At 69.4% G+C, this 89,744-nt stretch carries 83 protein-coding genes, 5 tRNA genes, 1 other RNA gene and 3 pseudogenes (1 of these 92 running past the window's edge); 54 read left to right on the plus strand and 38 right to left on the minus strand.

Annotated elements, in window-relative coordinates; genetic code table 11:
- On the plus strand, positions 1-330 hold the 3' portion of the coding sequence (locus tag ABZX02_RS14565) for a hypothetical protein (RefSeq protein ID WP_355298255.1). It extends 69 nt beyond the left edge of the window; the window shows 330 of its 399 coding nt (coding positions 70-399); its start codon lies off the left edge, out of view; the stop codon is at positions 328-330.
- Here the strand turns inward: ABZX02_RS14565 and ABZX02_RS14570 are convergent.
- The 8 genes and pseudogenes from ABZX02_RS14570 to ABZX02_RS14605 all read right to left on the minus strand — a co-directional run.
- Entirely contained in the window at positions 320-1,132 is an 813-nt protein-coding gene (locus tag ABZX02_RS14570; protein ID WP_355298257.1) for a carbohydrate ABC transporter permease, read from the minus strand. The two genes, ABZX02_RS14565 and ABZX02_RS14570, sit on opposite strands and share 11 nt — an antisense overlap.
- A complete protein-coding gene (locus tag ABZX02_RS14575; RefSeq protein ID WP_355298258.1) occupies positions 1,129-2,004 on the minus strand; it encodes a sugar ABC transporter permease in 876 nt (291 codons plus the stop codon). The genes ABZX02_RS14570 and ABZX02_RS14575 overlap by 4 nt, the downstream gene beginning before the upstream one ends.
- Entirely contained in the window at positions 2,001-3,227 is a 1,227-nt protein-coding gene (locus ABZX02_RS14580) for a sugar ABC transporter substrate-binding protein (protein WP_355298260.1), read from the minus strand. Before ABZX02_RS14580 ends, ABZX02_RS14575 begins: the two co-directional genes overlap by 4 nt.
- Before the next feature lie 100 nt (positions 3,228-3,327).
- Positions 3,328-4,230, minus strand: coding sequence for a glycosyltransferase family 2 protein (locus tag ABZX02_RS14585; protein ID WP_355298262.1), 903 nt, complete (start codon positions 4,228-4,230; stop codon positions 3,328-3,330).
- 3 nt (positions 4,231-4,233) lie between these two features.
- Positions 4,234-5,034 (minus strand): ABC transporter ATP-binding protein, encoded by an 801-nt coding sequence (locus ABZX02_RS14590; RefSeq protein WP_355298264.1) that lies wholly within the window; start codon positions 5,032-5,034, stop codon positions 4,234-4,236.
- Positions 5,035-5,049: 15 nt separating this feature from the next.
- A complete protein-coding gene (locus tag ABZX02_RS14595; RefSeq protein WP_355298266.1) occupies positions 5,050-5,967 on the minus strand; it encodes an ABC transporter permease in 918 nt (305 codons plus the stop codon).
- Positions 5,968-6,026: 59 nt separating this feature from the next.
- A complete protein-coding gene (locus tag ABZX02_RS14600; protein ID WP_355298268.1) occupies positions 6,027-6,857 on the minus strand; it encodes a class I SAM-dependent methyltransferase in 831 nt (276 codons plus the stop codon).
- Positions 6,858-6,915: 58 nt separating this feature from the next.
- Positions 6,916-7,347 (minus strand): annotated as a pseudogene (locus tag ABZX02_RS14605) (bacterial proteasome activator family protein); the annotation flags it as partial.
- Positions 7,348-7,483: 136 nt separating this feature from the next.
- On the opposite strand from ABZX02_RS14605, the gene ABZX02_RS14610 reads away from it, so the two are divergent.
- On the plus strand, positions 7,484-8,683 hold the full coding sequence (locus ABZX02_RS14610) for a cysteine desulfurase-like protein (RefSeq protein ID WP_355298269.1): 1,200 nt from the start codon (positions 7,484-7,486) through the stop codon (positions 8,681-8,683).
- A gap of 22 nt (positions 8,684-8,705) precedes the next feature.
- On the plus strand, positions 8,706-9,341 hold the full coding sequence (locus ABZX02_RS14615) for a class I SAM-dependent methyltransferase (RefSeq protein ID WP_355298424.1): 636 nt from the start codon (positions 8,706-8,708) through the stop codon (positions 9,339-9,341).
- On the opposite strand, the gene ABZX02_RS14620 is transcribed toward ABZX02_RS14615, so the two are convergent.
- Positions 9,325-10,290, minus strand: a complete 966-nt coding sequence (locus ABZX02_RS14620; protein WP_355298271.1) for an NAD(P)H-quinone oxidoreductase — start codon at positions 10,288-10,290, stop codon at positions 9,325-9,327. The two genes, ABZX02_RS14615 and ABZX02_RS14620, sit on opposite strands and share 17 nt — an antisense overlap.
- A 45-nt stretch (positions 10,291-10,335) precedes the next feature.
- Between ABZX02_RS14620 and ABZX02_RS14625 the strand changes: the two genes are divergently transcribed.
- Positions 10,336-10,968 (plus strand): GNAT family N-acetyltransferase, encoded by a 633-nt coding sequence (locus tag ABZX02_RS14625; protein WP_355298272.1) that lies wholly within the window; start codon positions 10,336-10,338, stop codon positions 10,966-10,968.
- Between the two features lie 78 nt (positions 10,969-11,046).
- Positions 11,047-12,558, plus strand: a complete 1,512-nt coding sequence (locus ABZX02_RS14630; protein ID WP_355298274.1) for a M28 family metallopeptidase — start codon at positions 11,047-11,049, stop codon at positions 12,556-12,558.
- A gap of 31 nt (positions 12,559-12,589) precedes the next feature.
- On the opposite strand, the gene ABZX02_RS14635 is transcribed toward ABZX02_RS14630, so the two are convergent.
- The 3 genes from ABZX02_RS14635 to ABZX02_RS14645 form a co-directional block, all read right to left on the minus strand.
- Complete coding sequence (locus ABZX02_RS14635) at positions 12,590-13,138, minus strand: hypothetical protein (protein WP_355298276.1); 549 nt, start codon at positions 13,136-13,138, stop codon at positions 12,590-12,592.
- A 15-nt stretch (positions 13,139-13,153) separates the two neighbouring features.
- Positions 13,154-13,238: transfer RNA gene (locus ABZX02_RS14640), tRNA-Ser, on the minus strand.
- A 28-nt stretch (positions 13,239-13,266) separates the two neighbouring features.
- Positions 13,267-13,698 (minus strand): MarR family transcriptional regulator, encoded by a 432-nt coding sequence (locus ABZX02_RS14645; protein ID WP_355298426.1) that lies wholly within the window; start codon positions 13,696-13,698, stop codon positions 13,267-13,269.
- A gap of 163 nt (positions 13,699-13,861) precedes the next feature.
- Between ABZX02_RS14645 and ABZX02_RS14650 the strand changes: the two genes are divergently transcribed.
- The 4 genes from ABZX02_RS14650 (at position 13,862) to ABZX02_RS14665 (ending at position 18,545) form a co-directional block, all read left to right on the plus strand.
- Positions 13,862-15,577 (plus strand): 5'-nucleotidase C-terminal domain-containing protein, encoded by a 1,716-nt coding sequence (locus tag ABZX02_RS14650; protein WP_355298278.1) that lies wholly within the window; start codon positions 13,862-13,864, stop codon positions 15,575-15,577.
- Positions 15,578-15,673: 96 nt separating this feature from the next.
- Positions 15,674-16,231 (plus strand): hypothetical protein, encoded by a 558-nt coding sequence (locus ABZX02_RS14655; RefSeq protein WP_355298279.1) that lies wholly within the window; start codon positions 15,674-15,676, stop codon positions 16,229-16,231.
- A 56-nt stretch (positions 16,232-16,287) separates the two neighbouring features.
- Positions 16,288-17,073, plus strand: a complete 786-nt coding sequence (locus ABZX02_RS14660; protein WP_355298281.1) for a hypothetical protein — start codon at positions 16,288-16,290, stop codon at positions 17,071-17,073.
- A gap of 575 nt (positions 17,074-17,648) precedes the next feature.
- Entirely contained in the window at positions 17,649-18,545 is an 897-nt protein-coding gene (locus tag ABZX02_RS14665; RefSeq protein ID WP_355298283.1) for a neutral zinc metallopeptidase, read from the plus strand.
- On the opposite strand, the gene ABZX02_RS14670 is transcribed toward ABZX02_RS14665, so the two are convergent.
- From ABZX02_RS14670 to ABZX02_RS14685, 4 genes are all read right to left on the minus strand, one after another.
- Positions 18,542-19,936 carry a M28 family peptidase gene (locus ABZX02_RS14670; protein ID WP_355298285.1) on the minus strand — a complete coding sequence of 465 codons (1,395 nt, stop codon included), beginning with the start codon at positions 19,934-19,936 and terminating at the stop codon, positions 18,542-18,544. The two genes, ABZX02_RS14665 and ABZX02_RS14670, sit on opposite strands and share 4 nt — an antisense overlap.
- A gap of 63 nt (positions 19,937-19,999) precedes the next feature.
- Positions 20,000-20,707, minus strand: a complete 708-nt coding sequence (locus ABZX02_RS14675) for a class I SAM-dependent methyltransferase (RefSeq protein ID WP_355298287.1) — start codon at positions 20,705-20,707, stop codon at positions 20,000-20,002.
- 160 nt (positions 20,708-20,867) lie between these two features.
- Entirely contained in the window at positions 20,868-21,272 is a 405-nt protein-coding gene (locus ABZX02_RS14680) for a VOC family protein (RefSeq protein WP_355298289.1), read from the minus strand.
- Between the two features lie 11 nt (positions 21,273-21,283).
- Positions 21,284-21,715, minus strand: coding sequence for a helix-turn-helix transcriptional regulator (locus ABZX02_RS14685; RefSeq protein WP_355298291.1), 432 nt, complete (start codon positions 21,713-21,715; stop codon positions 21,284-21,286).
- Between the two features lie 85 nt (positions 21,716-21,800).
- On the opposite strand from ABZX02_RS14685, the gene ABZX02_RS14690 reads away from it, so the two are divergent.
- The 4 genes from ABZX02_RS14690 to ABZX02_RS14705 all read left to right on the plus strand — a co-directional run bounded on the left by ABZX02_RS14690 (position 21,801) and on the right by ABZX02_RS14705 (position 28,536).
- Entirely contained in the window at positions 21,801-22,097 is a 297-nt protein-coding gene (locus tag ABZX02_RS14690; protein WP_355298293.1) for a hypothetical protein, read from the plus strand.
- A complete protein-coding gene (locus tag ABZX02_RS14695; RefSeq protein WP_355298295.1) occupies positions 22,094-24,142 on the plus strand; it encodes an SdrD B-like domain-containing protein in 2,049 nt (682 codons plus the stop codon). The genes ABZX02_RS14690 and ABZX02_RS14695 overlap by 4 nt, the downstream gene beginning before the upstream one ends.
- 373 nt (positions 24,143-24,515) lie before the next feature.
- On the plus strand, positions 24,516-27,659 hold the full coding sequence (locus ABZX02_RS14700; protein WP_355298297.1) for a hypothetical protein: 3,144 nt from the start codon (positions 24,516-24,518) through the stop codon (positions 27,657-27,659).
- 124 nt (positions 27,660-27,783) lie between these two features.
- Entirely contained in the window at positions 27,784-28,536 is a 753-nt protein-coding gene (locus tag ABZX02_RS14705; RefSeq protein WP_355298298.1) for a sulfite exporter TauE/SafE family protein, read from the plus strand.
- Here the strand turns inward: ABZX02_RS14705 and hisC are convergent.
- Positions 28,526-29,593, minus strand: a complete 1,068-nt coding sequence (gene hisC / locus ABZX02_RS14710) for a histidinol-phosphate transaminase (RefSeq protein ID WP_355298299.1) — start codon at positions 29,591-29,593, stop codon at positions 28,526-28,528. The genes ABZX02_RS14705 and hisC overlap by 11 nt on opposite strands.
- A gap of 76 nt (positions 29,594-29,669) precedes the next feature.
- Here hisC and ABZX02_RS14715 point away from each other — a divergent pair, with 76 nt between their 5' ends.
- From ABZX02_RS14715 to ABZX02_RS14745, 7 genes are all read left to right on the plus strand, one after another.
- Positions 29,670-30,311 carry a dienelactone hydrolase family protein gene (locus ABZX02_RS14715; protein ID WP_355298301.1) on the plus strand — a complete coding sequence of 214 codons (642 nt, stop codon included), beginning with the start codon at positions 29,670-29,672 and terminating at the stop codon, positions 30,309-30,311.
- 209 nt (positions 30,312-30,520) lie between these two features.
- Positions 30,521-30,994, plus strand: coding sequence for a hypothetical protein (locus ABZX02_RS14720; protein ID WP_355298303.1), 474 nt, complete (start codon positions 30,521-30,523; stop codon positions 30,992-30,994).
- Positions 30,991-32,268 carry a hypothetical protein gene (locus ABZX02_RS14725; protein ID WP_355298305.1) on the plus strand — a complete coding sequence of 426 codons (1,278 nt, stop codon included), beginning with the start codon at positions 30,991-30,993 and terminating at the stop codon, positions 32,266-32,268. The genes ABZX02_RS14720 and ABZX02_RS14725 overlap by 4 nt, the downstream gene beginning before the upstream one ends.
- Positions 32,265-33,020, plus strand: a complete 756-nt coding sequence (locus tag ABZX02_RS14730; protein ID WP_355298307.1) for an ESX secretion-associated protein EspG — start codon at positions 32,265-32,267, stop codon at positions 33,018-33,020. The genes ABZX02_RS14725 and ABZX02_RS14730 overlap by 4 nt, the downstream gene beginning before the upstream one ends.
- 75 nt (positions 33,021-33,095) lie before the next feature.
- Positions 33,096-35,039: an acetoacetate--CoA ligase gene (locus ABZX02_RS14735; protein ID WP_355298309.1), complete on the plus strand. Its 1,944-nt coding sequence runs from the start codon at positions 33,096-33,098 to the stop codon at positions 35,037-35,039.
- Between the two features lie 155 nt (positions 35,040-35,194).
- Positions 35,195-35,284: transfer RNA gene (locus ABZX02_RS14740), tRNA-Ser, on the plus strand.
- 42 nt (positions 35,285-35,326) lie between these two features.
- A tRNA-Arg gene (locus ABZX02_RS14745) sits at positions 35,327-35,399 on the plus strand.
- 42 nt (positions 35,400-35,441) lie between these two features.
- Here ABZX02_RS14745 and ABZX02_RS14750 read toward each other — a convergent pair.
- Positions 35,442-35,813 (minus strand): hypothetical protein, encoded by a 372-nt coding sequence (locus tag ABZX02_RS14750; RefSeq protein WP_355298311.1) that lies wholly within the window; start codon positions 35,811-35,813, stop codon positions 35,442-35,444.
- 61 nt (positions 35,814-35,874) lie between these two features.
- On the opposite strand from ABZX02_RS14750, the gene ABZX02_RS14755 reads away from it, so the two are divergent.
- Positions 35,875-36,201, plus strand: coding sequence for a hypothetical protein (locus ABZX02_RS14755; RefSeq protein ID WP_355298313.1), 327 nt, complete (start codon positions 35,875-35,877; stop codon positions 36,199-36,201).
- Here ABZX02_RS14755 and ABZX02_RS14760 read toward each other — a convergent pair.
- The gene (locus ABZX02_RS14760) at positions 36,185-37,006 is read right to left on the minus strand and encodes a serine hydrolase domain-containing protein (RefSeq protein WP_355298315.1); all 822 of its coding nucleotides are present in this window, start codon (positions 37,004-37,006) and stop codon (positions 36,185-36,187) included. The genes ABZX02_RS14755 and ABZX02_RS14760 overlap by 17 nt on opposite strands.
- 23 nt (positions 37,007-37,029) lie before the next feature.
- Between ABZX02_RS14760 and ABZX02_RS14765 the strand changes: the two genes are divergently transcribed.
- Positions 37,030-37,941, plus strand: a complete 912-nt coding sequence (locus ABZX02_RS14765; RefSeq protein WP_355298317.1) for a ribonuclease Z — start codon at positions 37,030-37,032, stop codon at positions 37,939-37,941.
- On the opposite strand, the gene ABZX02_RS14770 is transcribed toward ABZX02_RS14765, so the two are convergent.
- On the minus strand, positions 37,886-38,743 hold the full coding sequence (locus ABZX02_RS14770) for an NAD-dependent epimerase/dehydratase family protein (protein WP_355298319.1): 858 nt from the start codon (positions 38,741-38,743) through the stop codon (positions 37,886-37,888). The genes ABZX02_RS14765 and ABZX02_RS14770 overlap by 56 nt on opposite strands.
- 66 nt (positions 38,744-38,809) lie before the next feature.
- Between ABZX02_RS14770 and ABZX02_RS14775 the strand changes: the two genes are divergently transcribed.
- On the plus strand, positions 38,810-39,019 hold the full coding sequence (locus ABZX02_RS14775; RefSeq protein ID WP_355298320.1) for a hypothetical protein: 210 nt from the start codon (positions 38,810-38,812) through the stop codon (positions 39,017-39,019).
- Between the two features lie 192 nt (positions 39,020-39,211).
- On the opposite strand, the gene ABZX02_RS14780 is transcribed toward ABZX02_RS14775, so the two are convergent.
- On the minus strand, positions 39,212-39,352 hold the full coding sequence (locus ABZX02_RS14780; protein ID WP_355298322.1) for a hypothetical protein: 141 nt from the start codon (positions 39,350-39,352) through the stop codon (positions 39,212-39,214).
- Between ABZX02_RS14780 and ABZX02_RS14785 the strand changes: the two genes are divergently transcribed.
- Complete coding sequence (locus tag ABZX02_RS14785) at positions 39,332-40,624, plus strand: hypothetical protein (RefSeq protein WP_355298324.1); 1,293 nt, start codon at positions 39,332-39,334, stop codon at positions 40,622-40,624. The genes ABZX02_RS14780 and ABZX02_RS14785 overlap by 21 nt on opposite strands.
- Positions 40,625-40,628: 4 nt before the next feature.
- Here the strand turns inward: ABZX02_RS14785 and ABZX02_RS14790 are convergent, their stop codons facing one another.
- Positions 40,629-41,387: a hypothetical protein gene (locus tag ABZX02_RS14790; protein ID WP_355298326.1), complete on the minus strand. Its 759-nt coding sequence runs from the start codon at positions 41,385-41,387 to the stop codon at positions 40,629-40,631.
- A gap of 62 nt (positions 41,388-41,449) precedes the next feature.
- Here ABZX02_RS14790 and ABZX02_RS14795 point away from each other — a divergent pair, with 62 nt between their 5' ends.
- Both ABZX02_RS14795 and ABZX02_RS14800 read left to right on the plus strand, forming a co-directional pair.
- Complete coding sequence (locus tag ABZX02_RS14795) at positions 41,450-42,655, plus strand: DNA cytosine methyltransferase (protein ID WP_355298328.1); 1,206 nt, start codon at positions 41,450-41,452, stop codon at positions 42,653-42,655.
- Positions 42,656-42,968: 313 nt separating this feature from the next.
- The gene (locus ABZX02_RS14800) at positions 42,969-44,177 is read left to right on the plus strand and encodes a thioester domain-containing protein (protein WP_355298329.1); all 1,209 of its coding nucleotides are present in this window, start codon (positions 42,969-42,971) and stop codon (positions 44,175-44,177) included.
- Positions 44,178-44,255: 78 nt separating this feature from the next.
- Here ABZX02_RS14800 and ABZX02_RS14805 read toward each other — a convergent pair whose 3' ends face one another.
- Positions 44,256-45,569, minus strand: a complete 1,314-nt coding sequence (locus ABZX02_RS14805) for a BNR-4 repeat-containing protein (protein ID WP_355298331.1) — start codon at positions 45,567-45,569, stop codon at positions 44,256-44,258.
- A gap of 188 nt (positions 45,570-45,757) precedes the next feature.
- On the opposite strand from ABZX02_RS14805, the gene ABZX02_RS14810 reads away from it, so the two are divergent.
- The 4 genes from ABZX02_RS14810 (at position 45,758) to ABZX02_RS14825 (ending at position 47,646) form a co-directional block, all read left to right on the plus strand.
- Complete coding sequence (locus tag ABZX02_RS14810; RefSeq protein WP_089907918.1) at positions 45,758-45,928, plus strand: antitoxin; 171 nt, start codon at positions 45,758-45,760, stop codon at positions 45,926-45,928.
- Positions 45,929-46,009: 81 nt separating this feature from the next.
- Entirely contained in the window at positions 46,010-46,570 is a 561-nt protein-coding gene (locus tag ABZX02_RS14815; protein WP_355298333.1) for a putative glycolipid-binding domain-containing protein, read from the plus strand.
- 82 nt (positions 46,571-46,652) lie between these two features.
- Entirely contained in the window at positions 46,653-47,474 is an 822-nt protein-coding gene (locus tag ABZX02_RS14820; protein ID WP_355298335.1) for a DUF5753 domain-containing protein, read from the plus strand.
- 13 nt (positions 47,475-47,487) lie between these two features.
- Entirely contained in the window at positions 47,488-47,646 is a 159-nt protein-coding gene (locus ABZX02_RS14825; RefSeq protein ID WP_355298337.1) for a DUF397 domain-containing protein, read from the plus strand.
- Here the strand turns inward: ABZX02_RS14825 and ABZX02_RS14830 are convergent.
- Both ABZX02_RS14830 and ABZX02_RS14835 read right to left on the minus strand, forming a co-directional pair.
- Entirely contained in the window at positions 47,643-49,742 is a 2,100-nt protein-coding gene (locus tag ABZX02_RS14830) for a DPP IV N-terminal domain-containing protein (protein ID WP_355298339.1), read from the minus strand. The two genes, ABZX02_RS14825 and ABZX02_RS14830, sit on opposite strands and share 4 nt — an antisense overlap.
- A 26-nt stretch (positions 49,743-49,768) precedes the next feature.
- Complete coding sequence (locus ABZX02_RS14835) at positions 49,769-50,368, minus strand: DUF4097 family beta strand repeat-containing protein (protein WP_355298341.1); 600 nt, start codon at positions 50,366-50,368, stop codon at positions 49,769-49,771.
- A gap of 187 nt (positions 50,369-50,555) precedes the next feature.
- On the opposite strand from ABZX02_RS14835, the gene ABZX02_RS14840 reads away from it, so the two are divergent.
- Positions 50,556-51,269, plus strand: a complete 714-nt coding sequence (locus tag ABZX02_RS14840; RefSeq protein WP_355298343.1) for a helix-turn-helix domain-containing protein — start codon at positions 50,556-50,558, stop codon at positions 51,267-51,269.
- Here the strand turns inward: ABZX02_RS14840 and ABZX02_RS14845 are convergent.
- From ABZX02_RS14845 to ABZX02_RS14860, 4 genes are read right to left on the minus strand one after another with little or no spacing between them, the layout of a single operon-like run.
- Positions 51,266-52,450: a thiolase family protein gene (locus ABZX02_RS14845; protein ID WP_355298344.1), complete on the minus strand. Its 1,185-nt coding sequence runs from the start codon at positions 52,448-52,450 to the stop codon at positions 51,266-51,268. The two genes, ABZX02_RS14840 and ABZX02_RS14845, sit on opposite strands and share 4 nt — an antisense overlap.
- An 18-nt stretch (positions 52,451-52,468) precedes the next feature.
- Positions 52,469-54,187 carry a hypothetical protein gene (locus ABZX02_RS14850; protein WP_355298346.1) on the minus strand — a complete coding sequence of 573 codons (1,719 nt, stop codon included), beginning with the start codon at positions 54,185-54,187 and terminating at the stop codon, positions 52,469-52,471.
- A 19-nt stretch (positions 54,188-54,206) separates the two neighbouring features.
- Positions 54,207-55,754, minus strand: a complete 1,548-nt coding sequence (locus ABZX02_RS14855; protein WP_355298348.1) for a hypothetical protein — start codon at positions 55,752-55,754, stop codon at positions 54,207-54,209.
- A 9-nt stretch (positions 55,755-55,763) separates the two neighbouring features.
- Positions 55,764-56,702 (minus strand): prephenate dehydrogenase, encoded by a 939-nt coding sequence (locus ABZX02_RS14860; RefSeq protein WP_355298350.1) that lies wholly within the window; start codon positions 56,700-56,702, stop codon positions 55,764-55,766.
- Positions 56,703-57,165: 463 nt separating this feature from the next.
- On the opposite strand from ABZX02_RS14860, the gene ABZX02_RS14865 reads away from it, so the two are divergent.
- Complete coding sequence (locus ABZX02_RS14865) at positions 57,166-58,317, plus strand: toxin-antitoxin system HicB family antitoxin (RefSeq protein WP_355298351.1); 1,152 nt, start codon at positions 57,166-57,168, stop codon at positions 58,315-58,317.
- 141 nt (positions 58,318-58,458) lie between these two features.
- On the opposite strand, the gene ABZX02_RS14870 is transcribed toward ABZX02_RS14865, so the two are convergent.
- Entirely contained in the window at positions 58,459-59,664 is a 1,206-nt protein-coding gene (locus ABZX02_RS14870; protein WP_355298353.1) for a M20 family metallopeptidase, read from the minus strand.
- A 60-nt stretch (positions 59,665-59,724) separates the two neighbouring features.
- Between ABZX02_RS14870 and ABZX02_RS14875 the strand changes: the two genes are divergently transcribed.
- From ABZX02_RS14875 to ABZX02_RS14890, 4 genes are all read left to right on the plus strand, one after another.
- On the plus strand, positions 59,725-60,213 hold the full coding sequence (locus ABZX02_RS14875) for a tRNA adenosine deaminase-associated protein (RefSeq protein ID WP_355298354.1): 489 nt from the start codon (positions 59,725-59,727) through the stop codon (positions 60,211-60,213).
- Positions 60,214-60,227: 14 nt separating this feature from the next.
- Entirely contained in the window at positions 60,228-60,659 is a 432-nt protein-coding gene (locus ABZX02_RS14880) for a nucleoside deaminase (RefSeq protein ID WP_355298428.1), read from the plus strand.
- A 32-nt stretch (positions 60,660-60,691) separates the two neighbouring features.
- Positions 60,692-60,776, plus strand: a tRNA-Ser gene (locus ABZX02_RS14885).
- Between the two features lie 161 nt (positions 60,777-60,937).
- Complete coding sequence (locus tag ABZX02_RS14890; protein WP_355298355.1) at positions 60,938-61,258, plus strand: hypothetical protein; 321 nt, start codon at positions 60,938-60,940, stop codon at positions 61,256-61,258.
- A 1-nt stretch (position 61,259) separates the two neighbouring features.
- Here ABZX02_RS14890 and ABZX02_RS14895 read toward each other — a convergent pair whose 3' ends face one another.
- Together ABZX02_RS14895 and ABZX02_RS14900 are read right to left on the minus strand one after the other, a co-directional pair.
- A complete protein-coding gene (locus tag ABZX02_RS14895) occupies positions 61,260-62,030 on the minus strand; it encodes a maleylpyruvate isomerase family mycothiol-dependent enzyme (protein ID WP_355298357.1) in 771 nt (256 codons plus the stop codon).
- 2 nt (positions 62,031-62,032) lie between these two features.
- On the minus strand, positions 62,033-62,803 hold the full coding sequence (locus ABZX02_RS14900) for a maleylpyruvate isomerase family mycothiol-dependent enzyme (RefSeq protein WP_355298359.1): 771 nt from the start codon (positions 62,801-62,803) through the stop codon (positions 62,033-62,035).
- A 199-nt stretch (positions 62,804-63,002) separates the two neighbouring features.
- On the opposite strand from ABZX02_RS14900, the gene ABZX02_RS14905 reads away from it, so the two are divergent.
- A complete protein-coding gene (locus ABZX02_RS14905; RefSeq protein WP_355298361.1) occupies positions 63,003-65,444 on the plus strand; it encodes an endonuclease/exonuclease/phosphatase family protein in 2,442 nt (813 codons plus the stop codon).
- A gap of 18 nt (positions 65,445-65,462) precedes the next feature.
- Here ABZX02_RS14905 and ABZX02_RS14910 read toward each other — a convergent pair whose 3' ends face one another.
- From ABZX02_RS14910 to ABZX02_RS14920, 3 genes are all read right to left on the minus strand, one after another.
- Positions 65,463-66,098: a GPP34 family phosphoprotein gene (locus ABZX02_RS14910; protein WP_355298363.1), complete on the minus strand. Its 636-nt coding sequence runs from the start codon at positions 66,096-66,098 to the stop codon at positions 65,463-65,465.
- Positions 66,098-66,772 (minus strand): GPP34 family phosphoprotein, encoded by a 675-nt coding sequence (locus tag ABZX02_RS14915; RefSeq protein ID WP_355298364.1) that lies wholly within the window; start codon positions 66,770-66,772, stop codon positions 66,098-66,100. The genes ABZX02_RS14910 and ABZX02_RS14915 overlap by 1 nt, the downstream gene beginning before the upstream one ends.
- 99 nt (positions 66,773-66,871) lie before the next feature.
- Positions 66,872-66,956: transfer RNA gene (locus tag ABZX02_RS14920), tRNA-Ser, on the minus strand.
- A 130-nt stretch (positions 66,957-67,086) separates the two neighbouring features.
- Here ABZX02_RS14920 and ABZX02_RS14925 point away from each other — a divergent pair.
- From ABZX02_RS14925 to ABZX02_RS14960, 8 genes are all read left to right on the plus strand, one after another.
- Complete coding sequence (locus ABZX02_RS14925) at positions 67,087-67,425, plus strand: YciI family protein (protein WP_355298366.1); 339 nt, start codon at positions 67,087-67,089, stop codon at positions 67,423-67,425.
- Between the two features lie 4 nt (positions 67,426-67,429).
- Complete coding sequence (locus ABZX02_RS14930; RefSeq protein WP_355298368.1) at positions 67,430-68,608, plus strand: DUF6596 domain-containing protein; 1,179 nt, start codon at positions 67,430-67,432, stop codon at positions 68,606-68,608.
- Positions 68,605-69,177, plus strand: a complete 573-nt coding sequence (locus ABZX02_RS14935; protein WP_355298369.1) for a maleylpyruvate isomerase family mycothiol-dependent enzyme — start codon at positions 68,605-68,607, stop codon at positions 69,175-69,177. The genes ABZX02_RS14930 and ABZX02_RS14935 overlap by 4 nt, the downstream gene beginning before the upstream one ends.
- Positions 69,178-69,195: 18 nt before the next feature.
- Positions 69,196-69,290, plus strand: an RNA gene (gene ffs / locus ABZX02_RS14940) — signal recognition particle sRNA small type.
- A 31-nt stretch (positions 69,291-69,321) separates the two neighbouring features.
- Complete coding sequence (locus ABZX02_RS14945; protein ID WP_355298371.1) at positions 69,322-71,430, plus strand: DNA polymerase III subunit gamma and tau; 2,109 nt, start codon at positions 69,322-69,324, stop codon at positions 71,428-71,430.
- Between the two features lie 168 nt (positions 71,431-71,598).
- Positions 71,599-71,901, plus strand: a complete 303-nt coding sequence (locus ABZX02_RS14950) for a YbaB/EbfC family nucleoid-associated protein (RefSeq protein ID WP_355298430.1) — start codon at positions 71,599-71,601, stop codon at positions 71,899-71,901.
- A 3-nt stretch (positions 71,902-71,904) separates the two neighbouring features.
- Positions 71,905-72,513 (plus strand): recombination mediator RecR, encoded by a 609-nt coding sequence (recR, locus tag ABZX02_RS14955; RefSeq protein ID WP_355298372.1) that lies wholly within the window; start codon positions 71,905-71,907, stop codon positions 72,511-72,513.
- 41 nt (positions 72,514-72,554) lie between these two features.
- A complete protein-coding gene (locus tag ABZX02_RS14960; RefSeq protein WP_355298374.1) occupies positions 72,555-73,031 on the plus strand; it encodes an AAA family ATPase in 477 nt (158 codons plus the stop codon).
- Here the strand turns inward: ABZX02_RS14960 and ABZX02_RS14965 are convergent.
- A complete protein-coding gene (locus tag ABZX02_RS14965; RefSeq protein WP_355298376.1) occupies positions 73,007-76,288 on the minus strand; it encodes a BTAD domain-containing putative transcriptional regulator in 3,282 nt (1,093 codons plus the stop codon). The two genes, ABZX02_RS14960 and ABZX02_RS14965, sit on opposite strands and share 25 nt — an antisense overlap.
- A gap of 216 nt (positions 76,289-76,504) precedes the next feature.
- Between ABZX02_RS14965 and ABZX02_RS14970 the strand changes: the two genes are divergently transcribed.
- From ABZX02_RS14970 to ABZX02_RS14995, 6 genes are all read left to right on the plus strand, one after another.
- Positions 76,505-78,184, plus strand: a complete 1,680-nt coding sequence (locus tag ABZX02_RS14970; protein ID WP_355298378.1) for an ABC transporter substrate-binding protein — start codon at positions 76,505-76,507, stop codon at positions 78,182-78,184.
- A 42-nt stretch (positions 78,185-78,226) separates the two neighbouring features.
- A complete protein-coding gene (locus ABZX02_RS14975; RefSeq protein ID WP_355298380.1) occupies positions 78,227-79,231 on the plus strand; it encodes an ABC transporter permease in 1,005 nt (334 codons plus the stop codon).
- A 5-nt stretch (positions 79,232-79,236) separates the two neighbouring features.
- Entirely contained in the window at positions 79,237-80,163 is a 927-nt protein-coding gene (locus ABZX02_RS14980; RefSeq protein WP_355298381.1) for an ABC transporter permease, read from the plus strand.
- A 6-nt stretch (positions 80,164-80,169) separates the two neighbouring features.
- Positions 80,170-81,168 (plus strand): ABC transporter ATP-binding protein, encoded by a 999-nt coding sequence (locus tag ABZX02_RS14985; RefSeq protein ID WP_355298383.1) that lies wholly within the window; start codon positions 80,170-80,172, stop codon positions 81,166-81,168.
- The gene (locus ABZX02_RS14990; protein ID WP_355298385.1) at positions 81,165-82,271 is read left to right on the plus strand and encodes an oligopeptide/dipeptide ABC transporter ATP-binding protein; all 1,107 of its coding nucleotides are present in this window, start codon (positions 81,165-81,167) and stop codon (positions 82,269-82,271) included. Before ABZX02_RS14985 ends, ABZX02_RS14990 begins: the two co-directional genes overlap by 4 nt.
- Before the next feature lie 77 nt (positions 82,272-82,348).
- Positions 82,349-82,930 (plus strand): TetR family transcriptional regulator, encoded by a 582-nt coding sequence (locus tag ABZX02_RS14995; RefSeq protein WP_355298387.1) that lies wholly within the window; start codon positions 82,349-82,351, stop codon positions 82,928-82,930.
- 68 nt (positions 82,931-82,998) lie between these two features.
- Here ABZX02_RS14995 and ABZX02_RS15000 read toward each other — a convergent pair.
- A pseudogene (locus ABZX02_RS15000) lies at positions 82,999-83,370 on the minus strand (VTT domain-containing protein); the annotation flags it as partial.
- Between the two features lie 320 nt (positions 83,371-83,690).
- Between ABZX02_RS15000 and ABZX02_RS15005 the strand changes: the two are divergent.
- From ABZX02_RS15005 to ABZX02_RS15015, 3 genes and pseudogenes are all read left to right on the plus strand, one after another.
- Positions 83,691-85,262 carry a discoidin domain-containing protein gene (locus tag ABZX02_RS15005; RefSeq protein ID WP_355298389.1) on the plus strand — a complete coding sequence of 524 codons (1,572 nt, stop codon included), beginning with the start codon at positions 83,691-83,693 and terminating at the stop codon, positions 85,260-85,262.
- A gap of 13 nt (positions 85,263-85,275) precedes the next feature.
- Positions 85,276-86,400 (plus strand): annotated as a pseudogene (locus ABZX02_RS15010) (MFS transporter); the annotation flags it as partial.
- A gap of 5 nt (positions 86,401-86,405) precedes the next feature.
- Positions 86,406-87,353, plus strand: coding sequence for a hypothetical protein (locus ABZX02_RS15015; protein WP_355298390.1), 948 nt, complete (start codon positions 86,406-86,408; stop codon positions 87,351-87,353).
- Here ABZX02_RS15015 and leuA read toward each other — a convergent pair.
- Positions 87,350-89,182, minus strand: coding sequence for a 2-isopropylmalate synthase (gene leuA / locus ABZX02_RS15020; protein WP_355298392.1), 1,833 nt, complete (start codon positions 89,180-89,182; stop codon positions 87,350-87,352). The two genes, ABZX02_RS15015 and leuA, sit on opposite strands and share 4 nt — an antisense overlap.
- Between the last annotated feature and the right edge of the window lie 562 nt (positions 89,183-89,744).

The raw sequence follows: 89,744 nt of genomic DNA on the forward strand, positions 1-89,744 counted from the left end.
GCCTGGCCGTGGAAGACGAAGGACCCGAGGTCGCAGTTCGCCTGGGACGGCACCGTCGCCTTCTCCCGCTTCGCCGGGAGTTCGGAGTGGCAGAACACGCCGTGGCGCTTCCAGTGCGACCCGTGGAACCTGAAGGCCGGCGACGTGGTCGAGCTGTCCATCCCCGCGACCGACGCCGTCGTCCTCTCGGTCGAGCGGCTCGACCGGCCGAGGGACACGGGCTGGTTGCCCCGGCCGGTCCTGGTGCTGGAGTTCGGAGTGGCGGGGTCCGCCGACGCGGGCTTCGTCGTCTACTGCGACACCGAGGAACCGATCTCCGTCAGCCCTTGATCCCCGTCTCCGCCACCCCGCGCACCAGCCACCGCTGCATCGCCACGAACACGATCACCAGCGGGGTGATGGACACCGCCGCCGCCAGGAACAGCTCGTGCACGTTGATCGACTGAGCCGTCAGGAACGTCGACAACGCCACCTGCACCGTCCACGAGTCCTGGTCCTGCGCGATCACCAACGGCCACAGGAACTGGTTCCACGACGTCACGAACGCGATCACCCCGAGGGCCGCGAAGAACCCGAGGGAGTTCGGCACGACCACGCGCCAGAACGTCCCCCAGTACCCCAGTCCGTCGATCCGCGCGGCCTCCTCCAGTTCCCGGGGAAACCCGAGGAAGTACTGCCGGAACAGAAAAGCGGTGAACCCGCTGAACAGCCCGGGAATCACCAGCCCGCGCAGGTCGGAAACCCACCCCAGAGTCGACACCACGACGAACGTCGGCACGAACGTCACGGCGGCCGGAATCATCAGCGTGGCCACCACGAAGTAGAACACCACCCCCGAATACCGGTAGGGAATCCGCGCCAGCCCATAGCCGGCCAACGAACACAGCAAAAGCTGGCCCACGGTCTGCAACACCGCCACCACCAGCGAGTTCACCATGCTCCGCACCAACGGCACGGCCGGATCGCCGAACAGCTCGCCGAAGTTCTCCCACCGGATCGACGACGGCAGGAACGTCCACGAGGCCGCGCTGATCTCCGACTCCGCCACCAGACCGTTGCGCAGCACGAGGTAGAACGGCAGCAGGAACAACACGGCGAAAACACTCAACGCCAAATACCGCAACGCTTTCATCGCCGCACCAGCCGCCCCTGCAGCAGGGTCACGCCGACGATCAGCAACGTCAGGATCACCGCACCGGCGCTGCCGTGCCCGAAGTCCTGCCCGCCGCTGCCCAGAGCCGTGTAGTACAGGTAGATCAACGGGGGCCGCGCGAACGGCGGATAACCGCGATCGGTGCCGAGCACGTTGTAGAACTCGTCGAAGGCCTGATAAGCGCCGATCAACAGCAACAACAACACCGCGACCGACGTGGTTCGCAATTGCGGCAGCGTCACGAAGCGAAACGCCTGCCATGGCCGTGCGCCGTCCAGAGACGCGGCTTCGTACAGCACAAAAGGAATCCGCTGCAGGCCCGCGATGAAAAGGATCATGTAGAACCCCAGCTGCAACCACAGCCGCAGCGTCACGAGCACGAGCCAGTACCAGGGTGGCGACGTGGAGACCGTCCACGCCACCGGATCCGCGCCGAACCAGCCCAGCACGGTGTTCGCGACGCCGGAGCGCAGGCCGTTGAAGATCGAGAGCTTCCACACCAGCGACGCCACGACGTACGAGCAGGCGGTCGGCAGGAAGAACACCGAGCGGAAGAACGCCTGCATGAAGGTGATCTGGTTGACCAGCAACGCGAGGGCGAGGGCCAGCGCGAACGTTAGCGGCACGATGAACGCCGCGAACACGCTGAACGTGCCCAGGCTGCTCAGGAACGGCCCGTCGGTCAGCATGTCGACGTAGTTGTCCAGCCCCACGAACGACGTCGGCGTCACCGTGTTGCGCGCGTCGAAGAACGACAGCAGCACGCTCCACCCGATCGGCACGTACACGAACACGAGCAAGCCTGCGGCGAACGGGCCCACGAACAGCCAGAACGCGCGTCCGTGCCTCATCCGTACAGGCGCTTCAGCTCGTCGCGCGCCACGCCGGCCGCCCCGCGCAGTTCGGACTCGGCCGGAGCGCCGTCGCGGACCACGCGGGACACGGCGTCGTTGAACGCGGTGCGCATCACCGACGTCCAGTCCGGCGGGTTCGACGCCTTGGCGTTGTCCTGCACGAACTTCACCGCGTCGGCCGCCGCGCCCGTCGTGAGCTTCGAGGCCTTCGCCGCGAGGGAGGTCCGCGGCGGGATGTGGAAGCCGTAGGAGAGGTTGAAGTCCTCCTGGTAGTCGGTCTTCTCGATCCACAGCCAGCGCACGAAGTCCTTCGCCTCGGCGACTCGCGAGGACTTGGCGTTGACCATCGCGCCGAACGCCCCGACCGGCACGCTCGGCCTGCCGCTGCCATCCAACGAGGGAAAGGGCAGCACGGCGAAGTCGTCGCCCAGCGCCTTCTGCACCGCCGGCACCGCCCACAGGCCGGTCCACTGCATCGCCACGAGACCCTGGGTGAACGCGTCCGGCTCCGCCCAGTCCTTCACCGCCCCCAGCAACAGGCTGCCGCTCGTGTAGAGCTCGCGGAGCTTGCCGATCGCCACCGCCGCACGGGGATCGTCGAACCCGACCTGGTGGTCACGCACGTAGTCGAGGCCTGCCGACCACAGCGCCGGACCGCCCAGCACGCCACCGCCGCCGTCGTTGCCCGCGAAAAGGCCCTTGACCGAGCCCGACGTCAGGCGCCTGGCAGCGTCGACCAGCTCATCCACAGTGGACGGTGGCTGCACGCCGGCGGCGGCGAACAGGCTCTTGCGGTAGAACAACATCTGCATGTCCACGGCCTGCGGTACGCCGTAGATCTTGCCGTCGACGGTGTGCGTGGCGAGGATCGACGCGGTGAAGTCGCTCTTCGCGTCACCGAAGACGTCGTCGAGCGGCTCCAGTTGGCCCGCCCGCACCGAGCTGATCTGCGGTGTGGACTCGAAGACGTCCGGCCCGGTGCCGGACAACAGGCTCGTGGCGAGCTTCGAGTCGTAGTCGCCGGGGTTCCACTGCACGTCCACGGGCGTCTTCGCGTAGGCCTTGGCGTAGCGCTCGACGGCCTGCTGCACGCCGGGTTCGCCGTACGCGTGGTACCACTGCTGGAGGTTCGTGCCGTTACCGCGCCCGGTGTTCGATCCGCACGCGGCGAGCAGCGCGCTCGCACCGGCCAGGGACAGGAGTCTGCGTCGGGAGATCACTCATCCCGTCTTACTCCGATCACGCGAAGTGTGCGAGCCGTTACCCGAAGTTGCCACAGGGCGGGATCCGCAGACCCCGCCCCGGCACACGAACGTCAGATCACCTGCGGAAGAAGCGCTCCCGCTGCCCGAGGCGCACGAGCTTGACCCACTCGACGAACGCCTTCGGGTCCCGCTTCACGGCGAGGAAGTACAGCCCGAACCGGAAGACCTCCAGCGCGCCCAGCTTGCGCATGCCCGGCTGCGACAGCAGGTACCCGCGGTTGCGGTACGTGTAGTAGCGCTTGATCGGGTTCTCCGGGTCCTGGGCGTGGAACTTGCCGCCCAGCATCGGCTTGAACTCGTCCGAGCCGTCCGGGTGCACGTACGCGACCCGCAGCGACGTGCCGAACGGCAGGCCCGAGCGCACCATCCGGCGGTGGATCTCCACCTCGTCGCCGCGGAAGAACAGCCGGTAGTCCGGCACACCGACGACGTCGAGCGTGGACGCGCGGAACAGCGCGCCGTTGAACAGCGACGCGATGCCCGGCAGGAAGTCCGTGCCGAGCTCGGCCGCCGACCGCTTCCAGGTCAGGCCGCGCCGCAACGGGAACGCGAGCTTGTCCGGGCTGTCGATGTTCGTGACGACGGGGGAGATCTCGGCGAGCTTGCGCCGTTCCGCCTCCTCCAGCAGCACGGCCAGCACGTTCTCGTCGGCCGGGCGGCCGTCGTCGTCGGCGAGCCACACCCAGTCCGCGCCCAGCGAGAGCGCGTGCAGGATGCCCAGCGCGAAGCCGCCGGCGCCGCCGAGGTTGCGGTGCGACGGCAGGTAGGTCGTGGGGAGCGGGCACTGCTCGACGAGGTCGCCCACCGGCTGGTCGGGACCGTTGTCGACGACGACCAGGTGGTCGGGCACGCGCGTCTGGGTCGCCAGGGCCTTCAGCGACTCGGCCAGCAGGTCCCTGCGGTGGCGGGTGACCACCACGGCCACCACGGAGCCCTTGGGCAGTGCCTCGAGGTTCACGGTCTACTCGCCACCATTTCCGCTGAGAACGGGGGTCTCCTCGTGCTGCTGGTGCCGCTCGAACGGGTCGAAACCCTTGTACGCGGTCAGCACCTCGCGCAGGCCACCGAACATCTTGACGTGACCCTCGTCCATCCAGATCGCCTTGTCGCAGAACTCCGCGAGAAATTCGTCGGAGTGGTTCGCGAACACCAGCAGACCGGACCGGGCGACCAGGTCCTTGAGACGGTCGCGGGCCTTGGCCATGAACGCCGCGTCGACCGCGCCGATGCCCTCGTCGAGCAGCAGGATCTCCGGGTTGATCGACGTGACCACGCCGAGGGCCAACCGGACGCGCATGCCCGTCGAGTACGTGCGCAGCGGCATCTGCAGGTAGTCACCGAGCTCGGTGAACTGCGCGATGTCGTCGACGCGGGTTTCCATCTGCTTGCGGCTCATGCCGAGGAACAGGCCCCGGATCATGATGTTCTCGTACCCGGAGATCTCCGGGTCCATGCCGACGCCGAGGTCGAAGACCGGCGCCACCTTGCCGATGATGCGCGAGTGGCCGCGGGTGGGCTCGTAGATGCCCGCCAGCAGGCGCAGCAGCGTCGACTTGCCGGCGCCGTTGTGGCCGACCAGGCCGACGCGGTCGCCGTCCTTGAGCGACAGCGTGATGTCGTGCAGCGCCTCGATGATCGGGACGCGGCCCTCGGACTCGATCTTGCCGCCGACCTTGCCGAGGGCGAGCTTCTTCAACGACCTCGACTTGGCGTCGAAGATCGGGAAGTCGACCGATGCGTTCCAGACGTCGATGCTGACCATGGGTGTCGACCTCCTCTAGACCCAGTAGGAAACGCGGGCGCGGTAGTTGCGCAGGATCACCAGCGCGGCGAGCCAGCCGACGACGGTGAAGCCGCCGACGATCGCCCAGTGGTGCCAGTCGATGGCGTGACCGATGAGCGGGGCCCGGACGATCTCGACGAAGTGGTACACGGGGTTGAGCTCGGCGATGAGCATGCGCCAGTCGTTGTCGGACCCGCTACCGGTGACCTTCTGCAGCACCCCGGTGTCCCAGACGATCGGCGTCATGAAGAAGACCAGGTTGATGAAGCTGTTCACGACCGGCGGGATGTCGCGGAAGCGCGTGCTGATGACGCCGAAAAGCAGGGCGATCCACACGGCGTTGACCGCCAGCAGCACGAAGCCGGGGATCGCGAGGACCATGGTCCAGCTCAGGCCGGGGTGCTCGATGCCGCCCTTGGTGATCGTGTACGGGTGGTTGAGCGCCGTGAAGAAGATGGCCAGGACCAGCGCGTAGACCACGAGGTTGTGCGCCAGGAACAGCACCTGGCGCCACACCATGCGCATCACGTGCACGGTGATCGGCGCGGGCAGGTGCTTGATGAGCCCCTCGTTCGCGATGAAGACGTCCGTGCCCTCGGTGATGCAGCCGAGGATGAAGTTCCAGACGATGAAGCCGACTGTCACATAAGGGAGGAAAGTCGGGACGTTCGTGGTGAACAGCACGGAGTACAGCAGGCCGAGCGCCAGCGCCGTGGTACCCATCGAGATGGTGATCCACAACGGGCCGATGACCGACCGGCGGTAGCGCTGCTTGATGTCCTGCCAGCCGAGGTGGCCCCACAGCTCCCGGTGGTCCCACGCCTCCCGGACGTCCGCGAACGCGCGTTTGAAGCTGCGCGACTTGACGGCAGGGGGCGCCTCAGCTTGGTCGAGCGTACTGGTGGCTTGCACGAGGACTGAGCGTACCGGCGACCGGTGAGGGGCATGCTCACCGGTCGGTCACGGTGCGGTCAGACCTTGATCACTTTGACGATGACCTGTTCGTGGTCGTAGGTGTACCCGAGGTAGTCGAACTCCACCCCGTGCGCCGCCACGTGCTCGAGCCACGCCTTGTGCTCGTGCTCCTGCCACTGCGGGTAGTTGAAGTACTCGTCGAAGACGATGATGCTGCCCTCGACCAGACGCGGTCCGACCAGGTCGAGAACGGTCTTGGTGGACGAGTACAGGTCGCAGTCGACGTGCAGGAACGTGACGGGGCCCTCGTGCTCGGCGAGGAACTTCGGCAGCGTCTCGTCGAACCAGCCGGCGACTAGCTCGGCACCCGGCACGTCCGGCAGGCCGTCCATCGTGAACGTGCCGGCGGGGAAGCCGTTGCGCCAGTTCTCCGGCAGGCCCTCGAACGAGTCGAAGCCGTACACCTCGGCACCCTCGCGGGCGTTCGCGATGATCTTCAGCGTGCCGCCGGTGTAGACGCCGAACTCCAGCGCCATGCCGCCCTCCGGCGCCTCGGCCAGGGCGAACTCGAGCGTCTCGTGCGGGGAGCCGAAGTGCGGGACGCGCGGCATGTTCTTGTGCACGAACTGCGCGCTCTGCAGCGCGGCCTCGCGGTCGGCGGCGAACACGATGTCGCGCCGGGCCCGCACCTCGTGGCCCACCGTGTGGTCGACGATGCGGTTCGCCTGCTGGGCGACCTCGTCGCGCAACCCGTCCAGCTGGGCCTGGATGCGGGCGATCTGCTCCTGCTGCGGCTTCAGGGCGTCCTGGATGAGTTCGATGGCTTTGACACGAAGCTTGTGACGAAGCTGCTTGGCCTGCAGGCCATTGCGGACTCGGTCGAGCACGGTGGCTCCTCTCCAGAACGGTCAGCGCGCATCGTAGAGCCAACCCCGCGTGCCTTAGCTAGAGGTACTGACCCGTCCCTTTGCCTGTTGTTCCGCCTTCGTTACCTTCGGCGCTGCCGCCTGCGGGCAGCGCACGGCCGCGCATCTGCTCCAACTGGGCGCGTGCGGCCATCTGCTGGGCGAACAGCGCGGTCTGGATGCCGTGGAAGAGGCCCTCGAGCCAGCCCACGAGCTGGGCCTGCGCGATCCGCAGCTCGGCGTCGGAGGGCGTGCCCTCCTCCGTGAACGGCAGCGACAGCCGCTCGAGCTCCTCGCGCAGCTCCGGCGCGAGCCCGTCCTCGAGCTCCTCGATGGACCGCTTGTGGATCTCCTTGAGGCGGTTGCGGCTGGCCTCGTCCAGGGGAGCCGCCCGCACCTCCTCCAGCAGCTGCTTGATCATCGTGCCGATCCGCATGACCTTGGCCGGCTGTTCGACCATGTCGGCGATGTCGCCGTCCTGGCCGCCGACGATTACGACGGGCTGCTCCTGGTTCATGGTCTCCATCCTCGCGTCTTTCCGGTTTTCGAAACCAACGGGGGTGGGGCTGGTCGTTGCAGTGTTTGCCCGCATACGTACGGTGTTACTCATGGCGTTCGACGTCGCACGGGTACGAGGGCTCTTCCCCGCGCTCGGCGACGGCTGGGTACACCTCGACGCACCCGCCGGCATGCAGGTGCCCGAACAGGTCGCCACCGCCGTCTCCACCGCGCTGCGCGCGCCGGTCTCCGGACCCGGCGGCATCTTCCCCGCGTCCCAGCGGGCCCAGGGCATCGTGGACGCCGCCCGCCGCGCCGTCGCGGACCTCGTCGGCGGCGACCCCGCGGGCGTCGTGCTCGGTCCCTCCTCCGCCGTGCTGCTGCAACGCCTCGCCGACGCCATGACCGACGACTGGTTCATGGGCGACGAGGTCCTGGTCTCCCGGCTGGACCACCCGGCGAACATCGCGCCGTGGCTGCGGGCGACCCAGCGCACCGGCAGCGCGGTCAAGTGGGCGGAGATCGACATCGAGACCTGCGAGCTGCCGAGCTGGCAGTTCGACGAGCTCGTCACCGACCGCACGAAGCTGATCGCCATCACGGCGGCGTCCGGCGTGGTCGGCACCCGCCCGGACCTGGGCAAGATCTCCGCCGTGGCCCGCGCGCACGGGTCGCTGATGGTCGTCGACGCGTCGTCCGCGGCGCCGTTCGTGCCGCTCGACATCGTTGGCATGGGTGCCGACGTCGTCGCGCTCTCCGCCGGTCAGTGGGGCGGCCCGCCGGTCGGCGCGCTGGTGTTCCGCGACCCGTCGGTGCTGGAGCGGCTGCCGTCGGTCTCGGTCGACCCGATGGCGCGCGGCCCGGAACGCCTCGAACTCGGCCCGCACGCGTATCCGATGCTCGCCGGGCTCGTTGCGTCGGTCGAGTACCTCGCGGACCTCGACGACGCGGCCTCGGGGACTCGGCGCGAGCGGCTGCTCACGTCGCTGGGTTCCGTGAAGGCCTACCAGGCCGGGCTGCTCGCTAACCTGATCAACGAACTGCGTTCGCTGCGGCACGTGATGGTGATCGGCGACGCCATGCGGCGGGTGCCCGCGCTGGCGTTCTCGGTCGCCGGGGTCAAGGCGGAGGACGGCGTCGAACACCTCGCGTCGCGGGGCGTCTGCGCGTTCGCCGATCCCGGCCAGCACGGCGTGTTCTCGGTGCTGGGCGTCGGCGAGATCGGCGGTGCCATCCGCATCGGGCTCGCGCACTACACGAACGCGGTCGAGATGGACGACCTGGTGCGGGCGGTGGCCGAACTGGGCTGAGAGGAGATCATCGTTGGACGACGTGCTGGCTCGCGAGCTGGCTGATCTCTCTGCCCTGCAACGCATCGGTTCGTTGAACACGGAGTACCTGCCGCGGCTGTCCGGCGATCTCCGGCCCGCGTCGCTCGTCGCGGTGATGGACGAGGTCGTGCTCGGCGCGCGGACCGTGCTCGTGGAACTGGGCTGCGGGTCCACCTCGGTCCTGCTCGCGCGTTTGTTGCAGCAGCGCGGTTTCGGGCACCTGCTGTCGATCGGGCACGACGAGCGGATGACGGCTTTCGTCGCCTCGCAGGTACGTCGTGAGGGGCTGGGATCCGTCGCCCGCGTCGTGCACGCGCCGTTGTCGAGGCATCCGGCGGCGTTGTCGCGGCACGGCCAGTGGTACGAACCGCAGCAGGTGCACGACGAGGTGCTCGGCTACGTCGAGAGGTTCGGCCTGGTGGACCTGCTGCTCGTGGACGGACCGGGCGTCGGCGACTCCCGCTACCCGGCGCTGCCCGTGCTGAGCGCGGTGCTGGCGCCGGGGGCGACCGTGCTGGCCGACGACGCCGACCGGCCGGACGAGCAGGCGGTGCTGACGCGGTGGTCCGAGGAGTTCGGGCTGGAGTTCCGCACGGCTCCCCGGACCTCGCTCGCGACGACTAGCGCTCTCGCTTGAGCAGGACCTTGCCGAAGACGTTGCTCGACTCGAGCAGCCGGTGCGCCTCGGCGGCGTTCGACATCGGCACGACCTCGCCGACGATCGGCGCCACCGCACCGCTCTCGACCAGCGGCCACAGGTGTTCGCGCACCTGCGCCACGATCGCGCCCTTGCCCTCGACGCTGCGGCCGCGCAGACCCGTCGCCATCACCGACGCGCGCTTGGCGAGGAGCTTGCCGATCGGCAGCTCGCCCTTCACGCCGCCCTGCATGCCGATGATCATCAACCGGCCGTCCGGCGCGAGGACGTCGATGTTGCGCGGGAGGTAGGAGGCGCCCATGTTGTCGAGCACGACGTCCGCGCTCTTGACCTCGGCGACGAAGTCCTGCGTCTTGTAGTTGACGGTGATGTCGGCGCCGAGTTCCGCACACCGGCGCAGCCGTTCGTCGGAGCCCGCGGTGACCGCGACGGTCGCGCCGAGCGCCTTGGCGACCTGGATGGCGTGCGTGCCGATGCCGCCCGCGCCGCCGTGCACGAGGAACGTCTCGCCGAGCTTGAGCCTGCCGTCCATCACGACGTTCGACCAGACCGTGCACGCGACCTCGGGCAGCGAGGCGGCCGTGACGACGTCGACGCCGCTGGGCACCGGCAGCACCTGCTGCGCCGGCACGACGACCTTCTCCGCGTAGCCGCCGCCCGCCAGCAGCGCGCACACCTCGTCGCCGACCTGCCAGTCCGTGACGCCCTCGCCGAGCGCCGTGATCGTGCCGGAGCACTCCAGCCCGATGATCTCCGACGCGCCCTTCGGCGGCGGGTACAGGCCCTGCCGCTGCAACAGGTCCGCGCGGTTGACCGCGCTCGCGGCGATGTCGATCAGCACCTCGCCCCTGCCCGGCGCAGGGTCGTCGACCTCGGTCCACTCGAGCACCTCGGGACCGCCGGGTTCGCGCACTGTGATGGCATGCATACAGTCGACCGTAATACCGTTCGACAGGTCCGGCACCATCGGATCATGGACGCCTGGCCCCTGCGACACCTGGTTCTGCGCACTCCGCGGCTGGAGCTGCGCCCGGACGACGACGCCGGCCTGCTCGAGCTCGTCGAGGTGGCGAAGGCGGGCGTGCACGACCCGGACGAGATGCCGTTCAACGTTCCGTGGACCGACGGCCTGGCCGAGGACCACGGGCGCGGGATGCTCCAGCACTTCTGGGGCGTGCGCGCCCGGCTGATGCCGGCCGACTGGGCGATCTGCTTCCTCGTGCGGCACGAGGGCGAGGTCATCGGGACGCAGGAGCTGAACGCGCAGAACTTCGGTGTGCTGCGCGAGGTGACCTCCGGCTCGTGGCTCGGCAGGCGGTTCCACGGCAAGGGGTTCGGCACGGAGATGCGTGTCGCGGTGCTGCAGTTCGCGTTCGACCACCTGGGCGCGCAGGTCGCTCGTTCGGCGGCTTGGCAGGGCAACCGCGCGTCCAACCGCGTGAGCGAGAAGCTCGGCTACGCGCACGACGGCACGACGGCCGCCGCACCGCGCGGACAACGCCTTGAGCACGTGCGACTGCGTCTGGACGCCGCCGATTTCGTGCGTCCGGGGTGGGACGTCGAGGTCGAGGGACTAGCGGAGTGTGTTCACCTGATCACGACCTGAACTCCCGCCGACCGACGGATTGTGTCCTGGGTCTCCCTTTTGTGAGGGTTCAGCAATCTCGAACGAAGGGGAACGTTCATGTCCGGCAGATCCAAGCTGGCGGCTGTGCTCGCCATCTCGGCACTAGTCGCTGCCCCTACCGCCACGGCGTCCGCCGCCGCTGAGCCGGCAGGTCCCGCACTCGCCAAGAAGCTCGCGAAGAAGGTGACCGTCGAGGGTGTCAACCGGCACCTCATCGCGTTCCAGCGCATCGCCGACCGCAACGGCGGCAACCGTGCGGCCCTGACGCCCGGCTACAACGCGAGCGTCGACTACGTCGCGGGCAAGCTGCGCGACGAGGGCTTCATCGTCACCACCCCGACCTTCACCTACGACATCGAGGTCAACGACGCCGAGTCGGCCACCGTCGGCGGCACGACCTACCAGGCGCTGATCCTGCAGGAGTCGCCGCAGACCCCGGTCGGCGGCGTGACCGGCCCGCTGCGCGTCGTCCCCGAGGACGCCACCACGGGCTGCGAGGCCACCGACTTCGCGGGCCAGGACTTCACCGGCTCCGTCGCCCTGATCCGCCGCGGCGGCTGCACGTTCGAGCAGAAGCACCTCAACGCGTTCGCCGCGGGCGCCACCGCCGTCCTGATCGCGAACAACGTCGCGGGCCCGCTCACGAACGTGACGCTGACCAACCCCGGCAAGATCCCGACCGGCGGCGTCTCGCAGGCCGACGGCACCACCCTCGCGACCAAGGCGGGCCAGTCGATCACCGTCGACATGCGCTCGCACACCGAGGCGCGCACCGAGCGCAACGTCATCGCCGAGACCCGCACCGGCCGCAAGAACAACGTCGTCATGGCCGGCGCGCACCTCGACAGCGTCGAACTGGGCGCGGGCATCAACGACAACGGCACCGGCTCCGCCGCACTGCTCGAGACGGCCCTGCAGCTCGGCTCCCGCCCGAAGGTCGACAACGCGGTCCGCTTCGCCTGGTGGGGCGCGGAAGAGCGCGGCCTGATCGGCTCCGAGGAGTGGGTCCGTTCGCTGACGTTCGAACAGCAGCTGGACATCGCCCTGTACCTGAACTTCGACATGGTCGGTTCCCCGAACGCCGCGTACTTCATCTACGACGGCGACGACTCCGACGCGGTCGGCGCGGGCCCCGGCCCGTTCGGCTCGGCCCAGATCGAGAAGGCCTTCGCGGACTACTTCGCCGCCAAGGGCATCCCGACCGAGGGCACGGACTTCTCGGGCCGCTCCGACTACGGCGAGTTCATCGCGCAGGGCATCCCGGCTGGCGGCCTCTTCACCGGCGCCGAAGGCGTCAAGACCGCAGCCCAGGCAGCGAAGTGGGGCGGCACCGCAGGCGTCGCCTACGACCCCTGCTACCACTCGAAGTGCGACAACCTCGGCAACGTCGACCGAGTGGCCCTCGGCCGCAACGCCGGCGCGATCGCCTTCGTGACCGCGGCCTACGGCGTGTCCACTGAGGACGTCAACGGCGTGCCGCCGCGTGCGAAGCGCGCCGAGGCCCGCGCAGCCGCCACGCTGTCCAAGACGGCCGCGCACGACGACCACACGCACGCAGTCGCGTCGTAGGGTTTTTATTGGGTGAACGGCGGCGGTGCCTCTACGGCGCCGCCGCCGTTTTCAGTTCTTCGCGCGCTTCTTTGAGGAATGCGGTCTTCGGCGCCTTCAGGTGGTCCCACAGCGAGCCTTCCGCAGGCTGCTGCCAGATGACGTGGTCGAGCGCCTTGACGTAGTCGCGCGCCAGTTCGTGCAGCTTGGACGCGAACAGCACGTGGATCATCCGTTCGCAGACCCACAGCTCGTCCAGCACGTCGAGCGCTGCGGTCTTCCACGTCTCGCTGTCGTCGCGGTCCTCGGCCGTGCGTTCGGCTTTCTGGGCGGCCTTGATGAACTCGCGCAGCAGCTCCAGCTGCTCGACGCGCCGCGCCTCCGACCGTTCGGTCGCCTGTTTGCGCTGGTCGTTGCGTTCGGTGCGGCGTTGGACGGTCGTCTGGACGAGGAACGACAGACCGCCGCCGAACAGCACTCCGACCAGGGACAGGATGGCGGGCCACAGCTGGGCGGGGCTGCGTCGAATGCTTTCCGCCGGTGATGGGGCACTAGCCCCCAAAGACACCTGGAGCGAGAACCGGTTGGCGCTTTCCGCCAACCACGTTCCCCCGAGCGGAAGCGGAGGGATTTGAACCCCCGGACGGTTGCCCGTCTCCCGCTTTCAAGGCGGGTGCATTCGGCCGCTCTGCCACGCTTCCTCGACGCCGGCAGCGTCGAAGCCAAAGCCTAGCCGTTCGTCTCCCGCAGGTGTGTCATGACCCGGTCGAACACCTTGGCCAGCACCTCACCCTCCTCGGGCGTCAGCAGGTCCACGATGTGCGCCCGCACGCCACGCAGGTGCGTCGGAGCGGCGGCGACCAGCTGTGCCATCCCCGCCGGGGTCAGCTCTGCCAGCACGCCGCGGCCGTCCTCGGTGCACTCGCGGCGCGACACCAGGCCGGCCTTCTCCATGCGGGCGACCTGGTGCGAGACGCGCGACTTCGACGACGCCACGTCCTCGGCGAGCTGGGTCATGCGCATGCGCTGGTTCGGCTGCTCGGACAGGCGCACGAGGATCTCGTAGTCCGCCAGTGACACTCCGTGTGTGTCCTGCAGCTCTCGGTGCAGGCGGTCCATGAGCATGGAGGAACCGTTCACGTAGGTGCGCCACGCACGCATCTCGCCCTCGTCGAGCCAGTGCGGCTCCTGCTCACTTGATGTCACGAGAACAAGACTAAGCCTGACGATGACGATCGAGACGTTTCTCTGGAAAACGCGGCGTCCAGGAGGCAGACTCCTCCGCCGTACACGCGCGTTAACCAAGCCTTGAAAGGCTCCATCCATGAGTTCGTTCAGACGGCTTTCCGTTCTGGCGATCACCGCCGCCGCGGCCACTGTCATCAGCGCTACCGGGCCTGCCCAGGCAGATGTCCAGTCACTGCGCGGTCGGGGCACGGTTGACGTGCGCCTGATCGGCATCAACGACCTCCACGGCAACATCGAGCCGCCCACCGGGTCGTCCGGACGCGTCATCCAGCCCGACGGCACGACCGTCGACGCCGGTGGCGCCGCCTTCAACGCCACGCACATCAAGAACCTCCAGAAGGAGGTCAAGAACTCCGTCATCGTCGGCCAGGGCGACCTGATCGGGGCCAGCCCCATCGTGTCGGCGCTGTTCCACGACGAGCCGACGATCGAGGTGCTCAACAAGGTCGGCATGGACACGACCGCGGCGGGCAACCACGAGTTCGACGAGGGCTACCGCGAGCTGCTGCGCATCCAGCACGGCGGGTGCCACCCGACGGACGGCTGCCAGTTCAGCGACAAGTACAAGGGCGCGAACTTCCCGATCCTCGGGGCCAACGTCACGCTCGCCAAGTCCGGGCTCCCGGCACTGCCGCCGTTCTGGGTGGAGATCCGGGACGGGATGCCGATCGGCTTCATCGGCATGCCGCTCAAGGACGTGCCGATCCTGGTCGACCCCAACGGCATCAAGGACCTCAAGTTCGGTGACGAGGTGAAGGCGGCCAACAAGTACGCCAACATCCTCGACGCCATCGGCGTGAAGTCGATCGTGCTGCTCGTGCACCAGGGCGACCAGGTCACGTCGTCCGGTGGCGGCCCCAACGCGTGCAACGTCGCCGCCAACAACCCCGGCAGCTACATCGCGACCAACGTCAGCCCGAAGATCGACGCGGTCTTCTCCGGCCACAGCCACCAGCACTACAACTGCGTGGTCAAGGACCCGGCCGGCAACCCGCGCCCGTTCATCGAGGGCCTGGCCTTCGGTCGTGAGCTCAGCGTCGTCGACCTGAAGATCGACCGCCGGACGCGCGACGTCATCCGCAGCGAGACCAAGGCCGACAACAAGATCGTCACCCGCACGGTCACGCCGGACCCGCAGATCCAGGCGATCATCGACCTCGCCAAGACCAAGGCCGCCCCGATCGCCAACCGCGAGATCGGCACGATCGCCGCGGACATCGTGCGCGCGCAGAACCCCGCCGGCGAGTCGGCTCTCGGCAACCTGATCGCCGACTCGCAGCTGGAGCAGACCAAGGCCAACGGCGCGGTCATCGCCTTCATGAACCCCGGCGGTGTGCGCACGGACCTCACCTACGCCAGCTCGCCCGCGGGCGAGGGCGACGGTGTGGTGACCTTCGGCGAGATGGCCGCGGTCCAGCCGTTCGGCAACATCCTGCAGACGGTCACGCTGACCGGCACGCAGATCAAGACCGCACTGGAGCAGCAGTTCACCGCTGCCCGCACGATCGTGCTGCAGCCCTCGTCCACCTTCACGTACAGCTGGTCGGCCTCCGCGCCGTTCGGCTCGAGGGTGTCCGACATGAAGATCAGCGGTGTTGCCGTCGACCCGAACGCGAGCTACCGCGTGACGATCAACAGCTTCCTGCAGGGCGGCGGTGACGCCTTCCCGGAGTTCACCAACGGCACCAACATCACCGGTGGTGGCATCGACCTGGACGCTTTCGAGGCGTACCTCAAGGCGCACCCGAACCAGGCGCCCCCGGCGCTGAACCGCATCACGCGGGTGTCGTAGGCCGCACGTGATCTGAAGGCCGTCCCGGCGACGCGAGTCGCCGGGACGGCCTTTTTCGTGTGCCCCGTTGCTCCATTTGATCTAGGGTGAGGGCCGATGTCGTGGTTGCGTCGGTTCCTGCTGCTCGCCGGTCTGGTGACCGGTGCCTGGTTGCTGGGCACCGCGAGCGAGGCGCACGCCGACGTCCGGGTCGAGATCGACCAGCTGAAGATCGAGGTCGAGCTCCCCGTCGTGGACATCGGGCTCGAGGTCGAGACCGCGCCACCACCGCACCGGCAGCCCGTTCCGCCGAAGCCGCAACCGCGCGTCGAACCGCCTGAGGCCGTTCCCGCGGTGACGCCACCGGCCGCCCCGAAGACCGAGGCGCCCGTGCTCGCCGAGTCGCCACCCGAGCACCGGCCCGCAGCGCCTGAGCCACCGGCCGCCACGGCGCCCGTGCAGGAACCCGAGCCGTCGCGACCGCAGGCCGAGCAGCCGGTCCCCGGCACGCTCCCGCAGAGCGGCGCGGGTTCGGGCACGAGCACCCAGCTCCCGGTGGGCACGCTGCCGCACGTGCCGCGTCCGCCCGCCACCACAGCGTCTGAAGTCAGCACCGACCAGCAGGACGTGCCGCACAACGTGCGCGCGGAGGAGCCGACGTTCTCGCCTGACTGACCCCGGAGTGCACGCGAACGCACCAAGGGATCCGTCACTTTCCAGGGAGAACAGTCATGCGCAAGAACATCAACCGCACCATGTCCGCCGCTCTGCTCACCGGTGGCCTGATGGTCGCCACCGCCGGCTGGGCGCAGGCGATCCCGGTCCCGCTGAACGTCGACGACGAGGTCCGCGTCGGCAACCTCGTCAGCGTGCCGGTCAAGGTCTGCGGCAACGCGATCAACGTGCTCGGCCACAGCGACGCCACCTGCGAGGAGAAGCCCGCCGAGCGCCTGCAGGCCGACAAGGCCCTCGTCTCCGCGCCCGTCACGGTCTGCGGCAACTCGGTCGGCGTCGCGGGCGGCGGCACGGGCAGCTGCGGCGACACCAAGCCGGAGCAGGCCAACGGCACCGTCGAGGCCCCCGTGACCGTCTGCGGCACGGCCGCGGGCGTGCTCGGCACGGCGAGCGGCGACTGCGGCAAGACCGAGGACCCGGAGCAGCCCGGCGAGAACCCCGGTGAGAACCCCGGCGAGAACCCCGGTGGTCAGCCGGGCGAGAACCCGGGCGAGAACCCCGGTGAGAACCCGGGCAACGGCAACCCGGGCACCGAGGACCCCGGCAACGGCAACCCCGGCGGCGGCAACAACGGCGACAACTCCGGCTCCGGCAACACCGGCGACGACTCGGGCGCGGGCACCCCGCAGACCGGCGACAAGGCCTCGCAGCGCGCCTCGGCCGTCATCCCGAACCTGTCGCGGACCGGCGCCGACCCGCTCGAGTTCCTGCTCGCGGGCCTCGGCCTGATGACCGCGGGTGTGATGGCCCGCCGCGGCGCGCGCCGCACCACGAAGGCCTGATCAACAAATAGTCTGATCGTTTTCAACAATCGCCCGGCGAGAGATTCTCTCGCCGGGCGATTGCTGTCTGCAGTGTCGATCTCCGCAGGTCACCCGTCCGACTTCACCAATTCAGGTTTGGCGTGAGGTGTTGAGAAATGGGTCGATCAAGCGCATAGTCGATAACGAGCTGGCAACCGGAAGGTGAATGAACCAGACCACCGGAGGCCACGCCCGGAAGGGGTAGGTGGTGCTGTGCAGGTATCTCCTAGCTGTGGCGAAACGCGGTCTGTCGCATCCCCGCGAGTGGATCGGACGTGACCGGTCCGGTCGCGACTGTGTAGCGACGGACACGAGGTTTCGGGTGCCCAGGCGCCGTCAGGCGTCGCTCGGCGCACTCCGACGCTGTTGAGCTCGGCATCGGTGTCGTCTCATGGCGTCACCGGCTGAGCGCCACGCCAACCTTCGTGGGCCGTAGTCGTCACTTACCAAATGGGAAAGCCTTGGTGCGGTGCCCCGACGTCGGGCTCCGCACCAAGGCGTGTTTGGTGCTTTATCGTTTGCGGCACCCATGGGGTCCTTGGCAGGAGGATGCGGTGCAGTTCAACGAAGGCGCGGAACTCGACCTTTCTCAGGTTTCGGACCAACGCGGCGTAGGTGGCCGGGTCGCCGGCGTCGGCGGCGGTCTCGGCGTGGTCGGCCTCATCATCTACTTCCTCTTCCAGCAGTTCACCGGGATCCAGCTGCCCGCGGGCGGCCTGGAGGGGCTGGGCAACAACACCCAGGTCGAGTCCGGCTCGCTGCTCGAGAAGTGCAAGTCCGGCGCCGACGCGAACCGCGACAGCGACTGCCGGGTCCTGGCCACGATCAACTCGATCCAGGCCTACTGGACGGACCAGTTCAAGCGCTCGGGCAACACCTACCAGGTCACCAAGACCAACTTCTTTCGCAACAGCGTGAACACCCGCTGCGGCAACGCCACCTCCGCGGTCGGCCCGTTCTACTGCCCCGCGGACTCCCAGGTGTACATCGACCTGGACTTCTTCAACGAGCTGCGCACCAAGTTCGGCGCGACCGGCGGCCCGTTCGTCGAGGCCTACGTGCTCGCCCACGAGTACGGCCACCACGTGCAGAACCAGCTCGGCACCTCGGACCGGGTCGGCCGCGAGACCGGTCCCACCTCGGGTTCGGTGCGCCTCGAACTGCAGGCCGACTGCTACGCGGGCTCCTGGGCGAACCACGCGACGACCGTCCCGTCCGCCAACGGCCAGCCCCTGATCTCGAACATCACCCAGGACGACGTGAACGCGGCCCTCGACGCGGCCGCGCGCATCGGTGACGACTTCATCCAGAGCAACCTGGGCGGCGGCCGGGTCGACACGACCCAGTTCAGCCACGGCAGCTCGGCCCAGCGGCAGAAGTGGTTCACGACCGGGTTGCAGACGGGCGACCCCGCCCGCTGCAACACGTTCGACACGAACAACCTGGGCTAACGCAGTGCCGCCCGCTGAGCGCGGGACGGCACGCCGTTCACGCCCTCGGTGGTGACGGCGTACGAGGCGATGACATGGGCCGCGGCGGAGACGTTGCGGCCCATCGCCTCCCGGTTGATGTTGCCGAGGTCGTCGCAGGCCCGGTGGTAGCAGGGATCCATCTCCACCCCCGCCGTGCCGCCCCACTTCGCGGCCTGGGCGGGGGTCTTGACCTCGCCGCCGCCGGAGATGATGCCGCCCGCCGGGATGCCGAGGGCGGTGAACGAGCCGTAGTCGCTCGCGCCGCGCACGTTCAGGCCCTCGGGACCGAGGTTCCGCGCGGTGTAGAAGTCGCTGAACGCCTTCTCGACGTGCTTCGACCCGTACGGCAGGCCGGGGTCGTTGTAGACGAAGTAGCCGGGGTTGGGCGAGCCCACCATGTCGAAGTTCAGGTACAGCGCGATGTCGAGCTGCTGCTCGAACGACAGTGCCGACGCGTAGGCGCGCGACCCGATCAGGCCGGCCTCCTCCGCGCCCCACCACGTGAAGCGCACGGCGTTGGGCAGCTTCGGCCGCGCGCCCATCTTCAGCGCCACCTCGAGCAGCGCGGCCGAGCCGGAGCCGTTGTCGTTCAGGCCGGCACCGGTGTCGACGCTGTCGAGGTGCGCACCGGCCACGACGACGTTGTCAGCACGCCCGGTCCTGGTCTGCGCGACGACGTTGCGGTCCAGGTGGACCTGGTCGTGGTGGCGCAGGTCGAGCGTGACGGACTGCCCGGCCAGCGCGGCGAGTGCCGTGCCGTCGGCCTTCGAGGAGGTGCCGGCGGGGACCGTGCCGGTGATGCGCAGGTCGAGGTGGCCGTCGACGTTGTTGGAGATGATCACGGCCGCCGCACCCGCGGCCACGGCGTTGGCGTACTTGGAGACGAACGTGCAGGTGCCGCGCCGGATCAGCGCGACGGCGCCGTGGAAGTCCTGCCCGGCGAAGTCGCTCGCCTCGCAGCCGGGCGTGCCGTCCTCCGGCACCACCCGCAACGGCGCGGTGAGGCCGCCGTCCGGGGTGTTCGGGGTGTCGCCGATCGGCACGAGGTCGTGCGAGACCGTGCCGCTGGTGATCTGTCCGGCGTCGTCGACCTTCCGCTTGACCTCGAACTCCGGTGTGGTGACGTCGAACCCGGCGTCGCGCAGCCGTCCGGCCACGTAGTCGACGCTGGCCGCGTACCCGCTGGTCGTCGCGGCGCGATTGCCGCCGTGGGTGTCGGCGATGCGCTGGAACGCGATCAGGTGGCGGTGGGCGCCGTCCGCGCTCACCCGTGCGGCGAGGTCGCGGGCGGGGTCGGTGGCCGCGCTCGCCGTGGAGCCGAGCAGGACCAGGGACGAGGCGAGGGCTGTTACCGCGGTGAAGGCACGCATGAGGTCGAGACTGGCCCGGGTGGCCGTGAGAGCGCTACCACCCGAGCCAGTCGAGACGCGACGTCAGTTCCGCGCGACCGCCAGCAGCCTGCCGCTGCCCACGCGGAACGCGCTGCCGTCGACGTCGCCGAACAACGAGACCGACGCGAACCCGGCGGCCTGCAGCATCCGGGTCAGCTCAGCCGCCGTGTAGACGTGCTGCACGCACTCGGACCGCTGCGTCCGCTCCCCGTCCGAGAACGTGAAGTCGATCAGCAGCCGCCCGGAGGCGACGTCGTAGGTGTTCACGGCGACGCAGTCCACGCCGCCGAACGACATCCGCAGCTCACCCGGCAGCGAGGGCAGCAACGACTCGGCCGTGCAGCCGTAGTCGAGCACGAGCACCGGTGCGGCGGCGGCCAGGTCGGCCAGGAACCGCTGCGAGCCCTCGTGGTCGAGGTAGCCGAAGCTGTTGCCCATGCACAGCGCCAGGTCGGCCGTCACGCCGAACGAGCCCAGCGCCGCGACGTCGCCCAGCCGCCAGTCGAGGTCGGGAGCCAGCGCACGCGCGTGCTCGATCGCCTCGGCCGAGATGTCGATTCCGGTGATCTGAAAGCCGCGGCGGGCCAGTTCGATGCTGTGCCTGCCGCTGCCGCAAGGTGCGTCGAGCACCCGCGGACCCGCGCCGAGGCGCTCGACGAAGTCGATCTCGGCGGAGGTGAACGAGGGTGGGACGGCGCCGCGCCAGAAGGTGTTGGCGAGATCGGTGAAGAAGGTGGTGTACCACGTCAAGGTGGATGCTCCTGGTGTGTCGCAACGAGAAGTCGGCGAGAGTCACCGGGCACGGCGAAGGCACCCGGTGTGTCCGGGGGCTGCCATGGCATCGACCTTGTCTGTGTGAACGCCTGAGAGCACAACTGAAACACACCAGGGCGTTCGGCGAGAAGCGCTTTTACGAGCGCGGCGAGGAGAAGCGGATCATGGTGCCGGACGGGTCGCGGAACGCGCAGTCGCGCACGCCGTAGAACTGGTCGATCGGCTCCTGCATCACCTCGGCACCGGACGCGCGGACCTGTTCGAACTTCGCGTCCACGTCGTCGACCTCGAAGATGACGCCCTGCAGCGATCCCTTGGCCATCAACGCGTGCAGCGCCTCGTGGTCCGTCACCGGGACCGGCGACCCGATGAGGGACAGGCCGATCTCGACGTCGGGCTGGTCGGCCGGCCCCACTGTGAGCCAGCGGTACTCGTTCTCGATGGTGACGTCCGTGCGCACCTCGAGCCCGACGACGTCGCGGTAGAACTTCAGCGCGATGTCCTGGTCGTGCACGAAGAGGAACGTGTGCGAAAGCTTCATGTCACGAGACCCTAGGCACGTCGTGAGCGCGTCGCTTCTCGAAACCTGCTCGGTCGCGTCAGGCCCATCAACCGGCATCCCGGCACCGCGGCGAGCGCCTCGTGCGACCGCGCCCGGTAGGCCGACGGAGTCTCGCCGACCAGTTCGGTGAACCGCGCGGAGAACGAGCCGAGCGACGTGCACCCGACCTCGACGCACACCTCGGTCACCGACAACGTGCCCAGCCGCAGCAACGCCTTGGCGCGCTCGATCCGCCGCGTCATCAGGTAGCCGTACGGGGTCTCGCCGTACGCCGCGCGGAACTGCCGCGCGAAGTGCGAGGGCGACATCAACGCCGCACGGGCCAGGGCGGGCACGTCCAGCGGCCGCGCGTACTCGCGGTCCATCAGGTCACGTGCCCGGCGCAGGTGCGCGAGGTCCTCCGGCGTCACGAAGACCAGCATGCCACCGAGGTCGGCGCAGACGAATCCCTGCGTTGCTCACGCATTCCCGACATTGCCCGGCAGATCCGCATCGCGGACCGGTGCGTTGACCGCGGTCGCCGCACTGGTCCTCGGCACTTCGCCCACCGCTTTCGCGCAGGACGACCCGACCGCGCCGCCGCCGCCGCCGACCCAGGCCCAGGCGCCGCCGGACAGCGTCGCCGGAACCCTCTACGGCGACAGGAACCGCAACGGGCGGCAGGACCCCGGCGAGGCCGTCCAGGGCGAGGTCACGCTCTACGGCGGGCCTGGCCCGGCCAAGTTCAGGACCACCAGCGACGCGTCCGGTGCGTTCGCCTTCCAGGGTTCGACCGCGACAGCTACGCGCACCCGGCGACGGTGAAGATCACGGTGAACCTCACCAACACCACCGACCGCCGGATCGACGGCGTGGTGGCGGAGTGCAACCGCGCGAACGTCGGTCACGCACTCGGCTACAGCCCCGACTGGTACCCGCTGCGCGGCGGCGGCCATGCCATCGAGGCGGGTGGGCAGCGCTCGTTCACGATCGAGGAGAAGCTCCCGCCGGGAGCCCTCACGGCCGGCGTCGTCACGCTCGACTGCGACTTCGCGCCGAACGCCGCCTGGAACCGGGACGGCGCCGCGGTGCACGTCGAGGCCGCGGTGACCGGCGGGTTCAGCCACACGATGCTGCTCGGCGAGGACAGGAACGCCAACGGGCGCGTCGACCAGGGCGAGGCTCCCGCGAACCTGGATGTCGTGCTGCTGGAGCACCCGACTGGCAAGTGGGTGGCCCAGCGCACGGTCGGTGCCGACGGGAGGACCGAGTTCACCGGCTTGAAGGCCGGCGACTACCAGGCCGTGCTCGTCGGCCCGTGGGCGTTCGTCGGCGACGGCCTGGAGTTGGTGCGCGTGAGCGAGACCGGCGCCACCAGCGAGAGGCTGCTCAAGAGCGTGTCGCCCGCGTTCCTGGTCCCGCAGATGAAATTGGACAAGCAGCGCTACGAGTCGCACGAGACCGTGCGCATCGACATCACCCTTACGAACACGGGCGGCCAGACCGCGGAACGGGTGAGGGTGTTCGCACGGTTCTGGGACGTGCTGACCGAACCGGGGGCCTGGGGCGACGCGGCGGAGGACGGGCCGGGCATCCGGATCCCCGCCGGCGAGTCCCGCACGGTGACCGCGACGGGCCGCATCAACTCCTTCTCCAGCGGGAAGATCAGCCTGACGGCGGGGGTCGAGTTCGTCGGCGAGCCGGACATGGGGTCGTTCAGCGCCGAGGCCGACGTGGTGCAGACGGCAGGGGACATCACCGGCGTCGTCTACGTCGACAGCAACCACAACGCGCGGCAGGACCCTGGTGAGGCCGCCGCGGACACCGTGGTGGAGACGAGCGGCGGCGTGCCGTTCACGTACTTCAAGACCACGACGGACGCCGAGGGCCGCTTCTCGTTCAAGGACATCCCGTCCGGCGACTACACCGTCGGCTACACGCTGGCAGGCGGCTGGGTCGTCCACCTCACCGCGGAGACGGCGTCGCTGCGCGTGCTGCCGGGAGCGCCGGTCCAACTCGTCGCACGGGGAGAACGCCCGTACGACGAGGCGCTCAAGGCGACCATGGTCATGGACAGGTCGGTCTACGAGATCGGTGCCTCCGCCAAGATCACCATCACCCTGACGAACAATGCCGGCTACGCCGTCAACGGTGTCCAGGCCTGGTGCAACGCGGCCGCCGAGGACAACGAACTCGGCAGCCGGCCCATGGCGGACAGCTGGGGAGACCTGCGCGACACGGGTGTGACGCTCGGTCCGGGGGAGACGAAGTCGTTCGTCGTCAGCGAAGAGGTCCCGGAGGGCGCACGGGTGAAGAACCGGGTGACCGCGCGCTGCTACTTCGCACCGTGGGCCGAGCTCAACTACTACCACGCCGCGACGGCCTACGACTGGGCCGCGGTGGTCGGCGGCGGCTCCGGCTCGCTGCGGGGACCGCTCTTCCACGACAGGGACGGCGACTCCCAGTACGACGACGGCGAGGGCGTCCCGAACACCAGGGTCCAGCTGATGACCGACCGCGAGTTCGGAGGGCTCGTCACCGAGGCCGTCTCGGACGCCAGGGGCCACCTGGTCTTCGACGAGCTGCCGCCGGGCGATCTCTGGGCGCAGGTCGACGGCCCGTGGCGGTTCGAGGAACTGGACGGCGGCCGGGTCGCGGTCGTGGCGGGTGAGGACAGGGGGATCTTCCTGCAGGTCGTGCCAGGTTCCGTGCCGGCACCTCCTGGCGGTGACACGAACGACGGCGGCGTCGAGGGTGGCGGTGCGCTCGCCAGGACGGGGGCCAGTGTGCTCGGGCTCGGCCTGGTGGCCGCGCTCCTCGTGGCGTTCGGGTTCGGCGCACGGGCCGCCGGTCGCCGCAGGACGTCCTGAGCGCGCGTTACACGTCGAGGGAAGTCTCACACTTCTCTCCACAGTGGATCGTCAAGAGTGGGAAACCGCTTCCCCTGAAAGGGGTTCCAGCGCTCCTGACGATTCCGCTGATGTGCTGGCCAGGAGGTGTGCGTCGGTACCGGAGCCGGTCTGGGGCCTGGCAGACGGCGTGCTCTGCCGAGCGCGCCACTGTCCGGAGTGGAGTGTTGATGTTGAAAGCGTCTTCCCCGAAATGCCCGTCATCGGGTACTTTGCGCTGGTCTGCTGGCGCGTGCGGGGGCGTTGACGCTGGTGGGCCACTTCCTACGGGGTCTTTGGGGGATTCCAAGTGTCCGAGAGATCGGTCAGTCGTGCCCTGCTCAGATTCGGGGCCTTGACCACCGCTGTCGTCCTCGCGTTCGGCACCGCCACCACCGGTGCGCTGGCGCAGGAGCCGGAAGCACCGACGTCGTCCGTCGAACCGACGCAGACGACCGAACCGTCCACGCCGCCACCCGCCGAGACGAGCACGCCGACCAGCGAGCCGTCCACGCCGCCGGCCGACCCGAGCACGCCGCCGGCGGACCCGTCGTCGACGCCGCCGGTCACGCCGCCGAGCGAGCCGGAGACGCCGCCTTCCACCACGCCGTCCAACCCGGAGACCAAGCCGGCGGACGAGCAGGAGGACGTGCCGCCCGTCGCTCTCGCGGCCGAGCAGCGCGCGGACCTGGCCGTCACCGTGACGCCGGACCGCGCCGAGTACGCGGCGGGCGAGGACCTCGGTCTCACGCTCACCGTGAAGAACAAGGGTGACGCGTCCGCTCCGAACATCCGGCTCGGTTACGAGAGCACGCAGGCGTGGCTCGTCTCCGGTGCAGGTGATCTCAGCAGCCGTCCGACGCTCGCGGCCGGTGCGGAGAAGTCCTTCCGGGTCGTGCTGCGCCCGTCGAACCCGACCACCGAGTCGGTGCCCTTCCAGTTCCGGGCGACCGTGGACGGCGTCGCCGACCCGACCCCCGGTGACAACGGCAGGGACCTGACCCTGCGGATCCGCCAGGCCAAGGGCACCGCGTCCGGCGTGATCTACGTCGACGCGAACAACAACGGCCGGTTCGACCAGGGCGAGGGCCTCGCGAACTCGTACTTCCTCGCGCGTGGTGGCACGCCGGTCGGTGACGTGTGGGGCCACAGCGACGCCAACGGCGTGTTCAGGGTGTGGAGCGCCATCGCCGGCAAGTACGTCATCGGCCAGGTCGGCAACGACCAGCGCGCGGTGAAGCCCGGCTACAACGAGTTCGTGATCGAGGCGGGCAAGGAGACCTACTTCGAGGTCCCCGTCGTCGCGCCGGTGCGCGAGTCGCTGACGGTCACGATGTCGTTCGACAAGCCGAAGTACGACATCAGCGAGAAGCCCGGCCTGAACATCACGCTGAAGAACTCCAGCGCCCAGCCGCTCGAGCGCGTCGTCGCGAACTGCAGCGGCTACAGCGCGGCCTACCTCAACAGCGACACCTTCTCGGCGATGCACCCCGACGGCCCCGGCGTCACCGTGCCCGCCTCCGGCGAGCTCACGGTGCACGTCACCGCCGACATGCCGAAGCTGGACAGCCCGTGGCTCTACGCCAACTGCTTCTTCGGCAACCAGGGCCGCAGCACCGTCGGTGCCGCCTGGTACGGCAACGTCCGCGCGGACGTGACGGGCGTGCACGGCACGTTCGAGGGCAAGGTCGTCAACGCGGAGAACGGCGAGCTGCTGCGCGGCGCGGTCGTGAACGTGCTCGACCCGGTCACGCGTCGTCCGGTCAAGGACACCATCACCGTCGACGGCAACGGCGACCTGAGGATCTACAGCCTCAGCCCCGGCAAGGTCGTGCTGCAGGTCGCGGGCAAGTGGAAGCCGCAGGACGGCAACGAGTTCGTCGTCGACGTCGTCGCGGACCAGACGGTCCGGCGTGACCTGAACGTCGTGCCCAGTGACGTCGAGGTCCCCGACACGAGCCACCGCCCGATCATCACGGTGGAGGCGAGCTTCGAGAAGCAGTCGTACGACATCGCCGAGCCGATGCGCGCCAAGATCACCGTGAAGAACATCGGCAGGGGCCACGAGGCCCAGGTCGGCCTGCGCGTGAGCACGATGCAGCCGGTGCGCAACCTGCTGGAGTTCGACCGGTCGCAGTTCGGCGACATGGGCGACGAGACCAAGAAGGCGTACCTGTGGCCCGGTGAGACCCGCGAGATCACCGTCGTGGGCACCTCGGGCTGGCTGTACGGCGACAACACCGTCGGCCTGCCGATCGAGGTCACCACGCCGATCAACTACGACTCCCGGTACAGCAAGTCCACCGCGACCACCACGGTCACGTACCTCAACGGTGACGCGGCGCTCGTGCTGTACGGCGACGCCAACAAGAACGGCGTCAAGGACGCGGATGAGCAGACGTTCGCGGACACCGAGGTCTCCATCTCCGGGGGCACCCGTCCTGGCTTCTACGGCACCGTGAAGTCCGACGCGTCCGGACGCGCGGTGTTCAAGAACGTCCCGGTCGGCGTGTACAGCTTCTACGCCTCCTACCCGGACGGCTGGGTGCGTCCGAGCTCCTACACCGACCGCGTGACCGTCACCGCGGGCACCGAGTCCGTGCTGGAGGTCGGTGCGGAGCGTCCGCTGTCGGACAAGTTCTTCGCGACCGTGAGCTTCCTGAAGGACGTCTACACGGCCGGTGAGAACTGGGAAGCCGACATCACGCTGGAGAACCAGACCGGCGCCGACCTGCCTGCCGTGAACGCGCTGTGCAGCGGCCCCGGCGAGCCCGGCGAGATCTACAACAGCGGTCCCGGCTGGGGCGCCCTCGCCTACGACGGTGGCGGCGTGTCCGTGCCGAACGGCGAGAAGCGCACGTTCCGCGTCACCGGCCCGCTGCCGGACGAGGCGGAGAAGATCGGCTTCGCCACCCTCGGCTGCGCCTTCGCTCCCGACTCGAGCGACCCCGGCGCCGCGCGTGCCGGTGACGACCTGAAGGTGGTCGGTCTGCGCGCCGACGCCCAGGGTGTGCTGATGGAGTGCACCGACGAGACCTGCGCCGACCGCAAGCCGGCCCAGGGCAAGACCGTCGTCGTGGTCGAGTACCGGACGAAGAACGTCGCCGCGCGCACGGTCACCGACGCCGACGGCAAGTTCCGCGTCTCGCAGCTCCCCGTGGGCCGCTACGACCTGATCGTGCCCGGCCCGTGGAAGATCTCGATCCCGCGGATGGGTCCGTGGTTCGTGGTGCGGTCCGGTACGGAGTCCTGGGTGCAGGAGTTCTTCCTCGTGCCGGGTCCCGAGGTCGAGGACCCGGGCTACCCGCTGCCCGAGGACCAGCAGCCGGCCGGCGTCACGCCGGTCGTGTCCGGTGGTGCCGGTGGAGCCGCCGGTGGCACGACCGCCGACGCCCTCGCCAAGACCGGTGCGTCCGTGCTCGGCCTCGGCGTGCTCGGCGCGTTGCTCGTGGCCTTCGGCTTCGGCGCGAGCCTGATCGGACGCCGCCGACTCGCCTGACCGCATGATGGGAACAGCAGGCCCGGTGCTCACTCTGAGTGCCGGGCCTGCTGTCATGAGCGACACACTCTGACGTCCCGAGTGGAGTGTTAGCGTCGCGAAACATCGGGTATCTGGGGGTGACATGACGGTCTGGGAAGCAATCGCGGTGGTGATCGCGGGTGTGTTCGCAGGCGGCATCAACACCGTCGTCGGCAGCGGCACGCTCGTGACGTTCCCCGTGCTGCTCGCTGTCGGTTACCCACCGGTGGTCGCGAACGTCTCCAACAGCCTCGGCCTCGTGCCCGGCTCGCTGTCCGGCGCGTGGGGCTACCGCGAGGAGCTCAAGGGGCAGGCGGACCGGGTCAAGCGACTGCTGCCCGCGTCGATCCTCGGCGGCATCGTGGGCGCGATCCTGCTGGTCACCTTGCCGGACAAGGCGTTCACCGCCATCGTGCCGGTGCTGATCGTCATCGCCCTGGTGCTCGTGGTCCTGCAGCCGTGGCTCAACCGCAAGCTCTCGCACCGGCGCAACGAGGACAACGACGGCGGCGTGCTGCTGTGGTTCGGTGTCTTCGCCGCAGGCATCTACGGCGGCTACTTCGGTGCCGCGCAGGGCGTGCTGGTCATGGGACTCATGGGCGTGCTGGTCAGTGAGCACCTGCAGCGGTTGAACGCGCTGAAGAACGTGCTCACCGCGTTCGTGAACCTCGTCGCCGGGGTGTTGTTCATCTTCATCGCCGACGTGGCGTGGCTGGTCGTGCTGCTGCTGGCCGTCGGGTCCGTGGTCGGCGGTCAAATCGGCGCGAAGATCGGCCGCAAACTCCCACCCGCCGTGTTGCGCGGCGTCATCGTGGTGGTGGGAGTCGCGGCCATCGTTCAGCTGCTCATGAAGTGAACGCGCGGGCGGCGGCCAGGAAGGCGTCGTTCTCCTCCGGCTCGCCGATCGTCACGCGGGCACCCTCGCCCACGAACGCGCGCACGACGACCTTGTGCGCCAGGCAGTGCTCGTTGAACTCCGCGGTGCGCTCGCCGAGCGGCAGCCACACGAAGTTCGCCTGGGTCACCGGCACGTCGTAGCCCATCGACAGCAGTTCGCCGCGCACGCGGGTGCGCTCGGCGACGATCGCGCGGCAACGGACCATCAGCTCGTCCTCGGCGTCGAGCGACGCCATCGCGGCCACCTGGGCCAGCGCGTTCACCGAGAACGGCACGTAGACCTTGCGCAGCACGTCCGCGACGACCGGCGGCGCGACCGCGTAGCCGATCCGCAGGCCGGCGAGGCCGTACGCCTTCGAGAACGTCCGCAGCACCGCGACGTTGGTGTGGCCCGCGGCCCACTGCTGCTTCGCGAGCTCGACGCCGTCCGGGATGTGGGCGTCGTCCACGAACTCCTTGTAGGCCTCGTCGAGCACCACGAGCACGTCGCGCGGCACCCGTTCGATGAACGCCTCGATCTCCTCGGTGCGCAGTGCGGTGCCGGTCGGGTTGTTCGGGTTGCAGACGAAGAGCATCCGCGTGTTCGGCGTGATCGCCGCCAGCATCGCGTCGAGGTCGTGCGTGTGCTCCGAGTCGAGCGGCACGCGGATCTGACGGGCGCCCGCCACGTGGGTGACGATCGGGTAGGCCTCGAAGGACCGCCACGCGAAGAGCACCTCGTCGTTCTCGGTGCAGGTGGCCTGGACGAGCTGCTGGCACAGGGTCACCGAGCCGCAGCCGATGGCGAGGTGGTCCGCCGGGACGCCGAGTTTGTCGGCGAGGCGGGCAGTGAGTTCAACGGCGCCCGAGTCGGGGTACCTGTTGATGCCGGTGGCCGCGTCGGCGATCGCCTTGACGACGCTCGGCAGCGGTCCGGCCGACACCTCGTTGCTCGCGAGCTTGATGGCGCCGGGGATGGTCCTGCCGGGCACGTAGGACGGCAGGGACGCCAGGTCAGCACGGGTTCGCACGGTCATGTCACCGATCCTCGCATTGCTCCGTCCGATTGGTCACGTTGACTGGAGTTCACCCCGTCGTGGAAGGGTGGGAAACATGACCACTACCCGCACCGAGACGCTTTCCCTCACCGACGGCCGTGAGCTGCGGGTGACGATCGCCGAACCCGACTCCGCCGTGCGGGGCGGGCTCGTGGTGCTGCACGAGGCCCGCGGCATCACCACGGGTGTGCGCACGCTCGTCAGCAGCCTCGCCGACGAGGGCTGGCTCGCCATCGCGCCGCACCTCTACGACGAGGACCGGGTGCACGGTGCCGACATCAAGGACCAGGTCAGCAAGCTCAACGGCGACCGGTTGCTCGCCGACACCGACGTCGCGTTCGTCTGGCTCGGCCAGCAGGGCGTGAGCGCCGACCGGATGGGCGTCGTCGGCTTCGACATCGGCGGCACCGTCGCGATGGTGGTCGCCGCCAGCCGCACGATCGGCGCGGCCGTCACCGTGCAGGCTCCCGGCATCCTCGAACCCCTCTCGGACGGCCTCCCGGCGCTGGTCGACGTGGCCGCCGACCTGTCCTGCCCGTGGCTCGGGATCTTCGGTGACGACGACTCGGAAGAAGTGAGCAAGCTTCGTGATGCTGTGATCAGCTCCGAAACCGCGTCAGATCTCGTCCGTTTCAACGTTTCGAGTGACGAAGCGTGGTCTCGTGCGTTGAACTGGTTTGACGCTCACATGAGGTAAGGGTCTTTCCGGCGGATTGGAACCGAACCGTCGGTTGGGTACATCTAAGGAGTGCTTCGGACGGCTGACTGGGTGTAGCTGCGAGTAACGCCCAGTGCTGCGGTGACGAGTTATGCAGTGCAGGGGGTTGTAGAGGGATGGCTGAAGGCACTGGGACAGGTACTGGGACGACGACTGGCGCGGCGACGACGGGCACGGTGCCTCCGGCGGTGACACCGGAGACCACCACGTCGACCACCGTGCCGATCTCGGCTGAGCAGCTGGCGGCGGCGAAACCCGTGCTCCAGCAGCAGATGCTCGTCGACAAGGCGGAGGCGAGCCACGCGGCGGCCAAGCTCGACGAGGCTGCCGACACGGGCAAGCTGACGCTCGACTTCGAGGCAGCGGACGCGTTGATCAAGGCCGTCGACGCCGCGCGCGACCAGGTGATGGACCTGTGGAAGCGCGCCACCGACCAACTGGCCACGCCGTTGCAGCTGGGTGAGAACCCGGTCGCGAAGGCGATCAGCGCGCGGTTCTCCGACCTGGCGGTGGGGGAGGACTCGGGTGCCGCGAAGGCGTTGCTGGACCTGTTCAAGGTCCTCGACGACATCGGCAACTCCCTGCGCCGCAACCGCGACTCCATCCGTGAGACCGACGAAGAAGCCGAGCAGTCGATGAAGAACGCCGGGGGGTCCTGGTGAGCCACGGATCGCAGGGCAACAGGGGCAACGACGACAAGGACAACCGGTCGGGGCACCACCACGACGACAAGTACGACCGGAACGACCTGCACGAGCCGGTCGACTGGATGACGTACACGCACGAAGAGCTTTACAACATGGTGCACACGGGCGTGAACCTCGCCGGTGCCCAGGCCGCCGCCGTGAACTGGCAGAAGATCGGCGAGGACATCGCGGGCGTGCGCACGAGCCTGCTCAAGGCCGTCGAGGACTCGTCGGTCGGCTGGGACAGCGAGTCGGCGCGGCTCGCCCGCGGTGGCATCACCGAGGTCACCAACTGGGTCGACGACACCGCGAACTACGCCACCAAGGTGTCGGCCGCGATCACCACCGAGACCAGCAACGTCGAGGCCGCGCGCACCGCGATGCCGCCGCCCCCGAAGGCGCCCGAACCGCCGGTGCCCACGGAGACGACGATCCCCCGCAGCGCGCTGCAGGACAGGTTCGTGCAGGTCGACCAGGTCGACAGCCTCAGCGGCTCGGCCGTGCTGCGGGACCGGTTGATCGCGCAGCCGACCACGGGCGAGTTCGCGGGCTTCGAGACCATCGGCACCAGCCCCGTCGACGCCCTCGCGGCCAACGACGCCTCGCACCGCCGTGCGGCGGACGTGATGGCGGCGTTCCAGCGCAACTCGGCCGCGGTCGACCAGACCGTGCCCTCGCAGTTCACGCCTCCGGTCAACCCGCTCAACCCGACGCCGACGCCGGACATCACCGGTCGCCCGCCCGCCGGGTCGCTCGACGGCACGACGGCGGGTGGCGCCGGTGGCGCGGTCCCGCCGGCCACGAACCAGCAGAACCAGAACCGCGGCACCACGAACGCGTCCTCTCGCTTCGGCGGGGGCGGCGGCGGTGGTGGTCGTGGCGGTGCGGGCGGAGGCGGCTTCGGCGGCATGGCCCGTCCGTTCGGCACGGGCAACCAGGGCGCGGCCGCCAGCGGTGGCGTCGGCGCGGGCGGCGGTGCCGGCTCGGCCGGTGGCGCGGCCGGCGTGAGCGACGGCTCGCGCGGTGGCGGTGCCGGTGGAGCGGCGGCTGCTTCCGCCGCGTCGCCCGGCAACACGACCAAGGCGTTCCAGAACCCGCTCGCGATGGGTGGCGCGCCGATGGCCGGTGCCCCCGCGGCCGCCGGCGGTCAGAACGACTCCAAGGAACACAAGACGGCGAGCTACCTGGAAGAGGACGACAACGTCTTCGGCCTGGACCGCAAGGCGGCCCCGCCGGTGATCGGTCAGTGAACCAACGCCAGTTCACGGTGAGCTCGCAGGAGTTCTTCCTGCTGTGGCAGGCCGTGCACGGCGAGGACCGCGTCGTGCCGCTCGGCACGCCCCACGTCGGGGCGACCCGGGCGGCGCGGCAACGCCTCGTGGAAGCCAGCTCGCAGACGTTGTCGGCGCGCAGGCTCGGCACCATCCAGCGCCCCGACCCCGACCTGCGGGCGCTGGTCAGCGGCCTCGGCGAGTTCGACCGCGCGCTGGAGATCGCGTACTTCAAGGGCACCGAACTGGCCCGCGGCATCGCCTGCGCGGGCTGGGGCGGTGCCTTCGCGGCGCGGGTGAACGGCGAGGTGCACCTGTACCCGTTCCACCCGACGTCGCTGGCCTCGGCCACGGTGTCGTCGCTGCCGGGCCTCGCTCCCGGCACCGGCCGCGCCGTGAACGTCCGCTGGGACGACTACGTCCGCGCCGGCAGGGCGGGCGAGCAGGACGGCAAGCAGGCGTTCCTCGACGTGCTGCGCGACGCGGGCATCCGCGAGCCGGAGGCGCACAACCTGATGCGGATCGTCACGTCCCGCATCGGCGGCGGCGAGCTGGGCCTGACCGCGCGCAACCGCGACGGCGTGCCGCGCCCGACCGGCCGTTCGGTGTCGTGGCTCGACACCCGCGAGGGCCGCTACCTCCTGCGCAGGCAGGACGGCTGGCTCGTGCTGGCCCCGGCCGACGCCTCCCGCCTGACCAGCGCGGTCGACGAGCTGATCGCGGCGGGATAGTTCCACACAGGTGGGCTGTGGCAAGTCCGCCAATCACACATGGACGTTCGGTTGTGCCTCGGTTAGACATGGGGCATGACCGACACCGACGTCGAACTGCTGTGGCGCCCGGACCCCACAAGGGACAACGGGATGACCGCTTTCCGCGCCTGGCTGGCTGAGCGCGGCCACGACCTCCCCGACTACGAGTCGCTGTGGGAGTGGTCCGTCTCAGACCTCGAGGGGTTCTGGGCCGCCATAGCTTCGTACTTCGACGTCCGGTTCCACACGCCCTACGAGCGCGTCCTGGGCTCCACGGAGATGCCCGGCGCCGAGTGGTTCCCCGGCGCGACGTTGAACTACGCCGAACACGCGCTGCGTCGTGGCGAGGACGACGACCTCGCCGTGATCTTCCATCGCGAAGACGGCGTGGCCTCTTCTTTGACGTTCGGTGCGCTGCGCACGCGCGTGGCCGCGTTCCGGGCCGCATTGGCCTCTCTGGGCGTCTCCCAGGGCGACCGGGTGGTGGCACTGGTCCCCAACGCCCCCGAGGCCCTCATCGCGTTCCTGGCGGCCGCCTCCCTGGGCGCCACGTGGTCGTCCTGCTCCCCGGACTTCGGCGCCCGCGCCGTCGCCGACCGCTTCACCCAGATCGAGCCCGCGGTGTTCGTCGCGGTCTCCGGCTACGTCTACAACGGACGGTCGTTCGACTGCCGCCCGGTCGTCGAGGAGATCCGCGCCCAGCTGCCCGGCCTGCGCGCCACGGTCCTGATCGACTACCTGGACAACGGCGCCTCCCTGCCGGACACGCACTCGTTCGCCGACCTGATCGCGTCGAACCAGGGCGCACCGCTCGAGTTCACGCCGGTGCCGTTCGACCACCCGCTGTGGGTGCTCTACTCGTCCGGCACCACGGGCCTGCCCAAGGGCATCGTCCAGGGCCACGGCGGCATCGTGCTGGAACACCTGAAGATGCTCGGCCTGCACAGCGACCTCGGCCCCGGCGACCGCTTCTTCTGGTTCACCACCACCGGCTGGATGATGTGGAACTACCTGGTGGGCGCCCTCATGGTCGGCACCACCATCGTCCTGTACGACGGCAGCCCGGCGTTCCCGAACCTGAACGCGTTGTGGCACCTGGCCGAACAGCACCGCGTCACCTACTTCGGCACCTCGGCCCCGTACGTCCAGTCGTGCCTGAAGGAAGGCATCGAGCCGTCCACCCGCTACGACCTGACGGGCCTGCGCGTCGTCGGCTCGACCGGCGCACCCCTCACCCCCGAGGGCTTCCGCTGGATCGCGTCCGCCGTGGGCAAGGACGTCCAGATCGCCTCGGTCTCCGGCGGCACCGACCTCTGCACGGCGTTCGTGGCGGCCTCCCCGGACCGCCCGGTCTGGCTGGGCGAACTCTCCTGCCGAGCTCTCGGCGCCGCGGTGCACGCCTACGACGAGGCGGGCAACGCCCTGGACGACGCGGTCGGCGAGCTGGTGATCACCAAGCCGATGCCGTCCATGCCGGTCTTCTTCTGGGGCGACGCCGACGGCTCCCGCCTCCGTGACGCGTACTTCGACACGTACCCCGGCATCTGGCGCCACGGCGACTGGATCCGCATCACCCCGAGGGGCTCGGCGGTGATCTACGGCCGCTCCGACTCGACCCTGAACCGAGGCGGCGTCCGCATGGGCACCTCGGAGTTCTACCGCGTGGTCGAGGGCATCGAGGGCGTCGTCGACTCCCTGGTGATCGACACCTCGGGCGTCACCGAGGGCGAGCTGCTCTGCTTCGTCGTCCTGGACGGTGTGGAGCTCTCCGACGTCGAACCGTTGCTGCGCCGCGAATTGCGCGCGTCCCTGTCCCCGCGCCACGTCCCGAACCGCTTCGTGGCCGTGGCCGAGATCCCGCGCACCCTGAACGGCAAGAAGTGCGAGGTCCCGGTCAAGAAGATCCTCGCCGGCGTGGACCCGGACCGAGCCGTCAGCAGGGGCGCGCTCCGCAATCCGGAGGCCCTCCGACCCTTCCTGGAAATCGCCGCAGAATGATCTAGGTCACTCCGTTCGCGGTGACCAGGCGTTTAACGCCCTCCTCCGACCCTCTGAACATGCTCTGACCAGCAGGTTCAGGTGTTAGAGGGGGGCGTTTTGCAACTCGGTTGAGGACCTGTGTAACCTATGTCCCGTGGCCAAGGATGGTCCCGGGAGGCTTCGCCTAGTCTGGTCTATGGCGCCGCACTGCTAATGCGGTTTGGGGTAACCCCCCATCCCGGGTTCAAATCCCGGAGCCTCCGCAAGGCCGAGCCTCTAGGGGATCGGTTACAATTGAATAGCCTGCGCTCGTAGCTCAACGGATAGAGCATCTGACTACGGATCAGAAGGTTACAGGTTCGAATCCTGTCGAGCGCGCTTCACAAAGGGCCCCAGCCGATATCGGCTGGGGCCTTTTGCTCATCCCTCGACGAATTCCACCCGCGCGCAGCGGAACACGAGCCGTGCGGCAGCCAGTTCGACCTCGATGGCGGAGAGTGTGTCCTCCGGCACATGGCTGAGGTCGTGGAACAGGTGCGCGTCCTCGGGCACGTTGTCGAGCTGTTCGACCTCGAGCCCGGACACCGCCGCGAACGACAACTCGAAAGCCCGACCGGTCGGCAGGTGGCGAAAGAGCAGGCGCACCGAGACGTTCTCGCCCGCTACGACCCGTAGCTCCAGGAAATCGCACTCGTTGTGCAGATCCACGTATCCGAGCGCGGTGTCCTCGCAGTCGATGATCCCGCCGTCGAGTCGCCACGCCCTCATGCCGTGGAACGTCGCCCCAGTCATAGGCGCAGTATCGGGAGTGTCGGAGGGTGACGCACGCGAGTTCTCCGGGCAGAGTGGCGGCGTGGAGCAGCGGGAGATCATGCAACGGGCGCTCGGCGTCCTGACGCTCAGCTACGACGGCGCCGGCTCGGACGACTACCTGCGCATGGCGCTCAAGTCGTTGCAGGAGGGCGTGTTCAGCTACGAGGTCAAGGTCGACGGCGAGCTCAACGAGGCCGGTCAGCAGGCCCTCAAGCAGGCCATGGACCAGGTCATGTCGCAGTTCGGCTGGTTCACCGCGGGCCTGCTCTACGCCTTCCACGGCGTCGCGCAGGCCTACGAGAACGACTACGAGGACGCCGACGTGCAGGAGATCCTGCGGCAGCTCGCGATCAGGCTCGCCGACTGACGAGCTCCTCCCGGACGCCGTCGGAGAACGGCGTCCAGGCCTCGACGGCCCACGGGCCGAAGCGCAGGTCGGTCAGGGCGACGCAGGCGGCGGAGATCTCGGGGTCGACCCACAGGAACGTGCCGGACTGGCCGAAGTGGCCGAAGGTGCGCGGCGAGAACGACAGGCCCGTCCAGTGCGGTGACTTCGAATCGCGGATCTCGAACCCGAGGCCCCAGTCGTTCGGCTTCTGCATGCCGTAGCCGGGCAGCACGCCGTTCAGGCCCGGGAAGACGACCGACGTGGCCTCGGCGACCAGCGACGACGACACCAGCCGCGGCGACAGCAGTTCGGCGGCGAAGGCCGCGAGATCGGCGGCGGAGGATTCGGCGCCGGCGCCCGCCGAACCGACCAGGGCCGACGACTTCATGCCCAACGGCGCGAAGACGGCCTCGTGCAGGTACGTCGCGAACGGCATCTCGCAGGCCTCGGCCACGAAGGCGGCGAGCACGTCGAAACCGGCGTTCGAGTAGATGCGGCGGGTGCCCGGCGCGGCCTGCACCTCGGGTTTGTCGAACGCGTAGCCCGCTGTGTGCGCGATCAGGTGCCGGACGGTCGCGCCCTCGGGGCCGGCGGGCTGGTCCCACTCGACGGCGCCCTCCTCCACGGCCACCAGCACCGCGTACGACGTCAGCAGCTTCGTGACGGACGCGAGCGGGAACACGCGCTGTTGATCGCCCAGCGACCCCACGACCGCACCGTCGGCGACCACGGCCACCGCGACGTTCTCGACAGGCCAAGATCCGGCAACTTCCACGCTCCGCATGGGACAGACGTTAACGTCAGGGGGTGACAGTCCGGGAACTGATCGTCCTGGGAACGGCCAGCCAGGTCCCGACCCGCCAGCGCAACCACAACGGGTATCTGCTCAGGTGGGACGGCGAGGGCTTCCTGTTCGACCCCGGTGACGGCAGCCAGCGGCAGCTGCTCCGGTCGGGTGCGGCTGCGAGCGACATCACCCGGATCTGCATCACCCACTTCCACGGCGACCACTGCCTCGGCGTCCCCGGCATCGTCCAGCGGCTGTCCCTTGATCGCGTCCCGCACACCGTGCACGCGCACTACCCGCGTTCGGGCGCCCACTTCTTCGAACGCCTCCGGTACGCCAGCGCCTTCTACGACGCCGCGGACATCAAGGAGGTCCCGGTCACGGGCGACGGCGAGATCGCCGAGGGCAGGTTCGGCACGCTGGAGGCCTTCGAGCTCGACCACGGCATCGACAGCGTCGGCTACCGGCTGGTCGAGCCGGACGGCCACCGCATGCTCCCGGACAAGCTGGAGCAGCACGGCATCCAGGGGCCGGCGGTCCGGACGCTCCAGCAGCAGGGCGAGTTCAACGGTGTGAAGCTCGCCGACGTCAGCGAGCCGCGCAGGGGCCAGCGGTTCGCGTTCGTCATGGACACGCGGCTCTGCGACAACGTCTTCGAGCTCGCCGACAACGCCGACATGCTCGTGATCGAGTCGACCTACCTCGCCCGCGACACGAAGCTCGCGGGGGACCACGGCCACCTCACCGCCCAGCAGGCCGCGCGCGTCGCGCAGGACTGCCGGGTCCGCAAGCTGGTGCTGACCCACTTCTCCCAGCGCTACGACGACCCGGCCGAGTTCCACGCCGAGACCGCCGCCGAGTTCGACGGCGAGATCGTCATCGCGAAGGACCTCGACCGGATCCCGGTGCCGAAGCGCGCCACTGGTCCCTGACGATCTCCTCCAACGCCGACGAACGGGGCTCCCAGCCCAGCGCCCGCAACTTCGAGGCGTCGGCCCGCAGCGACGGGATCTCGCCGGGCACGGCGGGCTTCCAGGCCACGTCCACGGTCCGGCCGGTGACCTCCTCGACGGTCGCCAGCACGTCCTTCACCGACGCGGCGGTCGCGCCCACGTTGTAGACCGACGACGTCCCGACGCCGCACGCCTCCAGCGCCACGACGAAGGCGGCGGCGACGTCGCGCACGTGCACGAAGTCGCGCACGGCCGTGCCGTCGCCGTAGACCTCCATGCCGGGCACCGTTCCGGCGGCGCACGCGACGGCCCGTGTGATCACCCGAGTGGTGTCCGTGTCACCACCTCCAGCGACGTTGAACAAACGGAGAGTGGTCGCCCCGATCCGCCCGGACCGCGCCGCCCACGCCACGAGGTCCTCCGCGGCGGCCTTGGAGGCGGCGTAGGGGGACGAGGGTTCGCGGACCGAGGACTCGGTCAGCGGGGCGTCCGAGGGGCGGTACACCGTGCCAGTCGACGCCAGCAGGAATCGCTGCCCCTCCAACGACTTCAGCAGGTTCAGCGTCCCGCCCACGTTCGTCTCGTAGTACGAAACCGGATCAAGGAAAGACTCGCGGACGCGGGCCGCCGCGGCCAAGTGGATGACGGCGTCCACTTCCGGCCGCTCGAACGGCTCCGCGAGGCGTTGGCGGCTCAAAACCGGTTCATGACCGTGAACCTGCAGCTCACGCACCACGGCGCTGCCCACGTACCCAGTGGCGCCGGTCACCAGAACTCTCACAAGATGACCCTAAAGGTCGACGCTCACTGCGCCGATAACACACGAGTGAGTTACCCCCATCGCGCTGTGCACACGAGCATCGCCGGACTTCTGCACGACCACGCCGTGCACGAGTTCAAGCGGCAGGAGTTCCTGCGCAACGTGGCTGAGATCGTGGGAGCCGCACCCGCAGCCCAGCCCGCCGAGATCACGGCGCCGTTGCCGTCGATCAACCCCAAGCGCGCCTTCCTCAACCGCGTCGACCAGGTCCTGAGGGACGCGGCGCGCTCGCTCTGAGCAGCGAGATCATCGACAGATCCACTTGCCGCCGGGCCTGAGCCGACAGGCCCCGAGCAAGATTCATCCGGCCGTTGCCGGACCGTGCTTCGACACACATACCGGGTGGCTCTACGCTACGCGCTACCCGGCATTCGCCGGTCACGTCCTCCGCTTCTCTTAAGCGAGTTTTCGGCGATGAATCATGTCCTCTCAGCGCTCAACGAGCGCCTCGGCAAGTTGTTCGGTGACCGGCTGGTAGTCCTCGCCGGTGGCACCCGTCTGGCTAAGCGCGCGCAGGAACTCCATGCGCTCGGCGCTCGCCATACGCTCGTGCTCGATACCGACGATCACGCGCCGCTGCATGATTCGCAGATCGCCCGCTGGGTCTCGCTCGGCATCAAGGGCAGCCTGGTCGCGGTCGAGCAGCGCCGTCTCGGCAAGCTGCTGACCAAGCCCGGCGCCGAGGTCAAGGCGATCCTGCGCGAGTTCGACGCGCGGAGCGAAGCCGTCGTGATCAGCACGCCGTACAACGAGATCAGCGAGTTCCAGGGCCGTCCGGTGCTCAACGCCCGGCAGCACGACTGGGTCGAGCTGGAGAACAAGACCACGATCGACGCGCTCTGGGACGAGCTGTCGGCCCGCCGCGCGCCCGCGATGGTGTTCGACCTCGACTTCGAACGCCTCTGGGGCGCCTCGGAGATCCTGGACCGCGGCGCGGGCGTCGTCTGGTCCGGCGACGGCCCGGCGATCAACGGCGGCGCGAACTTCGTGCGCCGCGTGCGCTCGTACGAGGAGGCCAAGGAGGCCTTCGACGTGCTCGCGCCGAAGTGCGACCAGGTCCGCGTCATGCCGTTCCTCGAAGGCATCCCGGTCAGCGTGCACGGCATCGTCTTCCCGGACGGCACCGCCGTGCTCCGTCCGATCGAGATGGTCGTGCCGCGCCGCCAGGGCCAGGCCAAGTTCCTCTACGCGGGCTGCGCGTCGTTCTACGACCCGCCCGTGTGGATCCGCGACGAGATGCGCAACCTGGCCCGCCGCGTCGGCGAGCACCTGCGCGGCACCGTCGGCTACCGCGGCACGTTCACGCTGGACGGCATCGCGACCGAGGACGGCTTCCTGCCGACCGAGATCAACACCCGCTACGGCGGCGCGATGGTCTGCTTCGAGGACGCCGTCCCGACGCTGCCGCTCGCGCTGGTCCAGGTCGCCCTCGTGGCCGGCTGGGACCTGGGCATCTCCTCGATGGAGTTCGAGGAGCTCGTGCTGCAGGCCGCGGACAACCACCGCGCCGGTGCCGTGGGCGCCAACGTGCGGGCCGTGCAGCCGACCGAGGTCGACGAGCGCCGCGTGGTCTTCACGGGCTGGGCGTGCCGCCTCGCGCACCCCGAGGAGCCCGCGCACGCCACGCTGCGGCTGAGCCCGTCGCCGATCGGCGGCCGGCTCGACCTCGACCTGCACCGCGAGAACATGCCCGTGGGCGCTCCGGTGGCCGCGCTGACGGTCGCCGCGTTCGCGCTGGCGGACCAGGAGTGGGGGACGGGCCTCGGCGCCCTGGAGCCCGCCATCGCGGTCGAGGACACCGTTCCGGTCGAGGAGTCCTTCGAAGAGGCGGTCATCGCCTGAGGCGTTACCAGGCGCCCTCGTCGCCGTACGCGGAGACGAGGGCGAACCGGTAGCCCATCAGGGCCGCGGCGACTTCACGGGGCTGGTGCACCGGACGCACCAGCCCTTCGCCCAGCACCTTCGGCAGGTCCACGCCCAGCAGGTCGGGCGAGCCCTGCAGCAGCGCCACCGCGATCTCGGCGGCGTCCGCGAGCATCTCCTCGCCCGGCAGTTCGACCATGTCGGTCATCAGCCCGACGACGAACGACGGCAGCTTGTCCGGCACCGCGCAGGCCAGCGCGACCAGGCACGCGACCCGTTCGGACGCCAGCGCCTCGAAGATCTTCGGCGCGCCCTGGGCGACGGCGTGCCGGGTCTGCGTCAACCAGTCCGGGGCCGTGCGGGGGAGCTCGCGTCCCAAGGCGTTCCACCGGCGGTGCGTGCGCCGTCCGTCCTCGGTGAACCCCTTGCCCGCCAACGCCAGCGCGGCCAGCAGGAAGATCACCCGGTCCCGCACGTCGCCGGCGACCTTGTACGACGCCCCCAGCTCCACCAGGAACGGCACGGCGCAGAACGAGGCCTCGGACACCGTGTCGTCGGCGAGGAGCCGTTCAGCGAGCTGTGAGAGCGCGTTCTGCCGCACGTCCTCGCTCGGGTCCATCAGGGAGCGCAGCAACCGGGGCACGCGACCGGCGCCACCGCGCCCGTCGTAGACCTCGGTCCAGGAAATCCTGTCGAGGCCGCGCAACGGGTCGGGCCGTTGCCAGGCGCGCGGCAGCTCCATAGGCCGGAAAGGTACGGGATGGCAGGGGGAGGGCCTCGGCGCCTCGCCCGTACGATCTCGCCGTGTCCTTCTCGGTGGCCGACATCTTCTCGGGTGCGGGCGGCATGAGCTACGGCTTCCACGCCCACCGCGACTTCCGGGTGGTCGGTGCCGCCGACGCGCAGATCGGCAAGCCCAGCTCGAAGCTCGGTTCGTTGCGCTGCAACGACACCTACCGCGCCAACATCGGCGTCGACCCGCTGGAGGTCGACCTCGCCCGCGTGTCGCCCGCGGCGTTGCGCGAGGTCTGGGGCCTGCGGCGCGGCGAGCTCGACGTGCTGCTGGCGTGCCCGCCGTGCTCGGGCTTCAGCCGGATCACCTCGCAGAACCACCTGCGCGACGACCCGCGCAACTCGCTGGTCGGCCGGATCGCGGTGTACGCGCAGGAGCTGCGCCCGAAGGTCGTGCTGGTCGAGAACGCCCGCGAGCTCGTCAAGGGCAAGCAGCGCCACCACTTCGACAGCCTCGCGCAGGAGATGACCCGGATCGGGTACAAGGTCTGGGGCGGCACGCACATGCTGTCGCGGTTCGGCCTGCCGCAGCTGCGCGAGCGGACGCTGCTGGTCGCGGTCGACGGCGGCCTGCCGCTGCTCACGCTGGACGACCTGTGGGCCGGCCGGGTGATCCGCCCGTCCGCGATCACGGTGCGCCGCGCGATCGGCAAGCTCCCGGTCGTCGACGCCGGCGTCGCGGACCCGGACGACCCCATTCACGTCTCGCCGACCTTTTCCCAGGGCCGCAGTCTCGAACGAATGCGCGCGATTCCCGCGAACGGCGGATCGTGGGCGGATCTGCTCCGCTCACCGGAGACCGCGGAGTTGTTGAATCCGGCACAACGCAAGATCGTCGAGCAGGAGAACTGGGGTTCGCACCCCGACGTCTACGGCCGGATGTGGTGGGACGAACCCGCCAGGACCATCAAGCGGGAATGCGGGCACGTCGGCAACGGGCGTTATGCCCACCCCGTCCAGCACCGCCTCTGCACGGTCCGCGAGATGGCGCTCCTGCAAGGGTTTCCGCGCCAGTTCCGCTTCGACGTCTCGATTCTCGGGAACGCGTACCGCCACGTGGGCGATGCCGTTCCGCCACTCATCGCCTACCAGTTGGCCGGACTGACCCGGTGGATTCTCACCGGCCGCCGTCCGGAGCCCAAGGAGATGTGCCTGCGCGGCACTTCCCTGCGTCCGGGTGACATTCGTCCCGTGGAAGTTACCGAAATGGTCGCCTAGGTCGTTGAACCGAAGGTGTCGATCATCCGTAGCGGGACGCCGCTATTGATAACTGTTCGGCAACGAATCTAACGTCACCTGACGGAATGAATGCATCGCAACCCTATCCACTGTGGACTCTGTGAGTATGTTTTCGCAGCTCACCGTGGGTGGGTGATGATCTCCTTACCTCACCCATACGTGTGTCACCCCATCGGCTAACGTCCCGGTCGCTTCCTGTCGGTTCTGTGTCGCTGTCGACGAGCCGACCGTCCCGACGGATGACTGACTTCCCGCCGCGTTCGGGCTAACTTCAGTGAGCAAGAGGAGACCCATGGCTTCCCGGTTCAGGATCGGCACCGCGCTGCTCGGCGCCACCGCCGCCCTCGCGTTCTCGGCCCTCCCGGCCCACGCCGACGTGATCATCAAGCCGGACCGCGGCGGCCAGGAGGACGGCCACGACGTCCACCTCATCAACGGCGACCACCACCACCGCCAGAACACCGCGGTGATCAAGCTGCGCATCGAGGGCGACGCCGAGCGTTCGAACGTCCTCACCTACTGCGTGGAGCTGCCGACGCCCCTCGAGGACCGGGACGCCCTCAAGGAGGTCCCGTGGGACAAGCACCCGAACCCGAAGACCAAGTTCAAGGTCAACGCGGGCAAGGTCCTGTGGATCCTGACGAACTCGTACCCCGGCCAGACCATGGACAAGGTCCAGGCGCAGTTCGGCAAGCAGTTCGACAAGAAGGAGACGATCGCCGCCACGCAGGCCGCGATCTGGCACTTCACCGACGAGGCTGAGCTCGACGGCAGCAAGACCAACGCGGACGTCGTCAAGCTGTACGAGCGCCTGGTCAAGGACGCCACGGCGAACGAGATCAAGGAACAGCCGAAGCCGACGCTGGAGATCGAGCCCGCCTCGAAGTCCGGCAAGTCCGGCGAGAAGATCGGCCCGTTCAAGGTCACGACCACGGCGTCCGAGGTCAAGCTGACCGCGAACCTCCCCGAGGGCGTCACCCTCACCGACAAGGACGGCACCCCCCTCGCCCTGCAGAAGCAGGGTGACAAGGTCTCCGCCAAGTCCACGGGTGACAAGGTCTCCGAGTTCTTCGTGAACGTCCCGGAGAAGGCCCCCGCCGGCAACGCCTCGATCAAGCTCTCGGCCGAGGCCGAGCTCGCGATCGGTCGCCTCTTCGTGGCGCACAACAAGGACAAGGACGACGTCGCGCAGTCGCTCGTCGTCGCGCAGCCGCAGAAGGCCAAGGTCGAGAAGGAGGCCAAGGCCGACTGGAAGCTCGAGGTCGTGCCGACGACGACCACGACGACGACCACCACCACGACCACGACGACCACCACGGCGCCGGAGACCACTCCGTCGACCACCTCCTCCACCCCGGCCAACCCGGCTCCGGGTGGCGGCGAGGACGACCTGGCCTCGACCGGTGCGTCCATCCTGTGGCCGCTGCTCGGCGGTCTGGTCCTCGTCGGCGCCGGTGTCGGTGCGCTGTTCGTGGTCCGTCGCAAGAAGGCCGGCGCCTGATAGGCCGCTAGCCCCCCAGACGAACGCCCCCTGGTTCCGCGCCGGAGCAGGGGGCGTTTGCCTTTCCCGGGAACAGGTCTAGCGGCGGCTGACACCCGCCACGTAGATGTCGCCGTCGGCGATCGCGACGTCCCGGTTGGACGACGCACCGGAGAAGATCGCGCGGGCGGGGTCGCGGAAGTTCTCCACGATCTCCACGCGCTGCACCGGCTTGGCCGTCGGGATCACGGTCTCCGCGGACCAGAACCGACCCAGCCGCACCAGGTACGTGTTCACGTTCGGCTTGCCGTCCTCGGTCGCGTAGACGCGCCAGGTGAACGGGTCGACCTTCTCGACCTCACGGGTGCGCAGGCCCCGTGCGACCTCCTTGGTCTCCCAGCTCCGACCGTTCCACGTGGACAGGTAGTTGTGCATGGGGCCGCCGGCCTCGTCACCGGAGAACCACAGCAGGAACGGCTGCCCGAAGACCGTGCCGACCTGCTGGATGTAGTCGGGGGACTTGATGTTGTTCGGCAGGCTCAGCGGGGTCTCCGCGACCTTCAGGTGCTTCTCCTGGTCGGCGTCGTCGATCTGGGTGCCCAGGTCCTTGCCGCTCGCCGAGTAGAAGTGCCGGTTCTGCGGGTCGAACCACGTGTAGTAGATGTTGCGGTGGTACCGGTCGTGCTTGTTGCCCTCGAACCCGCCGCCCGCGAGCGTGTAGACGATCCGCACGCGGCCGTTGTCCTCCTGGCGGAGCTGACCGATGTAGATCTCGTTCATGTTGTCCGGACGCGCCGTCGAGCCGATCGCGAAGCGGTCCCCGGTCAGGTCCGTGGAGGTCTTCCACGTCTTGCCGTTGTCCTTGGACACCACGTAGAGCATCGGCCGCGTGTCCGTCGGCGTCGTGCCGTCGAGGTCCCGCGTCGTCTCGCGGTAGAACACGTAGATCGTGCCGTCGCGCGTGACGAACGGCATCGGGTACGTGGCGGCGTTCTTCGAGATCAGCGTCTCTTCCCAGACGCCGTCCGCCAAGTTCGGCTGGGGCGAGCGGGACATGCGCAGCTCGACGTTGTGCATGCCGCGGAAGATGAGCAGGTGCCCGTCCTTGGCCTGCACCATGGTGGGGTAGTTGTGCGCGTCCGAGGCGCCGTCCGCGATGCGGTTCGGCGCCGACCAGGTGGACTTGCGGTGGTCGTACGACTGGACGTAGCTGTCCTCGAACTGGCCCGCCCACGAGATGAAGGTCTTGTTCGCCTTCTTGTCGTAGACCCCTCCGGCGACCGGACGCCGGTCGCTGCGGGCCGCGACGGACGTGGCCGTGGTCGTCACCGTGAACTTCGCCTTCCCCTGGACGTCGGCCGTGGCGTTGGCCGAGGAGACTGCGACGAGCGGCAACAGCAGCACTGCGGACATAACTCCACGCAGGAGCCGTGTCATGGAACTTCCTCCTGGTTCTGACCGCGACGGCGGCCGACCAGGCGGCGGTACCGGACATCTTGGATGTCGCCGAGCCGACTTGTCCAGGCGCAGTTAGCGTGATCGCGGCTATCAACACGCGGGGCCCGCTCGGGTACCCTGCGTCAGGGACGAAGGAGCACCAGATGAACTTCGACGAGATCAAGAACAAGGCCCTGGACCTGGCCGAGCAGAACCACGAGAAGGTCGACCAGGGCATCGATGCCGCAGCGGACTTCGTCGCAGGCAAGTTCGGTCACGAAGAGCAGGTCGACTCGGTTGCCGAGAAGATCAAGGACATCCTTCCAGGTGGATGAGTGAACTCCTTCAACGCCACTGACGCTGGGCGGGTCACCTCCTCCGGAGAGACCCGCTCTCCTTCTGCCCGCCGGCCAGACATGATCACCTGGCAGGGCATCCACGAGCCGCGGCTCGAGCAGGTCCGCCTGCTCCTGTCGAGCGACCAGCGCCTCCGCGCGTCCGGTCGCCTCGTCGCCGCCGGCCCCGACGAGCAGTTCAACGCCTCCTTCGAGGTGTCCGTGGGCGAGAGCGGCCAGGTCAACCGGCTGCTGCTGCGCACCGCCACGGTCCTGGAGGAGCGCCAGTGCTCCCTCTCGCGGACCGAGGACGGCGCCTGGCTCGTCGACCACGGCCAGGGCGCCAAGCGCGAGACCTTCAACGGAGCGCTGGACGTCGACGTCCAGTTCGCCGTGCTGTTCAACGCCATCCCGATCCGGCGCCTCGAGCTGCACCGCGAACCCGGCGAGCACGCACTCCCCGTGGTGCGCGTGTCGCTGCCGGACCTCTCGGTGAAGGCCGTGACCCAGACCTACAAGACCGTGTCCGTCGGCGACGACGTGTCGGTGGTGCGGTTCAAGAGCGGCGGGTTCGAGCAGAACATCAAGGTCGACCCCAACGGCCTGGTGGTCGAGTACCCGCTCATCTCGAAGCGGATTTAGAAGCGCTCCAAGAAGTACTTCCTTCGTGGCGAGTCGGGTCCGAACGATGGAAGGTGCGGTGCCGGGGTTCTAGCTTCCGACCATGCCGAAACGATTTTCGAGCGTGGTCGGCCGCTCCTTCGGTGATGGCGTGCGAGACGCCATCCAGTCCACCGGGATGACGCAGCGCGGCATCGCCGAGGTGCTCGACTGGGAGCAGGCCAAGGTGTCGGACCTGGTCAACGGCAAGGGCGGCGTCACCGAGGTCGAGCTCGCGATGCTGCTGGGCACGTGCCGCACCCCGCCGGACGAAGCCCGCCGCCTGCTCACGCTCTACCGGGAGTCACGCGAGAAGGGCTACCTGGAATTCGTCCAGGACGGAGTCCAGAACCCGCAACGCACCCTCATGAACGAAGAGCAGCACGCCAACGACATCGTCGTGTGGTCGCTGACGCTCATCCCCGGTCTCCTCCAGATCGACGCGTACATCCGCGCCATGTACGAGAACTCGGTGCTGGACTTCAGCCCGGAGGCCATCGAGATGAGGTTGGCGCGTCAGGCCATCCTGCACCGGAGCAGGGAGTTCACCTTCTACATCCACGAGCACGCGCTCCGGCTTCCCGTCGGTGGCTCGCACGTGATGAGGGCCCAGCTGTTCCACGTCCTGACCATGATCGTGCGGCCCTACCTGACGGTTCGCGTCCTGCCCGCCGCGATTGGTGCGCATCCCGGGATGTCCGGGTCCTTCACACGTCTCAGGTACGCGAAGTTCGAGCCGGTGATCTTCGTGGAGGGCGGCCGGACCGGCCTCTTCCTCGAAGACAAGGAGAGCGTGACCTACTACGACTCGGTGATCGAGCGACTCGATCAGCTGGCCTTGGATGCGGAACAATCGAGGGAGCTGATCACCAGCATCGTGTCCTGAGGAGGCGCTCGGCATGGCTACCTGGCGGAAGAGCAGCTACAGCCCGGAGCAGCAGGACTGCGTCGAGGTCGGGCGTGGGGTCGGCATCCGCGACAGCAAGGCGCCGACCACGCACCTGCCCGTGTCGGACAAGGCGTGGTCGGCGTTCCTGGCTGACGTGAAAACCCGCTAGAGCATCTCTCCCAGCACCTCCGGGTCGATCAGGATCGGCGCCGGCCGGTACGCGGGCGGCTCCACTCCCATCAACGTGCGCACGAGGAAGTCCCACGCCTTCGTCCGCACGTACGCCATCCGGTCGATGAACAGGTGCTCGCACCCCGGCACGATCACCACCTCGCAGTCCTTGCCGGCCGCGATCACCGCGTCCGCCAGCGCCAGCGAGTGGTCCGGGTGCACGGTGTCGTCCAGCTCGCCGTGCACCAGCAACAGCTTGCCCTGCAACCGGTCCGCGATCTCCACGTTCGAGGCGCGCTGCCACGCCTCGGGGTTGTCGGCGCCGTCGACGTTCTCGGCCCAGCCCAGCCCGATGTACCGGGCGTCGTGAGAACCCGACAGCGCGACACCGGCCCGATAGGTCTCGGGGAAGGCGAGCAGCGCTCGTCCTGCCGCGAAGCCACCGCCGGAGTGGCCCATCACGCCCACCCGTTCCAGGTCCATCCACGGTCGGGACGACGCCAGCTGCTTCAAGGCCGCGACGTGGTCGTCCAAGCCGCCTGCGTCGGCGAGGCTGCCGCGCAGGAACTCCGCCGAACGGCCCGGCGTGCCGCGGCCGTCCAGAGCGACCACGACGAAACCGAGTGCTGCCAACGGTTCCGCGTCGAGGCCCATGCCGCCGGGGTCGAAGCACGGGTCGACGCGGGTGACCTGCGGGCCCGGATAAACGCTGTCCACCACGGCATAGCGAGCAGCCGGGTCGAAGTCGCGCGGCTTGTAGAGCACGCCGTAGACGTCCGTGACGCCGTCCGCCGCCTTGACGCGGAAGCGTTCCGGGGCGGTCCAGCCCGTCGCGACCAGGCGGCTGATGTCGGCCTGCTCCAACGGGACCAGCACCTCGCCGGTCCACGAACGCACCGTTGTGACCGGCGGCGTGTCCACAGTGGACGCCGAGTCGACGAAGTACGAGCCGTCCGGTGAGACCGTGACGACGTGGTCGAGCGAGTCGTCCGTGACGACCGCGAAACCGTTGCCGTCCAGGCCGACCCGGCACACCGTGCGGCGGTACGGGTCGTCCGCGACCAGGCCGTTGGCCGTGAAGTACACGACTCCATCGGCCACGTGCAGGATCTCGCGGACCAGCCATTCGCCCGAGGTGACCTGGTTCAGCAACGCGCCGGTGTGCAGGTCGTAGCGGTAGAGGTGGCCCCAGCCGTCGCGCTGCGAGAACCACAGCACCTCGTCACCGACGACCCGCACCAGCGGCAGGCCGTACATGAACTGCTTGGGGCTCATGCGGTCCGTGCCCGACTCGGTCACCACGACCCGCACCTCGCCCGTGACGGCGTCCATGCGGTTCAGCGTCAGCGTGCGCTGGTCGCGGGGGCGGGACAGGAAGTAGACCGCCGTGCTGTCCTCCGACCACCACGCCCAGCCCGCCATGAGCGGCGAGAACTCCGGCATCAGCAGCGGTTCGGTCGCCGCGAACACCGTCGTGCCGGCCTCCACGTCGAACACGACCAGCTCGGCGAGCGGCACCGCCACGTCACCGGGGTAGGCGTAGTGCTGGGTGTGGGTGACCGGGCCGCCGCCCCCGGCCGGGCGCGACTCGATCAGGTGGGTCTGGCGGACTTCGCGCTGGTCGGTGCGGTGGGCGAGGACCTTGGACGAGTCCGGGGACCAGGCCAGGGCCGGCGGCATGTGCGGCAGGCCGAACTTGCGCATCAGCGTGCCGTAGCTCATGGCGTCCGGGCCGTAGCCGTAGCCGTGGCCCGGAACGCCGTCGGTGGTGAGCGCCCACTCGCGGTCGCCGGCGCGGGCCCACAGGTCCTCGCCGCGCCGGGAGACGGCGACCTTGCCGTCCGGGGACGGGACCTCCAGCGGGTTGCCCGGCGCCGCGATGAACGGCATCGGGTCGAAGTCCGGCGTGCGGGTGCCCGCTGCCGGGTCGACCACCGCGAACCGGCGGTTGGCGCCGTCGCGGACCTGGTACCAGAAGCGACGGCCGTCCTCGATCCACTGTGGACGGATCTTGTCGCCGACGACGAGCTCGCCGGGGGCGGCGGGGCGGCGGAGGAGTTGTTCTGCGGCTTGGTAACTGGCGTCGGTGATCACGGTGGTCTCCCCAGAGAGTCGTGCGGTCAGAGGCTGCGGGCGGTGATGTCGCCGTACGACGTGGTGGCGCGGATGGACAGGACGTCCGTGCCGTCGTTGCGCAGCGAGTTGGTGATGCGGCCGTAGGTGGTGCCGGCGTCGAGCGAGGCCGAACGGTCGGTGGCGACGGTGATGTGGCCCTTGAGCGTGGTGATCTCGGCGGAACCGGTGAGGCGGCCGATGGTCACGTCGCCTGCCTGCGTCGACAGCCGGACGTGCGCGGCCTCGTCGATCTTGATGTCGCTCTGCGCGGCCTCGAAGGCGATGTCACCGAGCCTGCCGACGCCGCGGAACTCGGCGCTCGCGGCCTTGGCCTCGACCCGCGACCCGGCGGGCAGCTGGACGGTGATCTCGACCGAACCCGACGACCCGAGGAGCTTGCCGCCGGAATCGGCCTCGATGCGCAGAACCCCGTCGGCGAACGCGACCGAGACCTTCTCGGCGGCCTTCACGTCGCGGCTCTTCGAGGCGTCGACCGGCAGGACCTCGACGGCGGCGTCGGCGCGGTCGGAGGCGATGAACTGGACGCGCCCGGCGGGGATGTCGAGGAGGGCGGCGATCGGGGCGGTGGTGGCGAAGGTCTGCATCTCTGGCTCCTGTGGCTCGTTGTTTCCGATAGGCGAAAAGCTACGTTGCGTTTCTAGTTCCCGCCAACTACTTCGTTGCACAAGATTTGAGTAACAGCAGTTCAAAACCACAATTTCGTTGCAACCGGATGTGAATCTAACGCAACAAGCGTTGCAATGGGATGTGAGTGAAGGCTATGCTCGGTGCATGCCAGGAGGTCGACTCACCCAGCAGGAACGCCGCCAGATCGCCGTCGGCCTCGCCGACGGGCTCGCGTACGCGGAGATCGCGAGGGGCCTCGACCGGCCCACCTCGACGGTCACGCGCGAGGTGCTGCGCAACGGGGGTCCGGCGGGCTACAAGCCCGACATCGCCCAGCTCTCCACCGAACGCCGGGCCCAGCGCCGCAAGCCCGCGTCACCGAAGGGCCGCCGGGCAGCGGTGCGCACGGACGGGCGCGACCCGGAGGCCGTGCGGGAGTTCGAGGACGTGTTCTCGGGCATCTTCATGGCCCAGGGGCTGCCGAAGATGACGGCGCGGGCGCTCGCGAGCCTCTACGCCACCGACTCGGGAAGCATGACGGCGCAGGAACTGGTGTCGCACCTGCAGGTCAGTCCGGCGTCGGTGTCGAAAGCCGTGGCGTACCTGGAGGGTCAGGGCCTGATCGCCCGCGTGCGCGACGAACGCCGCCGCGAGCGGTACGTCGTCGACGAGGGCGACATCTGGTACCAGTCGATGATCGCGAGCGCGCAGGGCACGATGACGCTCGCCGGGGCGGCGCGCACGGGTGTCACCAACCTCGGCCCCGGCACCCCCGCGGGCGACCGGCTGGAGAACATCGCGCGGTTCCTGGACTTCGTGTCCGAGGCCATCACCCGCGCCGCCGAACAGGCGCGGGACATCCTGCACCCCAAGACCTAGACGCGGACCGCGACCGCCACGCCCTGGCCGACCCCGACGCACGCCGCCGCGACGCCGACGCCGCCACCGCGGGCCCGCAGGTGGCGGCACAGGTCGATGATCACGCGCGGCATCGAGGCGCCGAGCGGGTGCCCGTACGCGATCGCGCCGCCGTGCACGTTCACCTTCTCCTTGTCGATCTCGGGGAGGTGGTGCAGCACGGACAACGCCATCGCGGCGAACGCCTCGTTGATCTCCCACAGGTCGACGTCGGACGCGTCGACGTGCAGGCGCTTCAACAACTTCCGGATCGCCGAGACCGGCGCGACGGTGAACCGGTGCGGCTCCTCGCCGGTCGTCGCGCTGCCGAGCACCTCACCGAGCGGCTCCACACCCAGTTCGGACGCGATGGCCTCCGTGCCGAGCAACGCGGCCAGCGCGCCGTCGTTCAACGGCGACGCGTTGCCCGCCGTCACCGAACCGGTCTCGGAGAAGGCGGGCTTGAGCTTCGCGAGCTTCTCGACGCTGGTGTCCGCGCGGACGTTCTCGTCGCGCCGGATCGCCGACCCGTCCGGCAGCTGCACGGGGAACGCGAAGCCCTCGTGCACGCCCGCGTCCCAGGCCGCGGCGGCCCGGCGGTGCGAGCGCAGCGCGAAGGTGTCCATCTGCTCGCGCGTGATGCCGAGCTCGTGCGCGACGTTCTCGGCCGCGAGCCCCAGCGGCACGGTGTAGTGCTTGGGCATGCGCGGGTTCACGAGCCGCCAGCCGAGCGCCGTCGACACGGTCTCCAGCCGGTCGGGGAAGGCCTTGTCCGGCCGCGCCGTCACGAACGGCGCGCGCGACATCCCCTCGACCCCGCCCGCGACGATCAGGTCCGCGTCCCCGGTGATCAACGCCCGTGCGCCCTGGATGATCGACTCACCGCCCGAGGCGCACAGCCGGTTCAGCGTCACGCCCGGCACGGAGACCGGCAGCCCCGCGAGCAACGAGGCCATGCGGGCGACGTTGCGGTTGTCCTCGCCGGCGCCGTTCGCGTCGCCCAGCAGCACGTCGTCGATGCGCGCCAGGTCGAGCGACGGGTAGCGGCGCAGCAGGTCGACGATGGGCAGCGCCGCGAGGTCGTCCACCCGGATGCCGGAGAGGCCTCCCCGGTACTTCCCGAACGGCGTGCGGGCGGCGTCGATGATCAGTGCGCGGGCCATGCCCCCATCTTGGAGCAATCAGGGCTTGAGCAAAAAAGGAACGTAACCCGTCTCGGGGTTGACGGCTGAATCGGTGCTGAAGGCCTTCACCTCGATGGCGTGCGGCCCGGCGGACAACGAGCCCGCGTTCAGTGAAATCCGCCACCGGCCCGCCGCGGCCGGTCCGTCGGCCGTGGTCGGGACGGTCGCGACGTGCGTGCCGTCCAGCCTGACCTCGAACCCGGCGAGGCCCGCCACGGACGCGTCGAGCGCGTTGATGCGGATCTCCAGGACCACCCGGCCGCGGTTCAGCGCGGCACCGTTCTCGATCGGCTGACCACCGGCGTCGAGGACCTCGGGGATCGGGTCGGCGAGCGTCGGCTTGGCGTCCACCAGCGGTGGCTCGGTCTCGCGCGGGGCGGTGTCCTCGGCGCCGGTCAGCTCGACGTCGGTGTGCGTGATCTGGACGCGGTCCTCGGTGACCAGCTGGACGTTCAGGTTGTCCGTGAAGGCCTCGCGCGGCAGGTCGGCGACGGCCGGGTACTCCGCGCCGGGCTTCCACGGCTCGCCCTCGACCGCCGGTCGCAGCGGCACCTGGATGCCGTTGACCTTGATGGCCGTGATGGGCTCGCTCTCGCGCGACGGGATCATCGCGATGCGCAGCTGACCTGCGGTGACGTCGGCGATGGGGCGGGTGCTGGTGCTGGCCGGGCCGTCCACGCGCACCTGTGGCGTCGGGCCGGACGCGGGGGCGTCGGCCTTCGCGGTGCGGTAGCCGATCAGGTCGACGCCGGCCCGGATCCGGTCGCCCGCGAGCGCCGCGACGCCGACCAACGCCGTCGCCTCGCGCCACTGCGGCACGAACGGAGAGGTCGCCACCACGTCACCGTCGCGCTGGAGCTGGACGCCGGCGGGGGTGAGCACGAGCTCCCAGCGCACGGTCATGCCGGGCACCGCGGGTGGGAGCGACTTGACCGTGGTGCCGTTCGGGACGAGCTCGGCGATGGAGTTGCCGGAGTTGTCCGTGGAGATCGTGGCGCGGACGGTGTTCGGCGGGACCGGTTCGCCCTGCACGCTCACCGGGCCCGGCACGAGGTCGAGCAGCAGCTTGCCGCCGGTGCCGGGGGCGTCGGTCTCGACCACGAGGCGGCTCTCGTCGTCGTTGCGCACGAACGGCGTGCGGGACCGCAGCGTCACCGCGCGGGTGCCGCAGCTGCTGCTGATCACGAGCCGGTCCTGGTCGTCGCCGTCGCCCGAGGTGGCGCGGGCGCAGTCGGTGCGCTTGGAGAGCCTCCACCGCTGCGGGTCGGGGCCGGTGCGGCCGTCGAAGCGGTCGACGAACGAGTACGGGGCGTTGTCGGCGCGCGGGGTCGCCTTCGCGGACGCGGGCTGCGAGCGCTGGCCGAACGAGTCGACCGCGCGGATCTCGACCTGCTGCTCGCGGTCGTTCGCGAGGCCGTTCAGCTGGGTGCCGGGCCTCGTGACGAGCTGGACCTCCTCGCCCCACCGCACCTCGTACGCGGGAGCGTCGCCGGACCAGGTCAGCCCGATCCTGTGGTGGCCGGCGCGGGCGACGACGTTCGTCGGCGTGGCCGGGCGGCCGGTGGGGCCGGGCACCAGGAGCTGGTCCGCCGCGTACGGCTTGAGCTTCGTCGGCGGCGGGGGAGCGGTGGGCAGGTCGCTCCCGCCGGTGTCGCGCAGGACGAGGACGCCCGCCACCAGCGCGAGTCCCGCAGCGACGAGGACGACCCGCTTCATAGCGGTCACGCTAGGGCGTTCACCCCAGCTCGAACACGGTTTCCGCGATAACGGGTTCGCCACCGTCCGCCGGAAGGACGCTGAGCTTGAGCCGAGAGCTCGAACCGCGGGCCAGGTCGGCGGTGTCGAGCCAGAACTCGTGCCTGCCGGGCACCCCGGGACCCTGCTCGTTGGTGGGCAGCGCGACGATCCGGCGGCCGTTCAGCTCGAGCTCGATGCCGCGGTGGCCGATGGCGTTCACCTCGGCCGTGACGAGGACGCGGCCCTTGCCGGGCAACGGCTGCGGGGGCTTCGTGCCGTCCTCGTGCATGACGTGCAGGCGGGGGCCGCCGGTCTTGATGCCGCCCGGCCGGTCCACGAGCCGGGGGAGCGCGCCGGGGCGGCTCTCGGGCTTGCGGATCACCACGAGCCGGGCCTGCTGGTCGGCCGGGACCCGGCCCGCCCCCAGCGGCACGTCCGTGATCGCGACCTGGTCGCTCTGGGCCTTCACGAGCTTCACCGCGACGACGTCCTGCGGCAGGTCGACGTCCTTGTCGAGCGGGATGACCTCGGTGGGCACGACGCGCTCGGGCACCCCGCCGACGCCGAACGAGTCCAGGAAGCCGCCGCCGTCGACGCGGATCCGCGGGTGCACCACGCGTCCGGTGAGGGCGACGGGTTCGTAGGCGACCACGACGCCGTCCCGCAGCGCGACCACCGCGTCCGGCAGCACCCGCATCTCCCACCGGTGCCGCACGCCCGCGACCAGACCGGTCATGGGCGCGTCCCCGAGGGTGACCTGCTTGCCCGTGCGGGGCAGTTCGGGGTCCGCGACGATCCGCGTGCCCTGGGTCGTGATGTCGAGGCTGACCGCGCCCTTGGGCTGCGCGTCGGTCTCCTTGAGGTACTGCCACGGGTCGGGCAGCAGCGTGAGCCGGACGTGGCTCGACTCGACCGCGCCGGCGACGCTGATGATCGCCCGGCCGACCGCGCCGTCGTTCGCGGGCACGCCGAACCGGATGGGCGTGTTGGACTGGAAGGCCGCCATCGGGCAGTCGACGTCGATCCGCTTGCCCGGTCCGAACGGCCGCAGCCCCAGGCAGTCCGGTTCCGCCTCCACCCGCCACTTGCGCGGCTCGAGCGCCTCGGGCCCGTCGAACCGGTCAGGCTGGCCGACGAGCTGGTCGTCCCACCTGCCGTTGTAGAGGTCCTGGGGCTTCGCGGCGATCTTGAGCGGTTCGCTGCGCTTGCCGGTCGCGCTGACCGCCCGGATCTCGACCTGCGTCTCCTGCTCGGGGTCGAGTCCCGGCAGTTCGACCTCGGGGGTGGGCACGAGCTGCTCGTTGCCGTTCCAGCGCACCTCGTAGGCGGACGCCGAGCCGTTCCACGCGATCTGCAGCGCGTCGGCGTCGAGCGCCTGGGCTCGCGCGTTGGCGGGCTTCATCGGCTCCTGGAGGGCGACGACCTCGACGCCGTCCGCGACCTCCTTCTTGAGGGTGTCCGGCGCGTCACCGCTGCGGAGCGCCACGACGGCGGCCACGACGAGCGCGAGACCACCGAGCCCACCGGCGAGCGTCCGTCGATCCACTCGGCGACCCTACGACGTTTCCGCGAGGGCGGTGCTGCCGTTCAGACCAACCACACGTCCGCCGCGCGACCCCAGGTTCCGCAGCGCCGCGAGTGCGCCCGGCTTGGTCAGGTCGATCGTGATCGGCGTGCGGTGCGGCTGCGTGACCAGCGCGTTCCTGCCGTCGTGACCGGCCTCGATGGTCTTCGCGAGACCCCCGGTCGACGCGAGCGAGCCGCGTGCCGCCCCGAGCCTGCCGAGGGCGTCGTCAACGGCCATCAGCAGTGCGTCCCGGTTCCCCTCGCACATCGCCCTGACCAGCTCGGGCCTGCTGCCCGCGACCCGCGTGCCGTCGCCGAAGCTGCCGGCCGCGAGTGCCAGCGCGAGCGGTCCGCCGTCGGCCCCGACCGCCGCGAGGACCGCCGCCATGATGTGCGGCAGGTGGCTGATCCGCGCCACGGCCTCGTCGTGCTCCTCGGGCGTCGTGGGCACCACGTGGGCCTTGAGGTCGAGCGCGAGCTGCATGACGTCGTTGAGGTGGTCGTCGGCCTCTTCGGGCGTGACGACCCAGGCGGCGCCGTCGAAGAGATCTGCCGAGCCGGCGTCCCAGCCGCTCCTGCTCGTGCCGGCCATCGGGTGCCCGCCGACGAACCGCGCCTCCGGGGCGTACCGGTGCACGGCGTCGTGCACGGGGCCCTTGACGCTGGTGACGTCCGTGAGCCTGGTACCTGCGGGAACCTTGCGCAGCAGGTCGGGCAGCGCGGGCAGCGGCACGGCGAGAACGACCAACGCCTCCCGGCTGCGGCCGAGGGCCTCCTCCACCGTGGTGATGTCGAAGCCCTCGGCGCGCGCCTTGTCCGCGTCCTCCTTGCCGGCGGTCGCACCCCACACCGTGCGTCCGGCAGCCTTGGCGGCCCGCAGCACGGAGCCGCCGATCAGTCCCAGTCCGATCACGCACACGTCTCGCACGGCGTCCATCATTCCGTGCGACGGTTGCTCCAGCGGTAACGCCTGCCCGACTCAGCTCCCGAGTCCTGCGCACCGACGCGCACCAAATGTGGTGACAGGCGAGGGGTGGCGTCGCGGGTGGTGACATGCTAAGCTGTGAGGGCGGTTGATGCCGCATGTGGTGCGAACCAATTATTTAGCGTCAAACTACGTGAGGTCATCATGGATGAATCGTGTGAAGAGTGCCGTAAGGCTCGTGAATCGCTCGCCTACATAAGGCGACATCGTGCCTCGAACAGCCCAGCGGATCTGGCCGACGCTTGCATCTTGTGCGGGTTCGAGGTTGATCGACAACGAGGAAAAGGATCGCATTGGTGTGCGATCGCCAGCGGGTGCTCCACGATAACAATCCCGACCTCACGTAATCCGGTTGGCCGTCGCGTTGCAACCGTGATTCTGACTTCCCTGGAGGAGGTGCTCGACAGTGGATGCCCGCATTAATTCAGATGACTTCTCCTTGGCGGATTTGTTTTCTCTTCCTTGGACTCGTGAAATAGTTCCAGATGGTGGTGGATACTTCGCGCGAGTTCAAGAGCTGGATGGATGTATAAGCGAAGGCGCCACCGCTGTTGAAGCCTTGGAAAATCTCGATGATGCCCTTCGAGTGTGGCTCGAGGTGGCGATTGAGCAAGGCCTTGAAATCCCGCGGCCGCGGGTGGAGCTGGAAGAGTACAGTGGTCGTTTCTCGGTTCGAGTTCCGAAGTCTTTGCATCGTGCTCTGGTAGCGAGGGCGGAGCAAGAAGGTGTTTCTCTGAACCAGTTGGCGACCACTCTGCTCAGCGGTGAAATGTCCGCTAGTCGAAAGCACTCCAAGGAAGCCGTCGTTGCCCGCGTTTCCGAATCTATTTCGGAGACGGACTCGCATGAGGACATTGCTGCCGATGCGGTTCGCAGGAGTGCTCAGGGTGTTGGTGCCTTGAAGGGGATCGCTACGTGGCTTCGGAACCGCGGCGATATCAACATGGCTGTTGTTCTGTATGCGATCGCTGGCGAACGATCTCTCGTGCTCGAAGGTGGCGACCCATCTGTGGCCGCATCCGACTTCGGCGCTGCGGGTGCTCTCGCGAACAGGCATCGTCGTGTGAGGCTAGCCGAGCAGCTCTGGCGTGAAAGCATCGGCTTCGATCCGACAAATATCCGGTCGCGATCCTCGCTGGGGCAGTTGTTGCAACGTCAAGGTCGGTTTGCGGAGGCCATTGAACTTCTGGAGCGTGTGGCCGATATAGATAATTATGCCCAGCTGTCCTTGGGATGGAGTCTGATCTACCAAGGGCTCGCGGATTGTGGTGAAGAGGAAGTCAACAGGGGACTTTCTCATCTGACTTCTGCGATGCGCAGGTGGTGTGCCTACGCGAATCGATCCCAACTGTCGCCGTGGCTCCGGCAAGTGGTCAAGCTCGATGCGCTGGGATCTAGGTTCTCGACTGAGGTCGACCACCTCTTGCATTTCGCAAGTTCAAATGCGAACTGGGGTCGGGTCGATCGAAGTTCGCTCGGATCTCATCTCGCGTCCGATGCTGTGGCTGATGAAGCTGACGGGAGCGCAGCAATTGATGAGTCGTCACGCGCTTACTGATTGAGAGGAAGTGGGTAGGTACTTCTGGTTCCTTGCATTGAGAATCTCATGACGAGCCTTGCCCATGCGTGCGGTGATCATCAATCGCAGGCATAGGCAAGGCCGTGCCGCATAAGCTGAACTGGACCCAGTAATCTCTGTCTAGCGGAGGGCGTCCAGCGCGAACGCCGCGTACATCGCGACCCCGTGCTCCATCGCGGCCTCGTCGAACAGCACCCGGTTGGAGTGGTTCGGCGCGGCGTCGTCCAGCTCGATGCCGCGCGGGCACGCCCCGAGGAACGCGAGCGCGCCGGGCACCCGCTGCAGCACGTAGGAGAAGTCCTCCGCGCCCATCAGCGGGTCCTGCATCGGCTCGCTCCACGAGGCGCCCATCGCCGTGGCCGCGAGGTCGACCACGTGCTGGCCGACGACGTCGTCGTTCACCGTGACCGGGTAGCCCGGCACGATGCTGACCTCGGCGTGGCACCCGTAGGCGGCGGCCGTGTGCTTGATGGCCTGCTTGAGCTCCTTGTGCACGAGCGCGCGCGTCTCCTCCGAGAGCGTGCGGATCGTGCCGTCGAGCGTCGCGACCTCGGGGATGATGTTCGTCGTCGTACCGGCGTTGATCTGCGCGACCGTGACCACGGCGGGCTGGTGGACGCTCACCCGCCGGCCGAGCATCGTCTGGATCGCCCCGACCATCGCGGCCGCCGCGGGGACCGGGTCGAGCGCGTTGTGCGGCATCGCGCCGTGGCCGCCGCGGCCCTTCACGTGCACGTGGAACGTGTCCGCGGACGCCATCATCGGGCCGGGCCGGCAGGTCACCACGCCGGACTTCATGGTCGAGGTGATGTGCAGCGCGAACGCCTTCTCCACGCCGTCGTCGAGCAGACCCTCCTCGATCATGTACCGGGCGCCGTGGTGACCCTCCTCGCCCGGCTGGAACATGAAGAGCACCCGGCCCTTGAGCGCGTCGCGGCGGTCCGCCAGCAGGCGCGCGGACGAGGCCAGCATCGCCACGTGCGTGTCGTGCCCGCAGGCGTGCATGTTGCCGTCCACTTCGGACGCGAACGGCAGTCCGGTCTCCTCCTGCAGGGGCAGGCCGTCCATGTCGCCGCGCAGCAGCACCGTCGGACCCGGCTGGTCACCCTCGAGCACGGCCACGACCGAGGTCGTCGACTCGCCCTTGGTGATCTCGAGCGGCAGGCCGTCCAACGCGTGCAGGATCGCCGCCTGCGTCTTCGGGTTCTGCAGGCCCTGCTCGGGGTGCCGGTGGATCTGGCGGCGCAGCGCCACCGTGCGGGGCTGCAGCGAGCGAGCCCCTTCGAGCAGTCCGGCGAGGCGGGGGTCCGGCGTAGTTGTGCTCATCTACCGATGGTGCCACCACCTCGGCTACCGGGAAGGTCGTCTGGGCCCTACGGTGTGCTCATGACACAGCAGGAGCCGGTCAACGGCTTCGCGGTCGCGGCCGTCCGGGAGGACGGTCGCTGGCGGTGCAGCAGGATGGACAGCTCCGCGCTGTCGGAGCTGGACGCGGCGATCACACAGCTGCGCCAGATGAGGTCGACCGGGGCGGTCTTCGGGCTCCTCGCCGTCGACGACGAGTTCTTCATCATCCTCCGGCCCGTACCGGGTGGCGTGGCGCTGCTGCTGTCCGACGCGGCCGCCGCCCTCGACTACGACATCGCGGCCGACGTCCTCGACCTCCTGCGCGTCGAACCACCGGACGAGGAGGACACCGAGCTCTGGCCGGAAGGCGACCTGGGCGTCCTGTCCGACCTCGGCATGCCGTCGCACGAGCTCCAGATCATCGTCGACCAGGTCGACCTCTACCCGGACGAGCAGCTCCAGATGATCGCCCAGCGCATCGGCTTCATCGACGAGCTCACCAAGCTCCTCGACACCATCCAGGCGTGATCACCGCAGAGGACATGGTCCGCACCGCGCTCAAGGCAGCGGCCCGCGCGGACCAGGACGTGCCGATCGGCGCGGTCGTCTTCGCCCCGGACGGCACGGTCCTGGCCGAGGCCTGCAACGCCCGTGAGGCGCTCGGCGACCCGACGGCGCACGCGGAGATCCTTGCTCTGCGTGCAGCGGCATCCGCTTATGGCGACGGCTGGCGGCTCGACGGCTGCACCCTGGCCGTGACACTCGAACCGTGCACGATGTGCGCGGGGGCGTTGGTGCTGGCACGTGTTTCGCGTCTCGTTTTCGGCGCTTGGGAGCCCAAAACGGGCGCCGTGGCCTCGTTGTGGGACGTCGTGCGGGACCGCCGGCTCAACCACCGGCCCGAGGTGCAGGGCGGTGTGCTGGAGCAGGAGTGCGCTGACCTGCTGGAACGCTTCTTCCGGACCCAGCGTTAAGCCCGGTTCGACGACTGTGTATTGTTCTTATCGGTGGCGTGTCCGAGCGGCCGAAGGAGCACGCCTCGAAAGCGTGTGAGGTGCAAGCCTCCGTGGGTTCAAATCCCACCGCCACCGCTGACGAAGGGCCCCGGAGCAATCCGGGGCCCTTCTTGCGTTTCCCGGTACGAAAGCCGTGCTGAGAACAAGCTGTCGGGCCGCTCCCAGACGTTGATCGTTCAACCTTCCTCCGGTACTGCTGGCAGAGGGCGCACGTCGATCTACGAATGGAGCGAAGGATGCGCAACGCGTTGACCCGTACCGCGATCGGCCTCGTGGCGGCCGCGGCACTCGCCGCAGCGGTGGCCACCCCCGCGTCGGCTGCCGCGGGTGATCCCGGGACCGGCCTGTCGTTCTACGGGGACCGGGAGTTCGTCGCGAACTTCCCGCAGCCCGACACCGGGTGCCACCTGGTGCCGGCCGGGTCCGACCTGCTGGTGGGCTGGAGCGGCCTGACGAACGTGGTCGCCTACTCCACGCCGGACTGCACTGGTCAGGCAACGTCGCTCGGCACGCTGCGAAGCCTCGACTCCGGGGACGTCTCGTTCCGGACCCAGTAGCTCAGAACCTCATCGCGGCGAGGAACCTCTCCAGCAGCGCGGCGTCGCCGCTCACCTGGAGGCCGTCGGTCCCGCGCCGCTGGTAGAGCGCGAGCACCAGGTCGAACGCCGGGCCGCGCACCGTCACGGCGGGCCTCTCCGGGAAGTCGAGCACTCGCTGCGCCTCCCCGGAGAGGTCGACGGTCCACTCCTGCAGCGTGTCGGTCGCCTCGAAGAACACCTGGCCGGAGCCGAGCAGTTCGGTGGCGGCCGGGCGCAGGTCGAAGATGATGTCCACGATGGTGGTCATCCACTCCCACAGCGCGTCGTACGCGATCCGGTCGTCCACCTCGAACGGCAGGCCGAGCGCCTCGAAGGCGTCGAAGCGGTGCATGACCGTCTCGTGCGCCATGCGCCGCGACCAGAAGTCCGGACCGGGGTGGCCCGGCCGCAGCACCGCGATCATCTCTCGCCGGTCGACGGGCCTCATCGTGTCCGCGACCAGCGCCGCGCCCTCGGCCAGCCACGGGCCGAGCTCGGCTGGCTTCTCGCCGGCGTACGCGTCCACCGAGTGCGCCTTGCTGTACGACCTGTCGATCTCCGGGAACCGCTCGCCGACCATCTGCGCGACCCAGCGGTGCGCGTAGCCGACGTGGCGCAGCAGCTGGTTCAGCGTCCAGCTCGGGGTGGCGGGGACGGAGACCGACAGGTCCGCGCCCTCGATGCCCGCGACCAGCAGGGACGTCTCGGACACGATGAGGTTGAGGCGTTCGTCGTAGCTCAAAGAGCCCATGGTCAAAAACGTACGCGCTCCAGCACCAGCTCGATCAGCTCGCGCTTGCCGAACACCTCCAAGCCCTCCAGCGACTGCCGCCGGTACACGGCCAGCACCAGGTCGACGACCGGGCCGCGCACCGCCACGTCGGCCTTCGCGTGGCCCTCCGAGACGACCGGCGCCGAACCCGTGAGATCGATCACGAACTCCGCCTCGACGTCCGTCGCGTGCAGGTGCACGGTGCCCGCCCCGACGAGGGCCGCCGTGTCCTCCGGCCACCGCTGGTACGCGTACGGCAGCGCCAGTCCGGTCCACTCGCGCAGCGTGTCCTGGGCGAGGTCCGGGTCGAGCGAGTACGGCACTCCGAGCGCGTTGCAGGCGTCCCACCTGTGGATCGCGGTCTCGTGCGTCATGCGGCGCGACCACACGCGCGGGCCGGGGAAGCCGCCCAGCGGCGCGATCATCTCGTCCGGGTCGACCTCGCGGAGCACCTCCGCCAGCGAGGCGGCGCCCTCCCGCAGCCACGGGATCAGGTCGGCTGGCGATTCACCCACGTACGACGCGAGGAGCTGGGCGCCGTTGCGGGAGAAGTCGATCTCCGGAAGTCTGTCGCGGAGCATGCTGTCGGCCCAGCGGTGTGCGTGGCCGACGTGGCGGAGCAACTGGTTGAGCGTCCACTCCGGGGCCGACGGGACCTGAATGCCCAGGTCGGCGTCGTCCAGAGTGGCGACGAGCAGTTCGGTCTGGTTGACGATCTCGGCGCAGCGGCGCTCGTAGCTCGGTATCCCCACAGATCAACTGTAGGGACGCCGGCCAGTGCCTGGGAGGGGCCCACAGGCCGGCGTTCCGAGATCGAGCCTACACCATGATCGAACACTTGTTCGAGTGATTTTTGATGGGCCAACCGGTTAACCGTTAGTAACAACGGCTACCAAAGCTCACTCGATCGAGGAAAGATGCGTCGGTCCGCCGCATCCCCTGGAGGAAGTTTTGAGACCCACCCTGCCCGTCGTCGGGACAGCGGTGGCGGCACTCGTGCTCGCCGCCGTCCCCGCCGTCGCCGCACCCAGCACCGACGCGTTGATCTCCGAGGTCTACGGGGGCGGCGGCAACTCCGGCGCCACGCTGACCCAGGACTTCGTCGAGCTCGCGAACAAGGGCGCCGCCCCGGTCTCCCTCGACGGCCTCAGCGTCCAGTACATCTCGGCGAGCCCCGGCGCGAGCACGCTGTGGAGCGTCACGCCGCTGGCCGGCTCGATCGCGCCCGGCAAGACGTTCCTCGTCGCCGAGGCCAAGGGGTCCGGCGGCACGGTCGAGCTGCCCGCTCCGGACGCCACCGGCACCATCGCCATGAGCGCCACCGGCGGCACCATCGCGCTGGTCAGCGGCACCACCGCGCTGACCTGCAAGACGGCCGCCGACTGCGCCGCGGACGCGCGGGTCAAGGACCTCGTCGGCTACGGCACCGCGGTCGTGCGCGAGGCCACCGCCACGGGCGCGCTGAGCAACACCACCTCGGCGTCGCGCAAGGCCGGGCTGCCCGACACGGACGACAACTCGGCGGACTTCTCCGTCGGCGCCCCCACGCCGACCAACTCCAAGGGCGAGACCCCGGGCGGCGGCGACCCGGACCCCGGCCCCGATCCCGACCCGACCCCCGGCGACAAGCGCGTCCACGACATCCAGGGCGTCACGCGCATCTCGCCGCTCGTCGGCCAGAAGGTCACCAACGTCCCCGGCGTCGTCACCGGCACGCGCGCCTCGGGCGACCGCGGCTTCTGGATCCAGGACACGACGAGCCCGGACGCCGACCCGCGCACCAGCGAGGGCGTCTTCGTCTACACGGCGGGCACCGCGCCGACCGTCGCGGTCGGCGACAGCGTGCTGGTCAGCGGCACGATCGCCGAGTACCGGCCGGGCGGTGAGACGGGCTCCAACCAGACCCTCACCGAGATCACCACGCCCACCACGATCACGCTGTCCAAGGGCAACCCCGTGCCGGCGCCGGTCGTCGTGAAGAACATCCCGACCGGCTACCTGCCCGCGCCGGGCGGCAGCATCGAGCAGCTCCCGCTGGAGCCCGCGAAGTACGGCCTCGACTACTTCGAGTCCCTCGAGGGCACGCTGGTCCAGGTCGACGACGCGCGCGTGGTCGGCCCGAGCAACTCGTTCGGCGAGGTCTGGGTGACGGTGAACACCGACCAGAACAAGAACGAGCGCGGCGGCACCACCTACACCGCCTACGACCAGCAGAACAGCGGCCGACTGAAGATCAAGACCGTCGGCACGCTGCCCGCCGCCAACGTCGGTGACGTGTTCACCGGCGCGACCGTCGGTGCCCTGGAGTACACGAACTTCGGCGGTTACACGCTGGCGGCGCTGAACCTGGGCACGCACGCGTCGTCCAACCTGCAGCGCGAGATCACCGCGCAGCAGAAGGAGTCCGAGCTCTCGGTCGCGACCTACAACGTCGAGAACCTCGACCCGTCCGACCCGCAGGAGAAGTTCGACCGGCTCGCGGACGGCGTCACGACCAACCTGCGCAGCCCGGACGTCGTGGTGCTGGAGGAGATCCAGGACAACAACGGCGCCACCAACGACGGTGTCGTCGCGGCGGACCAGACGCTGCAGAAGTTCTCCGACGCGATCGTCGCCAAGGGTGGCCCGCGCTACCAGTGGCGCCAGATCGACCCGGAGAACCTCAAGGACGGCGGCGAGCCCGGCGGCAACATCCGCGTCGGCTTCTTCTTCAACCCGCAGCGGGTGTCCTTCGTGGACCGTCCGGGTGGCGACTTCAAGACGCCCGTCCAGGTCGTGAAGAAGAACGGCCGCGCCGCGCTTTCCGTGTCACCGGGCCGCATCGACCCGTTGAACGACGCGTGGGCCAGCAGCCGCAAGCCGCTCGCCGGCGAGTTCAAGTTCCGCGGCCGCACGGTCTTCGTAGTCGCGAACCACTTCAACTCCAAGGGCGGCGACGAGGCCATCCACGGCCGCAGCCAGCCGCCGAACCGCACGTCCGAGGTGCAGCGCGGCAAGCAGGCCGCGTCGCTGAAGGCGTTCACGGAGCAGCTCCGCGCGGTCGACAAGGGCGCCAACGTGGTGCTCGCGGGCGACCTGAACGACTACCAGTTCTCGCCGGCGCTCAAGACGCTGACCGCGGACGGCAACCTGAAGGCGCTGATCGAGTCGCTGCCCGTGAACGAGCGGTACAGCTACGTCTTCGAGGGCAACTCGCAGACGCTCGACCACCTGGTGATGAGCAAGAACATCACGCGCTTCAGCTACGACGTCGTCCACATCAACGCCGAGTTCGCCGACCAGGCGAGCGACCACGACCCGCAGATCGTCCGCGCCCGCCCGTCCACGGGTGACGCGAAGGTCGACAAGATCGTGTTCGCACTGGAAGACCTGATCGACTGCCTCAAGAAGTAACCGCGTTCCGCTGCCGCGTCACTCACCTGACGCGGCAGCGGAGGCCGCGGCCGTCACCCCGGCCTGGATCGCTTCCACCGCACGGCGAACGGCATCGCCCGCCCAGTTGCCCCGCGCGATCTCCTTGGCCCGCTTCTTCATCTCGCGCTTGTCGCCCTCGAACACCTTGTGCACTGCGTTCACCGCGTACAGCAGGGTGATCAACGACCCGGTGCGCGCATCGGCCCCGCGGTACCCGTGCACGACCTCGCCGACGGCCTTGCGCAGCTTCTCCGCGCCCGCCTCGTCGACGACCGGGTAGCTCCTGGCCGGGAAGATCCCGAGCACCCTGCGCCGCTCCACCCGGATCACCGCGTGGTCCTGCAGCTGTCGGATCACGTTGTCCCACAAGCGCTTCCGCACACGTTCGACCGCGCTCTGCGGCCGCAGCGGCTTCGTGAGCCGGCCGAGCGCCTCGTGCAGCACCGGGTCGTTCAACGGCGTCGGGTCGGCCACGGCGAGCTTCTTGCCGTTGGGCTCGAACGCGACGCGTCCCGACTCGACCAGTTCGACCAGCACGGCACCGGCCAGCGCGTTCTCGATCGCCGTCGAGTTCGTCCGCAGCCGGCCGGTCTTGCCGTCGATGCACAGCACCATCAGGTCTCCGGCCAGCATCAGCTGGAACCCCCGCCCGACGCGGTCGCCGCCGTGGACGCGACCACGGCCGCCATGACCGCCACCTGAACGGCCTCCAGCGCGCGCTTCACCGCGTCGCCGGCCCAGCTGCCGGACGCGATCAGCTTGGCCCGCGCGTTCATCTCGCGCTTGTCGCCGGTGAAGACCCGGTGCAGCCCCTTCACCGCGTACAGCAGGGAGATCAGCGCTCCGGTGTGGTCGTCGGGGCCCGCGTACCCGTGCGCCACCTTGCCCACGCGCTCGCGCAGCGCGTGCACCGCCGCGCGGTCCTGCACCACGTAGCTCTTCTTCGGGAAGAGGCCGAGCACCTTGGACGTCTCGACCTTCAGCACGCCGCGCGCCTCGAGATGTGCCACGACGTTGTTGCGCACGTTCGACCGCAACCGCTCCACGGCCCGTTGCGGCTTCATGGCTTTGTCGAACCGTGCGAGCGACTCCTGCAGCAGCGAGTCGGTCAACGGCGTCGGGTCGGCGACGAAGAGCTTGCCGTCGGGCGCGAAGGCCACCCGCCCGGAGTTCACCAGCTCCAGCAGCACCGCCCCGGCCAAGGCGTTCTGCAAGGACGTCGAATCGATCAGCACGCGGCCGGTCGCCTCTTCGAGGCACAGCAGCATCAGGTCCTCGGGCAGCATGAGCCCACGGTATTCGGTCACGACCGCCTCCCCCGGGGAATCCGCTGGATGCGGCAGCCCCTGGCCCCAGAACGCGCGAAGGGCGCCGAACGTTGAACGTTCGGCGCCCTTTTCCGCGAGCGGAGGATACGGGATTTGAACCCGTGAGGGGGTGAACCCAACACGATTTCCAGTCGTGCGCACTAGGCCGCTATGCGAATCCTCCGTGGAGAACCTTACCGGACGGGTGTTCCGGGACCCAAAACGGGGGGTCGCCGAAAAAGTTCGGGGGCCGTGTCGATCTGGCGGGGGTCCGCTCGTCGTGATCCCGTAGGACCGGACCGAGGAGGACGAACGTGAAGTACATGCTGTTGATCTACGCGGCCTCTGACCAGCAGGCGAGCTGCACCGTCGAGGACTGGATCGCCTACGAGAAGGAGATGAAGGACGCGGGCGTCCTGGTCTCCGGCCACTCGCTGGCCGACCTGGTCAGCGCCACCACCGTCCAGGTGGGTCAGGACGGGAGGCGGACCGTCACGGACGGACCGTTCGCCGAGACCCGCGAGGTGCTCGGCGGCTACGACGTCATCGACGTGCCCGACCTCGACGCCGCGCTGGAGTGGGCGGCGAAGTGCCCCGGCTCGCGGGACGGCGGGGCGGTCGTCGTGCGGCCGATCGCCGAGTTCGACTTCTGAGCTGATGAACGTCGAGCAGGTGTTCCGGGAGGAGCGCGGCAGGCTGCTCGCGACGCTGGTCAAGCGCTTCGGCGACCTCGACCTGGCCGAGGAGGTCACCTCCGACGCGATCGAGGCGGCGCTGCGGCACTGGCCGGTGGACGGGGTGCCGGACCGGCCCGGCGCGTGGTTGCTCACGACCGCGCGCCGCAAGGCCGTCGACCGGCTGCGGCGTGACCGGGTGCACGCCGCGCGGCTCGCGCTGCTGCAGGTCGAGGTCGACCGGGCGGACCCGCCCGCGGGGGACGGGCTGCCGGACGAGCGGCTGGAGCTGTTCTTCACGTGCGCGCACCCGGCGCTCGCGGAGGAGGACAGGGGAGCGCTCGTGCTGCGGTGCCTCGCGGGCTTCACGACGCCCGAGGTCGCGCGGGCCTACCTGGTGCCTGTGCCGACCATGCAGCAGCGGATCGTGCGGGCGAAGAAGAAGATCCGGGAGGCGCGGATCCCGTTCCGCGTGCCAGATCCGCACGAGCTCCCGGAACGCCTGCCCGGCGTCCTGCAGGCCGTCTACTCGATCTTCACCGAGGGCTACGCGGCCCAGCGGACCGAGCTCGCCGACGAGGCGATCCGGCTGGCGCGGATCTTGCAGGGCCTGTTGCCCGACCGCGAGGTCACCGGGCTGCTGGCGTTGATGCTGCTGATCCACGCACGTCGTGACGCGCGCACGGAACTGTTGGAGGACCAGGACCGTGCGCTGTGGGACCGCGACATGATCCGCGAGGGCAGCGCATTGGCCGAACGCGCGCTCACGGGCGGATACGGCCCGTACGGCGTGCAGGCGGCCATCAACGCGTTGCACGACGAGGCATCGGACTTCGCGGGCACCGACTGGCCGCAGATCGTCGCGCTCTACGACGTGCTGGCCAAGCTCGCGCCGTCGCCCGTCGTGGCGCTGAACCGGGCCGCCGCGATCGCCATGCGCGACGGTGCCGAGACGGGGCTGGCCCTGCTCGACGCGTTGGCCGGCGAGCCCCGGTTGCGCGACTACCACCCGTACCGGGCCGCCCGCGCGGACCTGCTGCACCGCCTGGGCCGCGACGACGAGGCCGCCCAGGCCTACCGCGAGGCCATCGCGCTCGCGGGCACCGAGACCGAACAGGACTTCCTGCGCCGCAGGCTCACCGCCGTCGAAGGGCGATCATGATCATGAAGTGGCTGGAGGCCGAACGCCTGGGCGTCGCCGACCTCCTCGAGGACCTCACCGACGACGAGTGGCGGCGCGACACCCTCTGCGCCGGCTGGACCATGCAGATCATGGCCGCCCACCTGACCACGTCGACCCGCACGGGCTGGCGCGACGTGCTCGGCGGCGTCGTGCGGGCGCGCTTCGACTGGGAGCGCATGGAGGACGAGCGGGCGCGGGCGATCGCCGCGCGGTTCACCCGGTCGGAGCTCATCGCGCAGATCCGCGAGACCGCGGCGTCACCCAGGCGGGCGCCGATGGCGGCGCCGATCGACCCGTTGGTGGACTTCCTCGTCCACGGCCAGGACATCGCCCGCCCGCTGGGCCGTGTCCGCGCGATGCCGGCCGAACCGGCCGAGGCAGCGCTCGCGCATGTGATGAAGAGCCCGTTCTGGGGTGCGCGCAAGCGTTTCCGGGACACCGGAATCCCTGATCTGCCCGCCCCTGACCTGCTGATGCTCGCCACGGGCCGGGAGTTGTCCACAGGTGGGGACAACACTGTGGGCAACTCGAACACACGTTCGATCTAGAGGGTTCGCTACACTTGCGTCGGACCTCGTGCGGCACACATCTCGCGAACCTCCCCAGGGCCGGAAGGCAGCAAGGATAAGCGGGCTCTGGTGGGTGCACGGGGTCCCCTTTTCATGTCGGGGTCCACCGGTACTGTCTGCGGCGTGGCGCTCGCTCTGTATCGCAAGTACCGTCCGGCCACGTTCTCCGAGGTCGTTGGCCAGGAGCACGTGACCGACCCGCTGCGCGTCGCTTTGTCGGCAGGCCGGGTGAACCACGCCTATCTGTTCAGCGGCCCGCGCGGCTGCGGCAAGACCTCGTCGGCCCGCATCCTGGCCCGCTCGCTCAACTGCGTGCAGGGCCCGACGCCCGACCCGTGCGGCGAGTGCAACAGCTGCATCGGCCTGGCCCCCAACGGCACCGGCAGCGTCGACGTGGTGGAGCTCGACGCGGCGTCGCACGGTGGTGTGGAGGACGCCCGCGAACTGCGCGACAAGGCCTTCTACGCCCCGGCCGAGTCCAAGTACCGCGTCTTCATCATCGACGAGGCGCACATGGTCACCACGCAGGGCTTCAACGCCCTGCTGAAGATCGTCGAAGAGCCGCCGGACCACCTGATCTTCATCTTCGCCACCACCGAGCCGGACAAGGTCCTGCCGACCATCCGCTCGCGCACGCACCACTACCCGTTCCGCCTGATCCCGCCCGGCGTCATGCGCAGCCTGCTCGAACGCAACTGCGCCGCCGAGGGCGTGGCGGTCGAACCGGCCGTCTTCCCGCTGGTGATCCGCGCGGGCGGCGGCTCGGCGCGCGACACCCAGTCCGTCATGGACCAGCTCCTGTCCGGCGCGGGCCCGGACGGCGTGAAGTACGAGCGGGCCATCACGCTGCTCGGCGTCACCGACTCGGCCCTGATCAACGACGTGGTCGACGGCCTGTCCGCGGGCGACGGCGCCGCCGTCTACGGCACCATCGACCGCCTGGTCGACGCGGGCCACGACCCCCGCCGCTTCGCCTCCGACCTGCTCGACCGCCTCCGCGACCTGGTGCTGCTCTGCGCGGTCCCGGACGCCGCCGACCGCAACCTGGTCAGCGCTCCGGAGGACGAGCTGGCCACCATGTCGGCCCAGGCCGAGCGGATCGGCCCGGCCGCGCTCACCCGCTACGCCGAGATCGTCCACCAGGGCCTGGTCGACATGCGGGGCGCCACCGCGCCGAGGCTCCTGCTCGAGCTGCTGGTCTCCCGGATGCTGCTCCCGTCGGTGAGCCAGTCCGAGGCCGCGCTGCTGCAGCGCCTCGAACAGCTGGAGCGCCGCCCGCCGGCCGCGATCGCCGCACCGTCGGCCGGCGCACCGGGTGAGGCTCCGGCCGCCGCCCCGGTGGGTGGCCCGGTCTTCACCCGCAAGTCCCAGCAGCCGGCCGAGGCCCCGGCCGCCGCCCCGGAACCGCCGCGCGCGGCCCCGGTCCAGGCGCAGCCCGCGGCACCGGTCGCGACTCCGGAACCGGCGCAGCCCGTGGTCCAGGCGCAGCCCGCTGTCCAGGCTCAGCCGGTTGCCCAGGCGCAGCCCGCTGCCCAGTCCCCGGCCCGTCCCGCACCGCAGCCCGCGGCCCCGCAACCGGTCGCCGCCCAGCCGCCCGCCCCGGCTCCCGCCACCGCCTCCTCGTCCGCCTCCGGCGGTGCCATGGACGCCACAGCGGTGCGCCGGATCTGGTCCGAGCTGCTGGCCGCGGTCCGCTCCACCAGCCGCAGCACCGAGGCGATGCTCACCAACGCCACGGTCGGCGAGGTCGACGGCAACGTCGTCACGATCACCCACACCTCGGCCCCGTTGGCCCGCCGCCTCGCGGAGCCCCGCAACACCGAGGCGATCGCCGCTGCGCTGTCCTCGGTCCTCGGCGGCACGTGGCAGGTCCGCTGCACCCACGGCACACCGGGTGCCGGCCCGCAGGCGGCGACGCCGCAGAAGGTGGCCCGCCCGGCCCCGACCCGCCCGAGCCAGGCGCAGCACCAGCAGTCGCGCCCGCAGCCGGAGCCGCAGCAACAACCCCAGGCCCCGCGCCCGCAGGCGGACGACATCCCGCCGCCGCCGGAGCCGCCCGAGCCCGACGACCCCCTGCCGCCCGAGCCGGACGACGAAGAGGCGATGCTCGCCGAGGCCGCCCGCCCGGCGGACCCGTCGGCGATCAACGACGTGCAGGCGAAGGACCCGGAGACGGTGATGCTGCAGCTGCTCGCCGACGAGCTGGGTGCCCGTCCGCTCAAGAAGGCCTAGCGTCCGCCGGTGTCGTCGGGCGGCGGGCCCCGCGCCTCCCACCTGACGAAATCGCCGGACACCGCCCAGCCCGGACGGCGTGCGCACCCGGTGCGCACAGCCCCCGTAGGCTGGACGACACCACGAAACCCACCGAGAGGACCCGCGGTGCAACCCGGTCAGTTCGACATGCAGGCCCTGCTCCAGCAGGCGCAGAACATGCAGCAGCAGATGGCGGAAGCCCAGGAGCAGCTGGCCGCGACCGAGGTCACCGGCAACGCGGGCAACGGCCTCGTCACGGCCACGGTCACCGGCGGCGGCGAGCTCGTGAACCTCGCCATCGACCCGAAGATCGTCGACCCGGAGGACGTCGAGACCCTCCAGGACCTGGTGATCGCGGCCATCAAGGACGCCAACACCAAGGCGCAGCAGCTCGTGGAGCAGAAGCTCGGCCCGCTCGCGCAGGGCGGCCTCGGCGGATTGCTCGGCTAAGAGATGTACGAGGGCCCGGTACAGGACCTGATCGACGAGCTGGGCAGGCTCCCGGGCGTCGGTCCGAAGAGCGCCCAGCGCATCGCGTTCCACCTCCTGGCAACGGAGCCCGCCGACATCGAACGGCTCCAGCAGGCGCTGCAGAAGGTCAAGGAGGGCGTCGTCTTCTGCGACGTCTGCGGCAATGTGTCCGCCGAGACCACCTGCCGCATCTGCCGCGACCCCAAGCGCGACCTCACGCTGGTCTGCGTGGTCGAGGAGCCGAAGGACGTCCAGGCGATCGAGCGCACCAGGGAGTTCCGGGGGCGCTACCACGTCCTGGGCGGTGCGCTCGACCCGCTGAGCGGCGTCGGACCGGACCAGCTCCGGATCCGGCAGCTGCTCAACCGGATCGGCACGGCCACCGACGGTGTCGACATCTCCGAGGTCATCATCGCCACGGACCCGAACACCGAGGGCGAGGCCACGGCCACCTACCTCGTGCGGATGCTCAGGGACTTCCCGGGTCTCACCGTCACGCGGCTCGCCAGCGGGCTGCCGATGGGCGGCGACCTGGAGTTCGCGGACGAGCTGACGCTGGGGCGTGCGCTATCTGGTCGCCGCAGCATGTAGCGACGGCTCCACCGCGGCTGGGCGACACCCGCCTGGTCGCGGTGGACGGCCCGTCGGGCGCGGGCAAGAGCACGTTCGCCCGTGACCTGGCGGAAGAGCTGGACGCGCAGCTCATCAGCACCGACCACTTCGCCACGTGGGACGACCCCACGACCCGGTGGTGGCCGCGGTTGCAACGGGCGCTCGACGAGGTGGCGGGCAACCGCGCGGGCCGGTACCGGAAAACCGACTGGTCCCAAGGGTTTCCGTGCGTCGGTGAAGGCGACGAGGTCGTGCTCGTTCCACAAAGGACGATCATCCTCGAAGGGTTCTCCTCGGCCAGGAAGGCGAACACCCGGCTGAGCCTCGCGATCTTCGTCGAGCACGAGGACGAACGGGCCAGGCTCGAACGCGCGGTCGCCAGGGACGGCGAACACCAGCGCGAGCACTTCCTCCGCTGGCAGCAGTACGAACGAGGCTGGTTCGCGGTCGACGAGACCAGGGCCAGGGCCGACTACGTCGTCACGTCGAGCAGCTGAGCCTGCACCACGGAGGCCTCGGGCGTCCCGATCGCCTTGAAGACCTCCAGCGACGTCGCCCAGTGCGAGCGCGCGGAATCCAGTTCTCCCAAGGCGAAGCAGGCGTCACCCGCCAGCTGCAGTGCGCGCCCGAACACCCACCGGTGGCCCGAGTCCGAGCCGACCGACGCCGCCCGCAGCGCGCACTCCAGCGCGCCGGCCGCGTCCATCGTGTCGAGGTGGGTGCGCCCGAGCACGAGCAGCACCTCCATCTCCGCCAGGCGGAACTTCGACTTGCCCGCCTCGACCAGCGCCGCGGTGGCCGTCGCCAACGCCTCGTCGTACCGGCCGACCGCGCGGTACGACGACGCCAGCCCGCGCCGGGCCGAGCAGATGCCCCACGAGTAGCCGGTGTCCACCGCGATCGTCAGGGCGAGGGAGAACTGCTCCAGGGCGGCCTCGTGGCGGCCCGCGCCCTCCAGCGCCCGGCCGAGCAGGTTCCGGGCGTCGCAGACGCTCTTGACGTTCTCCAGGTCCTGCGCGATCCGCATGGCGGCGGAAGCCTCGGTGGCCGCCTCCTCGTAGCGGCCGCGCATGATCAGCGTGATGGCCATGCCCTCGTGCATGGTGTGGCCGAAGTTGCGGGCGGCCGCACGTTCGTACAGCTCGCTCGCGCGCACGAAGTACGACGCGCCCAGCTCGGGCTCGCCGCGTGACGCGTAGACCTCGCCCAGCGCGCGCATGGAGTTCGCCTGCGTGATCCACGAGTCGATGCGCGTCCCGGCTTCGAGCGCCTCCTCGAACGTCGAGGCGGCGGGGTCGAGCTGGCCGAGCTGCATGTAGACGCCGCCGAGGTTGAACAGCGCGTTGGCGAGCACCTGCGGCGCGCCGACCCGGCGGGCGATCACCAGCGCCCGTTCGAGGTGGTCGGCCGCCTGCTCCAGCTCGCCCAGGTCGATGTGGACGCTGCCCGCGTTCGACAGCACGGCGGCCTCGGCCTCGGGCAGGTCGATGCGCTCCTGCAGGGCGATGGCCTGCTGGTAGTAGCCCAGCGCGTTGCGGTGCTGGCCGGTCACCCAGTACAGCGTGCCGAGCGACGACAGCATCGCGAGCTGGCCGAGCTCGTCGCGCGGCGCGCGGGCACCCAGCAGGCCCGCCTTCGCGGTCTCGCGCCACTCCGCGGTGAGGCCCTGCGTGTAGAAGTAGCCGCGCAGGGCGTCGGCCAGCTGCCACGGCGAGTTCTCCGGGTCGCGCTCCACGACGTGCGCGACCAGCGCGACGAGGTTCGACCGTTCGACGTCGAGCCAGGTCAGGGCCTCGGTGGAGGTGCTGAACGTCCGCGGCACCACGCCGTCCAACGGCGCCGGGCGCGGGAACCGGAAGAGCGTCGACTTCATCGCCGAGGTGGCGTTGTCGACCGAGCGCACCGCCCAGTCCTGCAGCCGCCGCAACGCGAGCCGGGAGTCCGCGCGGCCCTCCTCGAACGCGAGGCGCTCGGCCGCGTAGTCGCGCAGCAGGTCGTGGAACTGGTAGCGGGACGGCGCGTGGTTCGAGATCAGGTTCGCGGTGGCCAGGCGGTCCAGCCGCCGGCGGGCGTCCTGTGTGGTCAGACCGCTCAGCGCGGCTGCCATCTCCGGCGTGAAGTCCGTGCCGGGCACGAGTGACAGCAGCCGGAACATCTGCGCGAGCTCGGGCTTGAGCGCCGTGTAGGACAGGTCGAACGCCGCGTGCACCGCGACCCGTTCGTCGCCCTCCACGGCCAGCGCGGCGAGGCGGTTGCCCGCCCGCAGTTCCTCGACGTAGTCCGCAATGGACAGCTCCGGACGCGACACGAGGTTCGCGGCCGCGATACGCAAAGCCAATGGCAGGTGCGCGCACAACGACGCCAGCTCGAGTGCTGCGTCCTCTTGGGACGCGACCTCGTCCGCGCCGAGGATGCCCGCGAGCAACGACCTCGTCTCGTGCCAGTCGAGCACGTCGAGCCGCACGTTCGACGCCGCGTGCGAGACGGCCAGGCCGCGCAACGTGTCGCGCGAGGTCACCAGCACCGCGCACCCCGGCGACCCCGGCAGCAGCGGCCGGATCTGCTCGGCCGACGAGGCGTTGTCCAGCAGCAGCAGGACGCGCTGGCCGGTCAGCGTGGACCGGAACATCGCCTCCTGCTCGTCCTGGTCGAGCGGCACCTGGTCCGGCTCGGTACCGAGCGCGCGCAGGAACCGCGGCAGCACGTCCACCGCGCTCAGCGGCGGTCCGGGGGCGTATCCGCGCAGGTTGACGTACAGCTGGCCGTCCGGGAAGTCCGCGCGCATCCGGTGCGCGGCGTGCACGGCGAGCGCGGTCTTGCCCACGCCCGGCGGGCCGGCCAGGGTCACGACCGGCACGCCCTGCGCGGTCCGCAGCAGGGCCACGATCAGCGACACGGCCTCGTCGCGGCCCACGAAGTCGGGGATGTCCGCGGGCAGCTGCGACGGCACGACCCGTTCCGGCTTCGCGGCCACCACCGGCGCGCCCGCCGAGGCCGCCGCCACCGCGTCGATCGACCCGGACAGCACCTGGCCGTGCACACGCCGCAGCTCGTCGCCGGGGTCGATGCCCAGCTCGTCGCCCAGCAACCGGGAAACGCGCTGGTAGGCGGCCAGCGCCTCGCTCTGCCGCCCGGACCGGTACAGCGCCACCATCAGCTGCGCCCAGAACCGCTCGCGCAACGGGTGGTCGCTCGTCAGCCGGGAGAGCTCCGCGACCAGCTCGCCGTGCCGGCCCAGCTCGAGGTCGACCTCGACCCGGCGTTCCAGCACGTGCAGGCGCCGTTCGTCGAGCCGCGGCACCTCGTCGCGGTGCAGGATCTCCGACGGCACGTCGACCAGGGCCGGACCCCGCCACAGCCCCAGGGCCGCGGTGAACGCGGCCGACGCGGCCTGCAGGTTCCCCGCCGCGCGCTCCTGTTCGCCCTGCTCGATCAGGGGTTCGAAGCGCATCAGGTCGATCGTCTTCTCGTCGACGTCGATCAGGTACCCGTCGGGCACGGTCTTGATCGGAACAGACGGTCCGAGCAGCTGCCTGAGACGCATGACATACGTTTGCAGCGTCGCGCGCGCACGCGAGGGCGGATCTTCGCCCCAGACGTTCGCGGCGAGCTCGTCGACGGAGACGGACGTGCCCGCGCGCAGGAGCAGTGACACCAGCAGCGCCCGTTGCCGACCCGCTCTGACCAGCAGAGGCTCGCCGTCGAGAAGCACTTGGAGGGGGCCGAGCACGCGGAACTCGACCGTTCTGCTCATGCGACCTCCTCCGCGTGTCGTTGTCGTTTCTACAGCCTAGGAGAGCGTTCGACGCATCTGCCGTGCTCACGTTGGGTCAGCGGCCGTGCGCCGGACGTATCAGAATGCCTGGTCTAGTGGCCGGATCGTGACCTGAGTAACCCCGGACGGGGTATCTACAACGGTTATGGTCGGCGACCACACCGTGAGATGTGCGGATTGTCCAAGGGGTGTTTGATGGTCCACTCAGTAACGGCTCGCCGCCGTTGGGTTGCCGCGATCGGCTTCCTCAGCGTCAGCGCGCTCGCCCTGTCCGGTTGCGCGCAATCCCAGCGCGACTCAGGCGGTGGCGGCAAGGAAGGCGGCACGCTGACCTTCGGCGCCGCCGGCGCGCCGAAGCTCTTCGACCCGTTCTACGCGACTGACGGCGAGACCTTCCGGGTCTCCCGCCAGATGTTCGAGGGCCTGGTCGGCTTCAAGCCGGGTACCGCCGAGGTCGAGCCCGCGCTCGCCACGAAGTACGAGCCCTCCGCGGACGGCAAGACGTGGACGTTCACCCTCAAGGAGGGCGTGAAGTTCCACGACGGGACGGACTTCAACGCCGAGGCCGTCTGCTTCAACTTCAACCGCTGGTACAACCAGAAGGGCGCCGGCCAGTCCGACGCCGTCTCGCAGTACTGGCTGGACAACTTCGGCGGGTTCGCGACCACGCCGGACAAGCCGTCGCTGTTCAAGGCCTGCACGGCCAAGGACCCGAAGACCGCCGTGGTCGAGCTGAACGAGGTCACCTCGCAGTTCCCGTCGGTCCTCGGCTTCACGTCGTTCTCCATCTCCAGCCCCGACGCGCTGAAGAAGTACGACGCCGACAACGTCCAGGCCGCCGGTGACGCGTTCACCTTCCCGGCCTACGCGAACGAGCACCCGACCGGCACGGGCCCGTTCAAGTTCGGCAAGTACGACAAGGCCAACAACACCGTGGAGCTCGTGAAGAACGACGCCTACCACGGCACGAAGGCCAAGCTGGACAAGATCGTCTTCAAGATCATCCCGGACGAGACCGCCCGCAAGCAGGCGCTCAAGGCCGGCGACATCGACGGCTACGACCTGCCGAACGCGGCGGACTGGGCCGGTCTGAAGACCGACGGCTTCAACGTGGCGATCCGCCCGGCGTTCAACGTGTTCTACCTGGGCATCAACCAGAAGAACAACCCGAAGCTCGCCGACCTCAAGGTCCGCCAGGCCCTGATGTACGCGATCAACCGCGAGCAGCTCGTCAAGTCGCAGCTGCCCGAGGGCGCCAAGGTCGCGACGCAGTTCATGCCGGACACCGTCAACGGCTACAACAAGGACATCAAGGCCGTCGGCTACGACGCCGCCAAGGCCAAGTCCCTGCTCGCCGAGGCCGGTGCCTCCGACCTGACGCTGAAGTTCTACTGGCCGTCCGAGGTCACGCGTCCGTACATGCCGTCGCCGAAGGACCTGTTCGGCGCGATCTCCGGTGACCTGCAGGCCGCCGGCATCAAGATCGAGGTCGTCACGAAGCCGTGGAACGGTGGCTACCTGACCGACGTCGACAACAGCATCCCGGACCTGTTCCTCCTGGGCTGGACCGGTGACAACGGCACCGCGCACAACTGGGTCGGCACGTTCTTCGGCCGCACCGACAACCGCTTCAACACCGGTGTGTCGCCGTGGGGCAAGACCCTCGCGGACGCTCTCGCCAAGGCCAACTCCGAGCCGAACGAGGGCGAGCGCACCAAGCAGTACGAAGAGATCAACAAGCAGATCATGGAGCAGTACCTGCCCGCGATCCCGATCTCGCACTCCCCGCCCGCTCTGGTGTTCAAGTCGGACATCAAGGGTGTCGTCCCGAGCCCGTTGACCGACGAGAAGTTCGGCCCGGCCTCCAAGGGCTGAGCTGACTAGCTCCCACCACAAGAGAACAACGGGGTAGCTCAAGTGCTCCGCTACACGATTCGACGGCTGGTCCAGCTGGTCGGCGTGGTGCTGGTGCTCTCGCTGCTGCTCTTCGCGTGGTTGCGCGTGCTCCCAGGAGGGCCGGTCTCGGCCCTCCTGGGAGATCGTTCTACCCCGGAGAAGGCGGCGGAGCTCACCAAGCAACTCGGCCTCGACCAACCGATCGTTCTGCAGTACTTCAAATTCCTGGGTCGCGCCGCGACCGGCGACTTCGGCGTCTCCACCGGCGTGCAGCCCGGTGACTCGGCGCTCGACATCTTCCTCCAGCGGTTCCCCGCGACGCTCGAGTTGAGCTTCTTCGCGATCCTCATCGCGATCGCGGTCGGCGTCCCGCTCGGCTACCTCGCCGCGAAGCGCCGCGGCGGCCTCTTCGACAACCTCAGCGTCGTCGGCTCCCTCATCGGTGTCGCGGTGCCCGTGTTCTTCCTGGCCTTCGTGCTCAAGGGCGTGGCCTCGTCCGCGCTCGGCCTGCCCTCCAGCGGCCGCCAGGACTCCATCGACGCCACCCGCGTCACCGGTTTCTTCACGCTCGACGGCCTGCTCACCGGCGAGTTCGACGCGACTCTCAACGCGCTGGAGCACCTGATCCTGCCGTCGATCGCGCTCGCCACGATCCCGTTCGCGGTGATCTTCCGGATCACCCGCGCGGCCGTGCTCGACGTGCTCGACGAGGACTTCGTGCGCACCGCCGAGTCCAAGGGCCTCACCGCCCCGGTGATCCGCCGCCGGCACGTGCTGCGCAACGCGATGCTCCCGGTCGTCACCACGATCGGCCTGCAGACCGGCGCGCTGCTCTCCGGCGCCGTGCTCACCGAGAAGGTGTTCGGCTTCCCCGGTGTCGGCGAGGCGCTCGCCATCGGGTTCGAACGGCGTGACTACCCGGTGCTGCTGTTGTTGATCATCATGGCCACGAGCGTCTACGTCGTGGTCAACCTGCTGGTCGACCTCTCGTACGCGCTCATCGACCCGCGCATCAGGACGAGGTGAGACCAGTGGCACTTGGTGTGACCAACAAGAAGGCCAAGATCGACGGCCTCGCCGAGACCGCGGGCGTCTCGCTCGCGGCGAGCGCGTGGAAGAGGCTCAAGCGCAGCCCGGTGTTCCTCACCGGCGCGGTGATCATCGGCCTGTTCATCCTCGTCTCGGTGCTCTCGCCGTGGCTGGCGCCGCACGACCCGTCCAGCCCGATGCTGATCGACCAGGTCGTCAAGGCGCGCAACGAGATCCCGCCCGCCCAGCCGGGCCACCCGCTCGGCGGCGACCTGCAGGGCCGCGACTTCCTGTCGCGCCTGCTGATCGGCTCGCAGCAGACGTTGATCGTCGGCATCGGCGCCACGCTGATCGGCCTCACCGGCGGCCTGATCCTGGGCACGCTCGCGGGCGCGCTCGGCGGCTGGGTCGACTCGATCGTCATGCGCGTCGTCGACGTCATGCTGTCGCTGCCGTCGCTGCTGCTCGCGTTCTCGATCGCGGCGATGTTCGCGCGGCCCAGCCAGTTCACGGTGATCCTCGCGGTCGCGATCGTGCAGATCCCCGTGTTCGCGCGGTTGCTCAGAGGCTCGATGCTCGCGCAGCGGCACAGCGACCACGTGCTGGCCGCGACGGCGCTGGGCGTGAAGAAGGGCGCGATCGTGTTCCGGCACATGCTGCCGAACTCGCTCGGCCCGGTGATCGTCCAGTCGACCCTGGTGCTCGCCACGGCGATCATCGAGGCGGCGGCGCTGTCGTTCCTCGGCCTCGGCAACCCGGACGACCGGATCCCGGAGTGGGGTCAGATGCTCGGCGACGTGCAGAAGGTGTTCGACACCCACCCGCAGCTCGCCGCGTACCCCGCCATCTGCATCATCATCGTCGCGCTCGGCTTCACGCTCATGGGCGAGACCCTGCGCGAAGCCCTCGACCCGAAGAACAGGCGGTGAGTCGTCGTGGCACTGCTCGAAGTTCGTGACCTCTCCGTCGTGTTCCAGCGTCGTGGCGAGGAGCCGTTCACCGCGGTCGACGGCGTCAGCTTCGACGTCGAGCCCGGCCAGACGGTCGGGCTCGTCGGCGAGTCGGGCTGTGGCAAGTCGGTGACGTCGCTCGCGATCATGGGTCTGCTGCCCAAGCGCGGCGCCAAGATCACCGGTTCCGTGAAGTACGACGGCACGGATCTGCTGAAGCTGTCGGACAAGGAGATGCGCGACCGCCGCGGCCGTGATCTCGGCATGGTCTTCCAGGACCCGCTGTCGTCGCTCAACCCGGTCGTCCCGATCGGCCTGCAGGTCACCGAGGTGCTCGAACGGCACCGCGGCCTGGCCCGCAAGGAAGCGATGATCGAGGCCAAGGACCTGCTCGACAAGGTCGGCATCCCGGACCCGAACCGCCGGCTCAAGGAGTACCCGCACCAGCTCTCCGGCGGCATGCGGCAGCGCGCGCTCATCGCGATCGCGTTGGCGTGCCGGCCGAAGCTGCTGATCGCGGACGAGCCGACGACGGCGCTGGACGTGACCATCCAGGCCCAGATCCTCACGCTGATGAAGGAACTGGTGCAGGACCTCGGCACCGCGCTGGTGATGATCACCCACGACCTGGGTGTCGTCGCCGGCCTGTGCGACGAGGTCAACGTGCTGTACGGCGGCAAGGTGGTCGAGAAGGCCATGCGGCACAAGCTCTTCGCCGAGCCGCGCCACCCGTACACGCACGGCCTGCTCGCGTCCATCCCGCGGCTCGACGCCCCGCGCGGCGAGAAGCTGACGCCCATCAAGGGTTCCGTCGCGGACAACATCCCGTGGACGAGCGCCTGCGCGTTCGCCCCTCGTTGCCCGAACGCGCTGGACGTGTGCCGCGCGGAGACGCCCGCCGAGGAAGACCAGCTGGGCCGCCTGCTCCGCTGCCACAACCCGGTGGTGCCGGGAACTCCCGCCGCCGAGGAGGTGCCGGTATGAGCGAGACCCTGGTTTCCGTCCAGGACATGAAGGTGCACTTCCCGATCAAGCGGGGCGTGTTCTTCGACCGGACCGTCGGCTACGTCTACGCGGTCGACGGCGTCGACCTCGAGATCAAGCGCGGCGAGACGTACGGCCTCGTCGGCGAGTCCGGCTGCGGCAAGTCCACCCTCGGGCGGGCGATGCTGCGGCTGAACGAGCCGACCGCGGGCAAGATGACGTTCGACGGGCAGGACTTCTCGACCCTGAAGGGCGAGGAGCTGCGCAAGATGCGGCGCCGGATCCAGATGGTGTTCCAGGACCCGCTGTCCTCTTTGGACCCGCGCCAGTCCGTGGAGTCCATCCTGGTCGAGGGCCTGCGGGCGCACGACCTGGACGAGGGCAAGGAGGCCACGGCGAAGCGGCTGCGCGAGCTGCTCGCCGCCGTCGGTCTGCCGTCCTCCGCGCTGCGCAAGTACCCGCACGAGTTCTCGGGCGGTCAGCGGCAGCGCATCGGCATCGCCCGCGCCCTCGCGCTCAACCCGGACCTGATCGTCGCCGACGAGCCGGTGTCCGCGCTGGACGTGTCGGTGCAGGCCCAGGTCGTGAACCTGCTGGAGGAGCTCCAGGAGAAGTTCGGCCTGACCTACCTGGTGATCGCGCACGACCTCGCGGTCGTGAAGCACATCTCGGACCGGGTCGGCGTGATGTACCTCGGCGGCCTCGTCGAGGAGGCGACCGCCGACGACCTCTACGCCGAGCCGCTGCACCCGTACACGCGGGCGCTGCTGTCCGCGATCCCGGTGCCCGACCCGCAGGTCGAGGACCGGCGGGAGCGGATCCTGCTCGCGGGTGACCTCCCGTCGCCCGCGAACCCGCCGAACGGCTGCCGGTTCCACACCCGGTGCCCGTGGCGGCAGGCGACCAAGTGCGACACCGACCGGCCCGTGCTGCGCGAGATCAAGCCGGGTCACAAGGTGGCGTGCCACTACGCCGAGCAGATCCAGTCCGGCGAGATCCAGGCGCACGAGGTCAAGCCGATCCTGGTGGAGGAGGGCGACGGCCTGTCGCCCGACGTGCCGCTGGTCGGACCGGCCTCGGTGACCGAGGCGCTGAACCCGTAGTCCGTGCTTTGCCGAACGGGGCCACCTTTCGAGGTGGCCCCGTTCGTTTCTCCAGGGACTTCCGCTGTCCTCGTGCCATGGACAGTCGTGGCTCGATCCTCCTGCGCGCGGCGGAGATCGCCTCGGTCGACGGCCTGGAGGGCGTCACGATCGGGCGGCTCGCCATCGAGCTCGGCATGAGCAAGAGCGGGGTGTTCTCGCACTTCGGCGCCAAGGAAGAACTGCAGATCTCGGCCGTGCACACCGCCGCGGAGATCTTCGCGCGCGAGGTCGTGATGCCCGGCGGCACGCTGCTGGACCTGGCCGAACGCTGGCTCGACTACTCGAAGCGCCGCGTGTTCCCCGGCGGCTGCTTCTTCGTGGTGACGCGCTCGGAGTTCGCCGCCCGCCCCGGCCGGGTGCGCGACGCGTTGATGCTCTTCAACCTGCGCTGGATCTCACTGCTGGAACGGCTGAGCGGTGACGCGCAGCTGGCGTTCGAGGTGGACGCGCTGCTGGCGGCGGCGGACCGGTTCGCGGTGCTCTACGACGACGCCTCGGCGTACGAGAGGGTGCGGTTGGCGTTGCGCGCACGGATCGCCATGCCGACCGGCACGGAGATGAGCGTGGCCACGCCGAACGACAGCAGCATCGCGAGCCACGCCTCGTCGACCAGCTGACCGCCGATGTACCCGACGGTGGCGGGGTAGAGGCTCCACAGCGCCGACCCGACGGCCGCGACGGGCACGAACCGCCGCAGCGGCCACTTCAGCGCTCCGGTGAGCAGCGCGCCGACGATGCCGCCCGCCGGCAGGAACCGCGCCGCGATGAGGATCGTCTCGCCCTTCGACGCGAGCTGGTCGGCCGTCCACACGACCATGGCGCGCGCCTTCGCGTTCTTGTTCACCTTGTCGAGGGCCCGCATGCCCATCCGGCGCCCCGCCGTGAAGTTGATCAGATCGCTGACCAGGCATCCCACCGCGGCGACGAGCACGACCAGGTAGAGCGGCACCTCACCGGTCGCGGCCAGGACGCCGGCGCCGATGAGCACGGCCTCCGTCGGTGCCAACGGCACGACGGCGACCAGGAACAGCACTACGAGGCTGGCTGCGGTGCTCATGATCGGTGAACGTACGTGACCCGGGTGAACAATCCCGGTCAGGGTGTTTCTTCAGCGCGTCCACAGGTACCACTCGCCGCTCCTCCGAACGCCCCCGGTCGCTGTCCGAAAGGGCACGACCGCACCGCGTCGGCGAACCGGGCGCGTGCCCGCCGCAACGCCGCCTGCCAGGTGTGATCCACGTCATCCGCGTCGAGGCGCCGCCGCGTCCCGGTTTCCGCCGTTGACCTGCTCGTTCGGCCGCGCCTACCGTCCGAACTCAATTGGGAAGCTTGTTAACCAATCCTTCGAGCCGCCGCCCTGTTGCCCAGGAGGACGAAGTGATCAAAAAGCACACCAGAGCTGGTGTCGCCATAGCCCTGTTCGCGCTGGTGGTCCCTCAGGTCGCGGCGTCGGGCACGGCGAACGCGGCCGATTCCCTGCTGTCCGCCAACAAACCCACCACCGTGTCGTCCGTGGAGGCCGAGACCTTCGGTGGCGCCAACGCCGTCGACGGGAACTCGACCACCCGGTGGGCGAGCCTCGAGGGCGTCGACCCGCAGTGGATCGCGGTCGACCTCGGCGGCACCTCCACCGTCTCCAAGGTCAAGATCAACTGGGAGGCTGCGTACGCCTCCGAGTACAAGATCCAGACCTCCGCGGACGGGTCGTCGTGGAGCACCAAGAAGACCCTCACCGGTCAGAACGGTGGCGTCGACGAGACCAGCCTGACCGGCGTGTCGGGCCGCTACGTGCGGATCTACGGCACCAAGCGCGGCACGTCCTACGGCTACTCGATCTTCGACCTGGAGGTCTGGGGCAGCAACCCCAACGGCGACAACACCGCGCCGACGGCCCCGTCCGGGCTCGCCAGCACGGGCACGACGTCGAGCTCGGTCAGTCTGCAGTGGACGGCCGCGACCGACAACGTCGGCGTGACCGGCTACGACGTGCTGCGCAACGGCAGTGTCGTGGGCACGCCGACCGGCACCACGTTCACCGACACGGGTCTCGCGTCGGGCACGCAGTTCACCTACACCGTCAAGGCGCGCGACGCGGCCGGCAACCTCGGCCCGGCGAGCAACGCGGTGCAGGCGACCACCCAGCCGGCCGCTCCCGGCGACACCATCACGGTCGTCGCCGCCGGTGACATCGCGTCGCTGACCAACACCGAGCACTACGAGACGGCGAAGCTGATCGACCAGATCAAGCCGAACCACATCCTCACGGTGGGCGACAACCAGTACGACAGCGGCACGCTCACGGAGTTCAAGGCGCACTACGACAAGTCGTGGGGCCGCTACAAGAGCATCACCCACCCGGCGACCGGCAACCACGAGTGGGAGGACAACCTCAACGGCTACAAGTCCTACTTCGGAGCGCAGGCGTACCCGCAGGGCAAGCCGTACTACAGCTGGGAAGCGGGCGACTTCCACTTCGTGTCGTTCGACTCCCAGAAGCTCTACGACACCGGCAGCGACTCGACGCAGATCAACTGGCTGAAGGCCGACCTGGCCGCGAACACCAAGGCCTGCGTCGTCGGCTACTGGCACCACCCGCGGTTCAACTCGGGCGAGTACGGCGACAAGTCCGTGATGGCCCCGCTGTGGAACGCCTTCGCGGACGCCAAGGCAGACCTGGTGCTGAGCGGTCACGACCACCACTACGAGCGGCTCAAGCCGTTGAACAAGAGCGGTTCGGTGGACGAGGCCAACGGCATGCGCGCCGCGATCATCGGCATCGGCGGTGACTACCTCTACTCCAACGTCAAGCCGCGCACGGGCGTGGAGAAGTGGTTCGCCGACTCGCACGGCGTCGTGAAGTTCACCCTGTCCGGCCGCTCCTACTCGTGGGAGGTCATCGACACCGCGGGCCGGGTCCGCGACAAGGCCGGTCCTTACAACTGCCGCTAGCCGGAGGCACGTCGTGTACATCGCAACAGCTAGACAAGCTCCGGCGGCGGGCGGCACCGGCAGGATCGCGGGCAACGTGCTCGCGCTCGGGGCGGTGTCCCTGCTCACGGACGTCTCGTCCGAGATGGTCACCGCCATCCTGCCGCTGTACCTGGTGCTGGGGCTGGGGTTCTCCCCGCTGCAGTTCGGTGTGCTCGACGGCATCTACACCGGTGTCACGGCGCTGGTCCGCGTTGCCGGCGGTCATGCTGCGGACCGCTGGCAACGGCGCAAGTTCGTGGCCGGACTCGGGTACGGGATCTCGGCGCTGGGCAAGCTCGGCCTGCTCGCCGCCGGGACCTCGGCCACCGCGATGGGGCTCGTGCTGGCCGGGGACCGGACCGGCAAGGGCTTGCGCACCGCGCCGAGGGACGCGCTGATCACGTTGAGCAGCGAGCCCTCGGCGCTCGGACGGGCCTTCGGTGTCCACCGCGCCATGGACACCGTGGGCGCGTTCCTCGGCCCACTGGTGGCGTTCTGCCTCCTGTGGACGCTGCCGGCCCGCTACGACGTGGTGTTCGTGGTGAGCTTCTGCTTCGCGGCAGTGGGTTTCCTCGTGCTGGTGCTGTTCGTGCGGGACCACCGGGACGTGCTGCCACGCGTCGCGGTGTCGTTGCGGTCAGCGTTCGGGTTGCTGCGGTCCAGGCCGTTCCGGCGGGTCTGCCTGGTCGCGTGCGGGCTCGGGTTCCTGACGCTGGGCGACGGGTTCGTCTACCTGTTGCTGCAGAAGAAGCTCGACGTCGAGCTCGCGTACATCGCGTTGCTGCCCCTCGGCACGGCGGGCGTGTACCTGCTCGCCGCCGTGCCGCTGGGGACGCTCGCCGACCGCGTCGGCCGGTGGAAGATCTTCCTCGTCGGGCACGTCGCCCTGTTCGGGGCGTACCTGCTGCTCGCCGGCGCGTCCGGGATCTCTTTGCTGGTCGGGGTTCTGCTGCTGCACGGGCTGTTCTACGCGTGCACGGACGGCGTGCTGATGGCCGTCGCCGGGCCGATGATCCCCGACGAGCTGCGCACGTCCGGTCTGGCCCTGCTGCAGACCGGCCAGGTGCTGGCCCGTGCGACTTCTTCTGTGCTCTTCGGTGCTCTGTGGACGTGGTTCGCTTGGTGAGGATCCTGATCGTCGTCGCCGCCGTGATCGCGCTGGGCGCGGGCGCCACCGCCTACGCCCTGCGCGGTCCGGCCGCGGTGTCCGTCGCCGTGGAGGCGGGCCCGGTCGAGCTGTCGTCCGGGCGGCTGCTGTTCGTGGACGAGGTGAGCGGCAACGTCGCCTCGGTGCCGCTGTCCGACCCGGCCGGGCCGCGGCGGCTGAGTTCGTTGTCCTGCAAGCGCTTCTACACCTCGGCCGGGCAGGGGCTGTGCCTCGCGGACGCGTCCGGTCCGCTGCCGGGGGCCACGGCGGTGTTCGTCGACCGCGGGCTGGCCGAACGCCGGCGCGTGGAGGTCGACGGCGTGCCGAACCGCGCGAAGCTGTCGGCGGACGGGCGGATGGCGTCGTGGACGACGTTCGTCACCGGTGACTCGTACTCGCAGGCCGGCACGTTCTCGACGCGCACCGCGATCCTCGACCTGCAGACGGACGAATACGCGAGCAACATCGAGGGACTGCGGGTCGAGGGCATGAAAATGGCCAACGACATGAACTTCTGGGGCGTCACGTTCGCCTCGGACGACCGCACCTTCTACGCGACCATGAGCACGGCGGGCAAGACGTACCTGGTTCGGGGCGACGCCGTCGACACGTCCGGGAAGGCGTTGCGGGAGAACGTCGAATGCCCGTCGCTGTCACCGGACGGCACGCGGGTGGCGTTCAAGAAGCGCGTGCCCGGCGACGGCGCGCGACCGTGGCGCCAGCACGTGCTGGACCTGACCACGATGGTGGAGACACCCCTGGCCGAGACGCGTGGGATCGACGACCAGGTCGTGTGGCTCGACAACGACACCATCGCCTACGGCCTGCCGGGTGAGGGCATCTGGGCCGTGCAGGCGAACGGGGAGGGCGCGCCGCGGCAACTGGTGCCGCACGCGTCCTCCCCGTCCGTCGCGCTCGGCTAGCGGTTGGCCCTGTTGATCGCGCTCACGATCGCGCGGAAGCTCGCCGCGACCGTGGACGAGTCGATGCCCACGCCCCACAGCACGCGGTCGCCCACGGCGCATTCGACATAGGCGGCCGCGCGGGCGTCGTCACCGGCGGACAGCGCGTGCTCGGCGTAGTCCAGCACCCGCACGTCGTAGCCGACCGACGCGAGCGCGTCGACGAACGCCGCGATCGGCCCGTTGCCCGACCCCGTGATCTCCTGCTGGTCGCCGTCGATCATCAGCGTCGCGGTGATCTCCTCGCGGCCGCTGCCGTCCGAGCTGGCGCGGTGCTTGAGCAGGTACAGCGGCACCCGGCCGTGCAGGTACTCCTCCGCGAAGGCGTCCCACATCTCTTTCGGGTTGATCTCGCCGCCCTGCGCGTCGGTGACCTCCTGGATCACCTTGGAGAACTCGATCTGCAGCCGCCGCGGCAGGTCCAGGTGGTGCTCCTGCTTCATCAGGTACGCGACGCCGCCCTTGCCGGACTGCGAGTTGACCCGGATGACGGCCTCGTAGTTGCGGCCGACGTCCTTCGGGTCGATCGGCAGGTACGGGACCTCCCACGGGAAGTCGTCGACGTGCTGCCCGGCGTCCTTGGCGTCCGCCTCCAGGGCCTCGAAGCCCTTCTTGATGGCGTCCTGGTGGCTGCCGGAGAACGCGGTGAACACCAGGTCACCGCCGTACGGGTGCCGCTCGGGCACCGGCAGCTGGTTGCAGTACTCGACCGTGCGGCGGACCTCGTCGATGTCGCTGAAGTCGATCTGCGGGTCGATGCCCTGGCTGAACATGTTCATGGCCAGCGTGACCAGGCAGACGTTGCCCGTCCGCTCGCCGTTGCCGAAGAGGCACCCCTCGATCCGGTCCGCACCGGCCAGGTAGCCGAGCTCGGCGGCCGCGACGCCCGTGCCCCGGTCGTTGTGCGGGTGCAGGCTCAGGATGATGGCCTCGCGGTTGTCGAGGTTCCGGCTCATCCACTCGATGGAGTCCGCGTAGACGTTCGGCGTGGCCATCTCCACCGTCGCCGGCAGGTTGATGATCAGCGGCTTCTCGGGCGTCGGCGCGATGATCTTCTCGACCGCGTTGCAGACCTCCAGCGCGTAGCTGAGCTCGGTGCCCGTGTAGGACTCCGGCGAGTACTCGTAGCGGAAGTCGGTCTCGGGGTAGTCCTTCTCCTGCTCCTTGGCGAACCGCGCGGCGTCGGTGGCGATCTTCTTGATGCCGTCGCGGTCGGACCGGAAGACGACCCGGCGCTGCAGCACCGACGTCGAGTTGTAGAAGTGGACGATCGCCTTGTTCGCCCCGCGCAGCGACTCGAACGTGCGCGCGATCAGCTCCTCACGGCACTGCGTCAGCACCTGGATCGTCACGTCGTCCGGGATCGCGCCGTCCTCGATGATCTCGCGGACGAAGTCGAAGTCGGTCTGGCTCGCCGCCGGGAAGCCGACCTCGATCTCCTTGAAGCCCATCCGGACCAGCAGGTCGAACATCTTGCGCTTGCGCGCCGGCGACATCGGGTCGATCAGCGCCTGGTTGCCGTCACGCAGGTCGACCGCGCACCACAGCGGCGCCTTCTCGGCCCGCTTGGTCGGCCAGGTGCGGTCGGGTACGTCGATGACCTCGACCAGCTCGTGGAACGGGCGGTAGCGGTGGAACGGCATGCTGCTGCCCAGCTGGCGGTTCCAGGACTGCTGGGTGTCCGGGGCGGGGCGGCTGGGCTTGCGGATGCGGCTCGTGCCCGACGAGTAGGCGTCGGCCGAGTCGGTGCTGATGGTGGTGAAGGCCTCGTCGGAGGTCTCGGAGGTCATGGTTCCTGTGCTCCTGCGGGTCGTTTGCTGGGAACGACCGGCGGCAACGCTGAAGCCCGCGACGGGGGGCCGGTCTGATCAGACCCCGTCACGGCAGCGAAGCAGGAGGGAACGCCACACGGGGGACAGAGTAGTCACATGTTCGGGTTCGGTGGAACTCGACGACCGGATCGTGGGACGTCGTCGAGTGGCCGCGGAGTGGTCGTGGAGTGGTCGTGGAGTGTCAGACCCGCTGAGTAGGTTGAGTTGCGAGGGGTCCTGAGAGCGAGGGGACGCCTGCGTGAGCTTGGGCTTGGGGCGTTTGTGGCGCGCCGGTTCCGTCGTTCCGACCTTCGCGTGCGGCGGCTGTCTGTTGCGTGCTTCCCCTGGGGGCTCTGCCCCCAGACCCCCGGCAATCTGATCAGGGGGCCAGCGCTGCCTGTGGGTTGATGGCACGCCTGTTGCTTAGAGCGGCTGCCTGTTGCTTTGTTTGGGCGCCTCGGCGGTGGGGTCCCATCACGAGCCGCACCAAGAGCGGGCCACATGCCTGGAGGGGTGTCAAGCGGGCGAAAAGCGTGCCCGC

The sequence above is a fragment of the Lentzea sp. NPDC003310 genome (assembly GCF_040610935.1).
Classification (GTDB): domain Bacteria; phylum Actinomycetota; class Actinomycetes; order Mycobacteriales; family Pseudonocardiaceae; genus Lentzea.

Excerpts from the sequence above, each read along its gene's own strand:
- ABZX02_RS14570 (WP_355298257.1), bottom strand. The coding sequence starts at position 1,132 with ATGAAAGCGTTGCGGTATTTGGCGTTGAGTGTTTTCGCCGTGTTGTTC.
- ABZX02_RS14575 (WP_355298258.1), bottom strand. The coding sequence starts at position 2,004 with ATGAGGCACGGACGCGCGTTCTGGCTGTTCGTGGGCCCGTTCGCCGCA.
- ABZX02_RS14590 (WP_355298264.1), bottom strand. The coding sequence starts at position 5,034 with ATGGTCAGCATCGACGTCTGGAACGCATCGGTCGACTTCCCGATCTTC.
- ABZX02_RS14610 (WP_355298269.1), top strand. The coding sequence starts at position 7,484 with ATGGCGTTCGACGTCGCACGGGTACGAGGGCTCTTCCCCGCGCTCGGC.
- ABZX02_RS14620 (WP_355298271.1), bottom strand. The coding sequence starts at position 10,290 with ATGCATGCCATCACAGTGCGCGAACCCGGCGGTCCCGAGGTGCTCGAG.
- ABZX02_RS14625 (WP_355298272.1), top strand. The coding sequence starts at position 10,336 with ATGGACGCCTGGCCCCTGCGACACCTGGTTCTGCGCACTCCGCGGCTG.
- ABZX02_RS14630 (WP_355298274.1), top strand. The coding sequence starts at position 11,047 with ATGTCCGGCAGATCCAAGCTGGCGGCTGTGCTCGCCATCTCGGCACTA.
- ABZX02_RS14645 (WP_355298426.1), bottom strand. The coding sequence starts at position 13,698 with ATGCGTGCGTGGCGCACCTACGTGAACGGTTCCTCCATGCTCATGGAC.
- ABZX02_RS14650 (WP_355298278.1), top strand. The coding sequence starts at position 13,862 with ATGAGTTCGTTCAGACGGCTTTCCGTTCTGGCGATCACCGCCGCCGCG.
- ABZX02_RS14655 (WP_355298279.1), top strand. The coding sequence starts at position 15,674 with ATGTCGTGGTTGCGTCGGTTCCTGCTGCTCGCCGGTCTGGTGACCGGT.
- ABZX02_RS14660 (WP_355298281.1), top strand. The coding sequence starts at position 16,288 with ATGCGCAAGAACATCAACCGCACCATGTCCGCCGCTCTGCTCACCGGT.
- ABZX02_RS14670 (WP_355298285.1), bottom strand. The coding sequence starts at position 19,936 with ATGCGTGCCTTCACCGCGGTAACAGCCCTCGCCTCGTCCCTGGTCCTG.
- ABZX02_RS14680 (WP_355298289.1), bottom strand. The coding sequence starts at position 21,272 with ATGAAGCTTTCGCACACGTTCCTCTTCGTGCACGACCAGGACATCGCG.
- ABZX02_RS14685 (WP_355298291.1), bottom strand. The coding sequence starts at position 21,715 with ATGCTGGTCTTCGTGACGCCGGAGGACCTCGCGCACCTGCGCCGGGCA.
- ABZX02_RS14705 (WP_355298298.1), top strand. The coding sequence starts at position 27,784 with ATGACGGTCTGGGAAGCAATCGCGGTGGTGATCGCGGGTGTGTTCGCA.
- hisC (WP_355298299.1), bottom strand. The coding sequence starts at position 29,593 with ATGACCGTGCGAACCCGTGCTGACCTGGCGTCCCTGCCGTCCTACGTG.
- ABZX02_RS14715 (WP_355298301.1), top strand. The coding sequence starts at position 29,670 with ATGACCACTACCCGCACCGAGACGCTTTCCCTCACCGACGGCCGTGAG.
- ABZX02_RS14735 (WP_355298309.1), top strand. The coding sequence starts at position 33,096 with ATGACCGACACCGACGTCGAACTGCTGTGGCGCCCGGACCCCACAAGG.
- ABZX02_RS14750 (WP_355298311.1), bottom strand. The coding sequence starts at position 35,813 with ATGACTGGGGCGACGTTCCACGGCATGAGGGCGTGGCGACTCGACGGC.
- ABZX02_RS14760 (WP_355298315.1), bottom strand. The coding sequence starts at position 37,006 with ATGCGGAGCGTGGAAGTTGCCGGATCTTGGCCTGTCGAGAACGTCGCG.
- ABZX02_RS14790 (WP_355298326.1), bottom strand. The coding sequence starts at position 41,387 with ATGGAGCTGCCGCGCGCCTGGCAACGGCCCGACCCGTTGCGCGGCCTC.
- ABZX02_RS14800 (WP_355298329.1), top strand. The coding sequence starts at position 42,969 with ATGGCTTCCCGGTTCAGGATCGGCACCGCGCTGCTCGGCGCCACCGCC.
- ABZX02_RS14805 (WP_355298331.1), bottom strand. The coding sequence starts at position 45,569 with ATGTCCGCAGTGCTGCTGTTGCCGCTCGTCGCAGTCTCCTCGGCCAAC.
- ABZX02_RS14810 (WP_089907918.1), top strand. The coding sequence starts at position 45,758 with ATGAACTTCGACGAGATCAAGAACAAGGCCCTGGACCTGGCCGAGCAG.
- ABZX02_RS14815 (WP_355298333.1), top strand. The coding sequence starts at position 46,010 with ATGATCACCTGGCAGGGCATCCACGAGCCGCGGCTCGAGCAGGTCCGC.
- ABZX02_RS14820 (WP_355298335.1), top strand. The coding sequence starts at position 46,653 with ATGCCGAAACGATTTTCGAGCGTGGTCGGCCGCTCCTTCGGTGATGGC.
- ABZX02_RS14825 (WP_355298337.1), top strand. The coding sequence starts at position 47,488 with ATGGCTACCTGGCGGAAGAGCAGCTACAGCCCGGAGCAGCAGGACTGC.
- ABZX02_RS14835 (WP_355298341.1), bottom strand. The coding sequence starts at position 50,368 with ATGCAGACCTTCGCCACCACCGCCCCGATCGCCGCCCTCCTCGACATC.
- ABZX02_RS14840 (WP_355298343.1), top strand. The coding sequence starts at position 50,556 with ATGCCAGGAGGTCGACTCACCCAGCAGGAACGCCGCCAGATCGCCGTC.
- ABZX02_RS14845 (WP_355298344.1), bottom strand. The coding sequence starts at position 52,450 with ATGGCCCGCGCACTGATCATCGACGCCGCCCGCACGCCGTTCGGGAAG.
- ABZX02_RS14850 (WP_355298346.1), bottom strand. The coding sequence starts at position 54,187 with ATGAAGCGGGTCGTCCTCGTCGCTGCGGGACTCGCGCTGGTGGCGGGC.
- ABZX02_RS14870 (WP_355298353.1), bottom strand. The coding sequence starts at position 59,664 with ATGAGCACAACTACGCCGGACCCCCGCCTCGCCGGACTGCTCGAAGGG.
- ABZX02_RS14875 (WP_355298354.1), top strand. The coding sequence starts at position 59,725 with ATGACACAGCAGGAGCCGGTCAACGGCTTCGCGGTCGCGGCCGTCCGG.
- ABZX02_RS14880 (WP_355298428.1), top strand. The coding sequence starts at position 60,228 with ATGGTCCGCACCGCGCTCAAGGCAGCGGCCCGCGCGGACCAGGACGTG.
- ABZX02_RS14890 (WP_355298355.1), top strand. The coding sequence starts at position 60,938 with ATGCGCAACGCGTTGACCCGTACCGCGATCGGCCTCGTGGCGGCCGCG.
- ABZX02_RS14895 (WP_355298357.1), bottom strand. The coding sequence starts at position 62,030 with ATGGGCTCTTTGAGCTACGACGAACGCCTCAACCTCATCGTGTCCGAG.
- ABZX02_RS14910 (WP_355298363.1), bottom strand. The coding sequence starts at position 66,098 with ATGCTGGCCGGAGACCTGATGGTGCTGTGCATCGACGGCAAGACCGGC.
- ABZX02_RS14930 (WP_355298368.1), top strand. The coding sequence starts at position 67,430 with ATGAACGTCGAGCAGGTGTTCCGGGAGGAGCGCGGCAGGCTGCTCGCG.
- ABZX02_RS14935 (WP_355298369.1), top strand. The coding sequence starts at position 68,605 with ATGATCATGAAGTGGCTGGAGGCCGAACGCCTGGGCGTCGCCGACCTC.
- ABZX02_RS14950 (WP_355298430.1), top strand. The coding sequence starts at position 71,599 with ATGCAGGCCCTGCTCCAGCAGGCGCAGAACATGCAGCAGCAGATGGCG.
- recR (WP_355298372.1), top strand. The coding sequence starts at position 71,905 with ATGTACGAGGGCCCGGTACAGGACCTGATCGACGAGCTGGGCAGGCTC.
- ABZX02_RS14965 (WP_355298376.1), bottom strand. The coding sequence starts at position 76,288 with ATGAGCAGAACGGTCGAGTTCCGCGTGCTCGGCCCCCTCCAAGTGCTT.
- ABZX02_RS14970 (WP_355298378.1), top strand. The coding sequence starts at position 76,505 with ATGGTCCACTCAGTAACGGCTCGCCGCCGTTGGGTTGCCGCGATCGGC.
- ABZX02_RS14990 (WP_355298385.1), top strand. The coding sequence starts at position 81,165 with ATGAGCGAGACCCTGGTTTCCGTCCAGGACATGAAGGTGCACTTCCCG.
- ABZX02_RS14995 (WP_355298387.1), top strand. The coding sequence starts at position 82,349 with ATGGACAGTCGTGGCTCGATCCTCCTGCGCGCGGCGGAGATCGCCTCG.
- leuA (WP_355298392.1), bottom strand. The coding sequence starts at position 89,182 with ATGACCTCCGAGACCTCCGACGAGGCCTTCACCACCATCAGCACCGAC.